This is a genomic window from Mucilaginibacter terrenus (genome assembly GCF_003432065.1).
GTDB lineage: Bacteria > Bacteroidota > Bacteroidia > Sphingobacteriales > Sphingobacteriaceae > Mucilaginibacter > Mucilaginibacter terrenus.
In genome coordinates this window covers 1,498,931-1,614,273 of sequence record NZ_QWDE01000001.1, presented here as the reverse complement: position 1 = coordinate 1,614,273, position 115,343 = coordinate 1,498,931, and the positions used below count along the sequence as shown (strand labels likewise).

103 protein-coding genes, 1 tRNA gene and 1 other RNA gene (2 of these 105 running past the window's edge) are annotated in these 115,343 nt (G+C 43.6%); 46 read left to right on the top strand and 59 right to left on the bottom strand.

Annotated elements, in window-relative coordinates; translation table 11 throughout:
* From DYU05_RS07120 to DYU05_RS07110, 3 genes are all read left to right on the top strand, one after another.
* On the top strand, nucleotides 1-720 hold the 3' portion of the coding sequence (locus tag DYU05_RS07120; RefSeq protein ID WP_117382261.1) for a helix-turn-helix transcriptional regulator. Its footprint begins 264 nt before the window's first position; 720 of the gene's 984 nt are visible here — the last part of the coding sequence; its start codon lies off the left edge, out of view; its stop codon occupies nucleotides 718-720.
* A 97-nt stretch (nucleotides 721-817) separates the two neighbouring features.
* Nucleotides 818-1,882, top strand: coding sequence for an alkene reductase (locus tag DYU05_RS07115; protein ID WP_117382260.1), 1,065 nt, complete (start codon nucleotides 818-820; stop codon nucleotides 1,880-1,882).
* A gap of 27 nt (nucleotides 1,883-1,909) precedes the next feature.
* Nucleotides 1,910-2,797 carry an NAD(P)H-binding protein gene (locus DYU05_RS07110; RefSeq protein WP_117382259.1) on the top strand — a complete coding sequence of 296 codons (888 nt, stop codon included), beginning with the start codon at nucleotides 1,910-1,912 and terminating at the stop codon, nucleotides 2,795-2,797.
* Nucleotides 2,798-3,081: 284 nt separating this feature from the next.
* Here the strand turns inward: DYU05_RS07110 and DYU05_RS07105 are convergent, their stop codons facing one another.
* The 6 genes from DYU05_RS07105 to DYU05_RS07080 all read right to left on the bottom strand — a co-directional run bounded on the left by DYU05_RS07105 (nucleotide 3,082) and on the right by DYU05_RS07080 (nucleotide 8,163).
* On the bottom strand, nucleotides 3,082-3,858 hold the full coding sequence (locus DYU05_RS07105) for an SDR family oxidoreductase (RefSeq protein WP_117382258.1): 777 nt from the start codon (nucleotides 3,856-3,858) through the stop codon (nucleotides 3,082-3,084).
* Nucleotides 3,859-3,910: 52 nt separating this feature from the next.
* A complete protein-coding gene (locus tag DYU05_RS07100) occupies nucleotides 3,911-4,489 on the bottom strand; it encodes a TetR/AcrR family transcriptional regulator (protein ID WP_117382257.1) in 579 nt (192 codons plus the stop codon).
* Between the two features lie 304 nt (nucleotides 4,490-4,793).
* Nucleotides 4,794-5,162, bottom strand: a transfer-messenger RNA (tmRNA) gene (gene ssrA / locus DYU05_RS07095).
* Between the two features lie 143 nt (nucleotides 5,163-5,305).
* The gene (locus tag DYU05_RS07090) at nucleotides 5,306-6,364 is read right to left on the bottom strand and encodes an acyltransferase (RefSeq protein ID WP_165852015.1); all 1,059 of its coding nucleotides are present in this window, start codon (nucleotides 6,362-6,364) and stop codon (nucleotides 5,306-5,308) included.
* Nucleotides 6,365-6,417: 53 nt separating this feature from the next.
* Nucleotides 6,418-7,614 (bottom strand): pyridoxal phosphate-dependent aminotransferase, encoded by a 1,197-nt coding sequence (locus DYU05_RS07085; RefSeq protein WP_117382255.1) that lies wholly within the window; start codon nucleotides 7,612-7,614, stop codon nucleotides 6,418-6,420.
* Nucleotides 7,615-7,752: 138 nt separating this feature from the next.
* Nucleotides 7,753-8,163 carry a DUF1573 domain-containing protein gene (locus DYU05_RS07080; RefSeq protein ID WP_117382254.1) on the bottom strand — a complete coding sequence of 137 codons (411 nt, stop codon included), beginning with the start codon at nucleotides 8,161-8,163 and terminating at the stop codon, nucleotides 7,753-7,755.
* 136 nt (nucleotides 8,164-8,299) lie between these two features.
* Here DYU05_RS07080 and DYU05_RS07075 point away from each other — a divergent pair, with 136 nt between their 5' ends.
* Nucleotides 8,300-10,732, top strand: a complete 2,433-nt coding sequence (locus DYU05_RS07075; protein WP_117382253.1) for an alpha-ketoacid dehydrogenase subunit alpha/beta — start codon at nucleotides 8,300-8,302, stop codon at nucleotides 10,730-10,732.
* 167 nt (nucleotides 10,733-10,899) lie between these two features.
* On the opposite strand, the gene DYU05_RS07070 is transcribed toward DYU05_RS07075, so the two are convergent.
* The 5 genes from DYU05_RS07070 to DYU05_RS07050 form a co-directional block, all read right to left on the bottom strand.
* Nucleotides 10,900-11,610 (bottom strand): rhomboid family intramembrane serine protease, encoded by a 711-nt coding sequence (locus DYU05_RS07070; protein WP_133300187.1) that lies wholly within the window; start codon nucleotides 11,608-11,610, stop codon nucleotides 10,900-10,902.
* A complete protein-coding gene (locus DYU05_RS07065; RefSeq protein WP_117382251.1) occupies nucleotides 11,577-12,545 on the bottom strand; it encodes a hypothetical protein in 969 nt (322 codons plus the stop codon). Before DYU05_RS07065 ends, DYU05_RS07070 begins: the two co-directional genes overlap by 34 nt.
* Nucleotides 12,546-12,596: 51 nt before the next feature.
* Nucleotides 12,597-13,814, bottom strand: coding sequence for a dicarboxylate/amino acid:cation symporter (locus DYU05_RS07060; protein ID WP_117382250.1), 1,218 nt, complete (start codon nucleotides 13,812-13,814; stop codon nucleotides 12,597-12,599).
* A gap of 192 nt (nucleotides 13,815-14,006) precedes the next feature.
* The gene (locus DYU05_RS07055) at nucleotides 14,007-14,450 is read right to left on the bottom strand and encodes a hypothetical protein (protein WP_117382249.1); all 444 of its coding nucleotides are present in this window, start codon (nucleotides 14,448-14,450) and stop codon (nucleotides 14,007-14,009) included.
* Nucleotides 14,447-15,013 carry a hypothetical protein gene (locus DYU05_RS07050; protein WP_117382248.1) on the bottom strand — a complete coding sequence of 189 codons (567 nt, stop codon included), beginning with the start codon at nucleotides 15,011-15,013 and terminating at the stop codon, nucleotides 14,447-14,449. The genes DYU05_RS07055 and DYU05_RS07050 overlap by 4 nt, the downstream gene beginning before the upstream one ends.
* 318 nt (nucleotides 15,014-15,331) lie before the next feature.
* On the opposite strand from DYU05_RS07050, the gene DYU05_RS07045 reads away from it, so the two are divergent.
* Together DYU05_RS07045 and DYU05_RS07040 are read left to right on the top strand one after the other, a co-directional pair.
* Nucleotides 15,332-15,910, top strand: coding sequence for a nitroreductase family protein (locus tag DYU05_RS07045; protein ID WP_117382247.1), 579 nt, complete (start codon nucleotides 15,332-15,334; stop codon nucleotides 15,908-15,910).
* A 268-nt stretch (nucleotides 15,911-16,178) separates the two neighbouring features.
* Nucleotides 16,179-16,994 carry a murein L,D-transpeptidase catalytic domain family protein gene (locus DYU05_RS07040; RefSeq protein WP_117382246.1) on the top strand — a complete coding sequence of 272 codons (816 nt, stop codon included), beginning with the start codon at nucleotides 16,179-16,181 and terminating at the stop codon, nucleotides 16,992-16,994.
* A gap of 78 nt (nucleotides 16,995-17,072) precedes the next feature.
* Here DYU05_RS07040 and DYU05_RS07035 read toward each other — a convergent pair whose 3' ends face one another.
* Entirely contained in the window at nucleotides 17,073-18,632 is a 1,560-nt protein-coding gene (locus DYU05_RS07035; RefSeq protein ID WP_117382245.1) for a L,D-transpeptidase family protein, read from the bottom strand.
* A gap of 103 nt (nucleotides 18,633-18,735) precedes the next feature.
* Between DYU05_RS07035 and DYU05_RS07030 the strand changes: the two genes are divergently transcribed.
* Both DYU05_RS07030 and DYU05_RS07025 read left to right on the top strand, forming a co-directional pair.
* Nucleotides 18,736-19,749, top strand: coding sequence for a glycosyl hydrolase (locus tag DYU05_RS07030; RefSeq protein ID WP_117382244.1), 1,014 nt, complete (start codon nucleotides 18,736-18,738; stop codon nucleotides 19,747-19,749).
* Between the two features lie 5 nt (nucleotides 19,750-19,754).
* Nucleotides 19,755-20,273, top strand: coding sequence for a DinB family protein (locus DYU05_RS07025; protein ID WP_117382243.1), 519 nt, complete (start codon nucleotides 19,755-19,757; stop codon nucleotides 20,271-20,273).
* Here DYU05_RS07025 and DYU05_RS07020 read toward each other — a convergent pair.
* The 7 genes from DYU05_RS07020 to DYU05_RS06990 all read right to left on the bottom strand — a co-directional run bounded on the left by DYU05_RS07020 (nucleotide 20,251) and on the right by DYU05_RS06990 (nucleotide 28,390).
* Nucleotides 20,251-20,883, bottom strand: a complete 633-nt coding sequence (locus DYU05_RS07020) for an HAD family hydrolase (RefSeq protein ID WP_117382242.1) — start codon at nucleotides 20,881-20,883, stop codon at nucleotides 20,251-20,253. The genes DYU05_RS07025 and DYU05_RS07020 overlap by 23 nt on opposite strands.
* Nucleotides 20,884-21,063: 180 nt before the next feature.
* A complete protein-coding gene (locus DYU05_RS07015) occupies nucleotides 21,064-22,317 on the bottom strand; it encodes an MDR family MFS transporter (protein WP_117382241.1) in 1,254 nt (417 codons plus the stop codon).
* 37 nt (nucleotides 22,318-22,354) lie between these two features.
* A complete protein-coding gene (locus DYU05_RS07010; RefSeq protein ID WP_117382240.1) occupies nucleotides 22,355-23,479 on the bottom strand; it encodes a serine hydrolase domain-containing protein in 1,125 nt (374 codons plus the stop codon).
* Between the two features lie 53 nt (nucleotides 23,480-23,532).
* Nucleotides 23,533-24,627, bottom strand: coding sequence for a chorismate synthase (gene aroC, locus DYU05_RS07005; RefSeq protein ID WP_117382239.1), 1,095 nt, complete (start codon nucleotides 24,625-24,627; stop codon nucleotides 23,533-23,535).
* A 167-nt stretch (nucleotides 24,628-24,794) separates the two neighbouring features.
* A complete protein-coding gene (gene aroA, locus DYU05_RS07000) occupies nucleotides 24,795-26,123 on the bottom strand; it encodes a 3-phosphoshikimate 1-carboxyvinyltransferase (protein ID WP_117382238.1) in 1,329 nt (442 codons plus the stop codon).
* A 101-nt stretch (nucleotides 26,124-26,224) separates the two neighbouring features.
* Nucleotides 26,225-27,352, bottom strand: a complete 1,128-nt coding sequence (locus tag DYU05_RS06995; protein WP_117382237.1) for a chorismate mutase — start codon at nucleotides 27,350-27,352, stop codon at nucleotides 26,225-26,227.
* Nucleotides 27,353-27,487: 135 nt separating this feature from the next.
* Nucleotides 27,488-28,390, bottom strand: coding sequence for a prephenate dehydratase (locus DYU05_RS06990; protein WP_117382236.1), 903 nt, complete (start codon nucleotides 28,388-28,390; stop codon nucleotides 27,488-27,490).
* 284 nt (nucleotides 28,391-28,674) lie between these two features.
* Here DYU05_RS06990 and DYU05_RS06985 point away from each other — a divergent pair, with 284 nt between their 5' ends.
* On the top strand, nucleotides 28,675-28,959 hold the full coding sequence (locus DYU05_RS06985) for a hypothetical protein (RefSeq protein WP_117382235.1): 285 nt from the start codon (nucleotides 28,675-28,677) through the stop codon (nucleotides 28,957-28,959).
* Nucleotides 28,960-28,971: 12 nt separating this feature from the next.
* Here DYU05_RS06985 and DYU05_RS06980 read toward each other — a convergent pair whose 3' ends face one another.
* From DYU05_RS06980 to DYU05_RS06965, 4 genes are all read right to left on the bottom strand, one after another.
* Nucleotides 28,972-29,841, bottom strand: coding sequence for a hypothetical protein (locus DYU05_RS06980; protein ID WP_117382234.1), 870 nt, complete (start codon nucleotides 29,839-29,841; stop codon nucleotides 28,972-28,974).
* 75 nt (nucleotides 29,842-29,916) lie between these two features.
* A complete protein-coding gene (locus DYU05_RS06975) occupies nucleotides 29,917-30,804 on the bottom strand; it encodes a sterol desaturase family protein (protein ID WP_117382233.1) in 888 nt (295 codons plus the stop codon).
* Between the two features lies 1 nt (nucleotide 30,805).
* Nucleotides 30,806-31,864, bottom strand: a complete 1,059-nt coding sequence (gene aroB / locus DYU05_RS06970) for a 3-dehydroquinate synthase (protein ID WP_117382232.1) — start codon at nucleotides 31,862-31,864, stop codon at nucleotides 30,806-30,808.
* A gap of 6 nt (nucleotides 31,865-31,870) precedes the next feature.
* Complete coding sequence (locus tag DYU05_RS06965; protein ID WP_117382231.1) at nucleotides 31,871-32,077, bottom strand: RNA-binding S4 domain-containing protein; 207 nt, start codon at nucleotides 32,075-32,077, stop codon at nucleotides 31,871-31,873.
* 168 nt (nucleotides 32,078-32,245) lie between these two features.
* Between DYU05_RS06965 and DYU05_RS06960 the strand changes: the two genes are divergently transcribed.
* Complete coding sequence (locus tag DYU05_RS06960) at nucleotides 32,246-33,418, top strand: proline dehydrogenase family protein (RefSeq protein ID WP_117382230.1); 1,173 nt, start codon at nucleotides 32,246-32,248, stop codon at nucleotides 33,416-33,418.
* 59 nt (nucleotides 33,419-33,477) lie between these two features.
* Here the strand turns inward: DYU05_RS06960 and DYU05_RS06955 are convergent, their stop codons facing one another.
* The 4 genes from DYU05_RS06955 to DYU05_RS06940 form a co-directional block, all read right to left on the bottom strand.
* Complete coding sequence (locus tag DYU05_RS06955; protein WP_117382229.1) at nucleotides 33,478-33,954, bottom strand: DinB family protein; 477 nt, start codon at nucleotides 33,952-33,954, stop codon at nucleotides 33,478-33,480.
* 62 nt (nucleotides 33,955-34,016) lie between these two features.
* Entirely contained in the window at nucleotides 34,017-34,649 is a 633-nt protein-coding gene (locus DYU05_RS06950) for an HAD family hydrolase (RefSeq protein WP_117382228.1), read from the bottom strand.
* Nucleotides 34,650-34,710: 61 nt separating this feature from the next.
* On the bottom strand, nucleotides 34,711-34,965 hold the full coding sequence (locus DYU05_RS06945; protein WP_117382227.1) for a hypothetical protein: 255 nt from the start codon (nucleotides 34,963-34,965) through the stop codon (nucleotides 34,711-34,713).
* A 60-nt stretch (nucleotides 34,966-35,025) separates the two neighbouring features.
* Nucleotides 35,026-36,816: a hypothetical protein gene (locus DYU05_RS06940; RefSeq protein ID WP_117382226.1), complete on the bottom strand. Its 1,791-nt coding sequence runs from the start codon at nucleotides 36,814-36,816 to the stop codon at nucleotides 35,026-35,028.
* Between the two features lie 118 nt (nucleotides 36,817-36,934).
* Here DYU05_RS06940 and DYU05_RS06935 point away from each other — a divergent pair, with 118 nt between their 5' ends.
* From DYU05_RS06935 to adhP, 10 genes are all read left to right on the top strand, one after another.
* Entirely contained in the window at nucleotides 36,935-39,325 is a 2,391-nt protein-coding gene (locus tag DYU05_RS06935; protein WP_117382225.1) for a heavy metal translocating P-type ATPase, read from the top strand.
* The gene (gene ccoS / locus DYU05_RS06930) at nucleotides 39,325-39,486 is read left to right on the top strand and encodes a cbb3-type cytochrome oxidase assembly protein CcoS (protein WP_117382224.1); all 162 of its coding nucleotides are present in this window, start codon (nucleotides 39,325-39,327) and stop codon (nucleotides 39,484-39,486) included. Before DYU05_RS06935 ends, ccoS begins: the two co-directional genes overlap by 1 nt.
* An 83-nt stretch (nucleotides 39,487-39,569) precedes the next feature.
* Nucleotides 39,570-41,693, top strand: coding sequence for a cytochrome-c oxidase, cbb3-type subunit I (gene ccoN / locus DYU05_RS06925; RefSeq protein ID WP_117382223.1), 2,124 nt, complete (start codon nucleotides 39,570-39,572; stop codon nucleotides 41,691-41,693).
* A 5-nt stretch (nucleotides 41,694-41,698) separates the two neighbouring features.
* Nucleotides 41,699-41,890, top strand: a complete 192-nt coding sequence (locus DYU05_RS06920; RefSeq protein WP_117382222.1) for a hypothetical protein — start codon at nucleotides 41,699-41,701, stop codon at nucleotides 41,888-41,890.
* Nucleotides 41,887-42,777 carry a cbb3-type cytochrome c oxidase N-terminal domain-containing protein gene (locus DYU05_RS06915; protein WP_117382221.1) on the top strand — a complete coding sequence of 297 codons (891 nt, stop codon included), beginning with the start codon at nucleotides 41,887-41,889 and terminating at the stop codon, nucleotides 42,775-42,777. The genes DYU05_RS06920 and DYU05_RS06915 overlap by 4 nt, the downstream gene beginning before the upstream one ends.
* Before the next feature lie 6 nt (nucleotides 42,778-42,783).
* The gene (gene ccoG / locus DYU05_RS06910; protein WP_117382220.1) at nucleotides 42,784-44,154 is read left to right on the top strand and encodes a cytochrome c oxidase accessory protein CcoG; all 1,371 of its coding nucleotides are present in this window, start codon (nucleotides 42,784-42,786) and stop codon (nucleotides 44,152-44,154) included.
* A gap of 11 nt (nucleotides 44,155-44,165) precedes the next feature.
* Nucleotides 44,166-44,594 (top strand): FixH family protein, encoded by a 429-nt coding sequence (locus DYU05_RS06905; RefSeq protein WP_117382219.1) that lies wholly within the window; start codon nucleotides 44,166-44,168, stop codon nucleotides 44,592-44,594.
* Nucleotides 44,584-45,267 (top strand): sulfite exporter TauE/SafE family protein, encoded by a 684-nt coding sequence (locus tag DYU05_RS06900; protein ID WP_117382218.1) that lies wholly within the window; start codon nucleotides 44,584-44,586, stop codon nucleotides 45,265-45,267. The genes DYU05_RS06905 and DYU05_RS06900 overlap by 11 nt, the downstream gene beginning before the upstream one ends.
* Before the next feature lie 93 nt (nucleotides 45,268-45,360).
* Nucleotides 45,361-45,705: a hypothetical protein gene (locus DYU05_RS06895; protein ID WP_133300186.1), complete on the top strand. Its 345-nt coding sequence runs from the start codon at nucleotides 45,361-45,363 to the stop codon at nucleotides 45,703-45,705.
* Between the two features lies 1 nt (nucleotide 45,706).
* Complete coding sequence (adhP, locus tag DYU05_RS06890; protein WP_117382216.1) at nucleotides 45,707-46,741, top strand: alcohol dehydrogenase AdhP; 1,035 nt, start codon at nucleotides 45,707-45,709, stop codon at nucleotides 46,739-46,741.
* A 53-nt stretch (nucleotides 46,742-46,794) separates the two neighbouring features.
* On the opposite strand, the gene hemN is transcribed toward adhP, so the two are convergent.
* From hemN to DYU05_RS06870, 4 genes are all read right to left on the bottom strand, one after another.
* Nucleotides 46,795-48,156, bottom strand: coding sequence for an oxygen-independent coproporphyrinogen III oxidase (hemN, locus tag DYU05_RS06885; protein WP_117382215.1), 1,362 nt, complete (start codon nucleotides 48,154-48,156; stop codon nucleotides 46,795-46,797).
* Nucleotides 48,157-48,163: 7 nt separating this feature from the next.
* Nucleotides 48,164-49,189: a 2-hydroxyacid dehydrogenase gene (locus DYU05_RS06880; RefSeq protein WP_117382214.1), complete on the bottom strand. Its 1,026-nt coding sequence runs from the start codon at nucleotides 49,187-49,189 to the stop codon at nucleotides 48,164-48,166.
* Nucleotides 49,190-49,268: 79 nt separating this feature from the next.
* Complete coding sequence (locus DYU05_RS06875; RefSeq protein ID WP_117382213.1) at nucleotides 49,269-50,318, bottom strand: response regulator; 1,050 nt, start codon at nucleotides 50,316-50,318, stop codon at nucleotides 49,269-49,271.
* A complete protein-coding gene (locus DYU05_RS06870; RefSeq protein ID WP_117382212.1) occupies nucleotides 50,315-51,502 on the bottom strand; it encodes a PAS domain-containing sensor histidine kinase in 1,188 nt (395 codons plus the stop codon). Before DYU05_RS06870 ends, DYU05_RS06875 begins: the two co-directional genes overlap by 4 nt.
* Nucleotides 51,503-51,713: 211 nt before the next feature.
* Here DYU05_RS06870 and DYU05_RS06860 point away from each other — a divergent pair, with 211 nt between their 5' ends.
* The 5 genes from DYU05_RS06860 (at nucleotide 51,714) to DYU05_RS06840 (ending at nucleotide 56,667) form a co-directional block, all read left to right on the top strand.
* Nucleotides 51,714-52,433, top strand: a complete 720-nt coding sequence (locus DYU05_RS06860) for an LOG family protein (RefSeq protein ID WP_117382210.1) — start codon at nucleotides 51,714-51,716, stop codon at nucleotides 52,431-52,433.
* Between the two features lie 6 nt (nucleotides 52,434-52,439).
* The gene (locus DYU05_RS06855) at nucleotides 52,440-52,859 is read left to right on the top strand and encodes a hypothetical protein (protein WP_117382209.1); all 420 of its coding nucleotides are present in this window, start codon (nucleotides 52,440-52,442) and stop codon (nucleotides 52,857-52,859) included.
* Nucleotides 52,860-53,003: 144 nt separating this feature from the next.
* A complete protein-coding gene (locus DYU05_RS06850; RefSeq protein WP_117382208.1) occupies nucleotides 53,004-54,494 on the top strand; it encodes a L,D-transpeptidase scaffold domain-containing protein in 1,491 nt (496 codons plus the stop codon).
* 210 nt (nucleotides 54,495-54,704) lie between these two features.
* Nucleotides 54,705-55,556: a universal stress protein gene (locus DYU05_RS06845; RefSeq protein ID WP_117382207.1), complete on the top strand. Its 852-nt coding sequence runs from the start codon at nucleotides 54,705-54,707 to the stop codon at nucleotides 55,554-55,556.
* A gap of 187 nt (nucleotides 55,557-55,743) precedes the next feature.
* Nucleotides 55,744-56,667 (top strand): LysR family transcriptional regulator, encoded by a 924-nt coding sequence (locus DYU05_RS06840; protein ID WP_117382206.1) that lies wholly within the window; start codon nucleotides 55,744-55,746, stop codon nucleotides 56,665-56,667.
* A gap of 10 nt (nucleotides 56,668-56,677) precedes the next feature.
* Here DYU05_RS06840 and DYU05_RS06835 read toward each other — a convergent pair whose 3' ends face one another.
* The 3 genes from DYU05_RS06835 to DYU05_RS06825 all read right to left on the bottom strand — a co-directional run bounded on the left by DYU05_RS06835 (nucleotide 56,678) and on the right by DYU05_RS06825 (nucleotide 61,197).
* The gene (locus DYU05_RS06835) at nucleotides 56,678-59,191 is read right to left on the bottom strand and encodes a YbcC family protein (RefSeq protein ID WP_205771814.1); all 2,514 of its coding nucleotides are present in this window, start codon (nucleotides 59,189-59,191) and stop codon (nucleotides 56,678-56,680) included.
* A 63-nt stretch (nucleotides 59,192-59,254) separates the two neighbouring features.
* Nucleotides 59,255-60,871, bottom strand: a complete 1,617-nt coding sequence (locus tag DYU05_RS06830) for a proton-conducting transporter transmembrane domain-containing protein (protein WP_117382205.1) — start codon at nucleotides 60,869-60,871, stop codon at nucleotides 59,255-59,257.
* Entirely contained in the window at nucleotides 60,868-61,197 is a 330-nt protein-coding gene (locus DYU05_RS06825; protein ID WP_117382204.1) for a hypothetical protein, read from the bottom strand. The genes DYU05_RS06830 and DYU05_RS06825 overlap by 4 nt, the downstream gene beginning before the upstream one ends.
* 417 nt (nucleotides 61,198-61,614) lie before the next feature.
* On the opposite strand from DYU05_RS06825, the gene DYU05_RS06820 reads away from it, so the two are divergent.
* The 8 genes from DYU05_RS06820 (at nucleotide 61,615) to DYU05_RS06785 (ending at nucleotide 71,122) form a co-directional block, all read left to right on the top strand.
* Nucleotides 61,615-63,288: a peptidase domain-containing ABC transporter gene (locus DYU05_RS06820; protein WP_117382203.1), complete on the top strand. Its 1,674-nt coding sequence runs from the start codon at nucleotides 61,615-61,617 to the stop codon at nucleotides 63,286-63,288.
* A gap of 2 nt (nucleotides 63,289-63,290) precedes the next feature.
* Nucleotides 63,291-64,643, top strand: a complete 1,353-nt coding sequence (locus DYU05_RS06815) for an HlyD family secretion protein (RefSeq protein WP_117382202.1) — start codon at nucleotides 63,291-63,293, stop codon at nucleotides 64,641-64,643.
* Nucleotides 64,640-66,034: a TolC family protein gene (locus tag DYU05_RS06810; RefSeq protein ID WP_117382201.1), complete on the top strand. Its 1,395-nt coding sequence runs from the start codon at nucleotides 64,640-64,642 to the stop codon at nucleotides 66,032-66,034. The genes DYU05_RS06815 and DYU05_RS06810 overlap by 4 nt, the downstream gene beginning before the upstream one ends.
* A gap of 191 nt (nucleotides 66,035-66,225) precedes the next feature.
* Complete coding sequence (locus DYU05_RS06805; RefSeq protein WP_117382200.1) at nucleotides 66,226-66,849, top strand: pyridoxamine 5'-phosphate oxidase family protein; 624 nt, start codon at nucleotides 66,226-66,228, stop codon at nucleotides 66,847-66,849.
* 1 nt (nucleotide 66,850) lies between these two features.
* Complete coding sequence (locus DYU05_RS06800; RefSeq protein WP_117382199.1) at nucleotides 66,851-67,090, top strand: hypothetical protein; 240 nt, start codon at nucleotides 66,851-66,853, stop codon at nucleotides 67,088-67,090.
* Nucleotides 67,091-67,438: 348 nt separating this feature from the next.
* A complete protein-coding gene (locus DYU05_RS06795) occupies nucleotides 67,439-67,852 on the top strand; it encodes a cytochrome c maturation protein CcmE domain-containing protein (RefSeq protein WP_117382198.1) in 414 nt (137 codons plus the stop codon).
* Nucleotides 67,853-67,858: 6 nt separating this feature from the next.
* Entirely contained in the window at nucleotides 67,859-70,390 is a 2,532-nt protein-coding gene (ccsA, locus tag DYU05_RS06790) for a cytochrome c biogenesis protein CcsA (RefSeq protein WP_117382197.1), read from the top strand.
* Between the two features lie 15 nt (nucleotides 70,391-70,405).
* Complete coding sequence (locus DYU05_RS06785) at nucleotides 70,406-71,122, top strand: phytanoyl-CoA dioxygenase family protein (RefSeq protein WP_117382196.1); 717 nt, start codon at nucleotides 70,406-70,408, stop codon at nucleotides 71,120-71,122.
* 276 nt (nucleotides 71,123-71,398) lie between these two features.
* On the opposite strand, the gene DYU05_RS06780 is transcribed toward DYU05_RS06785, so the two are convergent.
* The 3 genes from DYU05_RS06780 to DYU05_RS06770 form a co-directional block, all read right to left on the bottom strand.
* The gene (locus DYU05_RS06780; protein WP_117382195.1) at nucleotides 71,399-73,267 is read right to left on the bottom strand and encodes a glycoside hydrolase family 2 protein; all 1,869 of its coding nucleotides are present in this window, start codon (nucleotides 73,265-73,267) and stop codon (nucleotides 71,399-71,401) included.
* 158 nt (nucleotides 73,268-73,425) lie between these two features.
* Nucleotides 73,426-73,686: a hypothetical protein gene (locus DYU05_RS06775; RefSeq protein ID WP_117382194.1), complete on the bottom strand. Its 261-nt coding sequence runs from the start codon at nucleotides 73,684-73,686 to the stop codon at nucleotides 73,426-73,428.
* Nucleotides 73,687-73,706: 20 nt separating this feature from the next.
* On the bottom strand, nucleotides 73,707-74,081 hold the full coding sequence (locus DYU05_RS06770) for a SpoIIAA family protein (protein WP_117382980.1): 375 nt from the start codon (nucleotides 74,079-74,081) through the stop codon (nucleotides 73,707-73,709).
* A 163-nt stretch (nucleotides 74,082-74,244) separates the two neighbouring features.
* On the opposite strand from DYU05_RS06770, the gene queG reads away from it, so the two are divergent.
* The gene (gene queG, locus DYU05_RS06765; protein ID WP_117382193.1) at nucleotides 74,245-75,228 is read left to right on the top strand and encodes a tRNA epoxyqueuosine(34) reductase QueG; all 984 of its coding nucleotides are present in this window, start codon (nucleotides 74,245-74,247) and stop codon (nucleotides 75,226-75,228) included.
* 4 nt (nucleotides 75,229-75,232) lie between these two features.
* On the opposite strand, the gene DYU05_RS06760 is transcribed toward queG, so the two are convergent.
* On the bottom strand, nucleotides 75,233-76,270 hold the full coding sequence (locus DYU05_RS06760) for a 3'-5' exonuclease (RefSeq protein WP_117382192.1): 1,038 nt from the start codon (nucleotides 76,268-76,270) through the stop codon (nucleotides 75,233-75,235).
* A gap of 121 nt (nucleotides 76,271-76,391) precedes the next feature.
* Between DYU05_RS06760 and DYU05_RS06755 the strand changes: the two genes are divergently transcribed.
* Together DYU05_RS06755 and DYU05_RS06750 are read left to right on the top strand one after the other, a co-directional pair.
* Entirely contained in the window at nucleotides 76,392-78,368 is a 1,977-nt protein-coding gene (locus DYU05_RS06755; protein WP_117382191.1) for a DUF3857 domain-containing protein, read from the top strand.
* Complete coding sequence (locus DYU05_RS06750) at nucleotides 78,368-80,281, top strand: DUF3857 domain-containing protein (RefSeq protein ID WP_117382190.1); 1,914 nt, start codon at nucleotides 78,368-78,370, stop codon at nucleotides 80,279-80,281. The genes DYU05_RS06755 and DYU05_RS06750 overlap by 1 nt, the downstream gene beginning before the upstream one ends.
* Here the strand turns inward: DYU05_RS06750 and DYU05_RS21415 are convergent.
* Entirely contained in the window at nucleotides 80,278-80,400 is a 123-nt protein-coding gene (locus DYU05_RS21415; RefSeq protein WP_262511251.1) for a hypothetical protein, read from the bottom strand. The genes DYU05_RS06750 and DYU05_RS21415 overlap by 4 nt on opposite strands.
* A gap of 28 nt (nucleotides 80,401-80,428) precedes the next feature.
* Here DYU05_RS21415 and DYU05_RS06745 point away from each other — a divergent pair, with 28 nt between their 5' ends.
* Nucleotides 80,429-81,163, top strand: coding sequence for a TMEM175 family protein (locus DYU05_RS06745; protein ID WP_117382189.1), 735 nt, complete (start codon nucleotides 80,429-80,431; stop codon nucleotides 81,161-81,163).
* 22 nt (nucleotides 81,164-81,185) lie between these two features.
* Here the strand turns inward: DYU05_RS06745 and DYU05_RS06740 are convergent, their stop codons facing one another.
* From DYU05_RS06740 to DYU05_RS06655, 18 genes are all read right to left on the bottom strand, one after another.
* Nucleotides 81,186-81,803, bottom strand: a complete 618-nt coding sequence (locus tag DYU05_RS06740; RefSeq protein ID WP_235853966.1) for a C40 family peptidase — start codon at nucleotides 81,801-81,803, stop codon at nucleotides 81,186-81,188.
* Between the two features lie 78 nt (nucleotides 81,804-81,881).
* The gene (gene mutS / locus DYU05_RS06735; RefSeq protein WP_117382978.1) at nucleotides 81,882-84,491 is read right to left on the bottom strand and encodes a DNA mismatch repair protein MutS; all 2,610 of its coding nucleotides are present in this window, start codon (nucleotides 84,489-84,491) and stop codon (nucleotides 81,882-81,884) included.
* A 104-nt stretch (nucleotides 84,492-84,595) separates the two neighbouring features.
* Complete coding sequence (locus tag DYU05_RS06730) at nucleotides 84,596-85,075, bottom strand: nuclear transport factor 2 family protein (RefSeq protein WP_165852014.1); 480 nt, start codon at nucleotides 85,073-85,075, stop codon at nucleotides 84,596-84,598.
* Between the two features lie 74 nt (nucleotides 85,076-85,149).
* The gene (locus DYU05_RS06725; RefSeq protein WP_117382187.1) at nucleotides 85,150-86,070 is read right to left on the bottom strand and encodes a polysaccharide deacetylase family protein; all 921 of its coding nucleotides are present in this window, start codon (nucleotides 86,068-86,070) and stop codon (nucleotides 85,150-85,152) included.
* Nucleotides 86,071-86,151: 81 nt separating this feature from the next.
* On the bottom strand, nucleotides 86,152-87,309 hold the full coding sequence (locus DYU05_RS06720; RefSeq protein ID WP_117382186.1) for a Gfo/Idh/MocA family protein: 1,158 nt from the start codon (nucleotides 87,307-87,309) through the stop codon (nucleotides 86,152-86,154).
* A 13-nt stretch (nucleotides 87,310-87,322) separates the two neighbouring features.
* Nucleotides 87,323-89,605 carry a GH92 family glycosyl hydrolase gene (locus tag DYU05_RS06715; protein WP_117382185.1) on the bottom strand — a complete coding sequence of 761 codons (2,283 nt, stop codon included), beginning with the start codon at nucleotides 89,603-89,605 and terminating at the stop codon, nucleotides 87,323-87,325.
* Nucleotides 89,606-89,680: 75 nt separating this feature from the next.
* Complete coding sequence (locus tag DYU05_RS06710; protein WP_205771813.1) at nucleotides 89,681-91,180, bottom strand: RagB/SusD family nutrient uptake outer membrane protein; 1,500 nt, start codon at nucleotides 91,178-91,180, stop codon at nucleotides 89,681-89,683.
* A 24-nt stretch (nucleotides 91,181-91,204) separates the two neighbouring features.
* Nucleotides 91,205-94,606 (bottom strand): TonB-dependent receptor, encoded by a 3,402-nt coding sequence (locus tag DYU05_RS06705; RefSeq protein ID WP_117382184.1) that lies wholly within the window; start codon nucleotides 94,604-94,606, stop codon nucleotides 91,205-91,207.
* A gap of 224 nt (nucleotides 94,607-94,830) precedes the next feature.
* Nucleotides 94,831-96,021: a FecR family protein gene (locus tag DYU05_RS06700; RefSeq protein WP_117382183.1), complete on the bottom strand. Its 1,191-nt coding sequence runs from the start codon at nucleotides 96,019-96,021 to the stop codon at nucleotides 94,831-94,833.
* An 86-nt stretch (nucleotides 96,022-96,107) separates the two neighbouring features.
* Nucleotides 96,108-96,662, bottom strand: a complete 555-nt coding sequence (locus DYU05_RS06695) for an RNA polymerase sigma factor (RefSeq protein WP_205771812.1) — start codon at nucleotides 96,660-96,662, stop codon at nucleotides 96,108-96,110.
* Between the two features lie 188 nt (nucleotides 96,663-96,850).
* The gene (gene ruvB / locus DYU05_RS06690) at nucleotides 96,851-97,873 is read right to left on the bottom strand and encodes a Holliday junction branch migration DNA helicase RuvB (protein WP_117382181.1); all 1,023 of its coding nucleotides are present in this window, start codon (nucleotides 97,871-97,873) and stop codon (nucleotides 96,851-96,853) included.
* Between the two features lie 87 nt (nucleotides 97,874-97,960).
* On the bottom strand, nucleotides 97,961-98,692 hold the full coding sequence (locus DYU05_RS06685; protein WP_117382180.1) for a polyprenol monophosphomannose synthase: 732 nt from the start codon (nucleotides 98,690-98,692) through the stop codon (nucleotides 97,961-97,963).
* A 156-nt stretch (nucleotides 98,693-98,848) separates the two neighbouring features.
* The gene (locus DYU05_RS06680) at nucleotides 98,849-100,321 is read right to left on the bottom strand and encodes a POT-type proton-dependent oligopeptide transporter (protein WP_117382179.1); all 1,473 of its coding nucleotides are present in this window, start codon (nucleotides 100,319-100,321) and stop codon (nucleotides 98,849-98,851) included.
* Between the two features lie 107 nt (nucleotides 100,322-100,428).
* A complete protein-coding gene (locus DYU05_RS06675) occupies nucleotides 100,429-101,361 on the bottom strand; it encodes a hypothetical protein (RefSeq protein WP_117382178.1) in 933 nt (310 codons plus the stop codon).
* Nucleotides 101,362-101,423: 62 nt separating this feature from the next.
* A complete protein-coding gene (locus DYU05_RS06670) occupies nucleotides 101,424-102,602 on the bottom strand; it encodes an acetyl-CoA C-acyltransferase (protein WP_117382177.1) in 1,179 nt (392 codons plus the stop codon).
* Between the two features lie 199 nt (nucleotides 102,603-102,801).
* Entirely contained in the window at nucleotides 102,802-102,969 is a 168-nt protein-coding gene (locus tag DYU05_RS06665) for an Arc family DNA binding domain-containing protein (RefSeq protein ID WP_117382176.1), read from the bottom strand.
* Nucleotides 102,970-102,972: 3 nt separating this feature from the next.
* Complete coding sequence (locus tag DYU05_RS06660) at nucleotides 102,973-103,512, bottom strand: hypothetical protein (RefSeq protein WP_117382175.1); 540 nt, start codon at nucleotides 103,510-103,512, stop codon at nucleotides 102,973-102,975.
* A 1-nt stretch (nucleotide 103,513) separates the two neighbouring features.
* The gene (locus DYU05_RS06655; protein ID WP_117382174.1) at nucleotides 103,514-104,371 is read right to left on the bottom strand and encodes an SPFH domain-containing protein; all 858 of its coding nucleotides are present in this window, start codon (nucleotides 104,369-104,371) and stop codon (nucleotides 103,514-103,516) included.
* 113 nt (nucleotides 104,372-104,484) lie between these two features.
* Between DYU05_RS06655 and DYU05_RS06650 the strand changes: the two genes are divergently transcribed.
* The 9 genes from DYU05_RS06650 to DYU05_RS06610 all read left to right on the top strand — a co-directional run bounded on the left by DYU05_RS06650 (nucleotide 104,485) and on the right by DYU05_RS06610 (nucleotide 111,521).
* The gene (locus tag DYU05_RS06650; protein ID WP_117382173.1) at nucleotides 104,485-106,554 is read left to right on the top strand and encodes an HD family phosphohydrolase; all 2,070 of its coding nucleotides are present in this window, start codon (nucleotides 104,485-104,487) and stop codon (nucleotides 106,552-106,554) included.
* A gap of 80 nt (nucleotides 106,555-106,634) precedes the next feature.
* Nucleotides 106,635-106,721, top strand: a tRNA-Ser gene (locus DYU05_RS06645).
* Nucleotides 106,722-106,972: 251 nt separating this feature from the next.
* Nucleotides 106,973-108,202 carry a site-specific integrase gene (locus tag DYU05_RS06640; protein ID WP_117382172.1) on the top strand — a complete coding sequence of 410 codons (1,230 nt, stop codon included), beginning with the start codon at nucleotides 106,973-106,975 and terminating at the stop codon, nucleotides 108,200-108,202.
* A gap of 86 nt (nucleotides 108,203-108,288) precedes the next feature.
* The gene (locus tag DYU05_RS06635) at nucleotides 108,289-108,555 is read left to right on the top strand and encodes a helix-turn-helix domain-containing protein (RefSeq protein WP_117382171.1); all 267 of its coding nucleotides are present in this window, start codon (nucleotides 108,289-108,291) and stop codon (nucleotides 108,553-108,555) included.
* 679 nt (nucleotides 108,556-109,234) lie between these two features.
* Entirely contained in the window at nucleotides 109,235-109,423 is a 189-nt protein-coding gene (locus DYU05_RS06630; RefSeq protein WP_117382170.1) for a hypothetical protein, read from the top strand.
* Nucleotides 109,420-110,199 (top strand): DUF4099 domain-containing protein, encoded by a 780-nt coding sequence (locus DYU05_RS06625; protein WP_117382169.1) that lies wholly within the window; start codon nucleotides 109,420-109,422, stop codon nucleotides 110,197-110,199. Before DYU05_RS06630 ends, DYU05_RS06625 begins: the two co-directional genes overlap by 4 nt.
* A complete protein-coding gene (locus DYU05_RS06620; protein WP_117382168.1) occupies nucleotides 110,199-110,792 on the top strand; it encodes a hypothetical protein in 594 nt (197 codons plus the stop codon). The genes DYU05_RS06625 and DYU05_RS06620 overlap by 1 nt, the downstream gene beginning before the upstream one ends.
* Nucleotides 110,776-111,234 (top strand): PH domain-containing protein, encoded by a 459-nt coding sequence (locus DYU05_RS06615; RefSeq protein ID WP_117382167.1) that lies wholly within the window; start codon nucleotides 110,776-110,778, stop codon nucleotides 111,232-111,234. The genes DYU05_RS06620 and DYU05_RS06615 overlap by 17 nt, the downstream gene beginning before the upstream one ends.
* A 53-nt stretch (nucleotides 111,235-111,287) precedes the next feature.
* The gene (locus DYU05_RS06610; RefSeq protein WP_117382166.1) at nucleotides 111,288-111,521 is read left to right on the top strand and encodes a hypothetical protein; all 234 of its coding nucleotides are present in this window, start codon (nucleotides 111,288-111,290) and stop codon (nucleotides 111,519-111,521) included.
* Nucleotides 111,522-111,653: 132 nt separating this feature from the next.
* Here DYU05_RS06610 and DYU05_RS06605 read toward each other — a convergent pair whose 3' ends face one another.
* Complete coding sequence (locus DYU05_RS06605; protein ID WP_133300185.1) at nucleotides 111,654-112,007, bottom strand: hypothetical protein; 354 nt, start codon at nucleotides 112,005-112,007, stop codon at nucleotides 111,654-111,656.
* Between the two features lie 416 nt (nucleotides 112,008-112,423).
* Nucleotides 112,424-115,343, bottom strand: the 3' portion of a protein-coding gene (locus DYU05_RS06595; RefSeq protein WP_117382163.1) for a DNA polymerase III subunit alpha. It continues 23 nt past the right edge of the window; 2,920 of the gene's 2,943 nt are visible here — the last part of the coding sequence; the start codon falls outside the window, past its right edge; the stop codon is at nucleotides 112,424-112,426.

Here is a 115,343-nt window from a genome sequence, read left to right as displayed (position 1 = left end):
GGTATCGCGTTTGACAATAACCCAGATATCCAGTTTTCCGAACGGGATGACTCCGCCATCCAAGTTACCTCTAACAACCTGAACTCGACTATACGTTTCCCAGCTGGGCATATCATACGGTATGCGGTAATTGCCATCATGCCAGCTTATCTTAAAAACCTGCTGGCTCTTAATAAACTTAACTCTACGCTTGAAACAATAACCAGCCCAGGTAGTACATTCCTTTTTTTCGAGAACATGACGGCAGAGGCTAAGTTGCTGCTCAAAAATTTAAGTGCAGTAGATATGAGTGACGGGTTAAGCCAGTTCTACATGCAAATTAAAGTACAGGAGCTGCTTTACCTGCTTTTTCATAAGCTGTCCAAACGCGAAAGTTTACCGCACCAGAGTATCAACAGTTCGGATGTGGCGAGGCTTCTGCATATCCGTAACGAAGTTATCAGTGACTTAGGCACTCCTCCGGTCCTGGCCGAACTGGCACAAATTGCCACCATGAGCGAAACCAAGCTTAAACAACTCTTTAAGCAGGCCTTTGGCGATACTATTTACAATTACTATCAACGCGCCCGGATGGAGGAAGCTGCTTTTCTTTTAAAGCAAGGTAAACGGTCGGTTGCTGAAGTTGGCTATGAGCTGGGTTTTACAAACCTTAGTCACTTTAGCAGGCTGTTCCAAAAACATTATGGCTTTACCCCTAAGCGGTTTTCGTCGCAAACTTAAATCTATTTGTCGCATCGGACTGATTTTAAACCCTATTCAGCTATTATCAGCTTAGTGTAAGGTGCAATTTTGCTTTGTAAATAAAAACAAAAGCAAAATGAAAAAATTATTTGAGCCTTATAATAAAGCTTTTCTTCAGTTGAAGAACCATGTAGTGATGGCTCCCATGACCAGAAGCCGTGCCATTGGCAATGTGCCTAATGCTATGATGGCCACCTACTACAAGCAGCGTTCAGGTGCCGGAATGATCATTACCGAAGGTACTTCACCCAGTCCAGAAGGTTTAGGCTATCCTCGCATTCCGGGTATTTTTACAGATGCCCAGATAGAAGGTTGGAAACTGGTAACCGATGCTGTTCATGATGGAGGTTCCAGGATATTTCTGCAACTGATGCATACCGGCAGAATAGCGCACAGCTCTAACTTGCCGGAGGGCCACCACGTTGTAGGAATGTCAGCCATTAAAGCAACTGGCGAAATTTATACAGATGCCGGCATGTTTGAATACTCAGCTCCAAAAGCCTTAGATGAGAGTGGCATAGCTCGTATCGTACAAGATCATATCAAGGCAGCCGAAAATGCTATTGCCGCTGGCTTTGACGGTGTTGAATTGCACGGAGCACACGGATATCTGCTCGAGCAATCCTTAAATCCGCACATAAATAACCGTACAGATAATTATGGCGGATCCATAGAGAACCGTAGCAGGTTGATACTGGAAATTGTACAAAAAATAGCAGCTTCCATAGGAGCAGATAAGGTTGGCCTACGCATATCACCTTTTCTAACTTCTAACGATATGCCCGCCTACGAAGATGCTGAGGTTCATGAAACCTACATTCACCTTGCCCTACAAGTAAACCAGTTGGGTATTGCATACCTGCATATTTCAAACAATCCGGGCATTCCCGAAAAAACGCATCAGGATATTCGCAAGTCCTTCGCCAATACAATCATCTATTGCAATGGATTTACGGCAGAAACCTCTGAGGCCAAATTACAGGATGGGTCCGCGGATCTTGTTGCTTTTGGCAGAAGCTTTTTAGCTAATCCTGATTTTATGAGGAGGATTGAAAAAAACGCCCCCCTAAACCAGCTGGATTATAATACACTTTACACTCCCGGTGAAGAAGGCTACACAGATTATCCAGAATTAAACTGATTATCAACTACTGAAAAAACATACAACATGAAAATTACAACAACAGGCTCATTAGGAAATGTAGCCAAACCATTAGTTAAAAAATTGATAGCAGCCGGTCACCACGTAACCGTGATCAGCACCAACAATGACCGTAAAGAAGAAATTGAGGCTTTAGGTGCAAAGGCTGCAGTTGGCTCTATAAGTGACGAGGTATTTTTGACTGAAGCTTTCAAAGGTGCAGACGCCGTGTATACCATGATGCCGCCATCAATGGGGCCGGGTAACATGATAGAGAACATTGCTAAAGCCGGACACGCTTATGCGAATGCTATTAAGGCTGCAGGTGTAAAACGCGTAGTAATGCTGAGCAGCATTGGTGCAGACGCTAGTCAAGGTACGGGCCCAATACAAGGTGTACATCGGGTTGAGCGTATATTGCAAGGCTTAGATGGTGTAAATGTTACTGTTTTAAGGTCCGGATTCTTCTATATCAATTTTTTGAGAGATATACCTCTGATCAAAAGCAAAGGCATATTCGGCAATAATTATAACGGTGACGACCGGTTGGCGCTTACACATCCAGGGGATCTATCCACGGCTCTAGCGCAAGAATTACAAGCCAAAGGAAACGGCTTTGAAGTACGATACGTTGTAAGTAATATATCTACAGGAGCAAAATTAGCAGCAGTATTGGGTCAAGCTATCGGTAAGCCAGAATTGGTTTGGACAAATATCCCTGATGAACAATTAAAAAAGGGCATGCTTGCAGGAGGATTACCCGAGGAGCTGGTCGGCCTTATTGTTGAAATGGGACAAGGTGTAAGGGCCGGTATAATCACCAGGGACTTTTTTGCAAGCGGAGCAAAAGTTACCGGGCGGATTAAACTGGAAAACTTTGCAGAAGAGTTTAAGGCGGCGTATTTGCGCAGTTAAGTAGCTGATTTATATCAACAATGCATCAGGAGCTGCCTATGCCAGCTTATGAAAACCATTGCCCTGCTTAGGAAGTACAACGAAGTGTAAAGGCCGTTTGTAGAGACCGTACATACGCGTGTAGACCGCTTGATATATTTACCCTAAATGCAGGAAGAGTTGTAGGCATCCTTCGAAGCCTAGACTAGAAGCAATTATAGTACAAAGGTCCGATAATCACTACCGGACCTTTTGTTACAATTCGTAGGCCATTTGGGCCATTTGTAAATTGGCGTTCAGTGATATTATCCCACTGTAGGCAACGATCCACCGTCAATTGCATAGATAGTACCTGTAAGGTATGCAGCAGAGGGTGATACCAAAAAGTGTACAAGGTGTGCAACTTCTTCCGGCTCGGCCATGCGGCCCATGGGTATTCCACCGGTTTGTGCCATTAGTTGTTTCATGCCTTCCTCTGGCGTAATGCCTGCTGAAGTTGCGTAGTCATTTAAAAATTTGACCATCGGTTCTGTTCTGGTAGCGCCCGGTGAAACTGTTAATACACGTACACCTTTGTCGGCCAGTTCGGTAGCTAGTGCTTTGCTGTAACTGTTCAACGCTGCCTTTGAAACAGCATAAGCCAGGTTCAGGTTCCACAATGCCTGTTTACCTGCAACTGAAGAGATATGGATGATTACTCCGCTTTTTTGTTTGATCATTTGCGGCAGCAAAATCCTGTCAAGCCTAATAGCTGAGATCAGGTTCAAGTCCAATTCCTGCTGCCAGTGCGCATCGGTCAATGTACTATGCCCGCCGCCAGGTGTTGTTAGCCCGCCAACGTTGTTGATCAATATGTCAATGCCGCCAAAAGCATCCTCTATCTTCTGGGCAAGCGTCGCCGTCTGGCCGGCATCGGTCAGGTCAGCCGCAATAAAGTGGTGAGCCGTATTCTCAGGCTTTGTCCTGGCGCTGACAATAACAGTTGCGCCTGCTTCTGCTAGCTCGTCGGCAATTGCTTTGCCGATACCTTTTGTACCACCGGTAACCAGTGCCCTTTTCCCTTTGATATCTTTCAATTCCATGGTTTTAATGATTAATATTCTGAAACAAATGTTTCAGAATTCGATAAAAAAATTATTTAGTTAATTGTTTAATAAAATATTCAGCCATGCGTTTAATCTTGACCGGGTCTTTGTGCAAAATGTAAGATTCATACCAGCCTGTCCAGGTGCTATTGAAATAGTCGGCTAATAAAGCCGGATCTTCATCATCGCGGATTTCGCGTTCCTCCATGGCCTTTTTAATAAGATCATGTAAGAACTGGTAAGAACGCTGGTCATCTGCTGCCAGTATTTGCTTAACCCGTTCGTCATTCGTGGCTACCTCGAATGCACTCTTAACAGCCATACAACTGTCTTCACCATTAATAATGATATTAACTGCTTCGTGGATGTAATCTGTTAGTACAGCTAATGGTGATCTTTTGCTTGCTAAGCGCTTGTCCCAATCTTGTTTCCTGAGGTCGGTATAGTGCTGTACACAACGCACGAAAAGTTCTTGCTTATCGCCAATAGTATTATACAAGCTGCTACTATTGATCTGCATGGCATCAGTGAGGTCGCGAAGTGATGTAGCATTATAGCCTTTCTTCCAGAAAACTTCCATTGCTTTCTGGATCGCAAGTGATTCGTCAAATTCTACATTCCTGGCCATAACATAACAAAGGTAAGCAAATCTGAAACAATTGTTTCAGATTTGCGTCAATTTTAGCATAATCAACAAGTTGCCAGCATCTCAGAAGCTTTGATTAGTATTACTTTTGCGTCTGGTGACGTACTCTATGGCAAATCGATGATCCCTGTTGTGGATTTTTGCGAGACCTAAGTTACAAAAGTGCAAACAGGTCTCGATTAGGTTTCCCGAAACATGCATTTAAATGAATTCTTTCAGACTGGAATTCAAAAAAAACGCTATAAAACCGGGTTTTATAGCGTTTTGGCCTGTTTTGAGGCTGTAAAAGTGGAGCCGGAGGGATTCGAACCCTCGTCCAAACATGGTATAAAGTAAGCTTTCTACATGCTTAGCTTCTGTTAAATTGTCGGGAAGGGGAAGGCCAGTTGCTTGCCTGTACCGTCTTCCGTAGGTGCTTTATCTCGCCTGCTTATCACACCCTAAGCGAGCCAGTTCCGTTTGTCGATGCCCCTGATGCCGGCTCAATGGAACCGAAAACCGGCGGGACAAAAGCTATGCTAATTCTAAATTAGGCAGCTAAGGCGTAGTTATTTTCGCCGTTTGTGTGTTTGAGTGTTCAGATTAGAGCGCTAATTCACCCAACGCGCTGCATGCTTACTTATTCATCTCCATCCTGTCAATTCCGGTCGACCCCATTTGTTGAGCCTGCTTTTATTGCTGCAGTGAGCGGATAATAATGCAAATATACGATTTAATTGGCAAAGCCCTTGTATAATGCACCTTCTATAACAAAGCAAAATCCTTACCAAAGCATAACCTGACAAGGGTGCAGTTAAACTATTCCACAAGATATTTTAATAGCGGTATTTTACGCATCACCCATATTAATAGCCATGAAATTAGAAAGCATGCCAGGGCAATGGTAGGGATGCTTACAATAGAATTAAAGGCTGCGTAAGTAATTCTGTTTAATTCAAAAAAATTGAGAACCAAAGGGTGACAAAAGTAGATGCCTAAAGTGCTTTTGCTTGCATTATCTAAAAACACTTGTATGGGTTGCGCTATCTTGACAACCGTGTTTTTAGCTTTAATCAATGCACTTGCAGAAAGCAATATCACAAAAGGGCCAAGTGGTTCATAAAAGTAGGTGCTTAGTTCATGAAACTTAACCTGACGATAATATGTTCCAGCAGCTATAATAGTGGCTAAACAAATGAAAAGTAATGCAGCGATAAGTTCGATGCCGTAAAGCCTGACCTTTTTGTTAGATACGTAATAACCCAACACCATATAGCCGATGTAACCGCTGAAGTTATGCAGATCTACAGCGGTCTCTAATGAGCTCAGGTAAGGACGACTAAAAAGCATTGCGAAAAACCACACTGCTAAAAAGTAAAGTAGCTCTTTTTCTGTTGCATTGCGCACGAATTTACTTAGCACAGGGATGAATAAGTACAAACCAATAAGTTGGTATATGTACCACATGTGGTAATAACTACCTGTTTTTAACTGGTGCAGAACAAAACGTACATCTGTCCAAATTTTACCGGTGAAAACGAATTCTTCGTTGTAGTAGCGATAAGTGATATATACTAAGCTCCAAAATAGAAAAGGCAGGATCAACCTGCCTAAACGTTTTCGTAAAAAAACAAACAGGTCATATTCGCGACCAAGGAGTAGAGCCCCCGTTATCATCACAAACACAGGAACCGCGAAGCGGGTAAGTGCGTTATAAAGGTCGCCCGCAATCCAATCTGAAACGCTAACTGAATTGTAGGCGAATAATAGTGGCGAAGCCGTGTGCAAAGCAACTACAGCTAATATTGCAATCAACCGGAGATTATTCATCCAACTGATATTACCTCTATTTGCTTCAACGGTCTCGCTAAACTTCATAAACATTTACTCTCAGCAAGAACAAATTTCAATTTGGCTTATAACTGAAGTTGCTAAATTCTTCCCGGGTAAGCTTTTAATCCTTCTGCAAGGCAGGCCATTGCTTTATTTAGATCGTCGTTATTAAGCACATACGCCATACGAACCTCGTTTGTGCCGGCGCCTGGCGTGCTGTAAAAGCCGGTAGCCGGGGCCATCATTACAGTTTGGTTCTCATAACTGAAGCTTTCCAGCATCCACTGGCAAAACTTATCAGCATTATCTATCGGGAATTTTGCCACTACATAAAATGCTCCACCGGGATTCGGGCAGTAAACACCTTCAATCTTGTTAAGGGCAGATACGAGCGTATCGCGACGCTTGGTGTATTCGGTATTAACGGCGTTAAAGTATTCATCGGGTGTATCAACCGCAGCCTCTCCGGCTATTTGTTCCACCATGCCTGGTGATAATCTTGCTTGTGCAAACTTTAAACCAGCTGCAATTACCGCTCTGTTTTTGGTAATTAAGCATCCAAGCCGAGCACCGCATGCACTGTAACGTTTGCTGACAGTGTCCATAACAATTACGTTTTCATCAATGCCGTCCAGGTGCATAGGAGAGATGAATGTGCGTCCATCATAACAAAACTCGCGATAGGCTTCGTCTGAGAATATATAAAGGTCGTACTTCAAAGCAAGTTCCTTTAATGCCTCAAGCTCTTCTTTGGAGTATAAATAGCCTGTCGGGTTATTGGGATTGCAAATTATGATAGCTTTAGTTTTTGGTGTTATTAGCTTCTCAAATTCGCTTATAGGCGGCAACGCGAAACCATTTTCGATGTAAGATAATATTGGTTTTACCACAACATCTGTCTGGTTAGCAAAACCATTGTAGTTCGCGTAAAAAGGTTCCGGAATAATTACCTCATCACCTTCATCAAGGCAGCTCATCATTGCAATAGTGATTGCTTCAGATCCTCCTGTCGTTACAATTATATTTTCAGGCGTTATGTTATAACCTAATTTGTTGTAGTACTCTACAAGCTTTTTACGATAGCTCAATGTGCCCTCAGAAGCGGTATAGGCCCAAACCTTGAAGTCGATATTCTTAATGGCATTCAGCATGCCTTCCGGTGTTTCTATATCAGGCTGACCAATATTTAAATGATAAACCTTTTTGCCTTCCAGCTTAGCTTTATCTGCAAAAGGTGTTAGCTTACGTATAGGCGATGCGGGCATGCGTTGCCCTTTTTGCGAAATTTTTGGCATGTGCAAAATTAGCAAAATATTTAACCCCTTTAAATTTCACTTAGATAGGGGTGAGATAATCTAACCGGAGTAAAAAACGTTATAAACAAAAAAGGCATCGAGTGTCGATGCCTTTAGATTTTTTTGGGATTGAAATACTTATTTGCTGCTTGCTGCAGGTTTTGCTATTACCTCACCTGTAATATTCAGGTATTTCGTAGGTGTTTTAGCATTTGAAGTAACTACAATGGTTTTATTGAAGCCAGAAAGTGCAACTGCATTATAGGTAATCTTGATTGTTCCTTTTGCACCTTTAAGAACCGGCGTTTTAGTGTAATCGGCAATTGTACAACCGCATGTTGGCCTTACTTCCGACAAAATCAAAGGCTCCTGGCCAACGTTGGTGAATTCAAAAACGGTAGTAACAGGCACACCTTGTGGTATTTTGCCAAAATCATGTTTTTCCTCGTTAAACTTAAATTCGGCTTTGTTGTCACTTTGCGCCATGGCAGTATTTGCAGTAAAGGCAATGCCTAAAAACACTGCGCAGATCATCATTATCTTTTTCATAATTACCTATTTGATTACTACAAATATAAAAGGTTTAAAGTAATAACAAAACTAATGTGGTAAGGAGATGTTTTACTAACAGCCTACAAAAAACAAAACAGAATTTTATACTTTTACCGCTTAAACGAAATATTGTATGCCCGAAACTGTATTACAACAAGGCAATGATCTGAAAGCCGGCGAACTCAGTTTTGACGATTTCAGGAAAATTGTGATAAGCGATTATCGTATAGGTTACGAAAGCCGCCAGGCAAGTTTGCTGGGCAGGCGAGAAGTACTTACGGGTAAAGCTAAGTTTGGCATATTTGGCGACGGTAAAGAAGTTGCTCAATTAGCTATGGCGAAAGTTTTTCGTACGGGAGATTGGCGCGCTGGTTATTACCGCGATCAAACCTTCATGTTCGCTACGGGCATGAGCAACCTTAAAGAGTTTTTTGCACAGTTATACGCAAATCCTGATATCACTAAAGACCCTGCGTCGGGCGGCAGGCAAATGAACTGCCATTATGCTACCCGTTATGTAGACGAGAACGGCAACTTTACTAATCAGGCACAAACAAAGAACACAGCATCAGACCTTTCTACAACAGGAGGGCACATGCCCCGCTTGCTGGGATTGGCTTATGCATCTAAGTTATACCGCCAGAACAAAGAACTTGAATACCTGAGTAACTTTTCTGTAAATGGAAACGAGGTAGCGTTTGGAACCATCGGTAATGGCTCCACTTCCGAAGGTCTGTTTTTCGAATCTTTCAATGCTGCCGGCGTATTGCAGGTACCAATGGCTATCTCAATATGGGATGATGCTTACGCAATATCAGTTCCGGCCCAGTTGCAAACTACCAAATCAGATATATCAGAAGTACTTAAAGGCTTTCAGCGGGATGCCAAGGGTAAAGGATATGAGATATTTAAAGTAAAGGGTTGGGACTACGTTGCCCTTTGCGAAACCTATGAGCGTGCGATAAAAATTTGTCGTGAAGAGCATGTACCGGTAATGATACACGTTACCGAGATGACGCAGCCACAGGGACACTCTACTTCAGGGTCCCATGAGCGCTATAAATCTAAAGAACGGCTTGCCTGGGAAGAGGAACACGATTGCCTCTTACAAATGCGTAAATGGATGGTAGAGTCGGCTATCATCACCAACGAGGAAATTGATGAGCTTGAGGCTACTGCGAAGAAATATGTGCGCGAATGCCAGAAAGAAGCTTGGGCAGATTTGGATGGTGAGATAAAAGACGAAATGGCGGATGCCGTTCGCTTAATGGAAAGCGTTGCAGAACATTCATCTAAATACGCTGAGCTGCACCAGTTGATAGAATCGCTGCAGGCTTGTGTTGATCCCGGTAGGAGAGATACCGTTGCTGCTATAAAAAAGGCGCTTCGCATCACGTTAAACGAGAAGACGGAACAGCGCCAGGCTTTGGTCGATTACCTCAAAGCCGAAACGATAAAAAACAAAGAACGGTTTAACTCAAAACTATTTACCAACTCGCCGAATTCACCTTTACTGGTGCCTGTAGTGGCAGCAGACTATACCGACGACTCAAAACTGATAGACGGCAGGGAAGTGCTTAACGCGTGCTTTGATGCTAACTTTGAACGGGATAAAAGCATTGTTGCTTTTGGTGAAGATGTAGGTGCAATTGGCGACGTAAACCAGGGCTTTGCCGGTTTGCAGGCCAAGTACAGCGATCTGCGGATTACAGATACGGGTATCCGTGAGGCAACTATAGTAGGACAGGGCCTGGGCTTAGCCATGCGGGGCTTCCGTCCAATTGCGGAGATACAATATCTTGATTACCTGTTGTACGCCCTTACCGTACTTAGCGACGACGTGGCGAGCCTTAGCTACCGCAGCAGCGGCGGGCAAAAAGCGCCGCTTATCGTACGTACCCGCGGTCATCGTTTAGAAGGAATCTGGCACTCCGGGTCGCCACTAGGCATGATACTGAACTCGATGCGGGGAATGCACATATGTGTGCCACGTAATATGACACAAGCGGCCGGTATGTACAACGCCCTTTTAAGAGGCGACGAACCGGCTTTGGTTATAGAAAGCCTTAATGGTTATCGCCTTAAAGAGAAATTGCCCGCTAACGTAGGAGAATTCACTGTACCGCTAGGGAAAGCAGAGATCGTTAGGGAAGGTACCGATGTTACCGTTATTAGCTATGGCTCAACACTGCGGATTGTACAGGAAGCGGCTGAGGACCTGGAAAAGATGGGCATTAATATAGAGGTGATAGATCCGCAAACACTTTATCCGTTTGATACGGAACATATCTGCGCTCAATCGCTGCGGAAAACTAATAAACTGCTGGTGGTGGATGAGGATCTTCCGGGTGGTGGTTCCGCTTATATACTGCAGAAGGTACTGGAGGTACAGGAAGGCTACTTTGCCCTGGATGCACAGCCTAAAACGCTTTGCGGCGCCGAACACCGCCCGCCATATGGGTCTGATGGCGACTACTTCAGCAAGCCTTCTACCGATGATATTATAGATGTTGTTTACAGCATGATGAACGAGGCGAACCCTGCCAAATACCCGCCATTATACTAACAGGTGTAACACGCGTGAGTGTGTTACACCTGTTACACTTATTTTGCTCTCATTTTAAGTAAATCCTTGTAGTTAAGCTTCTTGTGAAATTTACATGTTGTAACATGTTACAGTTTTTGCAACCATGTTACAGTTTTTCGGCAATTTTGTAATGGTGATACAGGTGTTTATGGGTCAGGCTTCGTCTTATCGTTAGGGTCGGTTTCTTCCGGTGCTTTTTTAACACTTGCGGCTCGCTTCGTTGGTTTTCTTTTACTTTGCTTGGGTGGCTTCACAAATGCTGACATGATCAAGCCAACAATAATACCCCCAACAAGTCCGCCCACATGCGCGGCGTTATCTACATTGCCTTTTAGACCGAATAACAGATTTATACCTGCATAAAGGCCTATAAATATTAATCCTCCGGTTTTAAATGCACCATCGGTTTTGTTGGTGATAAGCAAAGCAAGCAATACACCGCATAAGCCAAATATTGCACCAGAAGCGCCCACGCTAACAGTATCTGGATGCCACCAGATACTGGCGATACTCGCAACCAAGCCGCAAGCGAAATAAGCGACAAAAAGTCTTACCCTTCCTATATACTGCTCCACCATTGCACCTACAATTAGTAGCCCGTATGTATTCCCGAACAAATGCATAGCACCGCCATGTAAAAATGTACTGCTAAGTAAGCGCCACCACTGCCCGGCTAGCACGGCTGCGCGCTGGTTCGCTCCCCATTGGTACAAATCCTGCGCATCAAATGACATAAAGCCAAGTCCCGCAAGAACCATTAATACGAACACCAGGATGTTTACGCCGGTAAGTATGAACGTGGCGGACGCTTCCCGTCCTTGGGTTAGTATTGCAGATAGATGCTCTGCCGGGGACAATTTATCTGTTTAGCCTGTAATTTGCTTAGTTCGTAGGGTTCTAATCCGGGCAGCATACACATCATTAACCAAACGATAGTCCCAATCCCAAAAGACCCCAATGTCCATTCAAAATAGTTACCGTTCCGGTCTTCAAACGGCTCTTTCTTCGCTTCAAAAACAACGGGTTGTGCCTCGTTAGAGAGCACGCTGGCAACGGCGTGATAGTACGCTTTCCGTGCATTGTTGTTACCCATACGGTTCAGATACACCAAATCATCCAGATCTGCTGCTCTAAATTGCTGCTCGGCGTTGTCTATAAGATCTTTAAAAGCTTGATCCTTTTCTGCGTCGCTAACGGAATTGCTTATCTGTTTGCTGTATTTCACACCCAGCCAGGCTACCGGTGGCCGCGAAAGTTGTCGTGCAGTTGAATCAACCATCTGCTTGTTATCTACAACAGGACAAGCTACATAAATATAAAAAGTTAAATATTGGTCGTTCTTACCACTAACCTCCGCTTTCCGGTAAATTGCGGGGTGGAGTTTATCTACATAATGCTGTTTGATCTTGTAGTACTTGGTTAGATCTTTTCCGGATAGCTCACTTACTTTGTTCAGCGTGGTCAACACTCCTGTGGCAGTTTCCATATGCTTCTGAAATAATACAACCGGAGCAGAGAGCGCAATCCATCCAAGAAAAAAGTAAAGCCCCGGCAAATCAGCCTTTTTGCGTTGCAGTTTTAAGAGTTTAACCCGGGGAGCTATCCATAATAAGATAATTGCAATAGATAAGCCGCCCGGCAACCAATAGGAGACGAGGTCTTCATTAAGCGACAACACCGCAAACTTGTAAACAAAGAGCCATGTAAGAAAACTATAGATGATTAGATAAGCTGCCGCGACAAGCAAGCCTCTTAGATAGATCAGTTTGATCTTAAGCAATGAAGGACGCATTTAAAGGGTAGGATTTTACAGCTAATGTAATAAAAAGACTGCTTTTGCTACTTATGAGTTTGGCGTTTTTCCCTCAACAAACCGGTTGATCAGCATGGCGGCCGCGGTGTCGCCGGTGGCGTTCAGGAGGGTAGCGATAGGGTCTATCAGCGTACCGATAATGATCGCCGGAGGCAGTGCTTCGGGCGGGAAACCGTAAGCCGAGATAAACAGCAGTTCGCCAATGTAGCCTCCGTTGGGTATGCCACCTTCTACAACGCTCACCAATACGGTCATTCCAAGCGCCAGCAGGATGTTCTGCGGACTATCAAACCCTTTGCCGAACATGGCAAATACTACCGCCATTTTAAGGATAGAGGATATGCTGGAGCCGTCTTTGTGTAATGTGCCGCCAAGAGGGATGGTAATGCCCGCTATCACATTGGTGATGCCCATCTTTTTAGCTGCATCCAGGTTGGCCGGGATAGTTGCAATACTGCTGCAGGTAGCTACGGCAGTCGCCGACGGGATAATGTTGTTTTTCCAATACCGCCGGATGCCGCTGATACCGCCGGCAATGAATGCGTAGATAGTATATACCACAGCATACACAAATATGCTTACACCGTAACCTATCCCTAGTATATGGGCGTATGTGCCGAACAGCGATGGCCCGAACTCTGCTACCTGGTAGGCGAAATAAGCCCCTAAACCCACCGGACCGGCTTTCATAATAATGGTGAACAGTTGTTTAAAAACTTCGCTTCCATCATTAAGGAAATGGGTAAAGGCCGCGCCTTTTTCACCTGCGCGCAGGCTGGCAAAGCCAACCAGTATAGCAAAAATGATCATGGCCAGCATGTTCTTGCGCGAAAGCAGGTTGAAAAATTCGCTGGTAGTAAAAAGCTGTGTTATTTGTTCACCCGTAAACTTACCGGTGGTGCCGGCGTCTATATTCGCCTTTGCGGATGCCATGCTGTTGCCCAGCGGCAATATCCAAACCGCTATAATGGTTACAACAGCAGCTACGATGATGGTCCCTAAAAACACGGCAGCAGTTACGCCGATTATGCGCCCGAGTTTTTGCGTGCCCTGCAGGTTGGCAATGGCCGATGCAATGGCGAAAAACACCAGGGGGATAACCGCCACGAACAGCAGGTTTAGGAATATGTCGCCAATAGGTTTAAGTACCGCTGCATCCTTTCCTAACACAACACCAGCAATGGTACCGGCAATAATGCCTGCCAGCAGCCACAGTATACTGCTATAATTTTTTATCCAGTTGTTCATACACCATTATGCCCCAGAGCGGCAATGGCGAAAGGTAAAAATTTTGGTCGAGTATTTTTACGTGTTATGTAGTTGTAACAGTTTATATCCCTAATATCGACTATATATTTGCCGTTGCGTGTGTTGGTGGGATAAGTTGATGATGTTGAAATTATTTAATTAAATATTTTTTATACTGATTTAATTAGGGCATCAATTATCATGTATTACCATTTTTATTCCACTACAATGTTTAACAGTTTGAACTGCTTTCATTTGATTAAGGGTTTGAGCATCATGTTTTGGGTTATGGCTGGTATCTGTACAGTTGTAACTTATTTGAATAGTGAAGTTAGATTCGTTGGCTGCATTTTTAAGCTCGCCAATAGGCAAGGCATGTACTTGTAACACCTCTTTATCGCCTTTCTTCATAATAGAATATCTATAAAGAGCTAAATCTGCTTTTTGATAATTTTTTTGTTTATCTGATGAAAAGCGCTTTAATACGTTGGCACTTTCGTTAATTGGTATAGCGCCAATGTTTTCCACCAGGCTTATGCTTACATCTTCACGAATCATTTCTGTCTGACTGGAACCTTGAGCCTTTGCTGCCAAGCCCATAGCTGTTAATAACATAAAAAAGTAAAATGCCTTCATTTTGATTTAAATAATTTTTCAAACAAATCATCAATTTTCTTATAGAAGTTCTCCGAGCAAATGCCGCAGAAAAGACAAAAGAACATCAAAGTAATCGGACGGATTTCTGTAGCACCCTCTACAATTATCGTCGGAAGAATATAGGATAATCCTAATACGACCATGCCTGTTAAAATACCCAATGTTGGTAACGAAAGGTATTTGATCTTAGTAATGTCTTCTTTGTTTAATGCAAGCGATTTAAGTAAAAATACCACAGCCCCTAACAATCCGAAACTCATTGCAGTTATGCTTAGTGCAGCAAATCGCGGCAATATTACTGTCCAGGTAAAATATTCCTCTATCCCCTGATGAAGCGTAAAAATTTGATAATCGTATTCATTATCAATTGGGATCTCTTTTACAGTTATAGGCGGGTTGAATTTTTTTAATTCAAGTTCGGTTTTTCTTTTTTGAATATCTTTAAAGTTTTCATCGGTATCTAGTTTTGTAAGTCCTCCAATACCAAGATATAGCCCGGTGACAGCCCATGCTATAAGTACAAAACTTGCTAAAAATTTCATTGTGTGATAAGTTTACATAAAGTTATATGGATATAGTAATGAATAAAACAGGTGTTTTAACCCAATTTTTCTACAGAATAGGTGGATAAAGAATGCAATTTACATTCCAGGCGTTCACACAAACCAAAGATACATTTCAAGGGAAGGCGGCTGCCAAAATATATTTACTGCATGCGGGAAAAGCCCCGGTAATTCGAAGCTGAAAGCCCGCGGCACCCGGCTATGTTTCTTTCAGACTCACCTCTTTTATCAGTTATGCAGCCATCCTTTGCGCAAAAATCCCTAATTTGCGGCGTTTAAAAAGCTGATATAATTATTATGGAATCTACTTTCGCTGCTGTTGCAAGCAATATAAAAGCACGCCGTACCATTAAGCCGTCTACCATGAATGGCAACAAAATACCTAACGGCCACGTGGCCTCGGTACTGGAACTTGCCGATTGGGCGCCTAACCACGGCAATACAGAGCCATGGCGCTTTATTGTTTTTGAGGATCCTGCTAAATACTGCGCTACACATGCTGATATTTACAAAAGCACCACAACCGAAGAAACCTTTAATTCAACTACGTACACTAACCTTACTAACCAGGGTAATAACTCGTCGCACGTGGTAATTGCTTACCAAAAACGAGGTGACTTGCCAAAGATCCCCCAGTTTGAAGAAGTTATTGCTACTGCCTGCGCTGTACAAAACCTGCTGCTTGGCGCAACCGCGCTTAACATCGGGGCGTTCTGGAGTACCGGCGGTGCTGTCCTTAAACCTGCTTATGCAGAACATTTTGGCCTGGGTGCTGAAGATGCTGTTTTAGGTGTACTATTCCTGGGCTATACAGATGTGCAGCCGGAAGGTAAACGTAAGATTCCGGTAGAGGAGAAGATCGTTTGGAATAAATAAGTTATCGTAACACCAGAAAAAAAATGCAAAAGGCTGCACGCATCAACGTGCAGCCTTTTTTGTACCTTTAAATATTTGCATTTCTCAGTCGTATTTATTAACTTTACTTTAAGTAATTTAATCATTAATATATGATGAGATTGCAATGACAGTATTTGAGAGGAAATTTTGTATATTTGTATCAGCATTCGCAATTATTAAACCGCAAATCCTGCACCGTAGCTGCCCTGAATTGATTATAAACTTATTGGATTAAACCCATAATATTATGAGAAAACATCTTTGGTGGATCATAGGCGCTTTATTGTTATTTTCCGTAACTGTTATCAGCTGGAAACCTTCAAGCGTATCAAAAAACATTAATGGTATTGTTAAAACAGGTGGTACATTAACCAGCAAAGATTTTTTTGCTCAGTATGTAAACCAACTTTATCAGACTGCCAACCTGGCCCAAACTGGTATGGATATAGCCGTGCTGCAAAAAGCACTTACAGGTTATTACAATCTTAAACTGGAGAACAAACTGGCCAAAAACAGTAACATTATCACCGTAGTAGACTTTAACAAGCCAAGCCGCGAAAAGAGAATGTGGATTATTGACGTGTTGAACAAAACAGTACTGCTGAACACCTGGGTTGCCCACGGACAAGGCAGTGGTAACGATATGGCTACAGCGTTCTCTAACAATAACGAGTCGCACCAGAGCAGCCTTGGTTTTTATCTTACAGATGACGTATATATTGGCAAACATGGTCAATCGCTACGCTTAAATGGTTTAGATGAAGGCATCAATAGCGCGGCCCGTGCACGTGGTATTGTAGTACACGCTGCAGATTACGTAAGCCAGGGCACTATTAACCAATTGGGCCGTTTAGGTCGCAGCTTTGGTTGCCCGGCGGTCTCTCCGGAAGTGTCAAGCCTGGTGATCAATACTATCAAAGGCGGTTCGATGCTGTTTATCAATGCAAATACTGCCAACTACACATCTAAATTATTAGATGAGAACGGCCCGGCCAACTTTTTAATGCCAGCGGCAGCAGATACTACTAAGGCAGGCAGCACAGCATTGATTTCAAAATTGTAACTGAGCTAAACTAAATAACGCAAAAAGCCCGGCCATAACAGCCGGGCTTTTGTGTTTATATAGCAGGTGTACTATAAATTACAAGTTAGCCAGTTGCTGGCTTGGTGCCAGGAACCTTTGCAGGTGGCCATATAATACAATGTCTAACCCGTATACATCCGGCCTGAACTGTATAACGCCATTGCTATCTGCCCAGCAGGTAACATAGGTTAAGTACACCGGAACCTTTTTAGGTACCGCAAGGGTAGTAGGGTCGGGATTGTCTTTGCCCATATCATCGGCTATTTTCTGGTAGGTAGCTCCATCTCCAAACAATACTCTTGCAAGCTCCTGTGGTTTTTCCAGGCGTACACAACCGTGGCTTACCGCGCGCATGTTCCAGGTAAATGGTTGTTTAGCAGGTGTGTCATGCAGGTAAACGCTGCTTTTGTTGTTAAACAGGAATTTTATCTTGCCTAAAGCATTATCATCACCGGGACGTTGTTTAAAGTCATAATCTCCTGCTGAAGCGCTTCCCCAGTCGATTGTTTCCGGATCTTCTACCTTTTTGCCGTTTTTATATACGTCAATGTTTTTGTTTGATAGGTAGTATGGGTCTTTAGCAGCCTCTACCATTATCTCTTTACTGGCAATGCTCTGCGGGATGTTCCAAACCGGGTTCACCTGTACGCTGTGTATCATACTGTTTAGCTGTGGTGTTTCGCGGCTGAAAGGGCGGTCTATCTTGTCGCTTTCATCATACTCAACAAGTGAGTTCTCGCGGTCTTTGTTGCGGCCTTCGCCAACACACACTTTCATGTTCAGGACAGATTGACCGTGGTCCATAACATCCAGGCGGTAATCCGGGATATTCACAATTACATATTTGTCCTGAGTAGGCTTGTTTTTCCAGCGCAGGCGTTCCAAATTCACTACCAGGTAGCGGATGGTTTCTTCTTTGCTCATGCCCGGTGCAACACTGCCTGATGCCAATGCTTTTTGTAAAGCTATGTACTGAGGATCCTTAGGCTGTATGCTGTCCAGGTAATGCTTCATATCTTTTATGTAGAAGATCTTTGACATGCCTGCACTGTCCGGCCTTTTAGTTTCGGTGTAGTAGCGCTGGTAAATTTTGCGCGGGCTAATCATACCGTACTGAAGCGCATTTGAGTAGTTGATAAGCGAATTGGCTGTTTTGATTTCCAATAAAGCGATATCGCGGTAAGCCTCATCAAGATTCTTGATGGCCTTCTTGTCCTGGAACTTATCAACCAAGGCTTTAATCTCGTCGGCATTGAACATTTTAGGGTCCAGGCCATGCTGGTTTACTTTTTCGAAGTAGTTGGCGGTAAGATCAACGTCGCCATTAAAAATGTGATCCATTACGAAAACCGGATCGTAACCGTTTTCCTCGTAGAAAGCACCAATAAGTTTAGGATTAGCCACATGGCTTTTCTCTTCTTCCATAACTTTCTTGAAAACATCGGCCAAACCTTCGGGAGTGGCATCTCTGAACACTTTGTTCTTGGTTTTCTTGTAAAGGGTTGCGCCCAGGTCAGAGCGGCTTTTCTTTTTACAGCTTTGCAGAATAAGTAGCGAGGCAGAAAGGATGATCAGCGTAGTGAGCCAGAAGGCTTTTTTTATGTTAAAGTTTCGCATCAGTGAATATTAGATTGTAAAATTTCTTTCAACATAGCAATAGCTATACCACATTTAGTTTTATTTTTAGTGGTGGTAAATATGTAGCCATTTTAAAGTAATCATGAGAAAGTTATTATATGTAGTTCCGCTGTTATTGCTGTCGTGCCGGCCAATGGCACAAACCTTTAAGCCTGTTAACAAGAACGCCAGCGCTGAGGTGAAAAACCTGTTGGCTTACCTGTATGAGATTAACGGTAAGCACATGCTTTCGGGGCAGCATAACTATAACAGCGACCTAAACGTATTCTCAGATTCGGCAAAGAACATCACAGGTAAATATCCGGCACTTTGGGGTACAGATTTTATCCTATGGGGCGATAAAGACCTTGGGCAGAATATCGTAAATGAATCAATAAAGAAATCGCGGGAAGGTTATTTAGTTACCTTGATGTGGCACCAGGGCCGGCCAATAGATGAACCACCCTACGACTGGAAAAAAAGCGTACAAGGCAAGCTTACCGCCGAACAATGGACGGAGCTGACCACACCAGGCACTGCCTTAAATAAGAAGTGGGTAGCACAAATTGACGTCATAGCAGGCTATTTAAAACAGCTGCAGGATGCGCATGTGCCGGTACTATGGCGCCCTTATCACGAGATGAACGGCGTATGGTTTTGGTGGGGCAACAAGAAGGGACCAAACGGTATTGCCAAGCTCTACAAGATGATGTATGACAGGTATACCAACTACCATCACCTTAATAACCTGATATGGGTTTGGGGTGCCAACAGCCTGCGCGACATACCCGAAGATGAGGCTTACCACTACAAAGATTTTTATCCGGGAGCCGAATACGTAGATATTTTAGGTACAGACGTTTATCACTTTGATTACGAACAAAGCGACTACGAAGAACTGCTTGCCCTTGCAAACGGCAAGCCCATAGCGCTTACTGAGAACGGCGAGTTACCCAATGCCACAGTGCTTAAGCACCAGCCTAAATGGCTGTGGTTTATGACCTGGACGAGTTGGTTATGGACAGATAACACCAAGGACCGTGTTAAGGAAGTTTATGGCTTGCCTACCACGCTAAGCCATGATGATGTGAAGGAAAGGCTGGCTACTAAACCTTAACGAGTATGAACAATCAACCGGAGGTTTGGCTTCGAGGGCCGTTGGATAACATGCCTGCGCTAACGCAGCCTGTTGCACATGCGTTGCTACAGGCAAGAGAAGAGGTAAATGCTTTCATGACGGACTGGCCCGATGAAAAGCTTTGGGACAAGGTGTACAGTATGGCTTCCGTTGGTTTTCATTTGCAGCACATGACCGGTGTGCTCGACCGTTTATTTACTTATGCCCGTGGCGAAAAGTTATCCACAGAACAATTAGCCTATTTGCAAGCAGAAGGTAAACCGACCACAATTGTATACACTACATCTGCTTTGGTGGGTAATTTTAACAGACAGGTTGATAAAGCCTTACAGGAATTAAGCCAGATAGATCCAAAAATCCTTACTGACTTCCGAGCAGTCGGGCGCACCGAACTGCCGTCAACAGTAATTGGCTTATACGTGCATGCCGCCGAGCACACGATGCGCCACCTGGGGCAACTGCTGGTAACAGCAAATGTGGTTAACCCTCCGTTACAATCCTGATTACGTCCTGATAATCCGCGCTGCGGTAGGTTACTGTTGCATCGCCATGTTTATCATGCGGGTCGAATAAGAAAGTATCAATACCGAGCTCAACCGCAGCTTTAATCTCCGACTTCGGGTCATCGCCGATTACAAGCGCATCTTCAGCAGTATAGCCGTTGTCGGTCATTATTTGCTGAAAGATGTCCTTCTTTGTTTGGCTGGACCTTTCCGGGTCAACAATGTAAATACCTTTAAAATCTGCTTCTATACCTAGCATTTTCACTTTGCTCATCTGCAGTTTGGTAAAACCGGTTGTCACCAGGTACTTATCTACCGTTATAGCGCGTAGATCATCATATGCTGCATAGGGCTGCATCGGCTCATCAAACGTGATGTTGTTAAGCAGCTGCATTCCTTTCTCTTTTAGTTCTTCGCTAAAGCCAAACTCATCGGCTACATGCTGGTAGGGGCGGCGGGTAAGCTCGTCCTTAGCCTTCTCCACTGCTTCGTTGTCTGCCGGCAACAGATGTTCATCAATCAACTTGAAGAGCTCGCCGAACAGTTTACCGGCTATCGAACTTACCGGATAGATGGTATTATCGAGATCAAGAATAAGTACGTGTTTCATAGTATTGCGAAGTTATGAAGATGCTGTGTAAGCTGCACTGTAACGCGAAAGATGTGTTACACCTGTTACACCTAAAAAGGGCTGATTTTTGCTATTTGTCTAATTGTCAATTTGTTGTGTAATTTAGATGTTTTAACATGTTACAGTTTTTGAAACCATGATACAGTCTTTTTGATTGTGTTACAGTGGTTCTTGCAGCTCCTGCTCAATATGATAGAGGTCGGCAGCTACATTTTGTTCCTTATTAAAATAATACATTAGCAGCAGTCCCGCACAAACCGCGCCGCACACACCCACCAGCAGCCACCACAATAATGTAAAGCCGCCGATGCCGATTACCTGTGCGCCCACAGCAGGTGCTATCACCTGTGCCGCAGCCCAGCTCATGGCGTACAGGGCGGCATACTGCCCACGATTATGCTCCTGAGACCGCGCTACCCAATAAGCATTCATAAAGGGCATGCTCAGCATTTCTCCAAACGTGATGATCAACACGATTGCGACACCTGCAATAGCACCTGGCGGCAGAACATTCAGCAGCGAAAAACCAACGCCGGTAACCAGCACACCAATGCTGATGAATGACAGCGGGTGCCGCTTTCCTTCCAGCTGATTGATCATCACCATCTCCACAAGTGCGATGAAGATACCGTTCAGTGCCAGCAGGGCGCCAATAAAACGCTCGTTGAAGTGCCACTCCAACTTATAAAACACGGGCTCCATTACAAAGAACTGGAAAAAGCAGATATTAAACAGAGTGATCAGTACAATAAAGGTGACGAAGACCTTATCCCGGTAAGGAGATGATTTACGCGAAGTTGATTTAGTAAAGCTTACGGGTTTGGTGTAGTGTGATCTTGGCATTAGTTTAAGCAGGATGAGCGCAGCCAATATATTGGTGCAACCATCCACCCAAAACAGTAAATGGTAATTTATGGACGCCAGAAAGCCGCCTGTGGCCGCACCAACCGCCCAGCCGAGGTTTACTGCAAGACGATGAAGCGAGTAGGAACGCGTTTTATTCTCCGGCTTGCTGTAGTGAGCTATTGCCGTAGAGTTAGCAGGCCTGAAAGCTTCGTTGCATAAGCTTAAGATAAAGGTACCTGCACCCAGCGTAGTAAAGGTGTGCTGAAAACCCAAAACAATGAACATAATGCCGCCGCTTAGGAGTGTGCCTGTCTGCATGTCGTAAAAGCCGATACGATCCGACAGTTTTCCACCGATGAAGGCCCCAAGTATAGCACCAACACCAAACAGGGCCATAATATAGCCAGCCTGCTCTACGCTGAAATGCAGTTGCTTTACGCAGTAAATAGTAAGGAAGGGTACCACCATAGTGCCGCTCCGGTTGATGAGCATAACTATGCTCAAATACCAGTTGTTACGAGAGAGGCCGCTGTAGGCGTTTTTGTATAGCTGAATGATAGAGGGCATGGCTCGCGATAGTAGGGTAAAGTCAAGTGATACTGGCTTATGGCCACTGTTTAATTGCGCCTTTTACTTTCCACATCAGTTCATCGAGGTCGCGTGCAAAATCGCCTTCTTTCCTGGTGTTTACCATTACTGCCCAGCAATAGTTTTGATTAATGCGTGCTGCTAGTGCCTGTTCGCCGGGCAGGCTGCCATTGTGCCAGTAATTATTTGATGAATTCACCGCCCAGCCTTTTGCATAATGCGGACTTACTGCGGGTGCCGTAAACATGGTGGTAAGCGTCTCCATTTTCAAAATGTCGGGCTGTTGTGGAAACTTGTCTACCCGCGTTAAAAAATTAACCAAATCCGTCGGAGTAGCTATCCATCCGCCGTGACTGTCCATCCGGCGCTGGTCCATTGTGTAGGGGTTTTCAGCCTTATCGTAGTAAAGTACTTCCTTCGGCTTCCTTTCAGCAAGTGTATTGCCGCCTATTTCCATTGTTGTTATGCCGCAGGGCTGCAGTATGTTCTTACGTACATAGTCTGCATATTTTATTCCGCTTACTTTTTCTATAACGCGGCCTAACAGGCAATAACCAAAGTTGGAGTATTCGAAATTAGTTCCGGGCTCATGGCCAAGCGGTTGATTGTCCAGCGTCCAGCTGATAAGCTGTGCCTGGTTCATTTCCGGGTGCATAAACATAGGGTCTTCGCTGCTGTTACCCCAGCCGCCACCCAAATGTTCCAGCAGGTGCTCAACTGTTATTGCTTTTACACGTTCGGTGTAAGGTTTGCTGCCGTAAGTAGTGCCTAGTAATGCCCCTTTACCAAAAATATGGTCGGTAAGTTTAAGCTTTCCGCGCTCTATCAACTGCATAATAGCTGCAGCTGTGAAAGGTTTGCTTACGCTCGCGATTCTAAAGCGGCTATCCGGATCAACCGGTTGCTTTTTAGCGGAATCGGCAAAGCCGTACGTGCGCACCAATTTTATAGTGTCCCGCTGGGCTATTACTAACGATAGTCCCGGAACATCATACTTGCGCATAAAGGTGTTTACAATGCTATCTACTGCGCTTATATCTTTGGAACGAAAGCCAACAGGAGCGGGTTGATTGGCGTGGGTTTGGGCGAAACACTCGGCAGTCAGGATAAAGCATGAAAATAAAAGCAGGGACAACTTCATGGCGATAAGTTACTATGGACAGGTAAAGTAAAGATATGAAGTAGCCCGGATTATTAATCCAGCCGTACTGTTTTATTCCGCAGCCAATGGTCCGCAATAACCAGGGCAGCCATTGCTTCTACAATAGGTACGGCGCGTGGTACTACACATGGGTCGTGCCGGCCCTTGCCGGATATTTCGGCCGAGTTGCCTTCGCTGTTTACCGTTTGCTGGTTATGCATAATGGTGGCAACAGGTTTAAAGGCAACCTTAAACTCTATAGGCATACCATTGCTGATGCCGCCCTGTATTCCGCCGGAGAAATTTGTACGGGTAGCCACTTCTCCATCAGCATTCTTTATGAAAATGTCGTTGTGTTCAGAGCCCCGCATCTCGCTGCCGCTAAAGCCGGAGCCAAATTCAAAGCCATGTACGGCATTTATGCTCAGCATGGCCTTGCCCAGGTCTGCGTGCAGTTTATCAAAAACCGGGTCGCCTAACCCAACGGGGCAGTTTTTAATATAGCAGCTTACTTTTCCGCCTACCGTATCACCATCCTTACGTACGCTGTCAATAAATTCTATCATTTCCTCCGCTGTGGCAGGGTCCGCACAACGGACAATGTTCTTCTCGCGCTCGGCAATAAATTGCTCTGCGTCGCTTATAAACACGTTTGGCGCGTCTATCCGGCCTACGCTACTCACATGGGCAACAATGTCTATACCTTGTGTTTTTAGTAACAGCTTGGCTAACGCGCCAGCTGCAACCCGGGCCGCAGTTTCACGTGCAGAAGAGCGGCCGCCGCCGCGGTGATCGCGGATGCCGTATTTAGTAAAGTAAGTATAATCTGCATGGGAGGGGCGAAACACATCTACGTTGTGGCCGTAGTCTTTGGATCGCTGATCTTCGTTAGGGATCAGCATCATAATAGGCGTGCCAGTGGTTTTTCCTTCAAACGTTCCGGAGAGGATCTTAAAGGTATCGCTTTCCTTACGTTGGGTGGTGATTTTACTTTGGCCGGGTTTACGTTTATCCAGTTCGCCCTGTATGTAATCCAAGTCTACGCTGAGCCCTGCCGGGCAGCCATCTATAATAACGCCGATAGCCTCGCCATGCGATTCGCCAAAAGTTGTTATCCTGAATAATTGCCCGAATGAGTTACCTGCCATAGGATTTTAGATGTACGAATTTAGATTTACGATTGCTTGAACACAATTATTAAGATTCACTGACCACGTCATTGCGAGGTACGAAGCAATCTCCCAGCAAGATCATCAATCATAATTAATGCCAGGACATAGTTCTGAGATTGCTTCGTACCTCGCAATGACGCGTGTTATAAAGCTGGGCTTGCGTTGAACCCCACGCTTTTAAGATCGTCCCAGAATGCAGGGTACGATTTTTCTACCACGTCGGCGTCTTCTATTTCCAGTTGTGGTATTACACTTGCAAGCGGTGCAAACGCCATTGCCATGCGGTGATCATCATAAGTGTTGATGAATACGTTCTCGGGAATGTGCTTCTCGCTGCAGTCCAGTTTGTACACCTGGCCTTTTTCTGTCAACTTTACGCCAATCTTTGCCAATTCGGTTTGCAGTGCCAGTACACGGTCCGTCTCCTTAATCTTTAAAGTTTCCAGCCCTGTGAACGTAGCCTCATGCCCCAATGCAGCGCAAACAACAATCACGGTTTGTGCCAGATCGGGGCACTCCTTCATGTCGAATATTTTGCGGAAAATCGGTTTAACTTCTTTGGTAAGGTATACCCCTCCATCTTTAAATTGTGAGGTGATGCCGAAGTTGGCCATTATCTCTGTAATAACACTATCGCCTTGCATGCTGTATGGCGTTAGTCCCGGCAGAAAAAGTTCAGCCTCGCCGCTTAGTGCTGCTATAGCATACCAGTACGAAGCCGCGCTCCAGTCCGGTTCTGTATAGAGGGATGTTTCTGCAAACTCCTGGTGCGCTATTGATATGACATTTCCTTGCCAGGTGTGCTGTATGCCGGCTTGTTTCAGCATCGCCAGGGTCATTTCTACGTACGGGCGGGAGGTAAGCTCACCTTCTATCTCCAGGGTTAAGCCCTGGGGTAACGTTGATGCGATAAGCAGCAAAGCTGTAATATACTGGCTGCTGATATCACCCTTAATGCTTATACGGTTTGCTTGCTGCTTAAAACCGCTGTGGATTTTGATAGGAGGGTAGCCTTCGTTATTAACATACTCTATCTCCGCACCCAGTTTACGCACAGCATCTACCAGCACACCTATGGGGCGCTGCTGCATCCGCTCAGAACCTGTTAGGGTTACCGTTGCATCCTGTAAGGGAAGAAAAGCCGTTAAAAAGCGCATAGCCGTGCCTGCCGGACCGATGTTAATTACTCTTGAGTCTTCAGCCTGAAGTCCTGAGTCTTCGATAATTGCATCTTCATTAATTCCATCAACAATTGTTGCAAGCTCCGGACTACCGACTGCCGACTTCTGACTTAGTACTTTCTGTAAAGTCACCGTGTCCGCAGCATCAGATATATTTTCTACTTTAACCTTACCCTTGCTTAGCGCCTGTATCATAAGCGCGCGGTTGCATTCGCTTTTAGATCCGGTGAGCTGCACCGTTCCTTTAAGCGTTTTGCCCGGCCGGGTAAGTATAATGTTATGTTTTGCCATAATTAAACCGATCAGTTAACGATTGCACTGACAGCTTGCACGTTTAGCGGCATCGTGCCCGCTAATCATATCGCTTATCAACCAATCACTAATAATTTAATTTACGCGTGTGTTAGTTTTTCTTCTGCCTGGCCTGCTTCAGCGTTCATGATCTCGGTTTGTTTACGGATCGATTCGCCGTGCATCAATTCTAAAAGCTTCTCAGTAAACTCGGTGCTCAATTTAAGCGCTTTTGCGTAACCGGTACGTTTGTGCAGGATTTCGTCCCAACGGTTTACCTGTAAAATAGTGATGCCGTTATCTTTTTTGTAGTTGCCAATTTTCTCAACAATCTGCATACGCTCTGCCATTTTCTGGATAACCAGGTCGTCAATCTTATCTATCTGGTTGCGCAGTTCTGCAAGTTTATCATTTACAGCAGCGTTGCGCACTTCCGGTTTACGTAATGCCAGGTGATCAATGATTTCCGACAAAGCAGCAGGGGTAACCTGTTGTTTAGCGTCTGTCCAGGCAACAGTAGGGTCAATGTGCGACTCTATCATCAAGCCTTGCATGTCAAGGTCAAGCGCTTTTTGAGAGATGTAGCCAATCAGGTCGCGGTTGCCGGTAATATGGCTCGGATCGTTTATGATAGGTAGTTCAGGCGCGATAGTTTTCAAGCCGATTGCCAAATCCCACATCGGCTCGTTACGGAAAGCTGATTTCTCGTAAGAAGAAAAGCCACGGTGAATAGCTGCTAATTTAGTAATACCTGCATTGTTTATACGTTCTAACGCGCCTATCCATAATGACAAGTCTGGGTTTACCGGGTTTTTAACCATTACGGGTACGTCAACACCACGAAGCGCGTCGGCAATTTCCTGTACGGTGAACGGGTTAACGGTAGAACGTGCACCTACCCAAAGGATATCTACACCTGCAGCAAGAGCTTCTTCTACGTGTTTAGCGGTAGCTACTTCAACAGCCGTTGGTAAGCCGGTTTCTTCTTTAGCACGCTTAAGCCACTCCAGGCCGATGCTGCCAATGCCTTCAAACTCACCCGGACGGGTACGTGGTTTCCAGATGCCTGCACGCAAAGCGCTTATTTTACCGGTTTTTGCCAGCAGGTGGGCAGTTGCTACTAATTGGTCCTCGGTTTCGGCGCTGCAAGGGCCGGCGATAACCAGGGGTTCTTTGCCTGATTTGTTAATCCAGGTGTTCAGCGGTTGTATGTTCAGATTAAGCTTCATGATCTTGTTTTTGTTAGTCCGGAAGTCGGAAACACCGAAAGTCCGGAAGATTTTTGTTTAGTGTGTTATGTAATTGTTATATTCTTTTTTCTATGTCTTCCGGACTGACCAACTTTCGGTCTTTCCGGACTGGCATTATTCTATTCTTTTCATAGTAATATACTTTCGGGGGCGCTGTGCTTTAGGCAGCAGTACCGCTGTTTCTTCTTCCCAGCGCTCGTACTCGCCAAGGATGTTAAAGTTGTGCGTGTACTTTAATATCTGTCGGATCGCAGCATCGTAATACTTGGTTTCCGTCCATTCTATATCTACGTAAAAATTGTATTCGTTACGTTTGCCTAGTACCGGCATGCTCTGTATTTTGCTCATGTTCACATTCTCCTGGGCAAATATGTTGAGCACTTTGGCAAGTGAGCCTACCTCATTACTTACCTGGAAGCATAGCGATGCTTTGTTGCCCGGTTTCTTTTTGGCGTTCTCGTGCGTGGTGAGGATAAGGAAACGTGTGTAGTTCTTTTTATTTGATTCAATACGGCGTTCGATGATCTCCAGTCCGTATAGCTGTGCGGCCAGTGAATTAGCAATGGCAACGGTATCGGTAAGCTGCTCATCACGGATGCGTTTGGCACAGGCCGCGGTATCGCTGCTTTCTACGATCTTTAGATCGGGGTATTCGTCAAAGAAATCTACGCATTGACGTATTGCAATTGGGTGCGAGGTAACCGTTTTGATGTTCTCGAACTTTACACCGGGCAGCGCCATCAGGTGCAGCTGGATAGGCACATACACCTCGCCCACAACCGGGAAGCTATAATTCATCAGCAGCGAATAGTTGGGCAGTATGCTGCCGGCTATGCTGTTCTCTATAGCCATTACGATATAATCTGCCTCCTGGCGCTGTAACGCTTCAAAGGTTTGTTTAAAAGAGTTGCACTCAATGGTGATTATCTTTTCGCCAAAGAACTTAAAAGCAGCCTCCTCGTGGAAGGACGCCCTTATCCCTTGTATAGCAACTCTTGGCAGTTCGTTCTTTATCATAGTGGTAAAGCAAAAAGTCCCGGCTTATTGGGCCGGGACTTTTTTGATTTTGTATGTTTTGTTAGTACATATCAGTCCCGGCTCTTACTGCTAAAGTAAAAGTAGAAACCGTAAAAATATGCACGTGATGTATTCATGTTTTTGTTATGCTGTAAATGTACAAGTAAAAAACAAATTGTCAATAGATAATTTTATTTTTTGCAAGATTTTGTAAGTGAACCAAATTAAGTTTGGTGAAGAAAGGATTGAGCAGATTTTGAAGATATATATTTAACTTACGAATAATGATTAGATGGAAAACATGGCTGCTGATTGCTATAGCTGTAATTGCCGATGCAGCGGTGTATATATACTGTGGCTTAATGATGATGGAATATGAGGACCTTTACGATGAAAGCAAAGGCCCGTTAAACAGCTGGGACAGCCATACGCAGCAGCAAAAAGTTGCCATTATTATATGGGCGATATGGCTGGTGGTGAATATAGCCGCAGTAGCTTATTGTATGTATAGATTTTTTAAAAAACTGGTGGCGAGGCGAGGGAGAATGAAAAATCCAATTACAGATTAAATGGATGTGGTGTTATATTTCGAATAAGATCATTTTCTTTTCAGTCTCAAATTCAGGCTTCAAATAGCGTGGAAATTTTTGGGCTAACTTTTCGTCGGTTATCAGCAGGTTGGGAAACTGAATACTTGTTTTGTCTTTAAACACAACTTCGATAAATCTTATACTGATCGGCTCCTTTTCATTCATGGATTTCGTCACGATGACCTTTGTAATATCTGTTTTATTATAAGTTGTTGTAACATCCCTGCTATTGCCAAAAGTAAACTCGTTGTTTGCCCTTGAAATGTGTAAATGCTGACTGCTGTATCTAAGTAATTTTAAAAAGCAATATAAAGGTATAGCCATTATAAGCAATAATGGAATCCCGAAAAGTAAGATATCATCTAAACTTCTCTTGAGTAAATCGGGTATAATTAATATCGTTAATGGGATCGCTGTTATGCAAATCCAAAAATTGTGTAAAAATGCTTTAAGCGGATTAACGGTATAATTAACACCTTTTGTTGCGAAATAATGGCGTTGAGAAAACCATGTGCGTTGCTTTTTTAGTTTGTGAAGTTGCACTTGTCCGTTAAAGAATTCTTTTACTGTATCTTCAACATCATCTATGTTAATTGAGTAACGCTCAAATAATTCGTTTTTATAACTGAGATAATAAAGGTGAAAAGTGTCCCCATAATGCTTGCCAACCTTTAGTATATTTTTACGCTGATCGAAGATAGTTACTGAAGGGCCTGTAATGTCAACTTCGGCAGTTCTTTGTTCGTACCATGGATAATTATGGATCAGCGCCAACGTTTCTTCGAGTGAACGCTCTATTTCATCATAATACTCGCCATCTTCGCAGATTTGATATTGGAGTTTTGAGGTGAAGTTTGGCATTGGCAAAGCTTGTTAAGGAATAGGCAATTGAATGGTAAGTTAGATATTTGAAAAATTGATATCAAGTTATAATTCCTATGCTTCCCTCTTCCACTCCCTTTGCAAAACCCTCGCTGTCTGCGTGCTTCCGTCATGGCTCCATCCGGGTGGGTTAATTATGTAGCCTAACTTGTTGCGGAGCCCAGGAGCTTTCTTTACATCCTGTATCAGTGCTTTCCATTCATGAAAGAGGATATTTACCGGCCCCAGCTTCTCCGGCTGCTTGGTTAAGCCATACTTTACAGGCTCTGCAGGGTCCTCGTCATGGAAGGTGCCAAATATACGGTCCCAAATGATGAACATCATGCCCATATTTTTATCAAGGTACCGCAGGTTTGAGGCATGGTGTACCCGGTGATGTGCCGGAGTGACAAAAATGAATGAATACCACCTTGGTAAATTCACTTTGTACTGCGTATGTACAATGTTGCCGTATAGCTGAGTGATGAGGTAAGCGTAAAGCACGTCTACAGCGTTGAAACCCATAAGCGCCAGCGGTAAATAAAAGAAGGTGCGGTAAAGTGGTTCGAAAACAGTAGAGCGAAAGCCGGTGGTTAAGTTAAACTTTTCTGACGAGTGATGCGTTACATGTACTGCCCAAAATAAGCGGCAGTAATGCCCGGTGTAATGTAGAACCCAATAGAGGAAATCCTGAACAGTAACCAGCACCAGCCAGTATACAACTCCGTTACTTATCTCAAATAAACGGTACTGGTAAGTGAAATTAAGCAGATAAAACGTTGCGCCGTTTACCGCCAGGTTCATGATGAAGGCTAGGGTAGTAAGGTAAATGTTGGTGAGGGTATCCCGCTTCTCGTAGTACTGCCTGTTCTCGCGGTAGCTTAGGTACATCTCCACAAGGGTGAGTATTACCAGTAAGGAAATAAGTAAAGCAACAGCTTCGCTTCGCGGTGTTATGGGCATGTTAAAGTGCAGCGTAGTATCTCAGACTAGCGCAAAGTTCGTCCTCCGTACAGATATTATCAATACTAAAGCATCCGATCTTGGTCAGTAACGTGCAATTAATCTGTTTTTCGGTGTTCTTCTTGTCTTTCTGCATCAGCTCGTAAAGCACGTTATGACAGGTATCCGGCACAGGATATTTAGGATAAAGTCCGTTGAGAACAGTGCTTATCTCGTGCAGATGTTCTTTAGGCAATCCTGCTTTTTTGTGTGATAACCAGGCTTCGCATATCATGCCGATAGCAATAGCTTCGCCATGGGTAAGCGGCCGTTCGTCGTTCAGGATAGAGTTGGTCTCTACAGCGTGGCCAATGGTGTGGCCAAAGTTGAGCGCCTTACGAATGCTCTTCTCCTGCGGATCTTCTATCACAACGGCATTTTTTATCTCTACCGAACGGTATATCAGTTCAACGGACGGAAGGCTAAGATCGCTGTTCTTTAATTCTTTCCAGTAGTCAGCGTCACAAATCAGCCCGTGTTTCAGCATTTCGGCCAAACCAGATAGTATCTGTCGCTCTGGTAGCGTCTTCAAAAAAGCCGCAGACATGAACACCGCCTTTGGTTGCGTAAAAGTACCTATGATGTTCTTGATGCCATCCATATCTACCCCGGTCTTACCGCCAACAGAAGCATCAACCTGTGACAATAGGGTAGTGGGAACCTGCACAAAGTCTATCCCGCGTTTATAGGTAGAAGCTACAAAACCTCCAAGGTCAGTTACCACTCCGCCGCCAAGATTTACCATTAGTGCTTTACGATCAGCACCAAAATCGATCAGCATTTTCCATACGCCTACGCAAAAATCAATATTCTTGCTTTCTTCGCCGGCGTTTATCTCGATCAGGTCGTAGTTGTCCAGCTCAGCTAAAAGTGGCTCAAGCACGGGCAAACACTGAGCGGATGTGTTTTCGTCGGTAAGTACAAATGTACGCGAGTACTTGCCCTGCTTTATAAAAGTAATAAGTTCAGAAAGGCTGTCGTCAAAAAAAATAGGGTAGCTGTCGCTTTGAATAGTATCCATTGTGTATCAGGTCACATTGATCTTTTTACCACGGAATTCCACAACATCGCCTGGTTTTACTTTTAGGCGTTTGCGGTAATCTACCTGGCCGTTGTATTTCACCTCGCCATCTTCCACCACAATTTGCGCTTCGCCGCCTGTTTGTACCAGGTTAACAGCTTTAAGCAGTTGTATCATTGGGATATAGTCGCCGGTTACTTTAAATTCGATCATGACGCGCAAAAATAAACTATTCGTGTGATAATGGGTTATCATTTTATAATTTTGCGGCTGGTTCATAGTTTATGGATTATAGTTCATGAGTTTGCTCGGCCACTATTTATTGCTAATGGGCTGCAACCGCCATGATCCCCATGAACAATTACTTATGAACGTTTCAGCATGAATAATAAACTATCTTTCGAAGATACCGAGATTGCCTTTAAACATTCTTCTAATACCGATCTTAACCGCGCTTACTGGCTTTTTAGGGCTATAAACGTTAACTTTTTGGTGAAGATTGGCCCGCCGATCACTAACTTTTTCATGAAGGTAGGCCTGCCTATAAAAAGCCTGATTAAAGCCACCATCTTTAAACATTTTTGCGGCGGGGAAACTATTGATGAGTGTAACCCAACCATAAAAAATTTGGCTGTTGGCGGCGTGGGTACCATTTTAGATTACTCGGTAGAAGGGGAGGATGAAGAAAGCGTATTTGATAATACCCGCGACGAGATTATCCGTACGGTAATAAAAGCGTCGAAAGATAAAGCCATTCCGCTTACGGTATTTAAGGTAACCGGTGTGGGCCGCTTTGCGTTGTTGGAAAAGCTGGACGAGGGGCTTAAGCTGAATGTAGACGAGCAAATAGAGTGGCAGAAAGTACAGGACCGTGTGCTGGCTATTTGTGAGATGGCACATTCCGAAGGGGTGCCGGTGATGATTGATGCTGAAGAAAGCTGGATCCAGAAAACGATTGACGATCTGGCTCTTAATATGATGCGGTTCTTTAACAAAGAACGGAACATTGTATATAATACCTACCAGATGTACCGCCACGATAAGTTAGCATCGTTGATAAACGATTTTGCTGTTGCGGAGGAAGAAGGTTTTATCCTTGGTGCTAAAATAGTACGCGGTGCCTACATGGAAAAGGAGCGCAAGCGTGCGGAAGAGCGCGGCTATACTTCGCCTATACAGCCGGACAAGGCTTCTACCGACCGTGATTACAATGATGCGCTTGTTTTTTGTGTAGACCACGTAGATAAGATAGCTTTTGTAGCAGGTACCCATAACGAAGAAAGTTCGCGCCTGCTTGCCGAGTTGCTAAACGGCAAGAAAGTGCCGCACAATCACCCGCATGTGTATTTTTCGCAGTTGCTTGGCATGAGCGATAACCTGAGCTTTAACCTGGCTGATGCCAAATACAACGTAGCTAAGTATGTACCTTATGGCCCAATAAAAGCAGTGCTGCCATACTTGTTCCGCCGGGCACAGGAGAATACCGCTATAGCCGGGCAAATGAGCCGCGAACTGGGGTTAATTGTTAAGGAGAAAAAAAGAAGAGGCGTTTAATTAAAAGTGCAGCTAATAACTGGTTGTGTTCGGCGCTATAAACAAGTGTCGATTACGCTTTATTCTCTAATCACATCAGTATCTACGGGGATGTAGCCTAGCTGTCGGCTCATGTTAACGACCTGGCCTTTGTGGTGGAATTCATGCGTTATAACATGGGTGAAAAGCTCAAAAGGCGACCGAAAGAGTGTGCTGCCGTCTGGCCGGGTAATAACACGTTGTTCCTGAAGCGAGTTGTTGTTATGGAGCAGGAACTCATTCATAACTAGATCAACCTGCCCGTAAGCTTGCCTTACACCTTCCATATTTTTGCAGTCTTCATCTTTAAAATAGAGACGTTGCTCCTGCATAGCGCTGTTTGACAACCAAAAAACATAACAGTTAGCCACATGTACAAGTTGGCTAATTATGCTCTCGTTGTTAAAAGATGGCAAAGGGGTAAATAAAAGCTCTTTGGGTAAGGTGTCACAAGAATTGAAAAGTGAACTGCGTGCTGACAGGATCAATTGGTATTGTTGCAATAGGGTGGTATACATAGCAGCTGATAAATATATTAGGGTACAAGCAGCCTAACAACCTTGTTTTACAGCCACATAAATTAAATTAAGTGCTCGCGTTTTGCAAACGCCTGCAGCGTGTCCGGGGCAGTCATCAAAAACGTTTGTATCCCTAGTGTTTTTGCCGCCTCCAAGTGTTGGGGGCTATCATCAATAAACAGCGTTTCCTGCGGAATCAGATTATTCTCATCCAGTACCTGCTGAAAAAAGTTGATTTCCGGTTTACGTTTGCCCTGCAGGTGCGAGTAATACGTACGTTCGAAAAAGTGCTCGTTATTGTCGAAGTTAAACTCATCCTTTAGGTACTTCATAATGTAGTTATAATGGATGTCGTTTATGTTGCTCAATAAAAAAGTACGGTATTTACCTTTTAGCTGCAGCAGCAAATCGTGTGTGCCCGGCGCTATACCCAGTAGCAAACTGTTCCACGCATCATCAATCTGCTTATCAGTAACATTGGAGTCACCTATGAACTGCCTGATGTAGGAACGGAACTCATCACCGGAAACTTCGCCACGATCGAACTTGTCAAATATCTGGTCCTGCTGCCGGTGCCCGTAAAATTCTTCGGCATTGGGTAAGCCCAGTTTTGCAAATGCCTGCTGCGCATTACGAAAGTCGATGTTGAAAATAACGTTACCGTAATCAAAGATGATGTTTTTTACGTTCTGCATATTTTGAGATTGAACGCAAATATGCCAAATTGATGTTAAACTAGTACGCTCAAATTGCTGATTACACGGTAGGAGAGTGTTGGTCTAAGTTGCTTATTTCAAATTCTTCCTGATGTGAAAACATACGGCCGTCATGTTCCCAATCAAGTGTTAACTTCCATTTTCCCTTGCCGCAATCATCCACCGGTATCTCTAGTGAATTATCGTTCAAACTTGTTACTTTCAGACGTTGGCACGCGCTGCCGGTGCAGGTTATAGGGGTTAAAACTGCGTTACCGTTCACCGGATGGTTGAAGTTGAATCGTATAGTTTTCATATCGGCCTGATTTAATTACTTAAAGGTACCATAAGTTGAAAGTCAAAAAAATGAGAGGCATCACAACTTAATAGATGATAGGTGGGTAAGATTATTTAGTAATACACTTTCAAGAAAGTTAAGTTGGTCTTTCAATTCTGCTGCTGAAATAAAATTGTCTGTAAATAAATTTTTATAGTAGTTTATCCCGCTTAACAGTTGCTCTTTAAAAGCCTGTAATTGATTAGCCTTCTTCTGGGTGAGCTTATTGATATGCTTCTGTATGTCTTTTTGCAGATAGTTTACATAGAGCTCAAGTTCTTTAATAAAAAAGTGCGGACGTTTATTATCGGTAAGCAGATTGATTTTCCCGTATATATGGCCAATCATTTCCTCCATCGAAAAAGTTTTATGAAAATAGGCCAGGTTTGGACCGGGGCATATTGCAACTGCGGTATTTTCCTTCGGTTTGGTAATATTGTACTTCAGGTAAGCCGATGCGCACAATCCCTCGCACAGACAAATTTTCTCGGTGATTTCGTTAAGGGCAGCCTGGTGTTCTGTATCTGCTAAGTGCAAATTGTTAAGTTGTTTAATTTTGAGGCTTTGATACTCGCGGGATGCTGTACAAATAGCTTCTTCGGTAAATTCGGTATTGCTGCACAAAAACTTTTTAGTACAGGGGCTGCCCGGGCGGTTAAGCGCAATGCGCTGAAGCCTTTGTTGCTCTACAGTACTTTGCTTAAAATTACTGAACAAAATGCCCAAAGGCGAGGAGTCGCTTAAGTAGTAATCCTCTTGTGCAGCACTCGTTAGTTTAGCTAAGGTGTCGTCGTCTACGTTTGTTGCTTCGGGTACCAGCAGGAAGGGGCTGCCCCAACCAGTTGCATCTACATGATAATACTGCCTTAAAAAGTTGTTCTCCTCAGCAGTTCCAATGCCCCCCTGCACGGTTATTCTTAGAGACTGAGGTTTCGCCCCAAGGAGTCCTTTTTGTAATAACGCGTTAATATATAAGTTGCTAAGTTCAGCATGCATCTCTACGCGCCGGTCTTTAAACTCCTGCAAAATAGGGCCGAGCAAATAACCTTCAGTTGCAAACGCATGGCCGCCGCAGTTAAGTCCTGATTCTACCCTGAACTCAGAAACCCATATTCCTTTTTTTGCCAGAAACTTCGCCTGTATAAAGGCTGACCGGAAATCACTCACTTTAAGAATTACTCTCTTGGTTATTTCCCCGTTTTGGTTAGGATAGAAGGTTGCAAAGTTCTCAAGATAGCTATATAGCTTAGGGTTCATACCTGCGGATAGGATTACAGCAGAGTGCAGGTCACTCTCTGCAAATCCCCGTAGGGCGGCAAGCGCATCTGTGTTTTCAGCCCCTAAATACGTACCATCCGCAGCAAAATTCATTTTGTCTACTTTGGCCATAATATTTACATCAATAGATCCCTTAGTGATACTATTACGCAGTACAAGCTGAAACATCTGTTTCTGTGGACCTTCCGGATATTCAAGCATCAGGTCGTACCCTTGTTTAAGGGGAGAGGTGTCGGGCAAGAGCTGAAAATAGCGGCTTAAATCACTGTCAGGCACGAAATTTTGCTTTTTTAATGCCGTAAACTGCTCATTCACCAAGTCATTCACCAGGTTAAGGTAAGCGGTGATCCGCCTGGCACGATGATCTGCTTCTGTCTTCTTGATAGGTGTAAAAGGTTTGTCATTCTCTTTAGAATGGAACTCACGCATTCGCTCTACCAGTTCATCATCAACAATAGACATTACTGACGAAATACCGTACCGCGCTACCTTAAGCGGCGTATCTATAGAAAAACCTAATCCTAAAACAGGGATGTGAAATGTATGGCTCATGTGTCAAAAGTAAGCCGGTGGCAAGCGCCAAAAACTGACCACCGTCACATTCTGCTAAAACGATGGTCATTATTTAAGCGGCTGAAAGCAGGGAGTTTTGAATGATCAACATTAACAAATGACTGAAAGCATTTTTACTCAAAAAACACTCTGCTATCATTGCGGCGATGAATGTTTAACAACCAGGTACACCCTTGAAGAAAAATCATTTTGTTGCCACGGCTGTAAAACAGTTTACACTATACTGGCCGAAAATAACTTGTGCAGTTATTACTCCTTCAATGATCATCCCGGCTTAACACGCGCACGTACCGATAAGCGTTTTGACTACCTGAACGAGCCGGCAATTATTAAGGAACTGGTAGACTATACAGATGATAACCTTACCATAATAACCTTTTACATTCCGCATATCCATTGCAGTTCATGTATATGGCTGCTGGAAAAGCTTAATAGGTTTAACGCTGGTGTTTTATATAGCCGCATAGATTTTTTAAAGAAACAGCTTAATGTTAAATATGATCCTCAAAAAATAAGCCTAAGGGAACTTGTTGAGTTGCTTTTTGATATCGGTTATGAACCGTTGATCAGCTTGCAGGATGTTATCAAAAAACAAAATCGCGCTAATGAGAAAGATAATCTCATACAGCGCATAGCAGTGGCAGGTTTTTGCTTTGGTAATGTGATGCTTTTAAGCTTTCCGGAGTATTTAGGGCTGTCTGCATTAGAGGCATCGTTTAAACATTTCTTCGGCTGGCTAAATGTACTGTTCTCATTGCCTGTGGTTTTTTACAGTGGGCGGGAGTACTTTGTATCAGCATGGCAAAATTTGAAGAACAGAGTTCTTAATATAGATTTTCCGCTGGCACTTGGCATTGCGGTATTGTTTGCGCGTACGGCTGCCGAAGTGCTTACCAAATCTGGAGCGGGCTTTGCGGATACGCTTTGCGGGCTGGTGTTTTTCTTGCTTGTGGGCAAGTTTGTACAACGCAAAACTTATCATCACATATCGTTCGAGCGCGATTACCGTTCCTTTTTCCCCGTTGCCGTACAGGTTATTACTGATGGCGCAGAAAAGCCGGTGCCATTAGCCGACCTCAAGGTTGGCGAGCGTATAGTACTGCGGCATAACGAAATTATTCCGGCAGATGCTATTTTACTGAAAGGGGAGGCGTTGATTGATTTTAGCTTTGTAACCGGCGAATCTATCCCTGTAAGTAAGACCCTAGGCGAGATCATTTATGCCGGTGGCCGGCAAACCAGCGAAGCTATTGAATTGGAAGTGGTGAAGCCCGTATCACAAAGTTACCTTACCCAACTTTGGAACAACGAGGCGTTCACTCGCTTACAACATAATCGCATGCAAACTTTTAACGAGCGGGTGAGCAAGCATTTTACAATAGTGCTATTAATTATTGCTTTTGGTGCGCTTTTATTTTGGTTACCTACCAGTTTAAACCGAGGGTTGGCTGCCTTTACAGCCGTGTTGATAGTTGCCTGCCCCTGCGCTTTAGCTTTAAGTACGCCATTTACCATGTCGGCAGCATTGAGCATTTTTGATAGGAACTTGTTCTACCTGAAGAATACAGCGGTTGTTGAGCAACTGGCGAAAATAGACACAATTGTATTTGATAAAACAGGCACAATAACTACAGGCACCGACAATAACATAACACTTAGTGGCAGCCTAACGACATCAGAGCTGCAGTTAGTTTATAGCGCCTGTATAAATTCCAATCACCCCTTATCCCGAATGATAAGCCAATATCTTGGTAAAATTGATAAGCTTGAATTAAAATATTATAGAGAAACACCAGGACAAGGTATAAACGCCCTTGTAGGGGGGCATGATGTGCGGATTGGTAGTGGCAAGTTTGTGTTTGGCGAGTTTAAGGAAATTGGCAATCAAACCCGTGTGCACTTACTTATTGATGGAAAGTACTGCGGGTACTTTGCCTTCAAACAAAACTATCGTGCCGGGCTGCGCCAAACGGTAAACGAACTTTCAAAATATCAAACCTTCCTGATTTCGGGAGATAGTGATCATGAAAAAGATGAGTTATTGCCCGTATTTAAAAGTTTCGACCGGATGAACTTTAGTCAGTCTCCACAAAAGAAGCTGGAGTTTATACAGCTATTGCAACGATTGAAGGGGAAGGTAATAATGATGGGGGATGGCCTTAATGATGCCGGCGCCCTGCGCCAAAGCGATTTGGGTATCGCCGTTACAGATAATATAAACAACTTTTCGCCTGGTTGTGACGCAATACTGGATGGGCGGTCGTTTAACAAACTTCCTGCTTTTTTAAAGTTTTCCAAAAGCACCGTCAGCATAATACATTGTTCCTTTTTGATATCGCTCACCTACAATTTAATAGGCCTCAGCTATGCGGTAACGGGCAAACTTTCGCCGTTAACAGCTGCCATATTAATGCCGCTAAGCACGGCTACAATCATTTCTTTTACTACTGTAGCTACACACTTGGCTGCTAAAAAACGGGGGTTGTAATGAGCATAATTTACTTTCTAATTGGTTGCAGTGTAGTACTGGCACTAGCATTCTTGCTGGCCTTTTTCTGGTCGCAGCGTACCGGGCAAAATGATGATCTGTATACCCCATCAGTGCGCATACTGATTGACGACGAACCGGATACTAACGACAAAAAGTGACGGCCATCACTCTTTCTTGCAATTAGCATCATTCTTAGCCTGCCTGGCTTAAAATACTTTTACAACATCATTTAAACAACACTATGCAGCCCGAAAAATTTTACTATGATAACAAGATCGTCAGGAATTTTGGTATTGCCACCATTGTATGGGGCATTATCGGAATGACAGTTGGACTTATTGCGGCAATCCAATTATTTAAGCCCGGCATGAATATGGGCAACCAGTACACCACCTTTGGCCGTATACGCCCGCTGCACACCAACGCGGTGATATTTGCTTTTGTTGGCAACGCCATATTTATGGGCGTATACTATTCACTGCAACGCCTGCTAAAGGCCCGCATGTTCAACACATTTCTAAGCAATTTACATTTCTGGGGATGGCAGCTTATCATCGTATCGGCAGTTATTACACTACCGTTAGGACTTACCACATCACATGAGTATGCCGAACTGGAGTGGCCAATAGATATTGCTATTACGATTATATGGGTAGTGTTCGGCGTTAATATGTTTGGAACCATTTTCAAGCGCCGCGAAAGGCACCTGTACGTAGCCATTTGGTTCTACATCGCCACATTTGTAACTATTGCCGTGCTGCACATTGTTAACTCATTTGAGTTGCCGGTATCTGCATTTAAAAGCTATATGGTTTATGCCGGTGTTCAGGACGCACTGGTGCAGTGGTGGTATGGGCACAATGCGGTTGCATTTTTCCTTACAACCCCATACCTGGGCATGATGTACTACTTTTTGCCCAAAATGGCTAATCGCCCTATCTATTCGTATAAACTCAGCATCCTGCATTTTTGGGCATTGATATTTATCTATATCTGGGCCGGACCGCATCACTTGTTATATACCACCTTACCTGGTTGGGCACAGTCATTAGGGATAGTATTTTCTATCATGCTGATAGCGCCAAGCTGGGGTGGTATGATTAACGGTTTGCTAACGCTGCGCGGCGCATGGGACAAGGTGCGTGACGATGTAGTGCTTAAGTTTATGGTAGTTGGTTTAACCGCCTATGGCATGGCCACGTTTGAAGGCCCGATGCTCTCCCTTAAACAAATAAATGGGCTAGCACACTTTACCGACTGGATTGTAGCCCACGTACACGTTGGCGCGCTCGGTTGGAATGGATTCCTGACGTTTGCTATACTCTACTGGCTGATACCACGCATTTATAAAACTGAGCTTTATTCTAAAAAACTCGCGTCGTTCCACTTTTGGATTGGTACACTGGGTATACTGTTTTACGCTATACCCATGTATTGGGCTGGCTTTACGCAAGGACTTATGCTTAAAGAGTTTACCGCCGAGGGCATGCTGAAGTATCCAAACTTTTTGGAAACAACATTGCGTATTATTCCGATGCATGTAATGCGTTCAATCGGCGGTACGTTTTACCTGTTGGGCGTAATTGTGATGGCTTATAACATAGCCCGCACTATGAAGCAGGGAAAACTGGTAGCTGATGAAGCAACTGAAGCTATGCCGTTAGAACCTCTAAACGAACTAACCGAAAGCGGCTGGCACCGTAAACTCGAAAGAAGGCCTATACAGCTAATGGTTGGTGCACTTATAGTGATCTTGATAGGCACCGTAATAGAATTAATGCCGACCATGACTATTTCATCAAACGTGCCTACAATAGCCAGCGTTAAACCTTACACTCCGCTTGAGTTACAGGGTAGAGATATTTACATACGCGAAGGCTGTTCAAACTGCCATTCACAAACAGTAAGGCCCTTCCGGTCAGAAACTGAACGTTATGGCGAGTACAGTAAAGCCGGAGAGTTCGTTTATGATCACCCATTCCTCTGGGGATCTAAACGTACCGGACCCGATCTGGCCCGGGAAGGTCAAAAGTATGGGAACGCATGGCATTATAATCACATGATGGATCCTCGACTGATGTCGCCGGGAAGCATAATGCCAAACTACGATTGGTTGTTAACCCAAAAGTTAGATACTACCACCACCCGTACCAAAATTAACGCTATGCGCACTTTGGGTGTACCATACGCTACAGGTTATGAAAACAAGGCTAATTACGAGTTGAATAAACAAGCCGAAGAAATAGCGCAAAGCCTGTCGAAAGATAAGATCAAAGTAAAAAGTGATAAAGAGATCATCGCCGTTATTGCTTATCTGCAAAGATTGGGTACTGATATTAAAGCAAATAAAACCGCCAACAAATAACAATCATGTTTAAACAATTTACCGAGAACATAAACGGGCACCAGGTTTACCTGCTTAGTTCGCTGGGCATATTTTTGATATTTTTTATTGTAGTAGCTATAATACTATTCAAGTTGGGCAAAAGCCATGTAGAGCACATGAGCGAGCTTCCACTTAGTGATAGCGATATCCATTCATCAGAAAAAGCTTTACAATGAAAAGACGGCTATTTATCACAACAACAATTGTAATAGCAGCGCAGCAAAGCTTTGCCCAGGGCGATGGCATGTTGTCTGATGAAATGAAAAATTACATTGGCTATGGTGCCATTGTAACCATGCTGCTGTTGTTTTTGGGAGTTATGCTGGTTTTGCTACGCACCTTCAAAGTACTTACCCGCGTAGTTTTAAAATCTCAGGGCTACACCTCTCAGCAAATAGAAGCTGAACTACAACCAGCGAGAAAAGAAAAGAAGCCGAAAGGTGAGGTATGGAACAAACTGCTGTCTCTTAAACCTTTATCGGAAGAGAAAAGCTTGCTCATACCGCATGAATATGATGGTATACAGGAGTTAAATAACCCAACGCCTGCATGGTTCATGTATCTATTTTACAGTACCATAGTTTTTGCAGTAGCCTATTTACTTATCTATCATGTGTTTGACCTTGGCCAATCGCAATATGCAGAGTACAAGACGGAAATTGTGCAGGCTGAGATTGAGAAAAAGATTTACTTGAGTAAGGCCGCAAACCGTGTAGATGAAAGTACTGTGAAGGTTAGTACAGACCCAAGCGTATTAGCCGGGGGAAAGGGCGTGTTTAAGCAAAGCTGCGCTCCTTGCCATGGCGACAATGGGCAAGGTGTTGTTGGCCCTAACCTTACAGATGAATACTGGCTGCATGGCAACAAAATTTCAGATGTATTTAAAACGATCAAATATGGCGTGTTGGCTAAAGGTATGCCAACCTGGGAAAAACAGCTCTCACCTAAGCAAATTGCAGATGTAGCCAACTATATCCTGTCCTTAAAGGGTACACACCCTGCTGGTGCTAAAGAGCCGCAGGGCGAGAAAGAGGTTGCAGAAAAATTAGTTGCTAAGAAATAAAACGTTATGGATACAGTCATAAGTGATGCTGGCGTAGAGAAAAGGAGATGGCTGTATCCGGCACTGCGTAAAGGACAGTTGTACAAATGGCGGGCTGCTGTTAGTTATGTGTATTTGCTGGTCTTTTTTGCAGGGCCGCTTTTAAGGATCGGTGGACAGCCCTTTCTGTTGCTGAATGTTATAGAGCGCAAATTTGTTATTCTTGGACAGGTGTTTTGGCCGCAGGACATCTTCTTGTTTGTGATAGCAACACTGATATTTGTAGTATTTGTTACGCTGTTCACTATTGCTTTTGGCAGGATATTCTGCGGATGGATATGCCCGCAAACCATTTTTATGGAAATGGTTTTTCGCAGGATTGAGATATGGATTGAGGGTGATGCCAACAAACGCCGCAAGCTTGATGCGAGCGAATGGACGAACGAGAAGATCCTAAAAAAAGGAGCTAAGCATTTAATATTTATTCTGCTTTCATTCCTTATAGCCAATACATTCCTCGCTTACGTTATTGGTAGTGAAAACCTGGTCAAGATAATAACCGAGCCGGTTAACGCCCATGTGGTTGGCTTTATAAGCATATGGATTTTCACAGTGGTCTTTTACCTGGTATATAGCCAGGTGCGCGAGCTTGTTTGCACCGTTATATGCCCTTATGGCCGCCTACAAGGGGTGTTAATAGATAAGGATACGGTCGTAGTAGCGTATAATGAAGTTAGGGGAGAGCCACGTGGTAAACTAAAGAAAGATAGCGCCGACAATCCAAAAGGTGACTGTGTAGACTGCAACCTATGCGTTGCTGTTTGCCCAACCGGTATCGATATCCGGAAAGGTACCCAGTTAGAGTGTATAAACTGCACTGCTTGTATTGATGCCTGTAACTATGTTATGGATAAGATAAACAAGCCTCCTGCCCTAATAGGTTACTATTCGGAGAATATGATTGTAAACAATCAGAAGCCAGCTTTTACGTGGCGAATGGCAGGGTACAGCGCCATTATGTTAGTGCTTATGTGTGTGATGGGCTATTTCGTATTTAGCCGCAGCGAGGTTGACATGACAGTTATGCGTGGCGCAGGCATGCTATACCAGGAGCAGCCGGGAGGCTATATTAGCAATATATACAACGCCGAGATCATCAATAAATCTAACCAGCCAAAAAGGATAATTATTAAACCTACAGACCCGGCAGTTAAGATAAAATATATTCAGGCGCCGGCTGTAATTGAAAAAGGAAGTTCGCTAAAGGTGGTGTTCTTTGTAATGATGCCCGCGGCTGCTATTCAATCGCCTAAAACCACGGTAACGCTACAGTTGCTAACTGGCAACAAAGTGCTGGAAACCAAAAGTACTTCCTTTATAGGACCTGTAAACGACTAATAAACAACACTATGAACTGGGGAAAAGGATTAGTTATCGGCATGCTGCTCTTTATGAGTTTTATTGTGGGCATGAGCTGTTACATGTTTAAACTACCAGCGGACGACTATGACCGTGAGTACTATGAGAAAGGCTTAACTTTTAACAGTGATTTTAAAAAAGAACGGCAAGTGATAATCGATAAGGCACAACCGCTGATGAGTGTAAATGCTGAAAATATCATGATCCGGTTTACTGCGCCGGCAACGGGTACAGTTAGATTTATAGATCCCGCCAGCCAAAACAGAGACAAAATCTATCGGGTCGAAACAAATGGTGATGTTTCTATGGCTTTACCTAAAGGGGGGCTCACGAACGGCAAATGGAACGTAACGATCAACTGGAAAAGCGGCGCGCACCAGTATTTGTATAAACAAGATATTAATATACATGGGCAATAACCAGGTAGCATTTTTTATAGGTTTGCTTGGTAGCGTACATTGCGTTGGCATGTGTGGTCCGCTAGCCTTCAGCATCCCTTCGCTACAAAAGAGTTGGCTTTCAATAGTTGCTGATAAATTGCTTTATAATCTGGGACGCGTTTTAACTTATGCAACTTTAGGGCTTCTGCTCGGTTACCTTGGTAAACTGCTTTGGCTGGCCGGAGCGCAGCAGATGATTAGCGTTACAAGTGGGATTGTTATAATTGCTGTGGGGCTGGTTAGAGTACTTAAGTACAAAAACAATAAACTAAATATTAGCCAGTCGTTACCTTTTTATAAACTCATTAATTTTGCTCTTAAACATCATGCAGGGCACTTTGCTTTGGGCATGCTTAATGGCCTTCTACCGTGCGGCTTTGTATATGTTGCGCTGTTTGGTGCGCTCAATACTAGCTCCGCAGCAGAAGCCGCAACATTTATGTTTTGGTTTGGCATAGGTACGGTTCCGTTAATGCTTACTGCAGCATTAAGTTTTAAACTGCTTGGTCCGCTGGTGCGTCGCCGTATAAACTTCGCAATGCCCTATTTAATGATTGTGCTGGGTTGCTGGTTTATTTTGCGCGGAGCGGGTTTGGATTTACCGTACCTCAGTCCGCTAATTAAAGCTTCAGGGGCAAGCGTTTGTCATTAAGTAAAAATGTGCTGAAGGTCACCTTTTTTGCCGCTTTCGGTCATGTCCCGGGCGGCCATATCAATGCACTTTTGTGGTATAAAAATAATTGATATGGCAACTTTAACAAATACCACTGCTCAATGGAGCGATGTCTCTTTAACCAACACCAACCCAAGCTTAATAAGCAAAATAACCGCCTGGGCAGATAAACAAGCTGCGAACCGTACCCTTTGGTTTATGGTATCTCTAATTGCGCAAGGCGTATTGTTTTTGCCCGTGCCTGCAGTTCTATTGTATTACTTTCACGCACCAATCTTTATTCTTGCTGTAACTCTTGGACTGTTCTTCTCAAATATTATAGCTGGTATGGGTGGCGCAGGTATCCGCGCAATGCTGGGCCTTTTTGCCTTTAGTATAATTGTCCATTTGTTAATGATTATCACCTTTATTATCTGATATGATACCAAAAATGATGAGAGCGGCGGTTGTTCAAGAGTTTGGACAGCCGCTTTTGATTAAAGACGTGCCTGTACCCAGCCCTGCGCAAAACCAAATATTGGTAAAGGTAATAGCTTGCGGCGTATGCCACACAGACCTGCATGCTGCTAACGGCGACTGGCCTGTAAAACCACAGTTGCCGCTAATTCCCGGTCATGAGGCAATTGGCTATGTGGTAGCCTTAGGGCCTGGCGTTGAGCGCGTAAAGATTGGCGACATTGTAGGCGCTCCGTGGCTACACAGTGCCTGCGGGTGTTGCGAATATTGCATTACAGGATGGGAAACCCTTTGCGGAGAACAAAAAAATGGCGGGTATAGCGTAAACGGTGGTTTTGCCGAGTACGTTGTAGCTGATGCCAGGTATGTAGCGCAATTACCGGCAGGAATATACTTTGCAGAAATGGCTCCTATAATTTGCGCCGGAGTAACCGTTTACAAAGGATTGAAGGAGACGGAGGTAAAACCTGGTGAGTGGGTGGCCATATCGGGTATTGGAGGGCTTGGCCACCTTGCGGTGCAGTATGCAAAAGCCATGGGCATGCATGTTGCTGCTATTGACGTAGCCGACGACAAGCTGGAGCTAGCTAAACGATTAGGGGCAGAGATAACCGTTAACGCTCTTAATCAGGACCCCGCAACTGCAATCAAGAGTGCGACAAGCGGTATGCATGGTGTGCTGGTTACTGCGGTTTCGCCGATAGCTTTTGAGCAGGGAATAGGAATGTTGAGGCGAATGGGTACAATAGCTTTGGTTGGCCTGCCAAAAGGCAGTTTTGATCTGCCGATTTTTGAAACCGTACTAAACCGTTACACTGTTCGTGGTTCTATTGTTGGAACCCGTAAGGATATGCAGGAAGCCGTTGCTTTTGCAGTGGAAGGGAAAGTTAAAGCTGCTATCCATACAGCAAAGCTGGAAGATATCAATCACGTATTCGATATGATGCGCAGCGGCGACATTAATGGCCGGATAGTACTGGAGATAGGAACACCATAATTACCAGGTGTTCTCAACAAAAAAGGCTCCTAATCAGGAGCCTTTTTTATGTCTTAAATAGCCATACTAAATAGCTGTGTAGCGGGTTTGTCGTTCCACAGCCTGCTATCAAGCGCCATGCAAATGTTGCGCAGGTACCGTTTGCCGGGGTTTGTTACCTGCAGCCCCCAGGAGCATAAATCTATCAAGCCGTCTTCCGCAAGCGGCTCTAAACGTTCGATGCCTTTAAGCAAGCCTTCAAATGGCTCGTTGTGGTAGTTCCAGGTGGTTTTACCGGTGCACATTATCTCTAAAATATGCTTGCGGATAACAATGTCTTCACCGGTTAATAAATGGCCTTTAAATATTGGCAGCGCACCAAGTTCAATGGTATTGATGTAGTCCTCAAGCTTTTTTTCATTTTGAGCAAATGCGTACCAACTGTCACTTATTGCCGATACGCCCAAACCTATAAGCAATTGAGTATGCTGATGCGTATAGCCCATAAAGTTACGGTGCAAATCACCTGTTTTTTCAGCGGCAACCAGCTGGTCGTCAGGCAACGCAAAGTGATCCATGCCAACTTCAACATAGCCGTAGTTTTTTAAAAGGCTGCGGCCAATATCATAAAGCTTAACCTTTGTTGGTGCGTCTGGCAGATCTGCTTCTGTAAATTTGCGCTGGCCGGGTTTTATCCAGGGTACATGAGCGTAACTGTAAAAAGCTATTCTGTCTGGCACCAGTTCACTTACCAGGTGCATTGTTTTCACCAGGCTGTCTGTTGTTTGTAGCGGTAAGCCGTAGATGAGATCATAGTTCACCGAAGTGTAACCAATTTTTCGTGCTGTGTAGGTAACATTACGTACCTGCTTCAGCGTTTGATGACGGTTGATGATCAACTGCACGGCAGGATCAAAGTCTTGTATGCCAAGGCTCAGGCGCCTGAAGCCAAGGTCAAATAAAGTCTGAAGATGCTCTGCAGTTGTATTACCCGGATGTGCCTCGAAACTAAATTCCGCATCGGGGTGAATGTTTACCCAACTTAATAGTCCAGTGATTAGCTTTTGCAGGTTAGCAGGACTAAAAAAGGTTGGTGTACCACCACCCAAATGAAGTTCGCGTAGTACCGGAGCGGTATCCATTAAAGAGCGGTACATGTTCCATTCCTTAAGTACAGCGTTTATATACGGTTCTTCTACATTATGGTTTTTGGTAATACGGGTGTTGCAGCCGCAATAGGTGCACAGGCTTTCGCAAAATGGCAAATGCACGTACAGGCTGATACCATCTTTTTCGTTAGTTTGAAAGAACGAGCTCTTTACCGAATCCTCCCATCGTGCCACAGAGAAATGATCAGTGTCCCAGTAGGGCATAGTTGGATAGCTGGTATAACGCGGCGCTGCTACATTATACTTTGCTTGTAAATATTTGTCCATTTGGGTGTTATTGATGTGAAGTTGATGCAACCGGAATACGGCAATTTTTGGCGCAGGCACATGCTTTGCCCACGCATTTATTTTGTTGCCATTTATCCAGGTTGCCAATGGTCTGGTCTGCTATGCTTTGCAAGGCTTCACGTGTAAGATACGCCTGGTGGGGTGTTATAAGCACCTGCTCAAACTGCATCAGCTCCTGTAGTATCTTATCTTTATTAACATCATGTTCATGATCTTCAAAAAACAATCCCTTCTCAAATTCATAAACATCCAAGCCCAGGTAGCCTATTTTGCCGGCGTAAAGTGCCTGGATAACATCGGTTGTTTTAATAAGAGCACCGCGGGAGGTATTAATAAGCATTACACCATCTCTCATTTGCGTTAAAGCATCCCGGTTGATGATGTGCCTGGTGCCCGGAGTTAATGGCACGTGTAGAGAAATAATGTCTGATTGGGCGTAAAGATCAGGTAAAGAAACATGCTTTATAGATGTCTCGTTGTTCGGAAACTGTAGGTCGTACCCAATAACACTACAACCAAGTCCTTTAAAAATGGAAGCTGACGCTAAACCAGTATTTCCCAGTCCTACGATCCCTACCGTTTTACCTGAGAAATTAAACCCTAAAAGGCCGTTGTTAGTAAAGTTAAAAATGTGGCCCTGCTCATTAGCTTTAATAAGTTTACGGTTGAGCGCAAAAGCTAGCGCAACGGCATGTTCCGCAATGGCTTCGGGGGAATAGTAGGGGACGTTGGCTACTTTTATTCCAAACTTAGCAGTTGCTTCTCTGTCAATGTGATCTGTGCCGGCAGAGCGGGTGGATATATATTTAATCCCTAAAGTAGCCAGGCGCTCTACAACCGGCGCCGAAACTTCATCGTTGGTAAACACCACAACTGCGTCTTTCCCTTCAGCGTAAATAGCAGTGTCTAAGCCAAGCGGATTTGATATAAGGGTTATATCGTGCTTTTTTTGATTAGCTTTTGAAAGAAACTCCTTCTCAAACGGTTTAATGCTGTATGCCACTACTTTCATTCGCAATATTTTTTGTTCAAAATTATCACGAATGCAGAAAGCTATAGTTGAGCCAAGTCAGCTCCAAAAATGATCTTCGTCAGTTTTTCATTTTAGAGAGCCTGAGTTCATCAATGATCGTTATCAGGCTGCCTTTCTTTTCTATCAGCCCTTCGTCTTTAAAATCTGATAAAGTGCGGCTTACCGTTTCAGAGGCCATGCCTGCAAGGGCTGCAAGATCTTCGCGGCTAATCTTAATACCATTATTGTCGTTACTTTGCTTGTACAGCTTTAATAATGAACCCGCCATGCGTTTACGTACCGAATTATAAGCGAGATGCAGGAGTTGTTCCTCCTTATCTCTTACGTCGTTGGCCAGTATCCGTATAAATTCTCGTGCCACATCGGGGTACTGTCCAATTAAATTATCAAGCTGTTCTTTAGGTATTAAACAAAGTTGCGAATCTTCTAAAGCTGTAGCAGTGTCGGCATACGGCTCATTGGCAAGCATCGCGTTTATACCCAGGTAATCATCAGCTGAATATATACCGGTCATTAATTCACGGCCGTCATCGGCAAGCTTTGCTGTCTTTATTCTTCCGCTTAGAACAATAAACAAACCATTGCCTCTATCGCCATCATAATATATAACCTGATTTTTTTTGACGGGCCTGCTTTTACGTTCGGCCACAACTTTTTTTAGTTCAGCAAGGCCGCTGTTTTTAGCCAGCAAGCCCGTTAGCTTATCCAGCGTGTTACTGTAAAAACTCTCCTGAACTTGCCGCTTTTTCAACCGGCTTTCTATAGCGGTGAGTAGTTCTATGTCGTCAAATGGCTTGGTGAGATAATCATCTGCACCCATTTCCATGCCTTTTCGCAGATCTACGCGCTCTGCTTTGGCAGTTAAGAAGATAAAGGGTATAGCGGCGGTTTCTACATTTTTGTTGAGCATATAGAGCACACCGTATCCATCCAGGTCGGGCATCATAATGTCGCAAAGAATAATATCTGGTTTGTGCTTCATGGCAAGCTCTACACCAACTTTGCCATTATCTGCCTGTAAAACGCCGAAATCTGCCAATTCAAGTATCTCAACTATATTTTCGCGGATATCCGTGTTGTCTTCAATTATCAATACTTGCTTGCTCATAATCGGTTAAATGAGATTTTAAATGATGTACCCTGGTTTATAACGCTCTTGAATTCAATGTAGCCATTCATCAGCTTGGTGTACCGTTCCACAATGTTTAACCCAAGCCCCGTTCCTGGAATGTTGCCGGTGTTATGCGCCCTGAAGAAAGGTTCGAACAAGTGTTTTTGATCTTTCTCGGGTATACCAATACCGTTATCTTTTATCATGATCGTGCACCCTGCGTCGCTGATCTCGGTGTTAAACTCAACAAAAGTATTTTCGCCGGAATATTTTATAGCATTGGCTATGAGGTTGAAAATGCAGTTTTTTAAAAGGTTTTGGTCGAGGTTCACCACGCTTTCCTTGCCCGTGTGCTGATAGATAATATGCTGGTTTTGCTTCGCTATTATCTGCATTTCTTCTGTTATCTCTTCTGAAAGCTTTACGAGATCGAACGTGGAGAATGCCGGATTTACTTTACCCGCCTCCAACTTTTCTAAGGATAAAAAATCGTTAAGTATAGTTGTAAGGTTGCCTACTGCGTTTTTTATTTTGCCTACGTGCTTGGCTATATTGTCGCTATTGAAAGCCTGTGCATATTTGTCAATAAGCGAGGCGGATAGCTGGATAGCACTTAGTGGCGTACGAAACTCGTGGGATGCCATGGATACAAAGCGGCTTTTCAGCTGGCTCAGCTCTTTTTCCTTTTCTAAGGACAGGCTTACTTCTTCTTTCGCGTTTTGCAACGCCATTACCGATTCTTTTAAAGATTGCGTCCGTTCTTCCACCAGCTCTTCCAGGTGTGCTGCATAATCTCTAAGTTGTTCCTCAGCCTCTTTTTGTTTGCTTAGGTCATGTATAAAACCCGTATAAATTTTTCGACCAGAAAATGCCACTTCGCTCACAGCCAATCTGAAAGGAAATGTACTGCCATCTTTACGCAGACCAATGACCTCGCGGCCTATACCTATTATATGAGGTACGCCGGTGTGCTGATATCGCCTTATATATTCATCATGTTGCCCCCGATCTGGCGGTGGCATTAAATAAAAAACGTTTTTGCCGATAACCTCTTCTGGACTATATTGAAAAAGCGAGCATGCAGCAGGATTAATAGTTTCAATAACGCCTCTTCCGTCTATAGTTATAATGCCATCTATAGCATTTTGAATTATAGCATTTAAGAGTGCCGCGTTTTCCATACCTAAGTTATTGTTGTATAAACATTACAAATATGGTAACCATAGTTTGCTTTTATATAAGTAAAGCTTATATAAAAGTAACAAAAGTCACTTTTTTCAAAAGTCAGAAGTTTCGTACCCAAGTAATTTGACTTGCGTTGTCTTTTGATGTGATCTTCGTCATTTATCAGCGTCTGTAAAGTAGGCACCTTTATAGCAAACAGAAAATTTAATGGGCAGCACAGAAATACAGTTCCTGGACGGGCCGCACTCCAGATTAAAAGAGCTAAAGTTTACTATACAGACAATGCTGGACCTTATACGAGGCTTGCGTGCATTACACTTTGTAGGCCCATGTATTACCTTTTTTGGTTCGGCCCGCTTTAAAGAGGATCATCCGTACTATGACCTAACACGTAATGCGGCTGCGGCCTTTGCAAGGTTGGGATTTACTGTTATAACAGGAGGGGGGCCTGGCTTAATGGAGGCGGCTAACCGTGGCGCCAAAGACGCTGGAGGGTATTCTGTAGGATGTAATATTCAGTTGCCAGTAGAACAAATGCCCAATCCATACCTGGATAAATGGGTTTACATGAGCCATTTTTTTCTAAGAAAAGTATTGTTGGTTAAATACTCCTTTGCTTTTGTGGTGATGCCGGGTGGTTATGGAACACTGGATGAATACTTTGAAGCGTTGACCCTTATTCAAACCCATAAAATAAAGGATTTCCCCATCATCATTTTTGGTAAAGAATACCACAAAGAATTAATTGATCACATAGCAGTGATGAAGCGGGACGGAACAATAGGCTTTAACGATGAAAAGTACTTTTTGGTAACTGATGATATTGATGAAGCTAAAGCTCTAATTGAAGAAAAAAGCATAAAGAAGTTTGGTTTAAAGCCTAAAAGAAAGTATCAGCCATTTGGCTGGCTATTCGAAAAAAAGTAAATATTTATGGACATTACAAATACACTATCGGCTCGCTCTCTGCAATACTATGTTATGGCGAGACATTGGGAATCTGATCTGGAATTTTTCAGGATCGAGACGGATTTTTTGAGCCATCTAATCAATTATAACTTAAAGCTTGTAAAAGCAATTTTTGACACAAGTACCCTACGTTCACTTTTAGGTAAAATTAACCGGCTGAAACAAGACGAGCAAGCAGTAGCAAAGTTGCTTGCAGCGCAGTTGCAGCAACTGGAACTAATGGCTGAAGACATTATTCCGGAGAACGTTGATGAGGTTAAAGGTAAACAGGTGCATTTGGAGTGCTTAGTTGCCGGTTTATTAAAGGAATACCAGGCTGTAAAAAAAAGCCTGTTCGCAACAATTGAACACACCTTGAAAGAGAACAGAACAACCGTGGCCTAATACCCCCTATATATAACAATTGAAGTGAGGCGCCATAAGTATATGTGCGCCTTTTTAATTAGCGGCTTACATCAACTATTTGCGTGATGTGCATCATTATTTTCAAGTATCCCTTGGCAGACCTTTACATCATCAAAATTCAAGATGATGAAAAAGCAAATGAACATCGATAATTACCACAGCATAAACAAACAAGTTGATACTTTGCTGCTGGTATGCTTGTTCCTGGTAAGTTTAATGCTTACGTTAGTGGTAAGTACGACAGCTCGTGCTAACGGCTCTGATAAAATAGCAGATAAAGAACTTTCTGCTGAGATAGCTGCGCAGTTAAGCAGCGGAAAATTGCCTTTAAACTTTCCTCAGTCTGCAAAAAGATTTTATCAGCAGCGTCAATTTGCTGCTAACTGGCTGGTTTCTGAAAAAGATGCTGACCAAACATGGGCGGCCGTGTTAATGTTAGATTGTGTGTTGCAGTTTGGTCTTAATCAAGCCGATTATCACCCCAATGAATTGGTAGCCAGTAAACTTCACGACATATTGGAACGGCGCGCTGATGTGCCGCTGGTTCAAAAGGCCCGATATGAAATTATGCTTACGGATGCCGTATTGTCATTTGTCAATAACCTGCACTTTGGTAAATACAATCCCGACTATCCGGCTTCAAAAGTTGACAAAGGTGTACTGCCGTTTGATGCAATAAGCGTGCTTAACAAGGCTGTTTTAAGCAAAGACTTTATGGTAACCATCGTTAGCGCTCAACCTCAAAACCAACTGTACCAAAATCTTCAGGAACGGATGCATAAAGTAGCAGGGGTACAGGTAGGAGATTGTTACGAATTCCCGGAAGCAGAAGTGCGCAAAATGGCTCTTAACATGGAACGGTTAAGGTGGGCCGCATTGGATAGCAGCAATTTCATCCATGTTAATGTGCCATCTTACAAGCTCAGTTTTTACCATCAGCAAGCGGTGGATACATTTCGGGTAGTTGTAGGTAAGCCTGGAAACCCTACACCAACCTTAACAAGTGTTGTTAAGTATTTTACCACCGCGCCGGAATGGAAAGTGCCGCAAAAAATATTCAAAAATGAATTGTTGACAAAGGCAATACGGGACACCGCCTATTTAACAAACAACCACTATGCTATTTACAACAATGCCGGGATGCTGATAACTCCTAACAGAACCTATCTTTTAAAAATCAAGCAAAACCCGGCACGATACCATGCTACCCAGTCTGCCGGGTGCGATAACGCACTTGGGCAGATCGTATTCAGATTCCCTAACATTTATGAGATCTACATGCATGATACGCCACAGCAGGAGCTGTTTAAGAAGGATGCCCGCGCTTACAGTCACGGCTGTATTCGTGTGCAGCAAGCGGCTAAACTGGCCCGGCTTTTATTAGTGAATGATGGCCAGCAAGCAATGGTCAACAAAATGCTAACAGCAATAAACCAGGGTAACAGGAAGAACTTCAAATTAATTAAACCTGTACCTATAGCAGTAACATACCTTACCTGCGAGGTGATTGACGGAGAATATATTGCATATAACGATATATATAACCTCGACAATAGCCTTGATATGCTTATGTATAAAAAGGATGATAAAACGCTTAAGTTAAGTCAAAACTAGTACGATCTACACGCATACCAGCTCCGGTTACTGAGGGATTTACAGGTGGGTTAATAGTATCTGTATTATTCAGATTGGAGCCAGCTATGTTACATAGTTGCACAAGTTTCAGAAGTGATGTATATCACCGCAATTTTATGGCGATATATGACGGGCATCATTATTTAACAGGAATTTTCACAGCATCTTCGGAACGTAATTATCATTAACATGAAAACGATACTTGTGCCAACAGATTTCTCTCCGTCAGCCACTAACGCTGCAAATTATGCGCTCGAGGTTGCCCGGAAAGTTAAGGCAAACATAAAGCTTTGTAACGCCATAAAAGTACCGGAGGAAGCTGTGATGGCCGCACAGGTAGTATGGCCAATGCCAGACGCAGACGATCTGAAAGATAAATCTGACGCCGAACTCAATTACCTGGTTACAACCCTGGAAAGGCAATTGGATAATCAGGAGGAAGGATTTAGGCCGCATATTCATCATACAACAGGGTTTGGGGATGTAACCGACTTTGTAAGGAACCTGGTAAGCGATGATGATGTTAATTTGGTGGTAATGGGTATGTCGGGTGCAAATGTTTTTTCGAGATTTGCGCTTGGGAGCAATAGCCGTGAGTTAATTAGTAAAGCTGGTTTTCCATTGCTGCTGGTTCCTAAGGCCTACAAATACCGCCCGATAAAGAAGATCGCATTTGCAACAGATTTAAGCGAAGCCGACATTGACATCTTGCAAAGTCTGGCCGGCTTTGCAAGGTATTATAATGCTGAAATACTAATCAGCCATGTGTTGCAAGTACCCGATCAGGACCAAAAGCTAATCGATTCTTTTTTAAGTGATGTAACCTGTAAGGTAGACTATCCAAACATCTACTACAGAAGCTTGCAAAGTACCGGTGTAAACGAAGGGCTGCAATGGTTAACAGAAAACGGTATTATAGACATGATAGTAATGGTACATCGCAACAACAGCTTTTTTAATAGTCATTCCCAAAAACTTGCTGTAAATACCAAAGTTCCACTTATGGTATTGCCTGGTGAATTTAACAAGTTTTTGCTGTAAATTTTACAGGCAAATATCTGGTCACTAATCTGCTGTTGCTCTGTTTAGGTAGAGTCTTATCGCGCAGTTCCTGATTAGAACATCCCTGTTTATAGTCGTTTTTTGAATGCAGGCGACAACCGGTTATAACTTAAAGGCAGTTGTTTAAAATAAATTATATTAGCAGCGTAATCCATAAAAATAGTTTATGAAATATACACTGCACCAGCTGCAAGTTTTCTCTAAAGTAGTTCAGGCGCAAAGTATTACCAAAGCAGCAGAAGAGCTTTTTCTTACTCAACCGGGCGTATCCATACAGCTGAAAAATTTTCAAGATCAATTTGATATACCTTTAACAGAAGTTATTGGCCGACAATTATATGTGACTGATTTTGGGAAAGAAATAGCTGAGTTGGCCCAGCAAATACTTAACCAGGTAGAAGAAATTGACTACCGTACCAGCGCATTTAAGGGGAGGTTATATGGCCGGCTGAAAATGGCTGTTGTATCTACGGGTAAGTATGTGATGCCTTATTTCTTATCTGCTTTCATCAATGAGAATCCTTCAATAGAGCTCACAATGGATGTGACTAACAGGGCAGCAGTTATAAAAGCACTTGAAAACAATGAAGCAGATTTTGGTTTAGTTTCCGTATTGCCCGACAAACTAAAGATAGAAGAGGAGCTGCTGCTTGAAAACAAGCTTTTTTTAGTTGGTGATGCGGAAAGCAAGTTAGAGGTTCCGGCTAAAAACATACAATTACTGGAGCAACTGCCCATGATTTATCGGGAAGAAGGTTCGGCCACCCGAATGGTGATGGAAAAGTTTTTGGAAAAGAAGAAAATACATCTGAAAAAGCGGTTAGAACTTACCTCTAACGAGGCGGTTAAACAAGCGGTTATAGCCGGCCTGGGTTATTCGGTAATGCCGCTTATTGGTATCAGAAATGAGGTGCAGGATGGCGATTTAAAGATTATCCCAGTGGCTGATTTTCCGATCAGATCCCGCTGGCGGTTAATTTGGCTGAAAAACAAAAAATTGCCGCCCGTAGCTTCTGCGTACCTGGAACACGTACGCCAGCACAAGGCGGCAATAATAGAGAAGCACTTTTCCTGGATAGAAACAGTTTAACACTCCTGCGTTAGCAAGCTTCAGGTTGGTTTACTATTTCCCAAGTATAATTTCCGGTGTAGCGGTGCGAAACTTTACCTTCTGTATCCATCGCAAGTAGGTAGATCCAGTTGTTGTCACAAAGGTTTCGGACAGACGCGTGCTTTTTCAAGACATCATTCATTGCCTTTAGAGGAGCTTCGATAACCACACTTAAACGCAATGGCTCATGCTGATACTGGGCACCATCATGCACAGACTGCCACGGCAGGCCAATCCTTAAATCACCTGAGCTACCTTCTACTACACCTACGCCTGCTGTTATGTTATGTAGTGCCTTGTTACCTGATCCGAAAGTTTTGTTATCCGTGGTAGAGGCATAATACTGCAGATTTATCCAGCTGGTTACTACCATAGGAGCGGTCATAATCAGTTCAAGAACCTTAAAGTCATGATCCTTTTCCCATTCGTAAGAATGCAGAAAAGATTTTCCGCCGAGGTTTATTCCTTTCGTTCTTGAGCGCGGAGCCACCACAAAGGCCGAACAACCCGCTAAACCCCATTCCGGGCGTATCTGCGACCAATCTTTGCTCCGGGCCATTATTGCATCGTCTGCATCCTGATTAGGATCAACAGCCATTCTTAACAGCCTTTCTGCACGGGAAGCTTTGCCGGCAAGTTCGAGTGATATTTTTACATCTTTCCACTCTGCAACGCGGTCTGCAGGAAGGATGTATTCATTGTAAACGGTCACCTTGTCTGTTGTTGTATCATGTAGGCAGGCCATAAACATGGTATTTTCCGGAATGTAAATTCCTGACTTATTTAGCTGTTTTCTAACTAATTCGTCATTCAGTATTTCTGCAGCTACTTTAGCGTTAGCTTCACCCGTGTGCCCGCCACAAGCACCACAATCCAGCCCTGTTGCATGGGGATTATTTACACTTGTTGAGCCGTGCCCCACAATCAACACAAAAGGAGCGAAGTTGGAGGTTAGGGACATTGCCGTTAACGCATTTTTGGCCATTTCTACTTGTTGGTCCAATGGTATTCCTAATGTGTCTTTGCCATGCCGGGCATAAGATAAACTTACACGCGTTTTTGCGGAATTCGCCGCTGTTAACCCGGTGCTATCCGGATGGGGAACTGGTCTTGTAATGCCAAATGAATCGGTAAACAGTTTTGGCAGGTAAAACAACCCCATTGGGCTTACAAAACTAAAGCAGCTTACTGCACCAGATTTAAAAGACTTCCAAAGTTGATTTACCTGGTGTGTTAATATCCTTTTTGTTACCGCTTGTTTATGCAACTTATTTTCAGGGATTTCTTCAGCAATCACGGGCCCTGTTTTCAACAACACCGGGCATTGCGCCTGCCCCTCCTGTTGCCCTAGTGGAATATACTTTATAGGAAATGCAAAAAAGCCGGCAAAACCCAGCGTCTCAATGGCATTATCTACCAGCTCCATGTTTCTCCTGAACACCTCCGAGCGTACATCTATGCAAAAAATAGCATGTGCTTTCGGGGCGATAGCATACGGCCTTGCTGCTTGTTGTGAAGACTGCAACCTGGCTATCAATTTATTTTGCATGGCCAAGTCAAAAGCTTCCTGTAAAATAAGTTTCCGGGTTAAGCTGCTGTCAAGCTCACCCTTTATTGGTGCTAATGCAAGGTTAGCGCACACATCTCTCCATTGTAGTTGTATCTCAGTATCCTTTATTGTATTAAGCAAACATGCTTCCCAGCATATCAATATTGCCAGGAGTTCAACCAGCTTTTCGTCACCGTTGCCATATAGTTTGTTGTCAAAATCAACACGGGCAATATATGCTGCCCAGCCACCAACGCGCAATAGCAAGCGATGAAGGTATATAGAGAGTCCTTCTTCTGGTATGCCAAGGCTGCCTAGTGCAAATTGGGCAGCCTGCAGCGGGTTATCAGGTAAACTTTTTACAAATGCCCTAAAGCCGGCTAGTCCCATAATCTCCGGATTAAAATCCCATGCAGCTTCCTTTTTCCAGGAGGTGTATATACTTTCATCCGGGTTGGTAGTGGCCCAAATTGCCTGCCCCTGGTCAAAGTAAGTTGCAGCCCAAGCCGCCACTCTCGTGGTGACAAAGCGGCCCCAATCTTTTCCGGTGGCCTTACAAGCGGTATCAGCTACCGTTAAAATTATGTCTGATTGCTTTTCTGTATCATCAAAGTCCCGCAGCTTATTAAGGAAAACGTTTACATCAGATTTTTCATTGGGGTACTTTTTACTTAAAACTATCGCTACATCATTAATAGTTATCTGCTGTTCCTCCAGCTTTTTCAGATAGAAGCTTACTGGTAAGGTCATTTGTATACCTGCCGCTACAGCAAGGTCCTTAGCAGCGTCCGTAAATTTTAATTCGGTTAAACCCATGTAAGGGTTCACCGCAACAAAATGCTGTAACGACCATGCCGGGGCAATTTTTTTGCAAACCACGTTTAAAGCGTTAAACAAAGCTGTGGACGTGTGCTTCTGTAGTTCTGCTACATTATCTTCCATTATATTATTCATTGTTGTTGCAGTTAATGTTAAGGCTTACGCCGATTATTTAAGCGGGTATTGTTGCTGCTCGTGTTACTGCTTTTTACCCCTTATCAACCCCGATGATGTTTTCCCGGTAGAGTAGATGGTTAATGATCCAATCAGGCGGTCAAAAGCAGAGTTGACATATAATCCATTCCTGATGTGCAGCGCAATTGAGCGATAGGAATTTCGATTAGGGATTATGGGTGCAAGTATTTGTATAAGTACTGCGGCAGCAAACGCGCAGAGCAAAATGCTCATAAAGAGTTTTTGTGTGGCTGTATTTGGTCCGATCTCTGGAACTTCTGCTGCAATCAGATGATTGCTTAAAGCCTCAAGGCTAAAAAAGGCTACTGAAATCAACATCGTGATAAACCCTGCTCTTAACAGCAGGGCTGCGCTCCCGTTTGAATCTGTAACCGAGGTTAAAAGCCTGGAAAGCCCAAGTACCATAATTGCTCCTATTGCAAACAGTGAGAAGTGTTTAGTTGTATCTACACCCAGCATGCCTGCAAAACCTGTGTAAACAATTAAGGCAAGCGTTATCCCGATAATAATTTTAACAGGATTTCCTGTCCTTTTAACCGACTCGAATTTTGAAGCCCGCAGCACATCTATGGTGCTGCCTGATGATAAAAAGGCATGTGCTTTGTAAAATGAATGTGCCACAAGGTGAAGCATTGCTGCCGGGAATACGCCAAGGCCGCATACCAGTAAACTAAAGCCCATATGCGCGACGCTGGAGTAGCTTAACGCTGTTTTTATGGAAGTTTGGGTGAGGTACACCGCCGACGCAAACAATGCTGTAAAGCCTCCTATGCTTATCAGTAAAAGCGGGGCGTAGGTACTCGCGTGAATGATGAAGGCCATCCTGATGATTAAAAAAGGGCCTGCATTTAATAGGCCCGCATGTAGCAGGGCCGATACCGGCGTAGGTGTTTCCATCACTTCTATCAGCCAGCCATGTGTAGGGAATTGCGCAGATTTTAACATTGCAGCTAAGGCCAGAAAAACAGCAGAAGCTTCTACTTCACCGGGCAATGTACCATGTGCAAAATGTGCTTTAACCTGCTTGGATATGTAATTGAGGTTGCCAGTTCCAAACTCTTTATATAACAGGATAATAGCAATTATTAAACAAGCGTCACCTACACGGGCTATGATGAATTTTTTCCGGGCGGCAATAATTGCGCCCGGTCTATCAGGATAAAACAATAATAGCCGGTGTAAAAACACACTTGTTAATACCCAGCTAACTAAAAGTATCCCCAAATTACCCGAGAGAACCAAAAATTGAACGGAAGCGATGGTTGCCGAAAGCCTGCCGATAAAAATGCCTTGCTTTGCGTCGCCATCAAGGTAATTAAAGCTAAACTTTACTACCACAAAACTGATAAGCGCAATCATTGTGAACATGATAACACTTAGGGGATCAAAGCGCAAACTGATACCTAAACCTTCTGCCACAAACAAGTTGCTCTCCGCAGAGCCGGTTATAGTTGTTGTAATTGCAATAAATGCAACGGTAATTATAGCCAGCGTTGTTGCAATTAGGCTCATACGTTTAATTAACCTTAAGCTGGCGCCAAATTGCCGGTTAGCTACCATTGCCGTCGCCATAAACATTGCAGGCGAAACAATAACTACATTTAGTAAGTGTCCGTTCATTGCAGGTTGTTTTTTTTGGCGTTTTCAATAACTTCAATAAAAATTTCAGAGCTTATCCGCAAGGTGCTGCCTTGTTCCTGTGCTTGCCTTACGATGAGCTTTATAGACTCAGAAGCTCTATTTAGTTCCTGTATTCGCCTCAGCGAGTAAATATCAGGCTCGCCCGAGCGCTCTCTAATACTAAAGTTGCGGAGAGTATGGAAGTTTATCTTACCGGAGATAAGATTGTTCATTACATCCATAGCGTCACCGGGAGAAAAATCGCCTTTGATCAATTGATAGCGTTGGTCGGTTTTGGTCAGGTTTTCTAATTTTTCAGTTGTCATAAATTTTATTTTATGCAAAAGAGTAGATTTTAATACATAAGTTTTTATTTATGTTTTTAATGTATAGCATAGGATAAAATTATGGTTATATGCCGCGCTATGAAAACGTCAATAAGGATTAGAGATATAGTATGTATTTAATATGTTTATGGTTTGTATAATAAACATAAATTAAAGCAAATGCTTCGATAAGCGTATTTTTGCCGCAGATAGGGAACCAAATAGCAAGCGGATTTTTGCTTGCTACTTATTTAAAATACTTATCTTTTTTCAGATTTTAACTAAGCACAAAGGAGAGAATGAAAAGCCTAAAGCATCCTGAAGTTAATAGCCATTTAGATCGTCTGGTTCAATCAAATTATGGTTTATGGACTAATGAAGTTTGCATTGCAAAGCTTAATTTAATTGAAATTACCAATGGCTGAGAGCACATCTGTATCCGTAAAAAGCGCAACAAAAAAGCTATTACAGCTGGTTAATCTGGAACGCAAAGAAGTAAGCTACATATATTTTTTTGCAGCGCTTGGTGGTATAATACAACTATCGCTGCCTTTGGGCATTCAGGCCATCATAGGTTTGCTGTTTGGGGGGATACTTTCGGCGTCGTTAATTGTACTAATTTGCTTTGTAGTACTTGGCGTAATGCTTGCAGGTATTTTGCAGGTAATGCAAATGAGAGTATCTGAGCGCATACAGCAGCGTATATTTGCACGGCTTACATTTGCATATGCCTACCGCATTCCAAAAATTGATTTACTCAGTGTAGATAACTACTATTTGCCGGAGTTGGTGAACCGGTTTTTTGATACTGCAAGCTTGCAAAAAGGCCTGTCCAAATTGTTGCTTGACATTCCTGCGGCATCTATCCAGATATTGTTCGGTCTTATATTACTTAGTTTTTACCACCCAATATTTATTGTATTTGGCATTGTGCTGCTGGCAGTGGTATTAATTATATTTTATTTAACCAGCCCTAAAGGTTTACGAAGCAGTATTGAAGAAAGTGATTACAAATACCAGGTTGCACACTGGCTGGAGGAAATTTCAAGGGCAGTCAAGACCTTCAAGTTTTCGCAAAATTTCGGATTGCACCTTAAAAAAACAGACAAATTAACCGCCGGATACCTGGACGCGCGTACCGAGCATTTTAACGTGCTGATCTTACAATACCGTGTGCTCATCGCTTTTAAAGTGACCATTACTGCAGCTATGCTTATTATTGGTTCTTTGCTGCTTATTCGCCAGCAAATTAACCTTGGTCAGTTTGTGGCGGCCGAGATTATTATTATCGGAACGCTGAGCTCGGTAGAAAAGTTGATCGTAAGCCTGGAAACGGTTTATGATGTAATGACATCTATAGAAAAACTGGATAAGGTTTTACAAAAACCTCACGATCCAGAAAGTAGCAAATTAAGCATTACCGACGCGGACATGAGCCAATCTGTAGATATAAGCGTAGCCAATTTAAGCTTTGCTTACCAGGAAGGTAAGCAGGTGATAAACAATCTGTCTTTTGCTGTTAAACCAGGAGAAAAGGTGTGCATACGCGGGACCGAAGGAAGCGGGAAAACAACTTTACTGCGGGTACTGGCAGGATTGTACGGCAGTTACAAGGGCCAGATCTTAGTTAACGGAGTGCCTTTACAAAATTTACCGGCTGAGCAATGGCGCAGTAAAGTAGCGGTGTATTTTGCACGTGAAGAGCTGTTTAGCGGCACGTTTTGGGATAACCTTACTTTAGGCAACGAAAAAATTGGCATCTCCTCGGTCATTGAGGTTTGTAACCTGGTAGGCCTGGCAGACTACATTTCATCAAGAGAACAAGGCTATCAATCCATCCTTGATCCATTAGGGCAAAAGCTGTCTGACACGGCGGTACAGAAAATATTAATTGCACGTTGCATGTTAGCAAAGCCAAGCCTGCTGCTGCTGGAAAGCGGATGGCAAAACATAGAAGAGCCTTACAGAAGGTTAATTACGGAAAAGTTGATGAATGACAGAACATTTACCGTCATGGCCATAACCGACAATCCGGAGTTTATTAAAAGATGCGACAAGGTTATTGATCTGTCAACCACCCAAAAAGCTTAGTTATGTTTTTAGAAAAGAATATCAACGTAGAATCCATTTCGGGTTATAGGTCCTTTCAGATGGCTATGCAGAACAATCATAGCCAAAACAAAATAAAATGGCTTGCCGCTTTCATCATTTTGGTATTGGTTATCTTGTTTCTGCCATGGACACAAAACATACAATCAAAAGGGGAAGTTTCGGCGCTTGACCCGCAACAAAGGCCACAAGAGGTCAATAGCATTATACCGGGCCGTATAGTTAAGTGGTACGTTAAGGACGGCAGTTTTGTTAAGCGGGGTGATACGCTGGCACAAATAACCGAAGTTAAAGATGACTACCTGGACCCTGAGTTAACCGACCGTACTGCAGAGCAGCTAAAGGCTAAAAACGAAGCGGCTGGATTTTATCAAAGTAAAGTGTTAACAGCCGACAAACAGCTAGCGGCATTAGGGCAAGCTTTACAGTTAAAGTTAGCGCAGTTGAATAATAAATTAAAGCAGTACAACTTGCAGGTACAGTCTGACAGCATTAGCATGCTGGCGGCTAATAACCAGTTTACTATAGCAGATGCGCAGTTAAAACGGCAAAAAGAGCTCTACACTGCCGGGTTAAAGTCACTAACCGAGCTGGAGCAGCGACAGCAATATTACCAGGATGCACTGGCGAAAAAAATCAGCAGCGAGAATAAATACTATAACAGTAAAAATGAGCTGCTTAACATTCGCCTGGAGCTATCGTCGGTAGAACAGGATTATACCGAAAAGTTGTCCAAAACCAATGGCGAACGGTTTGCCGCGCTGTCTCAGGCTGCCACCGGTACAGGCGAAGCCGCCAAGTTGCGCAATCAGCTTACTAATTACCGTACCCGGCAAGGTTTCCACTATATTCTTGCGCCACAAAGCGGGCAGGTTTTACGCAGCATAAAGGCGGGTATAGGTGAGATATTAAAAGACGGTGAAAAGCTTTTAACTATTGTACCTACAACATTTAGTAAAGCAGTAGAAATAAGTGTCGATCCTAATGACTTGCCGCTGGTACATGCAGGTCAACTGGTGCGCATCCAGTTCGACGGCTTCCCGGCAATTGTATTTTCCGGATGGCCGCAAGCATCTTACGGCCTCTTTAGCGGGCGTGTTGTGGCCGTAGATAACAGCATTGATGCTATGGGTAAATTTAAGGTTTGGGTAAAGCCAGATGAAACTACAAAGGCCTGGCCTGCAAATGTACGTTATGGTACCGGCTGCCAGGCTATTGCACTGCTAAACAATGTGCCTATATGGTACGAGTTATGGCGGAAAATAAACGGGTTCCCGGCAGACTTTTACAAGCCAGCGGCTGGTGATAACGCTGAATCAAAGACGAAGAAAAAATGAAGCGACTAATTATAACGGCGTTGCTTTGCCTTCACATCTTCGGTTCCCTGGCACAAGAAAAGCTGCTTACCCTGGACGAATACCTGGCCATTGTTAAACAATACCATCCGCTGGCCTTACAAGCACAATTGAATACAGAAAAGGCAAGGCTGACCAAACGCCAGGCCCTGGGCGGCTTTGATCCAAAATTGGAAGTAGACGGCGACCGTAAAATATTCGGCGGTAAAACCTATTATGATTATTTAACACCCGAAGTAAAGGTGCCGCTCTGGTACGGTGTCGATTTAAAAGGGAGCTACTCTAAAGTTACCGGCGATTTTGTAAATCCGGAGAATAAAACTCCCAAAGATGGTTTAGGTTATTTTGGCCTGAATGTGCCGCTTGGCAAGGGACTGTTTATTGATGAGCGCCGGGCAGCCTTAAAGCAGGCCGGTATTTACGCAACGGTAGCAGCTAACGAACAGCAACAGATGATGAACGATCTGTTTATATCAGCCACCAACGCCTATGCAGAGTGGCTTAACACGTACCTGAATACCAGGGTTTATGAAGATGCGGTAAAATTGGCCGAAGTTCGTTTAAACGGAACACGCTTACTGTATAAAAATGGCGATAAGCCAGCTATTGATACAATAGAAGCATTAACACTGCTGCAAAGTCGTCAACAAAAGCTTAACGAATACCAGGTGCTGCTTACCAACCGTACCAACGAGTTGAGCAGTTTTATGTGGCAGCAAAATCTTACACCTGTAGATTTGGCCAATGTACGCCTCAGGCCGGATACCCTGCTATTGCAAGTAAGGCCGCCTGATAGTTTGTTGCAAAAAGAGGCACAAGCTATTGTTAGCCAGAATCCGGATGTGAAACTTTATGGGTTAAAGCTCGATCAGCTGGAGATAGAACGGCGGCTTAAGCTGGAAGAGGTAAAGCCAACGTTAAACCTTAACCTGGGCATCCTGAACACAGGGCGAAATATCTTCCAGAATTTTAATAGCGATTGGTTTTCCAGTAATCAAAAAATTGGATTTACCATAGCCATGCCGCTTACTTTTACCAAGCAACGGGCAGCTTATAGTTTAAGCAAGATAAAACTTCAGGAGACACGATTCATGTTACTTGATAAACAAAATCAGGTAGCGGTAAAATGGAATAACTACAGGAACGATTATTATAACCTAGACAGGCAAATCAGCCTGAATACGCAATTGCAGAAAAATAACCGCGCATTGCTGAATGGGGAAGAATACAAATTCCGTTTAGGGGAGAGTTCGTTGTTCCTCGTAAACTCACGCGAACAAAAGGTGCTGGATACCCAGGAGAAGTTAAATGACTATTATACAAAAAGAATAAAGGCTATACAGTACCTCAAGTGGCTTTCAAATACCTTTTGAGCAGCGTTTGCACACAATTACTTTAGTGTGTTTACTGGAGCAAAACTGCAGGCTTGGTGATTACATGTCAAAAAGCCTTATTTAGCTGATCTTTATAATGCCTTGCCTGATTAGTACAAGCATTCCCCGCTTTTGTCCATGTTCATTGGAATACCCTTGTGTATATTTGATATATAAAGCAGGGGGTAAACATGAATTACAGTAAGATCGCGTTTTCTGATGCAGTAAAGGAATTACAGCACCAATTTGGAAGCCGTCAAGCTTATGACAGGCGGGAGAAATTCCAGGTTGTTGATGGCCTGACAGAAAATGAAATTGACTTTATTGCTGATCAGGACCATTTTTATATGGCTAGTATTGGTGAAAGCGGATTTCCGTATATCCAGCATAGGGGAGGCCCGAAGGGTTTTGTTAAGGTGCTGGATGACCATACCGTGGCTTTTGTTGATTTCTCGGGCAACAAGCAGTATATAACCGTTGGAAATTTAGAAACCAACGCTAAGGTTTCATTAATTATGGTCTCGTATGCTCATAAGGCGAGATTAAAACTTTACGCCACCGCTAAGATCGTGTTGCCTGACGAAGATCCAAAATTGTTCTCCAGGGTAGATGTATCTAATTACAAGCACCATGCTGAGCGCATAATAATTTTAGACGTTGCGGCTTATGATTGGAATTGTCCTCAACATATTACGCCGAGATACACCACAGAAGAAATAGAACATGCATTTGAGCCGCAACGGCAATATATAGCTCAGCTCGAGGCTAAAAACAAAAAGCTGGAATTCGAATTAAAAAACTATCAAAAAGATTAACATGATAACTATATATCATCAGAGCAATGATAATGATATTGTTGCCTGGAAAGATCGATTAGAACAGCTTATTGTTAAACACGAATTTGTTGTGCAGGATCAAATTGACGTCTCAACTTTAGTTGACGATGAAGAAATTGTAAAGGGAAAGCAAGCTATTGAAAATTATCTTGAGGGGCTGGAGCAATTTGTTAATGGCTGGTATGAAGACCATTGCGACATGTATAATTTTAATGCTTAAACCTGAGGACTGCAGCACCTAACGGACCTTAGATGGTGGAAACCTCAAGTGATTTTTAAACGTTTGCAAAAAGTAAGAAAGATATCAAATCACCCATTACGGCACCCAATTGCTATAAATAGGTGACTCTTACTACACAGCATCGTTGGCAGGGGTGCTCCAATAGGAGATGGTGAAAGTTGCTAATCGTAACTAAATTCGCGCTTTGCGCTACTTGTGCAGAGTTTCTTAACCTCCAGGCCTGGCAATTATTTATAACAATTCTAAATAGCACATATCCCTTGTAATAAACATTATTCGCTTTGCGTTTTGTATTTTTGCAAACCGGATTTAAACAGGCATAAGTTAATGAAGAAAAGCGCTATACTCGGTATTGTTGTTATTGCTGTAGCAATTGCTGTTATCATCAGTACCTATTCAAATACAAGTACTTACGGGTCCTTTAAAGATGCACGCCAAACTACAAGCGAATTGCACGTGGTAGGCAAGCTAAATAAACAAAAAGATTTGTTTTACGATCCTACCAAGGATGCCAATTATTTTTCGTTTTATATGAAAGATAATAAGGGTGCGGAGTGCAAGGTGATTTTTACCGGAACCAAGCCCGAAGACTTTGAACGGTCTGAACAGATTGTGCTTACCGGTAAAATGATTGGTAACGAGTTTCACGCATCACATATCCTGATGAAATGCCCCTCTAAATACACGCAGGATAAGTTAGAAACACAGGAATATAAGGCCAATAAACAGGCCAGTTTATAAAATTTAATGGATATAGCATTTAAAGGCGAGCACCTTTTACAAGGGCAGATAGGGCAGTTCTTCATCATTTTATCGTTCGGATCGGCCCTGCTTTCGTTCCTTAGTTATTACTTCTCTACTACAGACGATGCCGGGAAAGCCGACAGCAGCTGGCAAAATATTGGCCGCTGGGCCTTTTATGCCAATGTATTGTCTATCATTGGGATAGGTGTTTGCTTGTTCAACATCATCTACAACCATTACTTCGAGTACCATTACGTTTGGGCGTATACATCGCGCTCGTTGCCTACACGCTACATCATATCGGCATTCTGGAATGGGCAGGAGGGTGGCTTTTTGCTATGGTTGTTCTGGGAGGCTCTATTAGGCTTGTTCCTGATTTTTAAGGCCGGTACATGGGAACGCCCCGTGATGACGGTTGTTGCACTGTCGCAAGTGGTTTTAGCTTCTATGGTATTGGGTGTTGAGATATTTGGCATGAAGCTGGGTAGTTCTCCATTCCTGCTGTTGCGCGACTCGATGGAGGGCCCTATTTTCTCCAGGCCAGACTACCTCTCTTTCATAAAAGACGGGCAGGGGATGGTACCCTCGTTGCAGAACTATTGGATGATCATTCACCCGCCGACGTTGTTCCTGGGCTTTGCCTCTATAGTAGTGCCGTTTGCTTACTCTGTTGCCGGTTTGTGGCAAAAGAGATACCAGGAGTGGATAGCACCCGCTATACCTTATGCGCTGTTTGGTTGCATGATACTGGGTACCGGCGTTGTTATGGGTTCGTTTTGGGCATATGAGTCGCTTAACTTTGGCGGTTTTTGGGCCTGGGACCCGGTAGAGAATGCATCTATTTTCCCATGGCTTACCTTAGTTGGTGCGGTACACGTGCTTGTTGTTTACAAAAATACAGGCCACTCATACTTCACCGCAACCATGCTTACTATGATAAGCTTTGTGCTGGTTTGGTATTCATCATTCCTTAACCGCAGCGGTATACTTGGCGAAACATCGGTACACTCTTTTACAGACCTGGGCATGTTTTGGCAGCTGGTAACGGGTGTGGTTATTTTCCTGGCTATTATGGTTTACCTGTTGGTAAAGCATTTTAAAACCATGCCGATAACTAAAAAGGACGAAGAGACCTATTCACGCGAGTTCTGGATGTTTGTTGGTTCGGTGTTCCTTGGGCTATCCTGCTTTCACCTTATTGTTGTAACATCCGTACCCGTTTGGAACGCTATTTTCCACCTCAATATAGCGCCGCCGGCAGATGCCGCACGCATGAAGCACTACAATGTTGTGCAGTCATCATTTGTGGTACTTATCACCATACTTACAGCCGTTGCACAATTCCTGAAGTATAAGCGTACAGATGTGCGCCGTTTTGCAATAACAACCGGTGTTTACCTGTTTTTTGCCGCGGTGGTTACCGCATTAATTGCTTTTGCAACAGGTGTGAACAAAATGCACTTTGTGTACATACTGGCAATGTGGGGTTCTGTTTACTCGGTTACCGCGAACGGTAAAATGCTGGCAGATGCCTTTAAAGGAAAAATTAAACTGGCCGGTGCCGCGGTTGCGCATATTGGCTTTGCATTGATGCTGGTAGGCGCTTTGATAGCCGCCGGTACTAGTGATGTTATTTCTATAAACAACACAGGCGAGGGCTTTACGGCAGATTTTGCCAAAGAAAACAACCCACGTGAGAATATACTGGTATACCGCAACCAACCATTGAAAATGGGCGATTATATGGTGACCTATTTAGGCGATTCCATTTCCGCACCGGAGCACTTTTACAAGGTAAACTACAAAAAGGTAGATGCTGCCGGTAAGGTAGCCGAAGACTTTACATTGTGGCCAAAAGTGCAGGTAAACAAAGGTTCGCTGGCTTCTTCGCCGGATACTAAACACTACCTTTTTCATGACCTGTATACACATATCACCATGACCAATTCTATCAGCGAGTCTGAAGAACCGGGGGCTGAAAAAGACGGTACACAGGCAGACGAAGATGATGAAAAGAGCTATGATGCGCCAATACCACACGAGGTTGCAATTGGTGATACCATCAACTTCCGCGAAGGCTTTATGGTATTAAAGAAGCTGAACAAAGGTGTAAAGGTTCAAAATATCCCACTAAAGGATAACGATATATCTGTTGGCGCCCAGCTGGAAATAGTAAGCCACGGCAAAACCTACACTGCCGAACCTATTTACCTGATAAAAGATGGCGGTGTTTACGACTTTTCTAAAAAGGTTGCAGATGCCGGGCTTAAGCTGCGTTTCTCCAAGATAATACCTGAAAAGAACAAGGTGGAGATAACCGTTCTGCAGCAGAAAGAAAGCGCCAAAAAATATATTGTAATGCGGGCCATAACATTCCCTTACATCAACTTCTTTTGGGGTGGCAGCATCATCATGGTAATTGGTTTTATACTCTCTATCTTCCGCAGGAAAAATGAGATGAAGGTAGTTCCTGTAGCTGTAAAGCAAGGTGCCACAAAGGGCGTAGGTAAAAGACAGCCGGTGAGCTTAAAATAAGAGCGTCAAAAACTTGTGGAGCATCAAAAGCAACTTATAGCTGAAAACGGTTACGTTGTTGTTGACGGTGTATATAGTGATGCAGAGATAGCCGCCATTCAGCTTGCAATCCAGGAAGCAGATACCTCAAGAAATACTTTCCGGAAAACGGACGATCTGTTCGCCATAAGGCAGTTTTTAAAGGAAGTACCCGCCGCAACTAATCTTGTATTAACAGATAAGCTAAAATTGCTGGTTAGAAAACTTTTTGGCAGTGATTTCTTTGTGGTAAAGTCGATATATTTTGATAAACCCGTAGCCTCAAATTGGTTTGTTGCCTGGCACCAGGACCTTACTATATCTGTTAAAGATAAACTAACTGCGGAAGGATATGGCCCATGGACAGTTAAACAAGGGCAATTTGCAGTACAGCCCCCGTTAAGTATACTGGAAAGCAATTTCACAATACGCATTCATCTGGATGATGCTGATGCGGGGAACGGTGCATTAAAAGTTATCCCTGGTTCGCATAGAAAAGGTATTTACCGGCCCGATCAAATAGACTCGACAACGGAATCTGCTATTGTATGTGATGTGAAATCTGGCGGAGTTATGGTAATGCGTCCGTTATTGATGCATGCATCGGGAAGAACCACCAACAACAAACCACGGAAGGTTATACATATTGAATTTAGCAGAGATGACCTGGCTAAGGGCCTAAGCTGGGCAGAAAAGCTGTCGTTGCTTGACTGACGCCATCAAAATCTTCCGACTTATAGTAAACGACTACTCCCCAAAATTGGTACAAAGCAGTTTTTAACAATTGTCGCACTGTCGGCAACATCCACCTAAAAGCTCATTTTAAAACTGTAACACGGCACTAAAAGTGTATCATGCTTATAAAAAGCGTAACATGTTTAAACATGTAAAATTCGTAAGTATTTGATAGCTAATGTCTTTGTTAAAACCGGACAGATTTAAGTGTATCACGTGTAACACGCATACGTGTTACACGTGATACACTTGCAATTACGCGCTAGCACTATCGTCATCAGGCGCTGACGACTTCAAGAGACCTTCTCTAACCTTCAGTTCCCCGGTGTGGAAGTCGATGATGCCGTTCTGTTCATCCTCAATATTTGTAGCCTGGGTGTAAACGTCACCCGCTATTGGCCGTTTGCGTAATTCCTGCTTAAACAGCGCTATTTGCTTGTTTCTTTCCTCATTATCCTGCGGTCCGCCATAATCCGAAAAGCCAAAACCACCCCATTCGCTTACAATAAGCGGTACCTGCTTCCGAAAGAAGAATGGATCCCCCACGATAAGAGGGAACGCGGCAACACTGGTTTGTTTGCCTTCTACCAGGTCGTCCAGCATCTCTTGCCAGCGTTTTAGCTCCGGCGTGTATAAGTGCACGGTGAGCAGGTCGCTCTTCAGCTTGCCTTCGAAGGAAATGTGCTGCCAGCCGTCGTTATCCACCACCAGGAACTGCGGGTGAGAGATCTGCATGTAATGGTACATATTGATGATGTACTGGCGCGTTTCCTGGTTGGTTGCAATGTCCTGCGCTCCCCAGTCCTCGTTGTACAAGCTCCAGATAATCACTGATGGGTGAGTGGAGATGAGGCTCAGCATGCGTAAGAGTTCAGCCTTGTGGTTTGCCCGGCTCTTTTTGGTGGAGCGGTGTGGGCTTGGTACTTCAACCCATAACAGCATGCCCATCTTATCAGCAAGGTGGTAAATACGTGGGTCTACGCCGGCAATGTGTATGCGCACAAGGTTGCAGCCTAGTGCCTTCATTGCGTACATGTGCCGTTTTATTTCTTCGTAATTAGCAATTCCCGGTTGGTACAGGATGCCGTCTATATAGATTTTCTTGTTGTTAAGATAAACAGAACTACCCCGTGCCTCAATCTTACGTAAGCCGAAGTACGATTCTATCTCGGCAACGTAGCCGGTACTGTCTATCAGCTGGGCTACCAACCGATAGCGGTGAGGGTTTTCAGGAGACCATAGCTGCGCGTCGGGTATGTTAACTACAAGGCGCTGCTGCTTTTGCCCGGCCTCTAAGAGCAGCTGGTATTCATCAGTTACCACAGGTTCATCGATTTCCTGGTGTCGGTTATAAACTTTCAACCGAATGGTATATGGTCCCGGATCATGTATGCGCGTTGTAAGGTTAAAGCGGACCAGGTTGTCCTCAACAATACTTACCACACCAAGCCTCGAGCGTAAGCGGTTGCGCTCCACTGTTTCCAGCCATACACTGCGTACCGCGCCGGTGTAGGTTTGATACCATATACCACCTCTCTTGTAAATAGTAGATTCCTGCTTTCCCCGGGTGGTATCAGCATCCATCGAGCTGGCTATGCGCACGGTAAGCCTGTTGTCTGCCTGTAGCATCTTCTCATCCAATTCAAACGAGAACGATGTGTATTCGCCTAGGTGAAATTCCTCTCCTTCAATAGTCTTAAGCGGAAAGCCGTTTAGCCATACCCTGGTCTCGTAGCCGCATGCACCAAAGGTAAGCTGCAGCAACGAGTTAGGCGAGCGGTGACCACCTTCCAGTTCGGGCATCGGGAATTCACGTTCGTACCACACCACAATTTTGTCGCGCCAGGTATGTTCGGGTTGTATGCGGGCCATTTGTGCCTCTACACTGCCGGGCCAATGGGCCGTATTGGTGTAATCATGAGCCAGGAACCAGTTATTTGCAAGTCCCTTATCTTCCTGGTCTACGGCAAACTTCCATTCGCCATCGAGCAACAGGAAGGAATTTGGCCGCATTACCGCCCTCGGGAGGGGGTTGAGGGGTTCGTCCTGCGCGGAAACTTCGGGCCTGCTTTTGGTTAAATTATAGTTTGCGTGCGCGGTTTCAGCATCTGGGTTAAAAATCATAGTCGGTATCAGTTGATGAAATTACTTCAAAGTAAATTACTTTAATTATGTAAATAATGTTTTGATTGATTTAAAATGAACATTATGGTTTAAAATTGACATAAAAAAAAGCGGCTTAGTTTTAACTAAGCCGCTTAAGGTATATAACCGTAAATTTATTACAGGTTCTCGCCGCTCGGGCCTTTTCCTTTGTTTGAAGAGTCGCCGCCGCCGTTATCATCTGAAGATGAACTTCCGTCGTTTGATTTGGCAATGCTTTCAGCATCGTTATCCGGGGTTACGGTTTCTACCTCCGGCGCTTCATTTGTACCGGTGTTTTGGCCTAATGTATTGTTGTCGGCGTTCGCAACGTTTCCTGCAGTATCATGATTTTGGCCTTGTCCGTTAGCCCTGTCAAATCCTTCTGGTTTGTTTTCCATGGTGTTTAGTTTTAAGTATATTATTGTTCGTCTTTTGCTGTTACCCATTTCACCGCATCGTCCAGCTGGTTGAGTGAATAGCCTTTTGATTTTCCGGGTATAAAGAAGCGGAATGCATCTGTAAACCACTCAACCCCTTTTTGATCGCTTACTACGGCTATTTTATTCCATTTAGTAAAGTTTTTGATGCCCATCTTAACATCGTCCAGCCAGGCGCCGGCTGTCCAGTTTTTAACGTCGGTCTCTAATACAAGCAGGTAATTTATTTCACCTTGTCGCTGTACCAGTTCGTCTATCCTGGGTAGTAGAACAGTATCAATATCTTGCTTGGTAACCTCACCTATTGCATGTATGCCAACTACGTGTGGTTCCAGATCGTTAATAAATTGTAGCATAAGAGTAGATGTTTTATAGTTATAAGAAAAAATCATACCATTAACTCTGGACGTACACAACACACGTAAAAATGGAGGTAACCGCATAGGTTGGCGTAAAAACGTCTTATAAAGTGTTCAATGTGTTTTCAATGGTCAATCATATTAACCTTATCTTTGTGAAATGCAGCAGAACCGCCAGGCATATTCTCAATTGATTAAAGACGAGGCAAAAGCGCTCGGCTTTATGTTCTGCGGCATATCTAAGGCAGAGTTCCTGGAAGAAGAAGCGCCACGACTCGAAGCATGGCTCAACAAGGGTATGCAAGGAAAAATGCGCTACATGGAAAATTACTTTGATAAACGGCTCGATCCAAGATTATTGGTAGATGGCGCTAAGTCGGTGATCTCAGTTGGATTAAACTACTATACAGATACCGTTCAGTCAGACCCTGAAGCACCTAAAATATCCAAGTATGCATATGGCGCAGATTATCACACGGTGATAAAAGAAAAACTGAAGCTGCTGATGCAAATCATCAATGAGCAAATAGGGGAGGTTGGCGGTCGTGCTTTTGTTGATTCTGCACCAGTGTTAGATAAAGCCTGGGCAAAGAAAGCAGGGTTGGGTTGGATAGGAAAAAACAGCAATCTGCTTAATAAGAAGGCAGGCTCGTTTTTCTTCCTCGCAGAGCTGATTGTAGATATTGAACTGGATTACGATGTTGAGCCTACTGCCGACCATTGTGGCAGCTGCACCAGGTGTATAGATGCTTGCCCCACAGATGCAATTGTAGCTCCGTATATTGTGGACGGCAGCAGGTGTATATCTTACCTTACTATAGAGTTAAAGAACGAAATTCCGCAGGAATTTGAAGGTAAAATGGACAACTGGATGTTTGGCTGTGACGTTTGCCAGGATGTTTGCCCCTGGAACAAGTTCTCAGTGTTGCATAACGAACCAGCTTTCGATCCCCACCCTGATCTGCATGGAATAACAAAGCGCGACTGGGAAGATATTACCCGGGACGTGTTCCAAAAGGTATTTAAGAATTCTGCCGTAAAGCGCACCAAATTTGAAGGTTTGCAGCGAAATATAAAGTTTTTGAACCATCAACCTACTGCAAAGGATAAGAAAGTCATATTCAACCCAAACTTTGCCGATTAGGTAATTACCCCTTCTTGAACTTTTCAGACAACGCTTTTAACATGTCATCATTTACCGGCTTAGCTGGTTCCTGTTTCTTTTGGAAAGGCTTGTTATAATGCTGGTTATTGTTGTTTATCTGCGGCGAAGACTTTGGCGCATTATTTTGGAATGAAGGCTTAGGTGTTTCCTGCTGATTGTTTTGCGGCTGAGCTTGCTGTGGTTGTGCCTGCCTGTTTGCCTGGCGTTCTGCCACACGTTTCGCATTCCAACGCTTGTATATTTCCTCCAACTTGCGTTTAGTATATAGCGGGAAGTCACCTTGCATCATCCAGGAGTAGTAGCTTGGCTCCATCGAGAACACGTCTTCTACCTTGCGGCCTTTGTGCTTGCCAAAGTTTATCAGCTCCTCGCCGTCTTCGTTATACACCATACGGCCTGCAAAGTCTACAGGGCGATTTAGGTTAGTGAACTGGTGCAGCGCTTCTACGTCGCCAACAACTGGTTTACTGCGGTTGCCTTTTTTATCCTCCCATTCCATGTCTGCGTAGCGCTCTATCTGGGCCAGCAAAACCTCCATGGTAGCACGGGTATCTGCCTCTGCAGAGTGCGCGTTTATGATCTGTTTATTGCAATAAAATTGATAGGCGGCTTTTAAGGTACGCTGCTCCATCTGGTGGAATATATTCTGCACGTCAACAAAGTGACGTTTCTCCAATTCAAAGTTTACACCGGCGCGCAGGAATTCTTCCATCAGCATTGGGATATCGAACTTGTTGCTATTGTAACCAGCCAGATCAGCATCGCCGATAAATGCAGCAATCTGTTCGCCTAGCTCATGAAAAAGCTTTTCCTCCCTTATATGTTCCTCGTAAATACCATGCACAAGCGACGATTCAAGCGGAATAGGTATACCGGGGTTTATACGCCAGGTCATCACTTCTTCGCTGCCATCCGGGTTGAGCTTTATTACAGATATTTCAACTATACGGTCGGCGCCGATGTTTGTGCCGGTGGTTTCCAGGTCGAAGAAGGCTAAAGGGCGCTTTAAAACTAATTTCATGTTGCTTGTAAAAGACTGCAAAGGTGGCAAAAAGTCTTGCAATATTATGGCCTGCCACTTTTTTATGATAATTAATTAATAATTATTACTTTCATAGCACCTGATTAACTAAACCTGATATATGAATAAATTTTTACCCGGCTTGTTTATCTTACTGCTTGCCGGAGTCGGCGCATCCGCGCAAAACTTCCCTTACGGAACTTTCTCTCAAGAAGAACTTGCAGCAAAAAAATACGTTAAGGATACCTCTGCACATGCTTATGTTATAAGCGAATACGGCACGTCAAGAATTGATGTAACCAGCGACGATAACATCAAAGTAATACACGACTACCACGTTAAAATTAAGATACTAGATAGTAAAGCTTTTGATAAAGGTACCGTAGAAGTTAGTTATTATACCAAAGGAGATAACCCTGAGTCTGTTGAGGACATTGAAGGCGTAACAACTTACATAGACGAGAATGGATCGGCAAAGCAATCGGTACTTGACCGCTCACAGGTTTACAGGAGCAAAGAGAACGTTTATTACAGCAAAGCAAAATTTGCAATGCCCAATGTTAAGGCTGGCAGTATAATAGAGTACAAATACCGTTTGGTGTCGCCTTATATATACCAGTTTCCCTCATGGCAGTTTCAGGATGATATACCCAAAATGGTATCAACTTATGAGGTGCATATTCCGGCTTTCTGGAACTATAACGCCTCATTGCGTGGACGGCTTAAACTTACAACCAACACCGCAGAGGTAGAAAAAACCTGCTTTAGTACTCATGGTGCAAGTTGTGACTGTTCACATATCACTTACGGCATGGCAGATATCCCTGCTTTTATAGAAGAGGATTACATGACAGCGCCTAAAAACTTTGTTTCTGCCATCTATTATGAACTGTCAGATTATACTAACCCTTATACTAATCAAAAAGTAAAAGTAACAAAGGATTGGAAAGACATTGATTACAACCTGAAGAAGGCAGACTACTTTGGTGCACAGATTCGAAAAAAGGATCTGCTTAAAAAATATATTGATCCGGTAATTGAAGGCAAAGCCGACGATCTTGCCAAAGCAAAAGCAGTATATGCTTATATTCAAAAGAATATCAAATGGAATAACGTACGGGCTCGCGGGAGCGAGGACGGTATACGCAAGGCGCTGGAAAGCCACACGGGATCAGTAGGTGATATTAACCTCGCACTGGTTGCTGCACTTGGGTCGGCAGGGCTTAATGCTGAAGCAGTAATGCTGAGCACCCGTACTAACGGGCTTATTAATAAACTATATCCTGTAGAAGACGAGTTTGACTATGTGGTTGCCAAACTTAACATTGGCGATAAAAGCTATATGCTTGATGCGTCAGACCCGTTATTGTCTTTTGATATGCTTCCGTTGAAATGCCTGAACGACCAGGGCCGTGTAATGAGTTTGGACAAACCATCATACTGGGTAGACCTCACGGCAAGGCAGCCTAAAAGAAGCACCAGTTCCTATGAACTTACCCTGCAGAGCAATGGTAAAATGAAGGGCACCGTCACAAATTATTCTATCGGTTACGAAGCATACGAAAAACGAAAAGCAATACGCAAATTTAACACTACAGATGAGTATGTAGAAAACCTCGACGAAAGGCTTGCCAAGGTAAAAATATTAAACTCGCAGATATCCAATTTGGACAGCCTTGACCTGCCGGTAGTTGAAAAGTACGAAGTAGAAATAGACGCCTTTAATTCAGTAAATGGAGGGCGGCTGGCATTTAACCCCTTCTTTTTCGACAGGATAGCGGTGAATCCGTTTAAATTACAGGATAGGGCCTACCCTGTAGATTGGGGTATGCCATCTGATGAAAGATTTGTACTGAACATGACTTTGCCGACAGAATACGTGGTTGAAAGCGCTCCGCAGCCTAACGCCATAAGTTTGCCAAATTCCGGAGGAAAGTTTATGACAGATTTTAACAGCGACGGAAACAGGTTCACCTTCTCCAACGTGGTACAGTTTAGTAAATCGGTTTATGAGAGCGAGGAGTACCCTTATTTAAAAGAGTTTTATAACAAAATGATAGCTGCGGAAAAGGCGGAAATTGTGTTCAGGAAAAAGTGATGAGATCAGCTTATATATTGTTGTTTTTGCTTTTAAGTGCGGCGTTGGGTTACGCGCAGCCAAACTATGATGCATCTTTAATTAGTAAAGACCTGCTGCCTTACGCAAGCGCAGTTATTCGCAACCAGGAGGTAACCTTAGAGGTGAAAGACCTGGATAATACATTATACCACTTTAAACAAGCAATTACGGTACTTAATAAAAATGGCGACGATATTGCCCGTATTGTTATATGGCACAACAAAAGCAACCTGCTGCGTAATGTAAAAGGGGTCGTGTATAACGAGTTTGGTAAGCCGACAGCGAAGTTTGGTGAAAAGGACTTTAAGGATGAAAATGCAGCAAACGATTATTCACTTTTTGAGGATTCACGTGTGCAGTATTATACTCCGTCGGCAGGTGCATACCCGTACACTATCGAGTACGAATATGAAACTAAGTCTAAACAATCGCTCAATTTTGATGATTGGAAGCCAAACTATGAGGATGGCTTGGCTGTAGAAAGAGCAAGCTATACCTTTACCTGCAAGCCTGATTTTAAAATCAGGTATAAGGAGGTGAACATGCCAACAAGCGCAAGCATAGGCAGCACCAAAGAAGGGCTCAAAACATATACCTGGCAGCTTAATAACCTGAAAGCCATACGTACTGAGCCATACAGCCCTAATCCTGAACAATACCTCAGTTCGGTTAAAATAGCACCACAGAACTTCAAATATGAAGGTTTAGCAGGGTCATTCAGCAGTTGGGGTGAGCTGGGCAAATGGACGTATGATAAACTGCTGGCTAGCCGTCGTGTATTGCCAGTGGAAACTGTACAGCGAATTAAGGAGATTACCGCCAACATTACCGACCCAAAAGCTAAAGCGAAAAAGATATACGAGTTTATGCAAGGGAAAACCCGGTACATAAGTGTACAGGTTGGTATTGGCGGGTATCAGCCCTTCCTTGCTTCGGAGGTAGACCGCCTGAGTTATGGCGATTGTAAAGCGCTGGTGAATTATACACAGGCGCTGTTGAAAGCTGTTGACATAGAATCCTGGTATTGCGTGGTGCAGGCAGGTACGCGTAAAGTAAGCATGATGAATGATTTCCCAAGTATGGATCAGGGTAATCACGTTATTTTATGCCTCCCGTTTAAAAACGATACGACTTTTTTAGAATGTACCAGTCAAAAAATCCCATTCGGATTTTTAAGCGATTTTACTGATGACCGTACCGTTTTGGCCTGTACACCTGAGGGTGGTAAATTGCTGCATACGCCCAAATACACATCCGCAATAAACCTGCAAAAGCGAAAGGCAGAGTTTGATATAGCGCAGGACGGCAGTTTGAAAGGTGATATCAAAACTACCTTTAAAGGTACACAGTACGACAATGTTGAGGAGATGATTGGCGAACCGCCCAGCGAGCAGATTAAAATGCTGCAGAAGGAGTATACGGCCATCAGTAACCTTAATATCGGGAAATTTGACTTAAAGCAGGAAAAAGGAGCAGACCCGGTAACTACGGAAACTATTCAGGTGAACTCGCGTGAATATGCCAGCGCAGATGGCAGCAAGCTTTACTTTTATCTTAACCCGCTTAACAGGATGCAGCGCGCCCCCCGTGATGTACGTAACCGGAGTACTCAGGTATATATAAACCGGGGCTATACAGATGAAGACGAAATTGTTTACAATCTACCAGAAGGGTATAAAACAGATAAAAACCTGTTAGACATAGCTATAGAAAAACCTTTTGGCAAATTTACTGCAAAGACAACACTAAGCGGCAATAAGCTAATTTATAAGCGCCGTTTGGAGATAGTGGACGGATTGTACAATAAGGAGCTGTATCCTGAACTTGTGGAGTTTTATCAGCAAGTAGTAGACGCAGACAGCTATAATGTTGCGTTGGTGAAAACTGATTAACTGAATATGATGATGCCAAGTACAATACCCACAATCATGATAACGTAAAGTAATATCTCGGTACCTGCAAACCGCTTGTATTTTGTCCAGAAGGAGTATTCGTCTTTTGGCTTTTCCATTGACTGCAAAATTAAAATTTATAATACCATGAACGTTAATGAAGGTGAAGAAATTAAAAAAGAGTTCCAATTAGAGCGTGTGATACTCTTTAGTGATGCGGTTTTCGCTATCATTATAACAATAATGGTATTGGAAATGAAGATGCCCGAAGGTTTGCGGCACGCTAATGCTGAAAAAGTGAAAGAAGCTTTTATGGAGCTGCTACCAAAGTTTGGTGGTTACCTCATATCATTCCTTATTGTAGGTATTTTCTGGTCAAAGCACCTTAAAATATTCAGTTTCTTAAAAGATTATACCAACAAGCTTATTGCCCTTAATTTGCTATTTCTCTTTTCGATATCCTTATTCCCGTTTGCTGTATCGCTTATGACAGAAACGCTCGGGCCACATAGCTTGTACGGGCTGGTAGTGTACTTTGGCATTGTGATGTTTTGCTCTCTCACGCAAACCGTGCTTGTGCACTACCTGATTATTAACGCTGATGAGTTGTGCATTATGCCTGCTGATATTAAGAAAAACCTGCATTGGAAATCGCAGCGCTTTACTTACATCGCTGTTCCGGCTTTTTATGCCCTAATTATAGTAGCAATAGTGCTGGATTTAGATGTTAACATTATAACCACCATAAGCGGCGTTTGGGCTATTACACTTGCTGTGATACGGAAGCGGTACTACCCTGCTGCAAAAGCTGAAAACGGCCCCATACTAGCCAGGTTATTCCGCTCGAGAAGGCGCTTGAAAGAAGCTGTTGAACAGCAGTAGGGATTCTAGAAAATTACCGTGTTTAGTTGCCTGGTGCCGGCATTTCAGCAGGGTCGAAGATAGAGCCTGCCCGAGAGAAATATTGATACAAGCCATTATCGTGTAAGCGAACCACTACGACACCCCTGCGGGTGCTTGCGTGTACAATATAACCATTTTGCAGGTACACCCCCACATGGCTGAACTGTTTCCCATCAAAATCAAAAAAGACCAGATCGCCTTCTTTCAGTTCATCTTCATACTTTCTTTTTATGGTGTTGGCCTGCATAGCACAAGTTCGGGGCAAAGCCGTATCGTAAACCTGCAATTGCAATAGGGATACTAAACCCGAGCAGTCTACGCCGTCTTTTCCTAAACCCCCAAACCGGTAGGGGGTACCCATCCACTCGTCAATAAAATTGTATAACCGGCCGTTTTGTATGTCGTTGCGTTTAACGCCCATTATTGTGGCGTACTTGTCGGCAAGCTCTTTATCAGGCTTCACCATAACATATGGTCCACGCCTGGTAATTACTGCAGTACTTCCGGTGTTACCATAGTTGTCTGTACGCGCTGTGAGTTTACGTGGGTGACAAGAAGCTAAAGTGGCTGCGGCAACAATAAACAGTACAGCCTTAGTATACGTACGGAAGTTAAACATGCTATAAAGATATTTGTACACGGCAATATGTTACAACGGATGTTATAAACATTTTAACAAAGGCGGGACAAACGCTTATCAGCTTTTTATTACCCGTTGTATCTCATCCAGTTTCATTAGGGCTTCTACGGGCGTTAAAGTGTTTACGTCGAGGTTGTTTAGCGTATCGCGAATCTTCACTAGCACCGGATCATCAATCGAGAACATTTGCATCTGCACAGCTTGTTTTTGCACCTTACGGATACTCTCTTTGATGTGCTCGCCGCCGGTGCGCTCATGTTCCAGCTTTTTCAAAATCTCGTTAGCGCGACTAAGCACTTTTCCTGGCATACCCGCCAGTTTAGCTACGTGTATACCGAAGCTGTGCTCGCTGCCACCCGGGACTAATTTGCGCAGGAAGATGATCTGCTGTCCGACTTCCTTTACTGATACGTTGAAGTTTTTTATGCGGTTAAAGCTGTTACTCAGTTCATTCAACTCGTGATAATGCGTTGCAAATAAAGTTTTCGCCTTTGCTGATGGATGATTGTGCAGGTATTCGGCTATAGACCAGGCTATTGAGATTCCATCATAAGTGGAAGTGCCGCGCCCGATCTCGTCCAGTAATATTAAACTCCGGTCACTTAGGTTGTTGAGAATGCTGGCGGTTTCATTCATCTCCACCATAAAGGTCGATTCGCCTGAAGAAAGGTTATCAGATGCGCCTACGCGGGTGAAGATCTTGTCGATTAATCCTATAGAAGCAGCTTTGGCTGGAACAAAGCAACCCATCTGTGCCATTAGCACTATTAGGCCAGTTTGCCTGAGCAATGCCGACTTACCTGCCATATTTGGCCCGGTGATAATGATGATCTGCTGTGAGTCAGAATCAAGGAATACGTCGTTGGTAATGTAATCCTCGCCAGGAGGAAGGTTTTTTTCTATAACCGGATGCCGCCCGCCTTTAATGTCCAGCACGCGGCTTTCATTAACATCAGGCTTAACATAATAGTTCTTTAACGAAATGGTAGCGAAATTAAGCAACACATCCAGCCGGGCTACCAGTTGGGCATTCAGCTGTATCGGTTTAATGTATTCTGCAAGTGCGTATAGTAAATCGTTATACAGGCGGGTTTCCAATACTAATATCTTTTCTTCCGCACCCAGTATCTGCTCCTCGTACTCCTTTAGCTCTGGCGTAATATAACGTTCGGCATTTACCAGCGTTTGCTTACGAATCCAATCCGTTGGCACTTTATCCCTGTGGCTATGTGTTACCTCTAAATAATAGCCAAATACATTGTTAAAAGACACTTTTAGTGAAGGTATCCCGGTCACTTCTGCTTCACGTTTTTGTATTTCAAGCAGGTAACCTTTACCACCGAAAGCTATCTTACGGAGCCTGTCCAATTCTTCGTTAAGGCCATCGTTCATCACCGAGCCCTTTACCATCATTATCGGTGGTTCGGGATGAAGCTCACGCGCTATCTTCTCGCAAATGGTAGTGCACTGGTTTAGCTGCTCGGCAATAGCACGCAGCGGTTCGCTCTCGCTGTTCTCTGCAAGTTTTTTGATACTTGATATAGCCAGTAGCGCTTTCTTCAACTGGCAAACTTCGCGCGGATTGGCTTTTTGCAAGCCGATTTTTGATATAAGCCGTTCGAGGTCGCCTATCTGCCTTATCTGGTGTTGTAGCTCCTCGCGTAGTTCTTCCTTGCTTATCAGGTATTCTACCACACCCAAGCGGTCACGTATGGGTTTAATCTCCTTTAACGGCATTACTATCCATCGGCGCAGTAAACGTGCGCCCATAGGAGAGCAGGTTTGGTCGAGCACATCCACAAGAGTTAAGGCGTTCTCATTGGCCGAGCCAACCAGCTCCAGGTTACGTATGCTGAACCTGTCCAGCCATAAGTAGCGGTCTTCTTCTATGCGGCTAATGGCGCTGATGTGCTGAAGGTTCCTGTGCTCTGTTTCATTGAGGTAGTGCAGGGCAACCCCGGCTGCAACAATGCCGAGGTTCAGCTTATCAATACCAAAGCCTTTCAGGGATTTTACGCCGAAGTGCTTTAGCAGGGTTTCGTGGGCATAGTCGCCGCTGTATGGCCATTCATCAAGTGTGAATGTATAGTAACGATCGCCGTAAGTATCTTTAAAATCGTGCTGACGACTTTTGGGAAATATTATTTCGCTGGGAGAGTAGCTTTGCAGTAATTTATCAATGTAATTGCTGTTTCCCTGAGCGGTTAAGAATTCACCAGTGGAGATGTCAATTAATGCGATCCCAATACTGTTCTTTTCAAAATATAGAGATGCGAGGTAATTGTTGGTTTTTTGCTGAAGGATGTTGTCGCTAGTTGCTACGCCGGGTGTAACCAGTTCAGTAACTCCGCGCTTTACGATTCCTTTTACCGATTTAGGATCCTCCAACTGATCGCATATAGCCACCCGCTGACCAGCCCTTACTAACTTTGGCAGGTAGGTTTCAAGCGAGTGGTGCGGGAATCCTGCAAGCTCGATGTGTGTTGCCGCGCCATTTGCACGCCTGGTAAGCACAATGCCTAAAATACCGGATGCTTTAACCGCATCCTGTCCAAAGGTCTCATAAAAATCGCCCACACGAAAAAGCAGCAACGCACCCGGGTGCTTAGCCTTTATGGCATTGTACTGCTGCATTAAAGGCGTTTCTTTGGTTTCGCTTTTTGCCAAGGGTGCTCCGTTCAATTAATCTGCTAATTTAAGCCTATTGCAGCGTATAAACAGTATTGTGGAAAAGTAGGAATAATGTGGATTGCTAAATACCTACAGAACGGTTAATTGCCGTTGTGATAGGCCATGCCGTTAGCGTAGGTAGATTCCGCTGCTATTTTATTGAGGCTGTCTATACGAAAAATACTGCATTTGCGCAGATCATACCTTACACCGCCGTTGGCTTTGTCGTGCAAGCCAACTACATCATATTCCACCACCACCGTCGTGTCGGTATTTATTACTTTATCTACCAGGTATTTAGCATCGGGCGATACATAAAATTCTAAGTGGAATATCTGGTCGGCTCCTTCTGGTCCTGTAGCCATGCCTTTCCAATCACTTGAGGTAATGTTTGCTTTAGGGGCATACTGACTTACCAGGCTTTTAAGGTCATGATCATTAAGATATCTAAAGTGTTCCTGTATAAGTGTTTCCGATTGCATCTTTTTATCGGCAGCAGGCTTTTCAGGCCTTTGCTGCCCACATGAAGAGATCAGGCTGATTGCTACAGCAGTAACTGCTGGTAAACATTTTTTTAGCATTGCTAAAGATAGAAAATAGGCCATAAAAAAAGCAGGTCTCATAAAGCCCTGCTTTTATTTCTTCATTGGTGTGATTAGAAGCTGCTTCTTACCGCATTGCCAAATGTTTTGGTGCTCCAATATCCACTATCCAATATCCGGCGAACAGTCATTAACGGGTACTCCGGGTCGCGCTTATCGGCTAGCTGAAAGGCAATTTTAAAGCCTCTTTTTTCAATCTCAGGTAATACAGGTTTTTTCCAGATGCCAAACGGATAAGCAAAGTAGATTATCTTTTTTCCGGTGATCTCTTCAAGTTTCTTAGTTGGCTTGTCTATTTGTGTTACCCAATCGTCAACAGGGCGTTCGGTAACTTTGCCGTTCTTGCCAATTATTTTTAAAGTAGATGTGTGGGAAAGTTTATCTACTCGGTGGTGGTCCCACGTGTGGCTGCCAATAACATGGCCATCGTCAGACAGTTTCTTGATCATGTCTGCAGTCATGTAATGTGGGCGGCCAATTGATACTGTCATCACGAAGAAAACGCCTTTGAACCCGTATTTCTTCATCTCTGGTGCAGCTATAGTAAACTGGTCCAGGTCGGTATCATCAAAAGTCAGCATTATAGGCTTTTTAGGCAGCGCCGCGCCAGTAGTAAGATAATTGTACAACTGATCCGGCAATATAGTGTGATAGCCGCTGTCTGCCAGCATTTTTAAGTGTTCTTTAAAGGCCGCTATCTGCACAATGTAGTCCTTGGCGCCTTTGCTGTCGGTAGCTTTCCAGTCGCGTATCTGGTGGTAGCACACAACCGGCACCTGTTTGCGTGCCATCACGGCAGCTTTATCAACCGGACCTGTGGCAAGCTTGGTAGCAGGAGCATCCGGCTGTCCGGCAGTCGCGGCGGTTGATGAAGCGGTGTCTTTGGTAGCTCCGGCCTGGTTAGATGGTTTAGATTGACAGGAGATCATGCCGGCTACAAGCAGCGGCAAAAGTGCAGAAAGTTGTTTGTACATAAGTATGGGACGTTTTAACAAGATGCTAAAATTATAAATTGCAGGAGATATATTATTAACTGTTAATAAATAAGGCGTATGTTAAAGAACTATTCTTCTTCCTTCGGCCACAGACCTTTTAGCCGCATCAAGTATTTGCATTACCAGCATATTGTATTTTAACGATGACCGGTCATTAATGCCAAGCAGGCGGTTTTTTAAAACCAATTGCAAATAGGTCACCGGATTGTCTAGCGGTGCTTCCAGCGCATTCGTTACATTTATTGTGCTGGCAGTATCCCCTGTGCGGATAAGTGTGCTGCTGTTGTTAAACGCGTGCATGTAGCCGCTATCGCCAAAAACCTCTAGGTCTTTGATGGAAAAAGGCCAGTTCCATGATGCCTCTATAATGCCGGTAGCCGTAGGGTATTCTACAATGATGTTTACATCATCTTCAACCTTGGGGTATATCTGTAGTTTCATGTGACGGGCAACAGCTGTAACTGCTACTGGTTTTTGTCCCTCCATAAGCCAGGTCATCAAATCAGCGCCGTAGCACCCAAAGTCTATTAGTGCCCCACCTCCATTAAGTTCAGGGTCTGTAAGCCAGCTTACAAATTCCTTACTGCAACCTATCTCCTTTGGGCCCTGGTGGCCGTCGTGTACTATCATTTTCCGTATCCGGCCGATGCTGTCTTTCTGCGTAAGATTGTATACATGCTGGTAAGACTGGTACCAGGTAGTTTCGTAATTGGTAAGCAGCTTTATATAGTATTTAAGCGCAAGAAACTCCATCCGCTTTGCTTGCGCAAGGGTGGCGGCAAGTGGCTTTTCTACCATAACGCTTATCCCCAAAGGCGCGCATACTTCTACAACATCTATATGCTTTGCAACCGGGTTAAAGCCGAGTACAGCATCCGGCTTTTTGGTGACCGCCATTTTTTTAAGATCGTCAAAAAACAAGGAGTCTGGTATGTTATACCGCTCCTTGTATTTTGCGCGGAGTTGCTTATCGGCTTCTGCTATGCCTACAATTATTACTTTGCCCTGGTGGTAATCAGTAAGGATGTTGTTTACGTGATCGTGTGAAAGGCCCGCTATGCCCAGCCGTAATGTACTTATAGGCAAATTCACCGGCACAAAAGGTACTGCCGCAGGAATTGTCCCGGCTGGCTGTTTTGCAGCAGGAACTTCCTGCGCTAATATAGCCGACGCCGATAATGTAATAAGTAAGCTAAATAGAAACTCTTTTATATTCATGCTACAACCAGCGTTATTTCTCGGTCGATAACGAATAAGGTACGTCCTCTGTTTTGATGCCGCGTGTTTTGTTAGGCGATGCAGACATATCAAAGTTAAGCACTGCACCTTTTAGCAGGTTGGAATGGCTTAACCAATTATGCGTATATGGCTTCCCACCAATGGTAAGGGTTTTTACATATCGGTTAGCGTCGCTATTGGTTGGCGCGTTTATAACCAATTGCTTTCCGTTCTCCAGAGTTACGGTCATTTTCTTAAACAATGGTGTACCTAAAACGTACTGATCGCTCGCCGGTGTAACAGGGTAGAAGCCCATTGCCGAGAATACATACCATGCAGATGTTTGCCCGTTATCTTCGTCGCCGCAGTACCCGTCAGGTGTAGCTTTGTACAACTTATTCATCACGTCGCGGACGTGCAATTGAGTTTTCCACGGCTCTCCCGCGTAACCGTAAAGATAGGTCATGTGCTGTATGGGTTGGTTGCCGTGTGCGTATTGGCCCATGCCGGCAATCTGCATTTCGCGGATCTCATGAATTACTTCGCCGTAGTAGCTGTCGTCAAATACAGGTGGCATCGTCCAAACAGAATCTAGCTTTGTTACAAATTTCTGTTTACCGCCCATCAGGTCAATAAGCCCCTGCATATCCTGGAAAACGCTCCAGGTATAGTGCCAGCTGTTACCTTCGGTAAAGGCATCTCCCCATTTTACAGGGCTAAAGGGAGATTGAAAACTGCCGTCCTTGTTTTTGCCACGCATTAAACCTGTTGATGAATCGAACAGGTTCTTGTAGTTCATGGCGCGTTTCTTATATAAGTTGGTTTCTGACGCTGGCCTGCCTAAAGCTCTGCCTAATTGGTAGATCGCAAAGTCATCATAAGCGTATTCTAACGTGCGTGCGGCGTTCTCGTTTATTTTTACGTCGTACGGCACATAGCCCAGCGAATTATAGTATTCAACACCTTCACGTCCGGTAGCAGCTGGGCCTTTATTGTTAGCGCCATGTAGCAGTGCCTGATAAAGTGTGTTGATATCATATCCACGACCACCTTTAATGTAAGCATCAGCAACTACAGATGCAGAGTTGTTGCCTACCATCACTGCGCTATAGCCCGGGCTGCTCCATTCTGGCAGCCATCCGCCTTCTTTGTAATCGTTAACCAAGCCAGCCTGCATTTCTTTGTTAATTGATGGGTAAACGAGGTTGAGGAAAGGGTATAGTGCCCGGAAAGTATCCCAAAAACCGGTACCCGCAAATTTATACCCAGGCAATACCTCGCCGTTTTGCGCGCTGTAGTGCATAGGCTGGCCTTTGGCATTTATCTCGTACATTTTGTTCGGGAAGAACAGCATACGGTACAAACATGAATAAAAGGTACGTACCTGGTCTGTTGTTCCGCCTTCTACCTGTATGCGGCTTAGCGTTTTGTTCCATGTTGCTTTAGCTTTAGCACATGTTGCATCAAAGCTATCATTTGCCAACTCCCGGCTGAGGTTTAGTTCGGCTTGTTCCGGGCTGATGAAAGATGAAGCCACCCTGAGATGTACCTTTTCTCCTGTTTTGGTTTTAAAGCCTATCAGCGCGCTCACATGCTTTGCAGAAAGTTCGTTGCCAGTGTTAAGTGTACTATCGCTATAAACCTGGGAAAGGTTGATAGCCTTATCTACATATATAACAAAGTAGTTTTTAAAGTTTTTCAGCGGACCGCGGGCGTACTTGGTAGAGTAACCCACGATTTTGCGTTGCTCGGGTATAACTTTAATGTATGATCCACGATCGAAAGCATCAACAACAATGTAAGAACTGTCGGACTTTGGATAAGTGAACCTGAACTGCGCAGCACGTTCAGTAGAAGTTATCTCCGTGGTGATATCATGATCTGCCAGGTATACGCTATAGTAGTATGGTTTTGCTACCTCTGCTTTATGCGAAAACCAGCTTGCACGTCCATTTTGCGACACTTTCATTTTGCCCGTCAAAGGCATAATAGCAAACTGGCCATAATCATTCATCCATGGTGATGGCTGATGGGTTTGCTTAAAGCCGTTGATTTTGTAAGCGTCGTAGGTGTATTGCCAGCCGTCGCCCATTTTACCTGTTTGAGGTGTCCAGGTGTTCATGCCCCATGGCAGGGCTATAGCAGGGTAGGTGTTACCGTTGCTTAGGTCGTATTTAGATTGCGTTCCCATTAATGGGTTAATCCATTCTACGGGGTCAGTTACTTTGGTAACCTGCTGGGCAAATACATTAGCGGAAAACAAACATGTGGTCAGGAGGAGTGAAATTTTCTTCATAGAGATATTTTGGGGATATAGGCCGTAAATATAAAAGACCGGCAGGGATTGCCGGTCTTTTATATTGTAAAATTATTACCACCCTTGGTTTTGTTTCAATTTAGGGTTGGTGTTTATTTCTCGCTGTGGTATTGGCCAGAAATAGTACTGTTCTTTAAACGTTACTCCCTGCTCATTCGGCGTAGAGGTAGCGTCGGCAAAAGTACCGCCTGGTACAACGTATATTTTATGTGTACGCTGAATATCGAAGTACGATTTGTCCTCATAACATAGCTCAAGGTAACGTTGTCTCCAGACTTCCTCGCGGAATGCGGCCTGAGAAAGGTTTCCGATAGGAGCCAACTCAGCGCGTGCGCGGATAGCGTTCACCTGATCTCTGGCGGTTTGATTAGGTGCGCCTTCAGCTTCATTTTGTGCTTCTGCGTAAATCAACATTGCTTCGGGTAAACGGAATAGTGTCCAGTTTTCATCGCTTTTACCATTGCCTAACGCACTCTCTGCATGGAAGAATTTGTACAACGCAGGTTTCTCAAAAGTGATAATTGTTGATGGATCTTTGTCTTTTGGATAGCTGCTGAAAAAGAATTGACGTTCTTTTGCACGTTTATCGCCGGCAGGGTAGCTGGCAATAAACTGTGTAGTAGGTATCATTGCCCCAAGGTGATCACCATAGGCGCCAACTTGTAAGTTAAAGGGCAGTGTTAATTGTGGTATAGCATTTTCTTTCACGCCTACCAGGTAGTTAATCTGGAAGATCAATTCTCCCTGGTTTTTATGAGCGTTATCATGTAAAAATGCATAATCCGGGAAAAGCGTGTACTTTGTCAATACAGGTAATACCTCGGCAGCTGCCAAAGCATAGTTTTCTTTTTTCTGCAGCGGGTAACCAGCTGTAGTTAAATAAACGCTGCCGAGTAAGGTACGTACAGCTCCTAAAGACGCGCGGCCGCTTTGGTCTGTTTCTGGCAAGCCAGACTCTTTAGCAGCCTTTAGGTCGGCTATAATCAGATCATAAACTGATGCCATTGGCGAACGCTCAGGGTAAAGAGTTTCACTGGTGATGGTAACCGGTTCAGTAATCAATGGCACATCACCGTACAGGCGCACCAAGTGAAAGTAGAAAAATGCTCTAAGAAAGTAAATCTCGCCAAGCAGCTTTTTCTTATCCGCATCTGCCATTGCAATATCCGGTATCCGTTTTAGCGCAATGTTGGCGTTTGCAATAGCGGCATAACTGTTAGACCATACGGTTTGAAAACCGGGGTTTGTAGGGCTGGTAGTTTGGGTTATAACCTGTTTATTATTTACACTTTGCCCAAGCGTGGTAGTATGGCCTGCAAAAAGCTCTAAAGTGATGAAAGGGCTCTCGCCGTAGGCATCACCATTTTGAAACATATATAAATTAGAGTATATACCATTTACAAAAGTTTGCGCCTGCGATGCAGTTGTAAAGTAATTATTGGTGTTGAAATTGTCCCTTCGCTCTTCGTCCAGGTATTTTTTACAGCTACTGGCCGAAGCAGTAAGGATTAGCATTAATATACCAGCGCTATATTGTTTTAGGTTAAACTTCATAATAATGTATATTAAATTGTTTAATTAGAAACTAACATTTACTCCAAGCAAGAATGTTCTTGGTTTTGGATAATCGTAAAACAGGATGCCCTGTGTAAAGTTGCTGCTACCGTTGTAGGTAGATACCTCAGGGTCGTAGCCGGTGTATTTTGTTATCACAAACAAGTTTTGAGCCTGTGCGTAAACTCTTAAACGGTTTATTTTTAAATGTTTAAGTATGTTGTCCGAAAAGTTGTACCCTAACGTTACCGATCTGCCACGGATGAAATTGCCGCTCTCTACTTTGGTTGAATAAATCTCGGTCTGATAATAAACATAGGCAGGGCGGGTTTGAGCTATCGAGGTGTTTTGGTGCTCTGGCGTCCAGGCGTCCAGTACGGTGGAGTAGCTGTTGGCCTGACCGGTACGGTCCTGGCCCGAGTGCCTTGTCAAGTTCATGATCTGGTTACCGTAGTTAAACTGTAACTCTACGCCTAACTCAAAGCTTTTATAGCGGAAGTTGTTAGTGAAAGTGCCGAAACCATCAGGTGTTGATTTTCCAAGCACTTCGCGGTCATCAGCTGTTATTTTGCCGTCACCGTTAAGATCTTTGATTTTCAAATCACCAGGTAAAAGGTTGTATTTCGCAGCTTCAGCAGCCTCAGAAGTTCCCCATGTGCCTAATACCGTATAACCGTAAAAGCTACCAGGCGACAAGCCTACCCTCATCAGGTTAAAGTTTGAAAGGAAGCCCGGATCAAGGAAGATATCATCGTTATTTTGACCAAGTTGTAATATTTTGGTTTTTAAGAATGTGATATTAAAGTTAGTTGTCCAACTAAAGTCGTTCGTCTTAATGTTGGTAGTGTTAATTGCAAGTTCGATACCTTTATTCTCCAGCTTACCAATGTTTTTAAATACGTTACCAAACCCGCTTGTTTGTGGGATAGGCGCATTAAGCAACAACGCTTTGGTTTTTTTCAGGAACGCGTCGGCTTCAATGTTAACGCGGTTGTTAAACAAGCCTAATGATACGCCTAGATCTAACTCTGAGTTTTTCTCCCAGCCTAGTTCTTCGTTTCCTATGGACGTTTGGTGAGTACCAATAGCTTGTGAGCCGCCAAATACGTAAGGGGTTGTTTCAATGTTGGCAGTTGAGCGGTATTCGCCAATCTCAGTGTTACCGGTTAAACCATAGCTCACACGAAGTTTAAGGTCGGATATGGTTTTGTTATCCTTCAAAAATGATTCTTGTGATGCTCTCCAGGCCAACGCCGCTGATGGGAAGAAGCCGTTTTTGGTGTTTTTACCTAAGCGGGATGACCCATCCTGGCGGCCGGTTACAGTTAAGAGATACTTTTCTTGCAGGTTGTAGTTCAAGCGAGCAAAGAACGATTGCATTTGCCATGCATCGTAGTTTGACGAAGGTATGCCCGGGATTGCACCTGCTCCAAGATTATAATAGCTGTAGAAGTTATCAGATAATGTGCTTGTTGATGCACCAAAGCCAGTCTGTTTGAAGTTCTGACGCTCGACACCTGCCACAAGATTTATCTTGTGAATACCGGCAAAAGTTTTGTCGTAAGTAAAATAGTTAGACCATTGCCAGAAAACATTGTTAGCCTCGCTTATAGAAGCAGAGCTATAATCCTGACTGGCACTTGCACCACCTACCAAGCCGGTTTGAGAGCTTGGGTAGTAATTAGCAGATGTAGTAACACCCAGCACACTGCGGAATTGCAAGCTTGGCAAAATGTTAAAGTTGGCGTAAGTGTTACCACTAAACACCCGTATTTTAGTTAACTGGGTTATTTCATTAGCCTGAGCAACCGGGTTATCGCCACCTTCCATATTAGGGTAGTCTGTACGTTTACCATAGCTGCCATCAGGGTAACGGATTGGGATGATAGATGGCATCTCTACCAACATACGCGGTATGTTGTTACCACCTACGCCATTATCCTGTGCACGGCCTTCCTGCGCATTGTAGTTTAACGTTGCACCAACCTTTAACCATGTTTTTATTTGATTATCAAAGGTTAAACGTGCGTTATAGCGTTTTAAATAGCTGTTTAAAATAATACCCTGATCATCAGCATAGTTTAAGAAGAAACCATAGTTCATTTTTTCGCTGTTGCCTGTAAAGCCAAGGTTGTGGTTCTGGCTAACTGCGGTACGTGTAGTAGCATCCTGCCAATCTACGTCGTACAGCGGGTTAAGGTTTGCATCAAATAATTTACCGATAAGCGCAGTGCGGATTACTTTTGGGTCTTTAGACGCGTAGTTACCGGCAGCCCACCCTACAGGGTCAAACTTTTGTATATTGGCATAACCCTGATCTTCAATAGCTAAAAACTCCTTAGCGTTAAGCACATCAAGCTTTTTAGCCATTTTGCTTACGCTAACGTAACTGTCATAGCTTACAGTTCCGGCACCGCCGCGGGCACCACGTTTTGTGGTAACTAAAATTACACCATTTGCACCGCGTGTACCATAAATAGCAGTAGATGAAGCATCTTTCAACACGTCAATGGATTCTACGTCATTTGGGTTGATAGCGTTACCGCCTTCTGTCCAAACCACACCATCTACCACATAAAGCGGGTTAGTACTGGCATTTAATGACGTGTAACCGCGGATACGTACCTTAGTAGCGCCACCTGGGGCACCAGAGTTGGTAGATACGTTCACGCCGGCTATTTTACCGGCAAGTTCCTGCTCCAGGTTGGTTTGCGGGCGGTCCTGTAGTTGTTTACCGCTTACGCTACCAACAGAACCTGTAAGATCTACACGTTTCTGGGTACCATAACCAACAACAACAACTTCGTTAAGTGCTTTGGAATTTTCGCCAAGCACGATGTTTACAACTGTACGATTGTTAATTGGCTCCTCAATTGTATTGTAGCCTATAAAGCTAAAAACCAGCGTGCCGCTGCCGTCAGGTACGTTAAGCTTGTATTTGCCGTTTACATCGGTTACGGTACCAGTGACAGTACCTTTAAGTTTCACGTTAACACCCGGTAGGGGGCCTTTTGCGTCAGTAACTGTACCGGTTATGTCAATTGCTTGTATAACGGTGTTGTTTTCAGCATCTTTTTTCTTAACTACAATGGTTTCATCAAAAATTTTGTAGGTGAGGGGCTGATCTTTAAACGCTTCATCAAGCGCCTGGTTAATGGTCACGTTATCTACGGCAATGTCAATTCCGCGTGCTTTTGCAACATCGGCTTTGTCGTACATAAAGTGATAGCCGGTTTGCTTTTCTATAAGACGGAGTACTTTTTCTACCGAGGCATTCTTTTGCCTGATTGATACCGTTTGGCCAACCGTTTTGGCAGTAACATTGGTAAGTGCTGCAATTAATATAATGGCAGTTAGTTTCATAACCAATATAAATTTGAATGGTTTAGACCACGCCACAGGCGTAGCCTTAGAATTAAAATTCATAAGTTTGAGTGTTTGGGTTAAACGTTAAGTTTCAATTCGCTAATTGCAATGAATAATGGGTGACCCTGGCATTTTGCCGGGAAAGTGGGTCCAAGCACTTCCCGGTTTTTTATTCGATATGTTTAAACGAGGGCACCTTTTCCGGCGGCTAACTGTCTGTGTATACTTCTTTCATCATAGGTGTTTTTGTAGGGTTAGTTTATAGATGTTTATCGTGTGTGTTGCTATTGTACTATTATGGTGGTGCCTTCTATCTCAACATTTACGCCGGTATACTTAAGCATTTTTAAAAGTTCCGACGCACGTACATTGCGTGACAGGTGACCGGTAAATTCTCTCTGCGGCACTTTTCCTTTGTAAGTTACGTCTACGTCATACCAGCGTGATGCCTGTCTCAGGATCACGTCTATACCGGCATCCCTGAACTGAAAAATCCCATTCTTCCAGGCCGTTTCATCGTCTACATCAACATCGTCAACAACTCTGTTCTGCCCTGAACGATGTATCTGTGCCTGCTGACCTGGTTTAAGTGCCGCGCTAAAGTTGCCGCTGCTGATGTTCACAGCACCCTCCAGCAGGGTTGTTTTCATGACGTTTTCGTCGTCGTAAGCCATAACATTGAAATGAGTGCCGAGAACTTCTATTTTGGCCTCGTTTGTTTTTACCCTAAAAGGCATGGCTTTATTCTTTGTAACTTCAAAGTAGGCTTCGCCGGTAATGGTAACTTCTCTCGATGAACCAGTAAAGTGAGCGGGAAAACTGATTGACGACGCAGCGTTAAGCCAAACTTTAGAGCCATCAGGCAGTATGATTTGATATTGGCCACCTCGTGGCGTGGCAATGGTGTTCATTGCCCTTGCATCAGAAGTCTCCGCAGCGGCTGCGGCATTATAGACAAGCTGCCCGTCGGCCGCTTTCTTTATTATAGTAGCGCCCTGTTTGGCTAGCGTGCCGTTCTGCGCATCGTCTAAAACAATCGTCTGGCCGTTAGCCAATGTTAATACGGCTTTGTTACCACCGGGCAAAGCATCATGTGCCGGACGTTTTGCACGGGCGACTACCTGCTGTTTAGCTGGGCGTTTTTTAATCTGTTGGAAAACAGCTGCGCCTGCACATACAATAAGCATAGCAGCTACAGCAACTTTGGCCCACATGATAATGGAACCTTTTGACTGGTGACCTAAACTTTCGTTCTGTTTAGTGATGTTGGAAAGGATGGATGCTGACTTTTCTTTGGTGAAGAAAGGCTCTGTAGTATTTAGTTCATCCCACGTTTGGCTAATTAGATGTGCAAGTTCTTCATCCTGCTGCCCGGCATCTATAATGGCAAATAATTCGTCGCGCTCTGACTGAGAGGCAGTGTTATTGTAATAGCGATCAAAAAGATGTCGCAATCTCAGCCGGGACGTTTTCATTGATGTGTTTTAAATTGGTGGAGCAAGCTTGGGCAGCTTACTATAACTAAGACACCATCATTATTGAAAAAGGGGGTATAGGTAAGCTATCTTTTTAAAATAAAATTAAAAGCAAGCAGTACTATTGCAGAAACATCAATATTCGACTGTACAAAGTTGGTGATGGAGTGCGTCGCGCCCTGTAAATATTTCTTTACTGTTTCGCGGGATAAGCCCATTTGCGTGGCGATCTCGTCGTACTTCAAGCGATTGTGCCTGCTTAGCAAGTAAACCTTTTGCTGTTGGGGAGGGAGGTGGTCTATTGCCTGATCTAACAGCTTATAAATATCTGCCGAGCCTGTTTGCTCTACAGCAAGTACCGCGGCGTTCTCTTCTAAAGCTTTCTGATGCATACGCTCGCGGGCCAGCTTGCGCAGGCAATTCAACGCGTGGTTACGGGAAACAACAAACAGGTAAGCTTTAAAATTTTCTACTAACGCAAGGCTCTCCCGCGCGGTCCAGATTTTTAAGAACACGTCCTGTACAACTTCTTCGGCGAGTTCTGCGGAGTCTGTTATCTTGTAAATATGCCTTCCTAAAAGGTGATGCCAGGTGTTGAACAATTCGCTGAAAGCGTGTTCATCTCCACGGGAAATTTTCAAGAGCAACTCTTTTTCACAGGGTGATCCCAAGTCAGACATAGGCGATAATTGGCGCCAGCAAGTAATAAAAAATTAACTATAACTGCAAATAAACAACAGCTTTATGTTAAAAAAGTATCACATTGTGTAAATTTTACACAAGCTAATTATCTGATAAGCAATAACTTATTTTTTAAGCAACAAGGAGATCAGAACAAAGATGGGTTACCGCCAAGCTTAATTTTACCCAGGTGCTTGTAAGCACTCTCGGTAACCTCGCGTCCGCGGGTGGTACGCATCAGAAAGCCCTCCTGTATCAGGAACGGTTCGTAAACTTCTTCGATGGTACCTTCGTCTTCGCCTACTGCTGTCGCAATGGTTTTCAGTCCGACAGGCCCTCCCTTGAATTTGTCTATTATAGTAGAAAGGATTTTATTATCCATTTCGTCCAGTCCGTGTTCGTCAACGTTAAGGGCGTTAAGAGCATATCGGGCTATCTCCGTATCAATACTGCCATTGCCCTTAATCTGAGCAAAATCGCGTGTGCGTCGCAGCAGCGCATTTGCAATACGAGGTGTGCCGCGGCTCCTGCGTGCTATTTCGTAGGCGCCTTCGTCGCTTATAGGTGTACGTAAAATGGACGACGAGCGGAGCACGATAGTAGTAAGCAGCTTTGCATCGTAATATTCCAGCCTGGAGTTGATGCCGAAACGAGCCCTCAGAGGAGCAGTAAGCAGGCCGGAGCGCGTTGTTGCGCCAACCAGTGTAAAAGGATTTAATGATATTTGTACAGACCTCGCATTCGGCCCGCTCTCCAGCATGATATCTATCTTAAAGTCCTCCATGGCCGAATACAGGTACTCTTCCACCAGCGGACTTAAACGATGTATTTCGTCAATAAAAAGGATGTCTCCCGTTTCTAAATTAGTAAGCAGGCCGGCGAGATCGCCGGGTTTGTCCAATACAGGGCCGGAAGTTATCTTGATGCCAACGCCCATCTCATTGGCGATGATGTGCGACAAGGTTGTTTTACCCAGGCCGGGAGGGCCGTGCAGCAGCACGTGGTCTAGTGCCTCGCCACGTAAACGGGCGGCCTGAACAAATATCCTGAGGTTTGCTAATATTTTATGTTGCCCGGTAAAGTCTTCAAAGGCCTGTGGCCGAAGTACTTTTTCTATATCCCGCTCAGTAGGGGAGAGGCGTTCGCCATCCGGATCAAGGTTTTCGTTCATTGCCAACGAAATTAGTAATTTCTTTTTAGTCCGAAAGACTTAAACACTTGCTTATGACGCCGGACTTACTGACTTTCGGAGTTTTTACTATCCTTCGGGATATTTCCTGAAGATGCTGTTAAGTTTCATGTGGAGTACACCAACTACCGCCTCTGTAAAAATACCCTTAGACATTTTTGATGAGCCCGCTGTACGATCAGTAAAAATAATAGGTATCTCTTTTACCTTAAAACCATGCTTTATGGTAGTAAATTTCATTTCAATCTGGAAGGCATAGCCAACAAACTTTATCTTGTCCAGATCTATACTTTCCAGCACCCGGCGTTTGTAACACATAAACCCGGCTGTAGCATCCTGTATGTTAATGCCGGTTATAAAACGCACATAAACTGATGCAAAGTAGCTCATCAATACCCTGCTCATAGGCCAGTTAACTACATTAACTCCTTTTATGTATCTCGATCCTATGGCCGCATCAGCACCCGCTACACACTCTTGCCTTAGTCTCAACAGGTCGTCAGGATTGTGGGAAAAGTCGGCATCCATTTCGTAAATATAATCGTAATGGTTAGCAATCGCCCATTTAAAACCATGTATATAAGCAGTGCCAAGGCCCATTTTACCGGCTCTTTCAATCAGATGGAGCTTTTGAGAATAATCGCGCTGCAAGGCTTTGATAATTTTGGCGGTACCATCAGGCGAACCATCATCAATTATCAATAAATGAAAATCGTGCTCCAGCGAAAATACCTTATGGATCATTCGCTCGATATTTTCCTTTTCGTTATAAGTGGGTATAATTACTATACTGTCAGGCACTTAACTAATGTTGGGTTAGGGGATGGACTGCAGATGGCTAAAATAGCCGATTTACTTTGCTTAAAAAATAAAAAAACAGGAAAGCTGATGCTTTCCTGTAATTCTCGGGTAATATTTTCTTTACCTAAAGGTTCCCCATAGGTAATTACCTGTTTATTATACAATAGGGTTGTCCGGATGGATTGGTTGTGTTTCGTCGTCTTTTATACCCAAGCCTTTGCCAATTACATCATCTGCCAGGTAAGCTTTTTCTTTAATAAACGGACTAACAAATACAAACACCAATACGAAGGCAAAGCAAATACCCACAAACAGCCAGTAAAATGATGCGCCTGTAAAGTTTTTGAACATGCCGCCACCGGCTATACTGTTGTTTACAACAGCGTTAAAGAAAGAACCTATAGAATAGGTGAAATACCAAATAGCGGTCATGGTGCTTTTCATGGATGGAGGTGACTGTGTGTAAGCGTACTCCAAACCTGTAATAGAAACCAGTACCTCGCCCGCGGAAAGCACAGCATAAGCTAATATTTGCCACCAAACAGAAGGGTGTCCGCCGGCCTCTATCTGCTGCTGTAATAATGCGATTATAACAAAGCTAAACCCGGTAACAAACAAGCCAAACCCTATTTTACGAAGCGGCGTTAGTTTGATGCCTATTTTTTCTGCTAAGGGATAGAGCCCGTAGTTAAAGATTGGTATAAACGCGAGCAGGAATACAGCGTTAACGGTTTGTATCTGTGACGGTAGTATATGCCATCCAAATACCCCCATATCAAGGTTTAATTTTTCTGACTGCAGAACCCACTCGGCACTGTTCATGTCCCATAATGACCAGAATACCGGGATAAATGCAAAAACTGCCATAACACGCCAAACTGCACGTATGGCATCAACCTTTTCGGCAGTATATCTTTTTTCGGCGGAAGCCCAGCCGCCGTTAGTTGCGGCATAAAAACTTACCGAAACAAAGTTATCTTTATTAATACCCTTAGGCGGAAGCTTTACATAAGCTTTACGACCCGAGAAGAAGATAATAGTGGCTAACGCCATTAATATACCCGGTACACCAAAGGCCCACGAAGCACCAAACTTGTCATAGATAAGTGGGATAAGAAATAAACTTACCATTGAGCCTGCATTGATGCTGAAATAGAACCAACTGTAAATGCTGCTCATGAGATGGCGGTTGCTGTGATCAAATTGATCACCAACGTTAGCCGATACACAGGACTTAATGGCCCCTGCGGAAAAAGCAATAATTATAAGGCCAGTCTGAAAACCGCCAAGTGAGGTGTCAAACATAGACAATAGAAAGTGCCCTATAGTATAAATAAGTGAGCCGATAAGGATAACCCGGTATTTGCCAAAAAACCAATCAGCAAGGATAGCACCAAGTAACGGCGTAGCGTAAACCAAAGTTGAGAAGGTATGATTAATGCTGTTTGATTTTGCATTTGCTACATCAGTAGAGTAGTGGCCAAAAAACTGGTGAACCAGGAACACTGCAAGAATACTGCGCATGCCGTAAAAGCTAAAACGCTCGGCAAATTCATTACCTATAATAAACGGAACACTGCGGGGAATCTTGCCGGATGGCTTGGTTGTAGCTAATGGAGTTTCTTGCATACTGGAGTTAAAAAATTTGCCTAAAATACTATTATTCCGCTGAAACGGAATTTTATACCGAGATTATTACAAGCGGTAACGCTGTTATTTGGATTGCATTAAACGTGTTAAGGTTTAATTCGTTTAGGTGCAGGCGGTAAGCTTTGACGATCTATTTTTGCCTGAGCTTTTGGATCCACGTAGTCAGCATCCTGTTCCTGAGGTACATTGCGCATGTCAAGGTTTTCTACCAAAACCCACTTGCCATTCTTAAGTTGGTAACCGTCGTAACTCAGGTCGGGGCCGTAGCTGTCCATTTTGCCCTTCATGCGGTCGTCCGGTGGGGCAAGATGATCAAACACAATGAGGTTTTGCTCCGGTACATAGCGCAATAGCATAGATGCCTGCCGCGCATATTCAAAAATTACTCGTTTCCTTGCCTTATTATTAACAGGAAACACCGGATTGCCGAATACGGGTTTATCATCGCGGTTAAAAGAAAGCACTTCTATTACCTTTTTTGTTGATTTTACGGTGTTACCTTTCCAGCCCAGCAATACATAATACGGATTTGCAGTCGCTACCCTGATAATCTTGTAATATTGTGCACCATACCATTTGCGATTGTCGGTAATGGAGTCTTCAGGGTTCTTAAACATGGGTGTGTAGTCTTCCAGCGGGTACATTACCAGCTTGTCGCCGGTATTCATTTGTATCGTGCCGTAAAATCGGTAGCTTCCGTCCTGGTTCATAATATGCCAGCTCAAAATACGAAAACGGCTATCCGGAGAATTGATGATGCTTATAGCCTTTACCGAGTCAAACGAGTAGTTGAAAGAGTGGGGCACCCTTAACGCCGCTACCAGCGTAGGAATGAATTTGTAATTGGCTGATTTACGGTCGAGATCACTGGTGTCGTTTATAAAGTGTTTGCCAAGGCTCACCAGGCTATCCTCATACATTTTCAGCGACTTCAGGTTTTTACTTTCGTCAGAATGCTGCGCGAAAGTACATAGAGATGAAATCAGCAGGAGTAAAGTAATTACAGAACGTTTAACCACCTTTAACTAGTTATTTTATTAGGTAAACTAAAAATAGGATAAAATATTTTAGCCGTGAGTTGTTACGATAAATTTTCGATGACCATAGCACTTGCGCCGCCACCGCCGTTGCAAATGCCCGCTGCCCCTAACTTGCCGCCGTTTTGCTGTAACACGTTTATAAGCGTTACTATAATGCGTGCGCCGGATGCACCAAGCGGATGGCCGATAGCCACGGCACCGCCGTTAACATTAACCTTCGCGGTATCTAATTTAAGCAGCTTATTGTTGGCAAGCGATACTACCGAAAATGCCTCGTTTATTTCATAATAGTCTATCTGTTCTCCGGTAAGGCCAGCTTTATCAAGCGCCAGCGGAATGGCTTTCGATGGTGCGGTTGTGAAATGTTCAGGCGCTTGCTGCGCGTCAGCAAAGGATATTATCCTGGCGAGGGGTTTTACTCCCAATTCTAATGCTTTTTCTTTGCTCATTAACACCACTGCGGCTGCGCCGTCGTTCAGGGTAGAGGCGTTGGCTGCTGTTACGGTACCATCTTTTTTAAATACAGGTTTAAGTGACGGTATCTTATCAAACTTTACTGTTTTAGGTTCTTCGTCATCAGTAAACAGTGTGATGTCGCCTTTTTTATCTTTTAATTCAACGGGCGTAATCTCATTGCTGAATTTCCCGTCCTGCTGTGATTTCAGTGCACGGGTGTACGATTCTATAGCAAAGGCATCCTGCTCTTCGCGGGTTACGTTACAATCTACCGCGCAAATCTCCGCAGCAGAACCCATATGGAAATCGTTGTAAACATCCCACAACCCATCTTTAACCAAGCCATCAGTAATTTGCCCGTTTCCTAAACGGTAACCGTTACGTGCTTTGTCAAGATAGTAGGGTACGTTGCTCATGCTCTCCATGCCTCCGGCTACAATAATGTCTTTGTCGCCCATGGCTATACTTTGGGCAGCCAGCATAATAGCCTTCATGCCCGATGCGCAAACCTTGTTAATTGTGGTAGCGGGCAGGTGAGGCAAGCCGGCGTAAATTGCTGCTTGTGTAGCAGGCGCCTGCCCAAGATTAGCCGACAGAACGTTGCCCATAAAAACCTCCTGAACATCGCCCGGCTGAATGCCCGCTTTGTCAATCGCCGCCTTGATGACAATTGCTCCCAGTTGGGTGGCTGTTAAGCTCGCAAGGCTGCCGCCAAAAGCACCGATAGGGGTGCGCGTTGCCGACACAATATATACTTCTCTCATTACAATAATCCTGTTTTGATAAATGGTGATAGCAAAGTTAGAAATTTTACAACAAGCTAAAGAATATTATGCATGCATAGTAATATCACGGTTGGTGTGTGATTATAATATAAATTCAGACAACTTTGCAACACGGAAGATCAATCAGTAACCGGCGATCAAAATAAGTGTGGTTTTTGATGGTTTTGGAACACGAAAATTACTTGTCTAACTTTTTCTTACGTGCACTCTTCCGAGCTTTCAAAGCCTCCTGCAGCAGGTATTCTATCTGTCCGTTTGTGCTCCGGAATTCGTCGGCAGCCCATGCTTCCACCTCCTTCAGCATGTCGGGGTTTATACGTAAAACAAATGCTTTTTTCTCTGCCATAGTTTAACTTGCTGCGGCCGCTGCGGCACGCGCTTGCCTTATCAAAACAATGTTTATACCTATAAAAGCAAGTAGCGGCAACGGCAGAGGCAGATTGTTCTTAAGATGCTGGGGTTCAATCTTAACTTCAAAAGGTTTCTTAAAACCCCATACCCTTTGTACCAACTGCATTATGTCGCCAAATTGGTCATTACGCAGCGTTAAGGTTTTAGAAAATAGCTTCTTATATTGATAAGTAGCTTCAAAACCATTGTCGGTTTGCACCTTTATGTCTCGCTTCCAATTTGATGGCGTAATAGTACCAATAGTTTGGTCTTCACCCTGGTTGAGGAGTAAGGAGCGGTTAAACCAGCCCTTCATTTTGATGGTCCAGGTATTATCTGCAGTTTCTATTATAGCATATCGCTTCCAATACCCTTTGTAGCGCATACGCGCGTAAATGAACTGACCGTCAGTAAGTTCAAAGTAAGGGGAGAACCACTTATGGCGAGTCACAAAAAGCTCGCTTGTTTTCAAAAGATTGATGTCTCTTAGATCGTTCATCTTAATGGTATAAAGTGCCGGTATTTACAATAGGTGAAACAGCCTTTTCGCCGCAGAGTACAACCAGTAAGTTGCTCACCATAGCTGCTTTACGTTCCTCATCAAGGTCTACTATGTTCTTCTCTTCCATTCGTGTGAGCGCCATCTCAACCATGCCAACGGCACCTTCAACAATAAGCCTGCGGGCTGCTATTATAGCAGATGCCTGTTGCCTTTGCAACATAGCCTGCGCTATCTCGGGTGCGTAGGCCAGGTGGGAAATACGGGCTTCTATAACCGTTATTCCAGCACGTTCTAAGCGGTCATTAAGTTCTTTTTCAAGCATTTCGCTTACTTGATCGGCCCCGCCACGCAAGGTAATGCTGGCATTTTCATCCTCAATATGGTCATAAGGAAAAGAGTTTGCCAGGTGACGTACGGCTGCCTCACTCTGTATATTTACATATTGCATGTAGTTCTCGACAGCAAAAACAGCTTTAGCGGTATCTTGTACCTGCCAAACTATTACAGCAGCTATTTCAATGGGGTTACCTACACTATCATTCACTTTTAATTGCTGGCCGTTAAGGTTAAATGCCCGTAAGGATACCTTCCTTTTTACGGTGAAAGGGTTCACCCAGAAAAAGCCATCAGCTTTAACGGTTCCCAGGTATTTGCCAAACAAGATTAATACGCGAGACTCGTTTGGGTTTACGATGATAAGACCGGCAAGCACTACAACAAAGTCCAAAATACCCAGGATAACCGCCGGAACAGGGTAGCCGGCAACTCCAAGTAAAGCCGAAGCTCCCGCAAGCACAAAGAACAATAACAAGCCCAGGTAACCTGAAGGCGCCGTGATAATTTTTTCAGTATTCATGATTAATTGTGATTTAAAATGATATCATAAAGATATCACATTTGATTTGACTAAAGCAAGAAAAAATAGTTACAACCGAAACTTATCTTATTTTTGATTGATTTAACACGCACATGGCAAAACTATCTACATCACGTCAAAAAGCATTATTGCGCAAATACGCGCTTAATGTGAAGTTTTTTATGATGATAGTAAGCATAAGCGTTATTGTTTACACGCTGCCTAAACAAGCCAAATTTGGTTACGAGTACGAGAAGGGCAGGATATGGAATCAGAAGGACCTGGTATCTCCTTACAGTTTCGCCATTTTAAAAACCAATCAGGAGATTGAGGCGGATCAAAAAGCAGCACTTAGTACAATTACTCCTGTTTATCAGCTCAATTCAGAAGTAGGAAAGCAATTAACGGAGGGTTTCAAGAACGATCTTGAAATAAAGTGGCACGGAGCGGGAATAAATGATAAGCTTAAACCCAAATATATCCAGACCGGTACAGACCTGCTTTCGCAGGTTTACGATCGTGGGGTAATAAAGCCAGCCACAAAATACCAACAAGGCGGGCAGAATTACAAAGTCACCATTCTCAGCAACAATATTGCCACAGAGAAAAACACTGCGGATATATTTACCAGGGAAACCGCTATTGCATACTGCGATAATGCTATAAGTAAAACACCTTCTTTAGACAAAGCCTTTCTGCTTAACCTTTTACAAGACAGGCTACAAGTAAATCTTACCTATGATGTTAAATTAACTGGCCGATTAGAAAAAGAAGTGCTGGATAATCTTTCAATTACCCGTGGCATGGTGCAAAAAGGAGAGACTATTGTTACTAAAGGTGCAGTAATTAACGACGAAACTTACCAAAAGCTATCATCTTATAAAAAGGCGTTTGAAGATAACGCCCGTATCAACGGGAACTACACGCTGGTATTATTAGGGCAATTTTTATTGGTTGGCCTGGTAATAACATTGTTAATGATATTCCTGTACTTGTTCAGAAAGGATATTTACAGCGACAACCGTCTTGTAAGCCTTATTTTGCTGGTAGTTACGGCAATGTTAGCTACATTGTCGTTAGCCATAAAACTACAATGGCCCGGTAATCTTTACTATATACCGTATTGTATAGTTCCTATTATTATTAGGATATTGTTTGATACACGTTTAGCGCTAAACATCCACTTGCTTGTGGTAATGATAGCCGGCTTTTTTGTGCCAAACAGCTTTGAGTTCGCTTTTTACGAGATCACCGCCGGGATGGTATCTATTTACAGCATTAAAAACCTTATTCGTAGGGAGCAGTTCCTTATATCGGCAGTAATTATTATACTGGCTTACTTTGTCGCATTTACAGGGATTTCGCTCATACGCGAGGGTAGTTTTACAAACATCGACTGGATGGACTTTCTTCCTTTTGTTGCCAGTGTGGGTCTTACGTTATTAGCTTATCCGCTTATCTATGCCTTCGAAAAAGTATTTGCCATCACGTCTGACATTACGCTTATCGAACTTACGAATACCAATGCGCCATTGCTGCGCGAGATGGCATTTAGTGCTCCCGGTACATTCCAGCATTCGCTGCAAGTGGCTAACCTTGCTGAGAACGCAATTTATGCAATTGGAGGAAATGCTTTGCTGGTGAGGGCAGGAGCATTATATCATGATATAGGCAAACTGCAAAATCCATTATTCTTTATAGAGAACCAGAGTTCGCACTTTAATCCACACGATAAGTTGCCTTATGAAGAGAGCGCGCAGATTATCATCCGTCACGTAAGTAAGGGAATAGAAATGGCAAGGAAAGCAAATCTGCCAGAGATAGTTATTGACTTTATACGTACACACCATGGCAATACAAGGGTAGATTATTTTTACCAGTCATACCTAAAGAACTTTCCGGAAAAGTTCGTAAATGAGAATATTTTCCGCTATCCTGGTCCTATACCTTTCTCAAAAGAGGGGGGCGTTTTAATGCTGGCCGACTCTATAGAGGCTGCTTCGCGTTCGCTCAAAGAACCTGATGAAGAGTCGATAAGTGTGTTAGTAGATAGAATAGTAAAGTACAAGCTTGATCAAAATCAGCTGAAGGACAGTAATATAACACTAAAAGATCTGGAGACTATCAAAACCATATTCAAGCGAATGTTAATGAGCATTTATCACGTGAGGATAGATTATTAGAAATATGATCTTTTTTTTTGACAGCTTTAACGATTTGCTATATTTGCAGTCCCTGAAAAAGGGATACAATCTAATGATCTGGTGAGGTGCCTGAGAGGCCGAAAGGATCAGTTTGCTAAACTGACGTACGGGAAACTGTACCGAGGGTTCGAATCCCTCCTTCACCGCTAAAAAGCATATCAAAAGATCTCAAAAGCCTTTAAATCGTTGATTTAAAGGCTTTTTTGTTTTTACTACTTTATCAAATCATTCATAAATACTCAAATAAAATGAGAGTAATTTAGGGAGTACCTGATTTGAAATTAACTACTCCCTAAAAGTGTCATAAATTATTGACAATCAATGATGTTCGATAAAAATACATCTTGATTTGTGAGTGCTGTAAGTCGACTTTTGTTAACTTTTAAATTCAGCATTTATGTTAGAGAAAACTTTCAGTTTGCTTGTCCATTTGAAAAAGCCAAAATTTCACAAAGGCAACGATCCTTATCAAATTTATTTGAGAATTACAGTGGATGGGATCTCAATTGAGATATCAGCCAAACGCACCTGGGATCCTGTAAGATGGAGCAGTCGAAGTGGTCGAGCGGCCGGCTCCAAGGAGGATGCAAAGTCACTTAACCTTTTCCTAGATCTTTTAACCAATAAAGTACATGAAGCACGAAGGACACTTATTGATGCTAATAAAGAGGTGACGTCACTAGCCATCAAAAATTGCTTACTAGGCGTTGATGACAACAAGTGTATAATTAAAGAGTTTAACGCGCACAATCAACAGATAGAAGCATTAGTTCCCAGTGAGTATTCTCCCGGGACTTTAGATCTATTCGAACGTACCTTACTTCATGCTCAACGCTTTATTAAATGGAAGTATAACCTAGACGACTTGGAGATCAAAAAACTTGACTATGACTTTATAAGTCAATTTTCTTTTTACCTTAAATCAGAAAGGAAGTGCCAGCATAATACTACTATTAAGTATCTGACCTATTTTAAAAAGATAGTTCTGCTTTGCGTTAAACGACGGTGGTTAAAGCAGGATCCATTTTCTGAATTTAGTCTGGCAAAAAGGTACGTACCGAGGCCTTATTTGACCGAAAACGAACTGCATACTATTGCAGAAAAGACATTTTCAACTGAACGGTTGTCTGTTGTTAGAGATATATTTTTATTTAGTTGTTATACGGGGCTCGCTTATGCTGATGTACAAAAACTTAAACGAACTGAAATTATTATCGGTTTTGACGGAGAGGAATGGATTGATACTATCCGTCAAAAGACCGATAGCACTTCTAAAATTCCGCTATTGCCATTGGCGCAAGCCATGATTAGGAAGTACGTCAATCATCCGGTTTGTCAAATAAAAGGAACCGTTCTCCCAATTCTAAGTAATCAGAAAATGAATGCTTATCTAAAGGAGATTGCTGACACATGTAGCATTGATAAAAATTTAACCTTTCACATTGCCCGGCACACATTTGCGACTACAGTCACGCTAAGTAATGGCGTTCCTATTGAATCTGTGTCAAAAATGCTCGGACATCAAAACTTGAAGCAAACTCAGCACTACGCTAAAATCTTGGATGTCAAAGTAAGCGAGGATATGATGTTGTTAAAAAGAAAAATGCAATCGGTAATGAAGAGTTAACATGACATCTTTTCTTCGGTACTACAGAAAGACTCATGAAGTTAAAATAATCATAATAAGGATTTTTGCTGCCATAATAAAAGTTTATGGCAGCAGAAATTATCACTAAAGAAGATCTACAGACTTTCAAACAAGAATTACTCGCAGAATTCAAAATTCTCATTAATAGTAAACCGAAAGGTACGGTCACAGATGAATGGTTGAAAAGCAGCCAGGTAAGAAAGTTACTGAATATCTCTCCAGGAACACTGCAAAATCTGCGCGTTCAAAATCGCTTACCTTTTACTAAAATAGGAGGTATAATCTATTATAAACGTAGGGATATAATTGATTTGATGGAAAATAAAAAGTGATCTCCAGTAATTATCTCATATTTTTCGTTCGGATATTAGATGACTCCAGACTCTTACAATCGCACATTAGCTTAATGTTTGCCATGACCGTAAAAAGTTTTACTAATGGAAATTCGTCAACTTTTTCAGTTACGAGAAAAGAACTAATGAATCAAGCGAAAATAAATTCAATTTCCACCTACCATAAGTGTATTCGCGATTTAGTAACGTACAATTACATTATTTACGAACCTACCTACAATCGATTTAAAGGAACCCAGATAACTTTAGTCAAGTAAATGCTAATTTATAACGTTGCATACCTGCACATACAATAATGAAATCATTATTATTCATTATCAATAATTACGTTTAAAACATTCCTTCTTAAACTTTAAAAAGCCAACTAAATAGAATTAGTGGGTACTGTTTGCGTTTTAGCCGCCAAAAGCAGTTTCGTAAATGCACTATCATTTATTTACTTAACAGCAAAGGCGGCGTGCAATAGCCTGCCCTTGATTCTCCCATTCACAGCCCGTAGCAGACCGTACACTACGTTTAACCTGGCTGCTCCTGCCCACACCAATTGAAAGCAGGCCCTTGCTATTACTTTTTTAGGCTATAATTCCGGTTTCTCAACTAGCCACTGTATTTCTCAAGCGGCTAAAAGATCGCTTACAACGACACCACTTACAAGGTATTGGAAAAAAAAGGTAAAAGCTTCGAAATCGAAAAGGCGGATACCGGCGAGCGGTTCAGGGTCAAGCCAACGGATAATGTGTTCACCAACCTGGTTGAAGCCCGCAATAATCCGCAAAATGCCGAGGATCGGTCAGCCGGACAGCAAACCAACAACGAACAAGAGCAATCACATAAAATTGGCCGATGATCATGAATCTTATCAGTTTTAAGGAAAACGAATTGCCGATCGACGATCTTGAAACGATTGGCCTGGCAGCAGGAGGACAACTTTTGCTGAATGTTAACGACCTGAAAGCGCTGCTTTCAGGCCGGCGTACAGAAATGCTTCATCTTGAAAATCTTGAAACGGACACCATCAAAATCAAAGCGATCGATGCCAAGGTATCCCTTCGAAGAAACGAAGCCGGAAGGGCAGACCTGTTGATCCATCCTATTTACAGGAAACCGGCGACGCCATCTTTCCTGGATGACGATGAAGCGTTGAAAATCGAAAGGGGAGAGGTTGCCAGTTTATTAAAGGTCACTATCGATGACAAGGGTAATAAAAAAGAGATCCTGGTAGAATACGATGCAGAAACAAAAGAATTTATTGTGTCCGATACAGAAAAGATCCTGGTGCCTGATATGATCAACAGCGAGTTCTTGACACCGGCACAACGTGAAGCTTACCGCAAAGGGAAAGAAGTGAAACTGGCGGACGGCACTACTTTAAATTATTCCGGCACTGATCAAAACGGTATCCGCTCCAATCGACTTGCGCTGATCGCTTCCGTGCTGGTTGATGGCGGGCTTTCTTACATGCTTTATCAGGGGTTGCATGCCGCATTCGGTGAAAAGCACGACCCTAAAGAAAGTCAGAAACTAAGCGCCGGTTATCATAGCGCCATGCAGGATCTGGAGAATGAACGGCCGGTCATCGATAATGCTCATATTGGCTTTCAAAAAAGCAGATTTAGTCGTTAATGCATATGTTATTGGATAAGCTTGGAGTGTCGCCGGAACTCCAGGCTTTTTTCGATGCAAACGAGCTTTGTTTCAATTACGGCGTTGAAGAGGAGATCTATGGTGCCGACTTTCATCATGTTCCCGTAACGCGAGATCTTTGGATGGCCGGCAACAATCCGGCTACTGAGTTGATCGTTACTTCGAGCGCTATGGAAGCAATTGCCTATATGACAGTCAACGCATGGCGGCACCCTTCACCTGCCGGATTATCTTTTATCGCCGTCGGCCTTCGGCCGCAAGCTGAGCAACTACATTGGATCGGAAAATACTGTCTGAAAAGAAAGATAACGCTTGTATTTCCAAACGATGTATGCGGAAAAATAACCGATATCATCATTGCGGCAGGCGTAAGGCAGAAAGCAGTCAAGCCGAGATGGAAAAATGACAAAGTGGATCTGTTGATGGGCGGCCTGATCATTGAACTTCCTGTTGACAAGATCAGTCTCAACTTTTTCGAAAAAGCGGCATCGCTTAGAACCGGCATCAAAACCTTAAAACCCAAACGCTTTAATACTTTTTTAGACCAATTGCACGATGACTCAAAACCATGAATTCACACTCAGGCCGGCTATCAGTTTTGCCGTCCTGAAGACCGCCCACCTAATGTTACTTTCGCTTGTCTTTCTTTTTCTTGCCTGGTATGCATCCGCTTATCTGATTTTCTTCAGCATAGGATGTATCATCGCAGGGTGGTGTAAGCTGCTTGTGATACGCAGCAACCGCTATCTGATCGGCAAAGATAGGATCCGTTCCAGCAGGGGAATATTGTTCAAACGAATGGACGAACTGGAAATGTATCGCATTAAAGATTATATCATTACGCAACCTCCGCTATTGCAATTATTTGGGTTAATGAACGTCATCCTGAAGAGTACGGACCTGGAGACGCCTACCCTTAAACTGATGGGAATTCCAAGTTCAGACTTAATTGATACGATACGCAAACGTGTTCAAATAGCGCGGCAGAATAACAGGATCTACGAAATAAATTGATCAATTAATAGGAACTTGCTAATGTAATTAGTATATTTATAGTATCGAATCATATGAAAAAGAATGTTATCCTGTTTTTAACGTGCAGCGTAGTTTCCACGTTTGCTTTACTTGGTGCACTCGGGGCGAAGAACCCCTTTCCTTGTTTCGGCGTCGCGTTTGCTATCTGGGGTTTGTTTTTCTGGATCGCTTCAAGACGTAACAAAAGAAAAGCTGAACGTCGTTTTCATGAGCGGATGTTCAACGAGTATATGCGCTCTAAAGCGCGCGGTGCGCTTCGTCGTTAATTAAAATATAGTATCTTGCAGAATTTAGCGGGCAACCTGCCTGTTAATTGTGATAAGGTTTAGGTTAAAATTCCCTGGCAGCGATTGTTCAGGGGATTTTATTTTAAGTAACCGAATACAAAATAAGCTAGGTCAAGATTTAGAGTACGGCACAATACATAGGCTCTCCACATCGGCTACAAGATTATGTAGCGGACACACGAGTATACCGTTGCTTTCAAGCATAGCGGTGCCAAGGTGAGGGCATTTACGTCCGGTACACCTCTTTCCTACAAAACTATCATACCAGCGCCGATACATGTCAACCTTAGGCTTCTGTTTTTCATTCGGCGGGTCCGGAACGATAAGACCTGTTGCATGCCCGGTGCAGCGCAGTTGCTTTTTGCAGATCCCTATCAACTTATAGCTGGTTTGACCCTTTACCGGAATCACTGCGGACGTCCGTCCATGACGAAGGCTAAAGTGGTGGAGCATTCTTGGTTCCATGTAAAACCTACCGTCAATGTGATAGTGTTCATGCGGAAAGTCAAAAGCATTGTCCGCATGCAAATGATCAAAGATCGGTATATCATAGATCCGGCCGTCATCCATCTGTATTTCAGCACAAGCAACCTCGTATGATTCTCCGATGTTAAACGTCATCATCCAATGTACAAAATTATCGTCTCTTTGTCGTCAGCTTTGCGCTTATGGTTTGCAATTCCTCGTCTGACAGATTCGGTATCCCGATCGACCGGTAACATCCTGTTTTTTGATAAGCTATATATCCTCGAAAACATCCGCTCATCGTAACCATATAACACGGACCCGCCTCCCCAGGCATTGCTTTTTTATCTAATTGAAGTTCAGTTTCTGCGCCATCAATTGCGCACTTGATTTGTATCCTGTCCATTATGAATTAATTATGAGATCACTGGATTTGGTAGAATAGGGAGCTTTGCAAATTTCATCACCTCCAAACTGGCGAAACCAAATTCGGCAACGACCTTGCCGAGAATTAGATAGCACCCTTTCCCCCGGAATGGATAGGCCGGCGTGTTGTTTGGAAAATGTACAGTGTCGAAACTATTTCCATCGGCATCAAGGAAATTACCAAACCACATCTTTTCGTTCCTTTTGGTGACCACCGTCTTTTCACAAACGTATTCGCCAACCATCCTGACGGATTCTCCTACATGATTGATCAGATCTGCTGCATAAATATCACCTCGGTAATCGGTCTGCAAAAGATCGAACATCGTCATGCTTAATGGAAACCCCAGCAGTTCCAGTTCGTGATAAGCATCTTCTAATCTCGTATTGACCAAAACAGGCAGTGAATAGTTTCTTGATTCCACTTGAAATAGTTCAGCATCATTGCTTGGTTTAACTTTTGCACCTAACAATAAATGAACTGCCCAGAGTAGTTCTTTTTTGCTTTTACCTGTAAATCGCAGTGCGCCGACACGAATGAGAATGATCGCTTGCTCTAAACCGATGCCCGTTCTTTTTATAAGGTCCTCCAGGCTTTGATAAACACCATGCGCTTTCCGCTCCTCCGGGATCAGTTGGATGAAATGCTCGTTCAAACCATGGATGCCAACGAGCCCAAGGTAAACATCCACGCCTTGTATATTTACGATCGTATCACTGTTGTTGACACAGGGCAGATGCACAATTCCCCCTGAGCGCTGTAGCTCCTGCACGTAAAGCGCCCTGTCATAAAATCCACCGTAATTGTTTAAAACAGCTACCATGAATTCCCGTGGGTAATAAGTTTTAAGGTATAGGCTCTGGTAGCTTTCCACGGCAAAGCTTGCGGAATGTGCTTTTGAAAAACTGTAACCTGCAAACGAAGACACTTGCCGCCATACCTCCTTGACAACCTCTTCCGGACGCCCTGCTTTGATGGCCAGCTCATGAAAACGTTGTACCAACCTGTCGAATTCTTTTTTGGACCGGTACTTTCCGCTCATGCCTCGTCTTAAAATGTCCGCATCCGTACCGTCCATCCCCGCAAAATGAATACAAACCTTGATCACATCTTCCTGGTAAACCATAACGCCATAGGTCTCCTTCAAGATCTCTTTCATGACCGGGTGAAGATAGGACACCGTTTCCGGGGCATTGTGATATTTGATGAAAGTTCCCATCATCCCCGAACTTGCAACACCGGGCCGAATGATGGAGCTTGCCGCTACCAGAACAAGATAGCTGTCACATTTGAGCTTTCGGTTCAACTGGATCATGGCTGGAGATTCAATGTAAAAGCAGCCTTTTGTATTGCCAATCCTTAGGTTGGCATTAACTGAAGGGTCTTTCATGAAATTTTTGACCTGATGAATGTCGATCTTCCGCTGCTGGTTCTCCTCCACCAACCGTACGGCCATCTTGATATGCCCGATGCCCCGCTGGCTTAAAATATCATATTTATCAAAACCGATCTTCTCCGCTTCATACATGTCCCATTGTACCGTCGCCATACCTTTCGGCGGAAGGTCTAAGGCGGTGTAGTAGGTGATGGGGTCTTCTGTGATCAATATCCCTCCCGCATGAATGGATCGCTGATTTGGCATATTAGCCATTCGCTCGTGAATAGCGACGATCTTTCTAAAGGTTTCGTTGTTTTGGTTGACAGCGGCCTGCGTCTGATCTGTAAAACTGTCGATCTCTGACTTGGGCAATCCCATAACCTTACCGATCTCTCGAATGATGCTGCGGTCTTTAAACGTCGACATTGTTCCCAGTAATGCTGTATGTTGACTGCCGTAACGCTTAAAGATGTAATCCTGAACATCTTCACGCTCATCCCACGAATAGTCTATATCAAAATCTGGGGGAGACGTTCTCTGTGCGTTCAGGAATCTTTCAAAATACAGGTCTAACTCAATAGGATCAACATCCGTTATCTTTAAACAATAGGCAACGATGCTATTCGCGCCGGAGCCCCGACCAACGTGGTAATAACCCTGTGAGCTGGAATATCGAATGATATCCCAGGTAATTAAGAAGTAGGCGCAAAAATCAAGTTCATAGATGACCTTGAGTTCGTGTTTGACTCGACGGATCGCTTCCTTATTGGATTTGCCGTAACGATACTCCATGCCGCTGTTCGCCAGCTTTTCTAGCAGCTCCCTGTCGTTCTTCTTATTACCGGTAAAGGTCCTGCGGTTCAGATTGACCCTTCCTTTAGGATAGTCCATTACACAACAGTTCATCAGGTTCCGGGTATTATCCAAGATAAAACCATACCTCGCGAATTTGGCTTCGAGCTGGCCGGGCGGAAGGAACATATCTGTCTTTGCGCACTTATCCTCCGGATCAACTTCGGTCAGCACCACATTCAGATCGATGCCCCGCAGATATTCATGCAAACGATAGTCGATCTTATCCGCTATAAAGACCGGTTGAAGTGCCACCAATTTGTCTTTGATGTCACTAAGATCTGCATTAAACAAGCGATTCAACTGGTCATAACGGATTCCCAAATACTCATTTTCCTTAAGCGGGTGCCGATGGCCGTACGGATAGACAACAAAAGCGTTTACAAACGTAGGAGCAACATGGGGCAGCGCCTTTTGCTCAAGATTATATTCCGTTCGGAAATCGTTTAATTCCTTCATGCCTTCCTTGTTCCGGGCAATCCCGATGAAAAGCAATTGCTTATCTCGTCTGTACTCCATGCCGGCAATAGGCTTGATCCCTTTATCTAAGCATTCGCGCATGAATTCCATGATACCCGTCGAATTGTTGATGTCGGTGAGGACCATCTGGGTCACTCCCCGGGCAAAAGCTTCTTCGACCAGTGTCGGGATAGACATGGTGCCGTAGCGTAAGCTGTAT

Excerpts from the sequence above, each read along its gene's own strand:
- aroC (WP_117382239.1), bottom strand. The coding sequence starts at position 24,627 with ATGGCAGGTAACTCATTCGGGCAATTATTCAGGATAACAACTTTTGGC.
- DYU05_RS07025 (WP_117382243.1), top strand. The coding sequence starts at position 19,755 with ATGAACAATCAACCGGAGGTTTGGCTTCGAGGGCCGTTGGATAACATG.
- DYU05_RS07080 (WP_117382254.1), bottom strand. The coding sequence starts at position 8,163 with ATGAAAAAGATAATGATGATCTGCGCAGTGTTTTTAGGCATTGCCTTT.
- DYU05_RS07045 (WP_117382247.1), top strand. The coding sequence starts at position 15,332 with ATGGAATCTACTTTCGCTGCTGTTGCAAGCAATATAAAAGCACGCCGT.
- queG (WP_117382193.1), top strand. The coding sequence starts at position 74,245 with ATGCAGCAGAACCGCCAGGCATATTCTCAATTGATTAAAGACGAGGCA.
- DYU05_RS06915 (WP_117382221.1), top strand. The coding sequence starts at position 41,887 with ATGAAAAGACGGCTATTTATCACAACAACAATTGTAATAGCAGCGCAG.
- DYU05_RS06920 (WP_117382222.1), top strand. The coding sequence starts at position 41,699 with ATGTTTAAACAATTTACCGAGAACATAAACGGGCACCAGGTTTACCTG.
- DYU05_RS07105 (WP_117382258.1), bottom strand. The coding sequence starts at position 3,858 with ATGGAATTGAAAGATATCAAAGGGAAAAGGGCACTGGTTACCGGTGGT.
- ccoG (WP_117382220.1), top strand. The coding sequence starts at position 42,784 with ATGGATACAGTCATAAGTGATGCTGGCGTAGAGAAAAGGAGATGGCTG.
- DYU05_RS06640 (WP_117382172.1), top strand. The coding sequence starts at position 106,973 with ATGTTAGAGAAAACTTTCAGTTTGCTTGTCCATTTGAAAAAGCCAAAA.
- DYU05_RS06995 (WP_117382237.1), bottom strand. The coding sequence starts at position 27,352 with ATGAAGCTTAATCTGAACATACAACCGCTGAACACCTGGATTAACAAA.
- DYU05_RS06825 (WP_117382204.1), bottom strand. The coding sequence starts at position 61,197 with ATGACAACTGAAAAATTAGAAAACCTGACCAAAACCGACCAACGCTAT.
- DYU05_RS06940 (WP_117382226.1), bottom strand. The coding sequence starts at position 36,816 with ATGAGCCATACATTTCACATCCCTGTTTTAGGATTAGGTTTTTCTATA.
- DYU05_RS06660 (WP_117382175.1), bottom strand. The coding sequence starts at position 103,512 with ATGAACGATCTAAGAGACATCAATCTTTTGAAAACAAGCGAGCTTTTT.
- DYU05_RS06720 (WP_117382186.1), bottom strand. The coding sequence starts at position 87,309 with ATGAATATAAAAGAGTTTCTATTTAGCTTACTTATTACATTATCGGCG.
- DYU05_RS06620 (WP_117382168.1), top strand. The coding sequence starts at position 110,199 with ATGCATATGTTATTGGATAAGCTTGGAGTGTCGCCGGAACTCCAGGCT.
- DYU05_RS07015 (WP_117382241.1), bottom strand. The coding sequence starts at position 22,317 with ATGCCCTCTATCATTCAGCTATACAAAAACGCCTACAGCGGCCTCTCT.
- DYU05_RS06805 (WP_117382200.1), top strand. The coding sequence starts at position 66,226 with ATGAATTACAGTAAGATCGCGTTTTCTGATGCAGTAAAGGAATTACAG.
- DYU05_RS07075 (WP_117382253.1), top strand. The coding sequence starts at position 8,300 with ATGCCCGAAACTGTATTACAACAAGGCAATGATCTGAAAGCCGGCGAA.
- DYU05_RS06760 (WP_117382192.1), bottom strand. The coding sequence starts at position 76,270 with ATGAAATTAGTTTTAAAGCGCCCTTTAGCCTTCTTCGACCTGGAAACC.
- DYU05_RS06990 (WP_117382236.1), bottom strand. The coding sequence starts at position 28,390 with ATGATAAAGAACGAACTGCCAAGAGTTGCTATACAAGGGATAAGGGCG.
- DYU05_RS07090 (WP_165852015.1), bottom strand. The coding sequence starts at position 6,364 with ATGAAGTTTAGCGAGACCGTTGAAGCAAATAGAGGTAATATCAGTTGG.
- DYU05_RS06705 (WP_117382184.1), bottom strand. The coding sequence starts at position 94,606 with ATGAATTTTAATTCTAAGGCTACGCCTGTGGCGTGGTCTAAACCATTC.
- DYU05_RS06650 (WP_117382173.1), top strand. The coding sequence starts at position 104,485 with ATGGCAAAACTATCTACATCACGTCAAAAAGCATTATTGCGCAAATAC.
- ccoN (WP_117382223.1), top strand. The coding sequence starts at position 39,570 with ATGCAGCCCGAAAAATTTTACTATGATAACAAGATCGTCAGGAATTTT.
- aroB (WP_117382232.1), bottom strand. The coding sequence starts at position 31,864 with ATGGATACTATTCAAAGCGACAGCTACCCTATTTTTTTTGACGACAGC.
- DYU05_RS06710 (WP_205771813.1), bottom strand. The coding sequence starts at position 91,180 with ATGAAGTTTAACCTAAAACAATATAGCGCTGGTATATTAATGCTAATC.
- DYU05_RS06700 (WP_117382183.1), bottom strand. The coding sequence starts at position 96,021 with ATGAAAACGTCCCGGCTGAGATTGCGACATCTTTTTGATCGCTATTAC.
- DYU05_RS06810 (WP_117382201.1), top strand. The coding sequence starts at position 64,640 with ATGAAGCGACTAATTATAACGGCGTTGCTTTGCCTTCACATCTTCGGT.
- DYU05_RS06625 (WP_117382169.1), top strand. The coding sequence starts at position 109,420 with ATGATCATGAATCTTATCAGTTTTAAGGAAAACGAATTGCCGATCGAC.
- DYU05_RS06770 (WP_117382980.1), bottom strand. The coding sequence starts at position 74,081 with ATGCTACAATTTATTAACGATCTGGAACCACACGTAGTTGGCATACAT.
- DYU05_RS06880 (WP_117382214.1), bottom strand. The coding sequence starts at position 49,189 with ATGAAAGTAGTGGCATACAGCATTAAACCGTTTGAGAAGGAGTTTCTT.
- DYU05_RS06730 (WP_165852014.1), bottom strand. The coding sequence starts at position 85,075 with ATGCTAAAAAAATGTTTACCAGCAGTTACTGCTGTAGCAATCAGCCTG.
- adhP (WP_117382216.1), top strand. The coding sequence starts at position 45,707 with ATGATACCAAAAATGATGAGAGCGGCGGTTGTTCAAGAGTTTGGACAG.
- DYU05_RS06820 (WP_117382203.1), top strand. The coding sequence starts at position 61,615 with ATGGCTGAGAGCACATCTGTATCCGTAAAAAGCGCAACAAAAAAGCTA.
- DYU05_RS06855 (WP_117382209.1), top strand. The coding sequence starts at position 52,440 with ATGGACATTACAAATACACTATCGGCTCGCTCTCTGCAATACTATGTT.
- ccsA (WP_117382197.1), top strand. The coding sequence starts at position 67,859 with ATGGATATAGCATTTAAAGGCGAGCACCTTTTACAAGGGCAGATAGGG.
- DYU05_RS07010 (WP_117382240.1), bottom strand. The coding sequence starts at position 23,479 with ATGAAGTTGTCCCTGCTTTTATTTTCATGCTTTATCCTGACTGCCGAG.
- DYU05_RS06815 (WP_117382202.1), top strand. The coding sequence starts at position 63,291 with ATGTTTTTAGAAAAGAATATCAACGTAGAATCCATTTCGGGTTATAGG.
- DYU05_RS06875 (WP_117382213.1), bottom strand. The coding sequence starts at position 50,318 with ATGAGCAAGCAAGTATTGATAATTGAAGACAACACGGATATCCGCGAA.
- DYU05_RS06950 (WP_117382228.1), bottom strand. The coding sequence starts at position 34,649 with ATGCAGAACGTAAAAAACATCATCTTTGATTACGGTAACGTTATTTTC.
- DYU05_RS06715 (WP_117382185.1), bottom strand. The coding sequence starts at position 89,605 with ATGAAGAAAATTTCACTCCTCCTGACCACATGTTTGTTTTCCGCTAAT.
- DYU05_RS07020 (WP_117382242.1), bottom strand. The coding sequence starts at position 20,883 with ATGAAACACGTACTTATTCTTGATCTCGATAATACCATCTATCCGGTA.
- DYU05_RS06740 (WP_235853966.1), bottom strand. The coding sequence starts at position 81,803 with ATGTTTAACTTCCGTACGTATACTAAGGCTGTACTGTTTATTGTTGCC.
- DYU05_RS06935 (WP_117382225.1), top strand. The coding sequence starts at position 36,935 with ATGACTGAAAGCATTTTTACTCAAAAAACACTCTGCTATCATTGCGGC.
- DYU05_RS06665 (WP_117382176.1), bottom strand. The coding sequence starts at position 102,969 with ATGGCAGAGAAAAAAGCATTTGTTTTACGTATAAACCCCGACATGCTG.
- DYU05_RS06960 (WP_117382230.1), top strand. The coding sequence starts at position 32,246 with ATGAATAATAAACTATCTTTCGAAGATACCGAGATTGCCTTTAAACAT.
- DYU05_RS07030 (WP_117382244.1), top strand. The coding sequence starts at position 18,736 with ATGAGAAAGTTATTATATGTAGTTCCGCTGTTATTGCTGTCGTGCCGG.
- DYU05_RS06680 (WP_117382179.1), bottom strand. The coding sequence starts at position 100,321 with ATGCAAGAAACTCCATTAGCTACAACCAAGCCATCCGGCAAGATTCCC.
- DYU05_RS07065 (WP_117382251.1), bottom strand. The coding sequence starts at position 12,545 with ATGCGTCCTTCATTGCTTAAGATCAAACTGATCTATCTAAGAGGCTTG.
- DYU05_RS06850 (WP_117382208.1), top strand. The coding sequence starts at position 53,004 with ATGATGAAAAAGCAAATGAACATCGATAATTACCACAGCATAAACAAA.
- DYU05_RS07040 (WP_117382246.1), top strand. The coding sequence starts at position 16,179 with ATGAGAAAACATCTTTGGTGGATCATAGGCGCTTTATTGTTATTTTCC.
- DYU05_RS06845 (WP_117382207.1), top strand. The coding sequence starts at position 54,705 with ATGAAAACGATACTTGTGCCAACAGATTTCTCTCCGTCAGCCACTAAC.
- DYU05_RS07060 (WP_117382250.1), bottom strand. The coding sequence starts at position 13,814 with ATGAACAACTGGATAAAAAATTATAGCAGTATACTGTGGCTGCTGGCA.
- hemN (WP_117382215.1), bottom strand. The coding sequence starts at position 48,156 with ATGGACAAATATTTACAAGCAAAGTATAATGTAGCAGCGCCGCGTTAT.
- DYU05_RS07055 (WP_117382249.1), bottom strand. The coding sequence starts at position 14,450 with ATGAAGGCATTTTACTTTTTTATGTTATTAACAGCTATGGGCTTGGCA.
- DYU05_RS07085 (WP_117382255.1), bottom strand. The coding sequence starts at position 7,614 with ATGCCAAAAATTTCGCAAAAAGGGCAACGCATGCCCGCATCGCCTATA.
- DYU05_RS06840 (WP_117382206.1), top strand. The coding sequence starts at position 55,744 with ATGAAATATACACTGCACCAGCTGCAAGTTTTCTCTAAAGTAGTTCAG.
- DYU05_RS06900 (WP_117382218.1), top strand. The coding sequence starts at position 44,584 with ATGGGCAATAACCAGGTAGCATTTTTTATAGGTTTGCTTGGTAGCGTA.
- DYU05_RS06670 (WP_117382177.1), bottom strand. The coding sequence starts at position 102,602 with ATGAGAGAAGTATATATTGTGTCGGCAACGCGCACCCCTATCGGTGCT.
- DYU05_RS07115 (WP_117382260.1), top strand. The coding sequence starts at position 818 with ATGAAAAAATTATTTGAGCCTTATAATAAAGCTTTTCTTCAGTTGAAG.
- DYU05_RS06895 (WP_133300186.1), top strand. The coding sequence starts at position 45,361 with ATGGCAACTTTAACAAATACCACTGCTCAATGGAGCGATGTCTCTTTA.
- DYU05_RS06980 (WP_117382234.1), bottom strand. The coding sequence starts at position 29,841 with ATGCCAAACTTCACCTCAAAACTCCAATATCAAATCTGCGAAGATGGC.
- DYU05_RS06725 (WP_117382187.1), bottom strand. The coding sequence starts at position 86,070 with ATGTACAAACAACTTTCTGCACTTTTGCCGCTGCTTGTAGCCGGCATG.
- DYU05_RS06985 (WP_117382235.1), top strand. The coding sequence starts at position 28,675 with ATGATTAGATGGAAAACATGGCTGCTGATTGCTATAGCTGTAATTGCC.
- DYU05_RS06870 (WP_117382212.1), bottom strand. The coding sequence starts at position 51,502 with ATGGAAAACGCGGCACTCTTAAATGCTATAATTCAAAATGCTATAGAT.
- DYU05_RS06795 (WP_117382198.1), top strand. The coding sequence starts at position 67,439 with ATGAAGAAAAGCGCTATACTCGGTATTGTTGTTATTGCTGTAGCAATT.
- aroA (WP_117382238.1), bottom strand. The coding sequence starts at position 26,123 with ATGGCAAAACATAACATTATACTTACCCGGCCGGGCAAAACGCTTAAA.
- DYU05_RS06755 (WP_117382191.1), top strand. The coding sequence starts at position 76,392 with ATGAATAAATTTTTACCCGGCTTGTTTATCTTACTGCTTGCCGGAGTC.
- DYU05_RS06610 (WP_117382166.1), top strand. The coding sequence starts at position 111,288 with ATGAAAAAGAATGTTATCCTGTTTTTAACGTGCAGCGTAGTTTCCACG.
- DYU05_RS07100 (WP_117382257.1), bottom strand. The coding sequence starts at position 4,489 with ATGGCCAGGAATGTAGAATTTGACGAATCACTTGCGATCCAGAAAGCA.
- DYU05_RS06905 (WP_117382219.1), top strand. The coding sequence starts at position 44,166 with ATGAACTGGGGAAAAGGATTAGTTATCGGCATGCTGCTCTTTATGAGT.
- DYU05_RS06945 (WP_117382227.1), bottom strand. The coding sequence starts at position 34,965 with ATGAAAACTATACGATTCAACTTCAACCATCCGGTGAACGGTAACGCA.
- DYU05_RS06800 (WP_117382199.1), top strand. The coding sequence starts at position 66,851 with ATGATAACTATATATCATCAGAGCAATGATAATGATATTGTTGCCTGG.
- DYU05_RS06745 (WP_117382189.1), top strand. The coding sequence starts at position 80,429 with ATGAACGTTAATGAAGGTGAAGAAATTAAAAAAGAGTTCCAATTAGAG.
- DYU05_RS06955 (WP_117382229.1), bottom strand. The coding sequence starts at position 33,954 with ATGTATACCACCCTATTGCAACAATACCAATTGATCCTGTCAGCACGC.
- DYU05_RS21415 (WP_262511251.1), bottom strand. The coding sequence starts at position 80,400 with ATGGAAAAGCCAAAAGACGAATACTCCTTCTGGACAAAATACAAGCGG.
- DYU05_RS06835 (WP_205771814.1), bottom strand. The coding sequence starts at position 59,191 with ATGAATAATATAATGGAAGATAATGTAGCAGAACTACAGAAGCACACG.
- DYU05_RS06975 (WP_117382233.1), bottom strand. The coding sequence starts at position 30,804 with ATGCCCATAACACCGCGAAGCGAAGCTGTTGCTTTACTTATTTCCTTA.
- DYU05_RS06775 (WP_117382194.1), bottom strand. The coding sequence starts at position 73,686 with ATGGAAAACAAACCAGAAGGATTTGACAGGGCTAACGGACAAGGCCAA.
- DYU05_RS06635 (WP_117382171.1), top strand. The coding sequence starts at position 108,289 with ATGGCAGCAGAAATTATCACTAAAGAAGATCTACAGACTTTCAAACAA.
- DYU05_RS06750 (WP_117382190.1), top strand. The coding sequence starts at position 78,368 with ATGAGATCAGCTTATATATTGTTGTTTTTGCTTTTAAGTGCGGCGTTG.
- DYU05_RS06605 (WP_133300185.1), bottom strand. The coding sequence starts at position 112,007 with ATGGAACCAAGAATGCTCCACCACTTTAGCCTTCGTCATGGACGGACG.
- DYU05_RS06615 (WP_117382167.1), top strand. The coding sequence starts at position 110,776 with ATGACTCAAAACCATGAATTCACACTCAGGCCGGCTATCAGTTTTGCC.
- DYU05_RS06965 (WP_117382231.1), bottom strand. The coding sequence starts at position 32,077 with ATGATCGAATTTAAAGTAACCGGCGACTATATCCCAATGATACAACTG.
- DYU05_RS06780 (WP_117382195.1), bottom strand. The coding sequence starts at position 73,267 with ATGATTTTTAACCCAGATGCTGAAACCGCGCACGCAAACTATAATTTA.
- DYU05_RS06860 (WP_117382210.1), top strand. The coding sequence starts at position 51,714 with ATGGGCAGCACAGAAATACAGTTCCTGGACGGGCCGCACTCCAGATTA.
- DYU05_RS06655 (WP_117382174.1), bottom strand. The coding sequence starts at position 104,371 with ATGAATACTGAAAAAATTATCACGGCGCCTTCAGGTTACCTGGGCTTG.
- ccoS (WP_117382224.1), top strand. The coding sequence starts at position 39,325 with ATGAGCATAATTTACTTTCTAATTGGTTGCAGTGTAGTACTGGCACTA.
- ruvB (WP_117382181.1), bottom strand. The coding sequence starts at position 97,873 with ATGAACGAAAACCTTGATCCGGATGGCGAACGCCTCTCCCCTACTGAG.
- DYU05_RS07035 (WP_117382245.1), bottom strand. The coding sequence starts at position 18,632 with ATGCGAAACTTTAACATAAAAAAAGCCTTCTGGCTCACTACGCTGATC.
- DYU05_RS07050 (WP_117382248.1), bottom strand. The coding sequence starts at position 15,013 with ATGAAATTTTTAGCAAGTTTTGTACTTATAGCATGGGCTGTCACCGGG.
- DYU05_RS07110 (WP_117382259.1), top strand. The coding sequence starts at position 1,910 with ATGAAAATTACAACAACAGGCTCATTAGGAAATGTAGCCAAACCATTA.
- DYU05_RS06830 (WP_117382205.1), bottom strand. The coding sequence starts at position 60,871 with ATGAACGGACACTTACTAAATGTAGTTATTGTTTCGCCTGCAATGTTT.